At 66.2% G+C, this 113,139-nt stretch carries 105 protein-coding genes, 9 tRNA genes and 1 pseudogene (1 of these 115 cut by a window edge); 71 read left to right on the top strand and 44 right to left on the bottom strand.

Translation table 11 applies throughout. The features are described from left to right. The first annotated feature begins 731 nt into the window (after window positions 1-731). On the top strand, window positions 732-1,715 hold the full coding sequence (locus QFZ41_RS03315; RefSeq protein WP_429197441.1) for an alpha/beta fold hydrolase: 984 nt from the start codon (window positions 732-734) through the stop codon (window positions 1,713-1,715). Here QFZ41_RS03315 and QFZ41_RS03310 read toward each other — a convergent pair. From QFZ41_RS03310 to QFZ41_RS03295, 4 genes are read right to left on the bottom strand one after another with little or no spacing between them, the layout of a single operon-like run. Further along, window positions 1,710-2,546 (bottom strand): DUF4198 domain-containing protein, encoded by an 837-nt coding sequence (locus QFZ41_RS03310; RefSeq protein WP_429197440.1) that lies wholly within the window; start codon window positions 2,544-2,546, stop codon window positions 1,710-1,712. The genes QFZ41_RS03315 and QFZ41_RS03310 overlap by 6 nt on opposite strands. Before the next feature lie 8 nt (window positions 2,547-2,554). Further along, the gene (locus tag QFZ41_RS03305; protein WP_429197439.1) at window positions 2,555-2,776 is read right to left on the bottom strand and encodes a hypothetical protein; all 222 of its coding nucleotides are present in this window, start codon (window positions 2,774-2,776) and stop codon (window positions 2,555-2,557) included. Then, window positions 2,773-3,381, bottom strand: coding sequence for a HupE/UreJ family protein (locus QFZ41_RS03300; RefSeq protein WP_429197438.1), 609 nt, complete (start codon window positions 3,379-3,381; stop codon window positions 2,773-2,775). Before QFZ41_RS03300 ends, QFZ41_RS03305 begins: the two co-directional genes overlap by 4 nt. Continuing rightward, window positions 3,374-4,633, bottom strand: a complete 1,260-nt coding sequence (locus QFZ41_RS03295; RefSeq protein ID WP_429197437.1) for a hypothetical protein — start codon at window positions 4,631-4,633, stop codon at window positions 3,374-3,376. Before QFZ41_RS03295 ends, QFZ41_RS03300 begins: the two co-directional genes overlap by 8 nt. Window positions 4,634-5,148: 515 nt before the next feature. Between QFZ41_RS03295 and miaA the strand changes: the two genes are divergently transcribed. The 6 genes from miaA to QFZ41_RS03265 all read left to right on the top strand — a co-directional run bounded on the left by miaA (window position 5,149) and on the right by QFZ41_RS03265 (window position 11,407). After that, a complete protein-coding gene (miaA, locus tag QFZ41_RS03290) occupies window positions 5,149-6,111 on the top strand; it encodes a tRNA (adenosine(37)-N6)-dimethylallyltransferase MiaA (RefSeq protein ID WP_429197436.1) in 963 nt (320 codons plus the stop codon). 107 nt (window positions 6,112-6,218) lie between these two features. Further along, window positions 6,219-6,479, top strand: a complete 261-nt coding sequence (gene hfq, locus QFZ41_RS03285; RefSeq protein WP_331544439.1) for an RNA chaperone Hfq — start codon at window positions 6,219-6,221, stop codon at window positions 6,477-6,479. Window positions 6,480-6,573: 94 nt separating this feature from the next. Then, entirely contained in the window at window positions 6,574-7,881 is a 1,308-nt protein-coding gene (gene hflX, locus QFZ41_RS03280) for a ribosome rescue GTPase HflX (RefSeq protein WP_429197435.1), read from the top strand. 164 nt (window positions 7,882-8,045) lie between these two features. Beyond that, the gene (gene hflK, locus QFZ41_RS03275) at window positions 8,046-9,182 is read left to right on the top strand and encodes an FtsH protease activity modulator HflK (protein WP_429197434.1); all 1,137 of its coding nucleotides are present in this window, start codon (window positions 8,046-8,048) and stop codon (window positions 9,180-9,182) included. Then, the gene (gene hflC, locus QFZ41_RS03270; RefSeq protein ID WP_306847828.1) at window positions 9,179-10,048 is read left to right on the top strand and encodes a protease modulator HflC; all 870 of its coding nucleotides are present in this window, start codon (window positions 9,179-9,181) and stop codon (window positions 10,046-10,048) included. Before hflK ends, hflC begins: the two co-directional genes overlap by 4 nt. 51 nt (window positions 10,049-10,099) lie before the next feature. Continuing rightward, window positions 10,100-11,407, top strand: coding sequence for an adenylosuccinate synthase (locus QFZ41_RS03265; RefSeq protein WP_429197433.1), 1,308 nt, complete (start codon window positions 10,100-10,102; stop codon window positions 11,405-11,407). A 712-nt stretch (window positions 11,408-12,119) separates the two neighbouring features. On the opposite strand, the gene QFZ41_RS03260 is transcribed toward QFZ41_RS03265, so the two are convergent. Next, complete coding sequence (locus QFZ41_RS03260; RefSeq protein ID WP_429200173.1) at window positions 12,120-13,193, bottom strand: sterol desaturase family protein; 1,074 nt, start codon at window positions 13,191-13,193, stop codon at window positions 12,120-12,122. An 84-nt stretch (window positions 13,194-13,277) separates the two neighbouring features. Here QFZ41_RS03260 and QFZ41_RS03255 point away from each other — a divergent pair, with 84 nt between their 5' ends. The 6 genes from QFZ41_RS03255 (at window position 13,278) to QFZ41_RS03230 (ending at window position 19,362) form a co-directional block, all read left to right on the top strand. Then, a complete protein-coding gene (locus QFZ41_RS03255) occupies window positions 13,278-13,898 on the top strand; it encodes a GNAT family N-acetyltransferase (RefSeq protein ID WP_429197432.1) in 621 nt (206 codons plus the stop codon). Further along, complete coding sequence (gene folC / locus QFZ41_RS03250; protein ID WP_429197431.1) at window positions 13,895-15,202, top strand: bifunctional tetrahydrofolate synthase/dihydrofolate synthase; 1,308 nt, start codon at window positions 13,895-13,897, stop codon at window positions 15,200-15,202. The genes QFZ41_RS03255 and folC overlap by 4 nt, the downstream gene beginning before the upstream one ends. Before the next feature lie 87 nt (window positions 15,203-15,289). After that, entirely contained in the window at window positions 15,290-16,351 is a 1,062-nt protein-coding gene (locus QFZ41_RS03245) for an SPOR domain-containing protein (RefSeq protein ID WP_429197430.1), read from the top strand. A 41-nt stretch (window positions 16,352-16,392) separates the two neighbouring features. Beyond that, the gene (locus tag QFZ41_RS03240) at window positions 16,393-17,028 is read left to right on the top strand and encodes a CvpA family protein (protein WP_429197429.1); all 636 of its coding nucleotides are present in this window, start codon (window positions 16,393-16,395) and stop codon (window positions 17,026-17,028) included. A 12-nt stretch (window positions 17,029-17,040) separates the two neighbouring features. Further along, on the top strand, window positions 17,041-18,519 hold the full coding sequence (gene purF / locus QFZ41_RS03235; protein WP_429197428.1) for an amidophosphoribosyltransferase: 1,479 nt from the start codon (window positions 17,041-17,043) through the stop codon (window positions 18,517-18,519). A 42-nt stretch (window positions 18,520-18,561) separates the two neighbouring features. After that, window positions 18,562-19,362, top strand: coding sequence for a ferritin-like domain-containing protein (locus tag QFZ41_RS03230; protein ID WP_429197427.1), 801 nt, complete (start codon window positions 18,562-18,564; stop codon window positions 19,360-19,362). Window positions 19,363-19,457: 95 nt separating this feature from the next. On the opposite strand, the gene QFZ41_RS03225 is transcribed toward QFZ41_RS03230, so the two are convergent. The 9 genes from QFZ41_RS03225 to QFZ41_RS03185 form a co-directional block, all read right to left on the bottom strand. After that, window positions 19,458-20,189 (bottom strand): UDP-2,3-diacylglucosamine diphosphatase, encoded by a 732-nt coding sequence (locus QFZ41_RS03225; protein ID WP_429197426.1) that lies wholly within the window; start codon window positions 20,187-20,189, stop codon window positions 19,458-19,460. After that, on the bottom strand, window positions 20,186-20,929 hold the full coding sequence (locus QFZ41_RS03220; protein ID WP_429197425.1) for a peptidylprolyl isomerase: 744 nt from the start codon (window positions 20,927-20,929) through the stop codon (window positions 20,186-20,188). The genes QFZ41_RS03225 and QFZ41_RS03220 overlap by 4 nt, the downstream gene beginning before the upstream one ends. A gap of 65 nt (window positions 20,930-20,994) precedes the next feature. Further along, on the bottom strand, window positions 20,995-22,512 hold the full coding sequence (locus QFZ41_RS03215) for an exopolyphosphatase (protein WP_429197424.1): 1,518 nt from the start codon (window positions 22,510-22,512) through the stop codon (window positions 20,995-20,997). A 93-nt stretch (window positions 22,513-22,605) separates the two neighbouring features. Continuing rightward, window positions 22,606-23,106, bottom strand: a complete 501-nt coding sequence (locus QFZ41_RS03210; protein ID WP_429197423.1) for a hypothetical protein — start codon at window positions 23,104-23,106, stop codon at window positions 22,606-22,608. Next, complete coding sequence (locus QFZ41_RS03205) at window positions 23,103-24,248, bottom strand: MGDG synthase family glycosyltransferase (RefSeq protein WP_429197422.1); 1,146 nt, start codon at window positions 24,246-24,248, stop codon at window positions 23,103-23,105. Before QFZ41_RS03205 ends, QFZ41_RS03210 begins: the two co-directional genes overlap by 4 nt. Further along, window positions 24,245-26,323, bottom strand: coding sequence for a polyphosphate kinase 1 (gene ppk1, locus QFZ41_RS03200; protein WP_429197421.1), 2,079 nt, complete (start codon window positions 26,321-26,323; stop codon window positions 24,245-24,247). Before ppk1 ends, QFZ41_RS03205 begins: the two co-directional genes overlap by 4 nt. 100 nt (window positions 26,324-26,423) lie before the next feature. Beyond that, a complete protein-coding gene (phoR, locus tag QFZ41_RS03195) occupies window positions 26,424-27,701 on the bottom strand; it encodes a phosphate regulon sensor histidine kinase PhoR (protein WP_429197420.1) in 1,278 nt (425 codons plus the stop codon). A gap of 58 nt (window positions 27,702-27,759) precedes the next feature. Then, window positions 27,760-28,449: a phosphate regulon transcriptional regulator PhoB gene (phoB, locus tag QFZ41_RS03190; RefSeq protein ID WP_166698972.1), complete on the bottom strand. Its 690-nt coding sequence runs from the start codon at window positions 28,447-28,449 to the stop codon at window positions 27,760-27,762. 79 nt (window positions 28,450-28,528) lie between these two features. After that, the gene (locus QFZ41_RS03185) at window positions 28,529-30,145 is read right to left on the bottom strand and encodes a M48 family metalloprotease (RefSeq protein ID WP_429197419.1); all 1,617 of its coding nucleotides are present in this window, start codon (window positions 30,143-30,145) and stop codon (window positions 28,529-28,531) included. A gap of 160 nt (window positions 30,146-30,305) precedes the next feature. On the opposite strand from QFZ41_RS03185, the gene grxC reads away from it, so the two are divergent. From grxC to QFZ41_RS03170, 3 genes are all read left to right on the top strand, one after another. Further along, window positions 30,306-30,575 carry a glutaredoxin 3 gene (grxC, locus tag QFZ41_RS03180; RefSeq protein WP_429197418.1) on the top strand — a complete coding sequence of 90 codons (270 nt, stop codon included), beginning with the start codon at window positions 30,306-30,308 and terminating at the stop codon, window positions 30,573-30,575. Further along, window positions 30,575-30,964, top strand: a complete 390-nt coding sequence (locus tag QFZ41_RS03175; RefSeq protein ID WP_371024778.1) for a carboxymuconolactone decarboxylase family protein — start codon at window positions 30,575-30,577, stop codon at window positions 30,962-30,964. The genes grxC and QFZ41_RS03175 overlap by 1 nt, the downstream gene beginning before the upstream one ends. A 135-nt stretch (window positions 30,965-31,099) precedes the next feature. After that, a complete protein-coding gene (locus tag QFZ41_RS03170) occupies window positions 31,100-32,122 on the top strand; it encodes an isocitrate dehydrogenase (protein ID WP_429197417.1) in 1,023 nt (340 codons plus the stop codon). Window positions 32,123-32,872: 750 nt separating this feature from the next. On the opposite strand, the gene QFZ41_RS03165 is transcribed toward QFZ41_RS03170, so the two are convergent. The 6 genes from QFZ41_RS03165 to QFZ41_RS03140 form a co-directional block, all read right to left on the bottom strand. Further along, on the bottom strand, window positions 32,873-33,337 hold the full coding sequence (locus tag QFZ41_RS03165; protein WP_429197416.1) for a hypothetical protein: 465 nt from the start codon (window positions 33,335-33,337) through the stop codon (window positions 32,873-32,875). Window positions 33,338-33,341: 4 nt separating this feature from the next. Further along, window positions 33,342-34,298 (bottom strand): aspartyl/asparaginyl beta-hydroxylase domain-containing protein, encoded by a 957-nt coding sequence (locus QFZ41_RS03160; protein ID WP_429197415.1) that lies wholly within the window; start codon window positions 34,296-34,298, stop codon window positions 33,342-33,344. 76 nt (window positions 34,299-34,374) lie between these two features. Continuing rightward, a complete protein-coding gene (gene thiD / locus QFZ41_RS03155) occupies window positions 34,375-35,151 on the bottom strand; it encodes a bifunctional hydroxymethylpyrimidine kinase/phosphomethylpyrimidine kinase (RefSeq protein ID WP_429197414.1) in 777 nt (258 codons plus the stop codon). 49 nt (window positions 35,152-35,200) lie between these two features. Continuing rightward, a complete protein-coding gene (locus QFZ41_RS03150; protein ID WP_429197413.1) occupies window positions 35,201-36,592 on the bottom strand; it encodes a PhoH family protein in 1,392 nt (463 codons plus the stop codon). Window positions 36,593-36,674: 82 nt separating this feature from the next. Beyond that, window positions 36,675-37,136 (bottom strand): peroxiredoxin, encoded by a 462-nt coding sequence (locus QFZ41_RS03145; protein WP_429197412.1) that lies wholly within the window; start codon window positions 37,134-37,136, stop codon window positions 36,675-36,677. Between the two features lie 25 nt (window positions 37,137-37,161). Further along, entirely contained in the window at window positions 37,162-37,722 is a 561-nt protein-coding gene (locus tag QFZ41_RS03140; RefSeq protein WP_306847788.1) for a glycine cleavage system protein R, read from the bottom strand. 180 nt (window positions 37,723-37,902) lie between these two features. Here QFZ41_RS03140 and dapA point away from each other — a divergent pair, with 180 nt between their 5' ends. The 5 genes from dapA (at window position 37,903) to QFZ41_RS03115 (ending at window position 42,287) form a co-directional block, all read left to right on the top strand. Beyond that, window positions 37,903-38,796 (top strand): 4-hydroxy-tetrahydrodipicolinate synthase, encoded by an 894-nt coding sequence (dapA, locus tag QFZ41_RS03135; RefSeq protein WP_429197411.1) that lies wholly within the window; start codon window positions 37,903-37,905, stop codon window positions 38,794-38,796. A gap of 29 nt (window positions 38,797-38,825) precedes the next feature. Next, window positions 38,826-39,413: a hypothetical protein gene (locus tag QFZ41_RS03130; RefSeq protein ID WP_429197410.1), complete on the top strand. Its 588-nt coding sequence runs from the start codon at window positions 38,826-38,828 to the stop codon at window positions 39,411-39,413. A gap of 429 nt (window positions 39,414-39,842) precedes the next feature. Beyond that, on the top strand, window positions 39,843-40,235 hold the full coding sequence (locus tag QFZ41_RS03125; protein WP_429197409.1) for a zinc-ribbon domain-containing protein: 393 nt from the start codon (window positions 39,843-39,845) through the stop codon (window positions 40,233-40,235). Window positions 40,236-40,292: 57 nt separating this feature from the next. Next, the gene (locus QFZ41_RS03120; RefSeq protein WP_429197408.1) at window positions 40,293-41,255 is read left to right on the top strand and encodes a hypothetical protein; all 963 of its coding nucleotides are present in this window, start codon (window positions 40,293-40,295) and stop codon (window positions 41,253-41,255) included. Between the two features lie 87 nt (window positions 41,256-41,342). Next, complete coding sequence (locus QFZ41_RS03115; RefSeq protein WP_429197407.1) at window positions 41,343-42,287, top strand: hypothetical protein; 945 nt, start codon at window positions 41,343-41,345, stop codon at window positions 42,285-42,287. A 44-nt stretch (window positions 42,288-42,331) separates the two neighbouring features. On the opposite strand, the gene fdxA is transcribed toward QFZ41_RS03115, so the two are convergent. Together fdxA and QFZ41_RS03105 are read right to left on the bottom strand one after the other, a co-directional pair. Continuing rightward, on the bottom strand, window positions 42,332-42,655 hold the full coding sequence (fdxA, locus tag QFZ41_RS03110; protein ID WP_429197406.1) for a ferredoxin FdxA: 324 nt from the start codon (window positions 42,653-42,655) through the stop codon (window positions 42,332-42,334). A 27-nt stretch (window positions 42,656-42,682) separates the two neighbouring features. Then, a tRNA-Glu gene (locus QFZ41_RS03105) sits at window positions 42,683-42,758 on the bottom strand. A gap of 182 nt (window positions 42,759-42,940) precedes the next feature. Between QFZ41_RS03105 and pcnB the strand changes: the two genes are divergently transcribed. From pcnB to pgi, 7 genes are all read left to right on the top strand, one after another. Then, the gene (pcnB, locus tag QFZ41_RS03100; protein ID WP_429197405.1) at window positions 42,941-44,302 is read left to right on the top strand and encodes a polynucleotide adenylyltransferase PcnB; all 1,362 of its coding nucleotides are present in this window, start codon (window positions 42,941-42,943) and stop codon (window positions 44,300-44,302) included. Continuing rightward, window positions 44,299-44,784, top strand: a complete 486-nt coding sequence (gene folK / locus QFZ41_RS03095; RefSeq protein ID WP_429197404.1) for a 2-amino-4-hydroxy-6-hydroxymethyldihydropteridine diphosphokinase — start codon at window positions 44,299-44,301, stop codon at window positions 44,782-44,784. The genes pcnB and folK overlap by 4 nt, the downstream gene beginning before the upstream one ends. A 57-nt stretch (window positions 44,785-44,841) precedes the next feature. Then, entirely contained in the window at window positions 44,842-45,936 is a 1,095-nt protein-coding gene (locus QFZ41_RS03090; RefSeq protein WP_429197403.1) for a GlcNAc-transferase family protein, read from the top strand. A gap of 95 nt (window positions 45,937-46,031) precedes the next feature. Then, window positions 46,032-46,820 carry a 3-methyl-2-oxobutanoate hydroxymethyltransferase gene (gene panB, locus QFZ41_RS03085; protein WP_429197402.1) on the top strand — a complete coding sequence of 263 codons (789 nt, stop codon included), beginning with the start codon at window positions 46,032-46,034 and terminating at the stop codon, window positions 46,818-46,820. Window positions 46,821-46,830: 10 nt separating this feature from the next. Next, window positions 46,831-47,676: a pantoate--beta-alanine ligase gene (panC, locus tag QFZ41_RS03080; protein ID WP_429197401.1), complete on the top strand. Its 846-nt coding sequence runs from the start codon at window positions 46,831-46,833 to the stop codon at window positions 47,674-47,676. Window positions 47,677-47,813: 137 nt separating this feature from the next. Then, a complete protein-coding gene (panD, locus tag QFZ41_RS03075; protein ID WP_426287366.1) occupies window positions 47,814-48,194 on the top strand; it encodes an aspartate 1-decarboxylase in 381 nt (126 codons plus the stop codon). Window positions 48,195-48,460: 266 nt separating this feature from the next. Beyond that, on the top strand, window positions 48,461-50,095 hold the full coding sequence (gene pgi, locus QFZ41_RS03070) for a glucose-6-phosphate isomerase (RefSeq protein WP_429197400.1): 1,635 nt from the start codon (window positions 48,461-48,463) through the stop codon (window positions 50,093-50,095). A gap of 191 nt (window positions 50,096-50,286) precedes the next feature. On the opposite strand, the gene parE is transcribed toward pgi, so the two are convergent. The 3 genes and pseudogenes from parE to QFZ41_RS03055 all read right to left on the bottom strand — a co-directional run. Then, window positions 50,287-52,176: a DNA topoisomerase IV subunit B gene (gene parE, locus QFZ41_RS03065; RefSeq protein WP_429197399.1), complete on the bottom strand. Its 1,890-nt coding sequence runs from the start codon at window positions 52,174-52,176 to the stop codon at window positions 50,287-50,289. 258 nt (window positions 52,177-52,434) lie between these two features. Next, window positions 52,435-53,421, bottom strand: coding sequence for a M24B family metallopeptidase (locus QFZ41_RS03060; protein WP_429197398.1), 987 nt, complete (start codon window positions 53,419-53,421; stop codon window positions 52,435-52,437). Window positions 53,422-53,566: 145 nt separating this feature from the next. Next, a pseudogene (locus QFZ41_RS03055) lies at window positions 53,567-54,187 on the bottom strand (aminopeptidase P family N-terminal domain-containing protein); the annotation flags it as partial. A 337-nt stretch (window positions 54,188-54,524) separates the two neighbouring features. Between QFZ41_RS03055 and QFZ41_RS03050 the strand changes: the two are divergent. From QFZ41_RS03050 to truD, 8 genes are read left to right on the top strand one after another with little or no spacing between them, the layout of a single operon-like run. Beyond that, window positions 54,525-56,204, top strand: a complete 1,680-nt coding sequence (locus QFZ41_RS03050) for a CTP synthase (protein ID WP_429197397.1) — start codon at window positions 54,525-54,527, stop codon at window positions 56,202-56,204. Continuing rightward, window positions 56,201-57,031: a 3-deoxy-8-phosphooctulonate synthase gene (gene kdsA / locus QFZ41_RS03045; RefSeq protein WP_429197396.1), complete on the top strand. Its 831-nt coding sequence runs from the start codon at window positions 56,201-56,203 to the stop codon at window positions 57,029-57,031. Before QFZ41_RS03050 ends, kdsA begins: the two co-directional genes overlap by 4 nt. Window positions 57,032-57,064: 33 nt before the next feature. Then, window positions 57,065-58,363, top strand: coding sequence for a phosphopyruvate hydratase (eno, locus tag QFZ41_RS03040; protein WP_429197395.1), 1,299 nt, complete (start codon window positions 57,065-57,067; stop codon window positions 58,361-58,363). A gap of 23 nt (window positions 58,364-58,386) precedes the next feature. Further along, complete coding sequence (gene ftsB, locus QFZ41_RS03035) at window positions 58,387-58,716, top strand: cell division protein FtsB (RefSeq protein ID WP_429200172.1); 330 nt, start codon at window positions 58,387-58,389, stop codon at window positions 58,714-58,716. Further along, window positions 58,716-59,405, top strand: a complete 690-nt coding sequence (gene ispD, locus QFZ41_RS03030) for a 2-C-methyl-D-erythritol 4-phosphate cytidylyltransferase (RefSeq protein ID WP_429197394.1) — start codon at window positions 58,716-58,718, stop codon at window positions 59,403-59,405. The genes ftsB and ispD overlap by 1 nt, the downstream gene beginning before the upstream one ends. Then, window positions 59,405-59,878 carry a 2-C-methyl-D-erythritol 2,4-cyclodiphosphate synthase gene (ispF, locus tag QFZ41_RS03025; RefSeq protein ID WP_429197393.1) on the top strand — a complete coding sequence of 158 codons (474 nt, stop codon included), beginning with the start codon at window positions 59,405-59,407 and terminating at the stop codon, window positions 59,876-59,878. Before ispD ends, ispF begins: the two co-directional genes overlap by 1 nt. Then, window positions 59,875-61,302: a magnesium transporter gene (gene mgtE, locus QFZ41_RS03020; protein ID WP_429197392.1), complete on the top strand. Its 1,428-nt coding sequence runs from the start codon at window positions 59,875-59,877 to the stop codon at window positions 61,300-61,302. The genes ispF and mgtE overlap by 4 nt, the downstream gene beginning before the upstream one ends. 9 nt (window positions 61,303-61,311) lie before the next feature. Next, the gene (gene truD / locus QFZ41_RS03015; protein WP_429197391.1) at window positions 61,312-62,328 is read left to right on the top strand and encodes a tRNA pseudouridine(13) synthase TruD; all 1,017 of its coding nucleotides are present in this window, start codon (window positions 61,312-61,314) and stop codon (window positions 62,326-62,328) included. A gap of 104 nt (window positions 62,329-62,432) precedes the next feature. Here the strand turns inward: truD and QFZ41_RS03010 are convergent, their stop codons facing one another. Further along, window positions 62,433-62,975: a Smr/MutS family protein gene (locus QFZ41_RS03010; protein ID WP_429197390.1), complete on the bottom strand. Its 543-nt coding sequence runs from the start codon at window positions 62,973-62,975 to the stop codon at window positions 62,433-62,435. Between the two features lie 115 nt (window positions 62,976-63,090). Between QFZ41_RS03010 and surE the strand changes: the two genes are divergently transcribed. The 4 genes from surE to QFZ41_RS02990 are packed head-to-tail and all read left to right on the top strand — an operon-like array spanning window position 63,091 to window position 66,230. Beyond that, window positions 63,091-63,873, top strand: a complete 783-nt coding sequence (gene surE, locus QFZ41_RS03005; protein ID WP_429197389.1) for a 5'/3'-nucleotidase SurE — start codon at window positions 63,091-63,093, stop codon at window positions 63,871-63,873. Between the two features lie 49 nt (window positions 63,874-63,922). Further along, complete coding sequence (locus tag QFZ41_RS03000) at window positions 63,923-64,558, top strand: protein-L-isoaspartate(D-aspartate) O-methyltransferase (RefSeq protein WP_429197388.1); 636 nt, start codon at window positions 63,923-63,925, stop codon at window positions 64,556-64,558. Window positions 64,559-64,587: 29 nt separating this feature from the next. After that, complete coding sequence (locus QFZ41_RS02995) at window positions 64,588-65,196, top strand: YqaA family protein (protein WP_429197387.1); 609 nt, start codon at window positions 64,588-64,590, stop codon at window positions 65,194-65,196. Between the two features lie 29 nt (window positions 65,197-65,225). After that, window positions 65,226-66,230, top strand: coding sequence for a peptidoglycan DD-metalloendopeptidase family protein (locus QFZ41_RS02990; protein ID WP_429197386.1), 1,005 nt, complete (start codon window positions 65,226-65,228; stop codon window positions 66,228-66,230). A 137-nt stretch (window positions 66,231-66,367) separates the two neighbouring features. On the opposite strand, the gene panE is transcribed toward QFZ41_RS02990, so the two are convergent. Genes panE through QFZ41_RS02975 form a run of 3 tightly spaced genes read right to left on the bottom strand, consistent with a single transcriptional unit; the run spans window position 66,368 to window position 67,986 of the window. Then, a complete protein-coding gene (gene panE, locus QFZ41_RS02985; protein WP_429200171.1) occupies window positions 66,368-67,309 on the bottom strand; it encodes a 2-dehydropantoate 2-reductase in 942 nt (313 codons plus the stop codon). A 4-nt stretch (window positions 67,310-67,313) separates the two neighbouring features. Beyond that, window positions 67,314-67,685, bottom strand: a complete 372-nt coding sequence (locus QFZ41_RS02980; RefSeq protein ID WP_429197385.1) for an Mth938-like domain-containing protein — start codon at window positions 67,683-67,685, stop codon at window positions 67,314-67,316. A 4-nt stretch (window positions 67,686-67,689) separates the two neighbouring features. Then, window positions 67,690-67,986, bottom strand: a complete 297-nt coding sequence (locus tag QFZ41_RS02975) for a YhbY family RNA-binding protein (RefSeq protein ID WP_429197384.1) — start codon at window positions 67,984-67,986, stop codon at window positions 67,690-67,692. Window positions 67,987-68,070: 84 nt separating this feature from the next. On the opposite strand from QFZ41_RS02975, the gene rlmE reads away from it, so the two are divergent. From rlmE to QFZ41_RS02935, 8 genes are all read left to right on the top strand, one after another. Continuing rightward, window positions 68,071-68,721 (top strand): 23S rRNA (uridine(2552)-2'-O)-methyltransferase RlmE, encoded by a 651-nt coding sequence (rlmE, locus tag QFZ41_RS02970; protein ID WP_429197383.1) that lies wholly within the window; start codon window positions 68,071-68,073, stop codon window positions 68,719-68,721. Then, a complete protein-coding gene (gene ftsH / locus QFZ41_RS02965; protein ID WP_429197382.1) occupies window positions 68,718-70,652 on the top strand; it encodes an ATP-dependent zinc metalloprotease FtsH in 1,935 nt (644 codons plus the stop codon). Before rlmE ends, ftsH begins: the two co-directional genes overlap by 4 nt. Before the next feature lie 184 nt (window positions 70,653-70,836). Then, window positions 70,837-70,913: transfer RNA gene (locus QFZ41_RS02960), tRNA-Arg, on the top strand. Window positions 70,914-71,059: 146 nt separating this feature from the next. Beyond that, window positions 71,060-71,136 (top strand) — tRNA-Pro (locus tag QFZ41_RS02955). Window positions 71,137-71,160: 24 nt separating this feature from the next. Beyond that, window positions 71,161-71,237, top strand: a tRNA-Arg gene (locus QFZ41_RS02950). A gap of 14 nt (window positions 71,238-71,251) precedes the next feature. Beyond that, window positions 71,252-71,328, top strand: a tRNA-His gene (locus tag QFZ41_RS02945). A 26-nt stretch (window positions 71,329-71,354) separates the two neighbouring features. Next, window positions 71,355-71,430 (top strand) — tRNA-Lys (locus QFZ41_RS02940). A 56-nt stretch (window positions 71,431-71,486) separates the two neighbouring features. After that, a tRNA-Leu gene (locus QFZ41_RS02935) sits at window positions 71,487-71,571 on the top strand. Window positions 71,572-71,650: 79 nt separating this feature from the next. Here QFZ41_RS02935 and QFZ41_RS02930 read toward each other — a convergent pair. Together QFZ41_RS02930 and QFZ41_RS02925 are read right to left on the bottom strand one after the other, a co-directional pair. Then, entirely contained in the window at window positions 71,651-71,854 is a 204-nt protein-coding gene (locus QFZ41_RS02930) for a hypothetical protein (RefSeq protein WP_429197381.1), read from the bottom strand. A 220-nt stretch (window positions 71,855-72,074) separates the two neighbouring features. Then, window positions 72,075-72,683: a LysE family translocator gene (locus QFZ41_RS02925; RefSeq protein WP_429197380.1), complete on the bottom strand. Its 609-nt coding sequence runs from the start codon at window positions 72,681-72,683 to the stop codon at window positions 72,075-72,077. 60 nt (window positions 72,684-72,743) lie between these two features. On the opposite strand from QFZ41_RS02925, the gene QFZ41_RS02920 reads away from it, so the two are divergent. Further along, complete coding sequence (locus QFZ41_RS02920) at window positions 72,744-73,346, top strand: helix-turn-helix domain-containing protein (RefSeq protein WP_429197379.1); 603 nt, start codon at window positions 72,744-72,746, stop codon at window positions 73,344-73,346. Between the two features lie 26 nt (window positions 73,347-73,372). Here the strand turns inward: QFZ41_RS02920 and QFZ41_RS02915 are convergent, their stop codons facing one another. Beyond that, window positions 73,373-73,591 carry a hypothetical protein gene (locus QFZ41_RS02915; RefSeq protein ID WP_429197378.1) on the bottom strand — a complete coding sequence of 73 codons (219 nt, stop codon included), beginning with the start codon at window positions 73,589-73,591 and terminating at the stop codon, window positions 73,373-73,375. 183 nt (window positions 73,592-73,774) lie between these two features. Beyond that, entirely contained in the window at window positions 73,775-75,154 is a 1,380-nt protein-coding gene (locus tag QFZ41_RS02910) for an MFS transporter (protein ID WP_429197377.1), read from the bottom strand. A gap of 91 nt (window positions 75,155-75,245) precedes the next feature. Between QFZ41_RS02910 and soxR the strand changes: the two genes are divergently transcribed. The 10 genes from soxR to fabV all read left to right on the top strand — a co-directional run bounded on the left by soxR (window position 75,246) and on the right by fabV (window position 86,777). Next, window positions 75,246-75,680, top strand: coding sequence for a redox-sensitive transcriptional activator SoxR (gene soxR / locus QFZ41_RS02905; protein ID WP_429197376.1), 435 nt, complete (start codon window positions 75,246-75,248; stop codon window positions 75,678-75,680). Between the two features lie 177 nt (window positions 75,681-75,857). Next, the gene (gene tig / locus QFZ41_RS02900) at window positions 75,858-77,150 is read left to right on the top strand and encodes a trigger factor (RefSeq protein WP_429197375.1); all 1,293 of its coding nucleotides are present in this window, start codon (window positions 75,858-75,860) and stop codon (window positions 77,148-77,150) included. Window positions 77,151-77,204: 54 nt separating this feature from the next. After that, window positions 77,205-77,831 carry an ATP-dependent Clp endopeptidase proteolytic subunit ClpP gene (gene clpP, locus QFZ41_RS02895; protein WP_429200170.1) on the top strand — a complete coding sequence of 209 codons (627 nt, stop codon included), beginning with the start codon at window positions 77,205-77,207 and terminating at the stop codon, window positions 77,829-77,831. Window positions 77,832-77,935: 104 nt separating this feature from the next. Beyond that, window positions 77,936-79,231: an ATP-dependent Clp protease ATP-binding subunit ClpX gene (clpX, locus tag QFZ41_RS02890; RefSeq protein ID WP_371024660.1), complete on the top strand. Its 1,296-nt coding sequence runs from the start codon at window positions 77,936-77,938 to the stop codon at window positions 79,229-79,231. A 172-nt stretch (window positions 79,232-79,403) separates the two neighbouring features. Further along, on the top strand, window positions 79,404-81,914 hold the full coding sequence (gene lon, locus QFZ41_RS02885; protein ID WP_429197374.1) for an endopeptidase La: 2,511 nt from the start codon (window positions 79,404-79,406) through the stop codon (window positions 81,912-81,914). A 336-nt stretch (window positions 81,915-82,250) separates the two neighbouring features. Beyond that, a complete protein-coding gene (locus QFZ41_RS02880) occupies window positions 82,251-82,523 on the top strand; it encodes an HU family DNA-binding protein (protein WP_429200169.1) in 273 nt (90 codons plus the stop codon). A 17-nt stretch (window positions 82,524-82,540) separates the two neighbouring features. Then, window positions 82,541-82,615 (top strand) — tRNA-Val (locus tag QFZ41_RS02875). Between the two features lie 9 nt (window positions 82,616-82,624). Further along, window positions 82,625-82,701 (top strand) — tRNA-Asp (locus QFZ41_RS02870). An 84-nt stretch (window positions 82,702-82,785) separates the two neighbouring features. Then, the gene (locus tag QFZ41_RS02865) at window positions 82,786-84,696 is read left to right on the top strand and encodes a SurA N-terminal domain-containing protein (RefSeq protein ID WP_429197373.1); all 1,911 of its coding nucleotides are present in this window, start codon (window positions 82,786-82,788) and stop codon (window positions 84,694-84,696) included. A gap of 875 nt (window positions 84,697-85,571) precedes the next feature. Further along, window positions 85,572-86,777 carry an enoyl-ACP reductase FabV gene (fabV, locus tag QFZ41_RS02860; protein ID WP_429197372.1) on the top strand — a complete coding sequence of 402 codons (1,206 nt, stop codon included), beginning with the start codon at window positions 85,572-85,574 and terminating at the stop codon, window positions 86,775-86,777. A gap of 27 nt (window positions 86,778-86,804) precedes the next feature. On the opposite strand, the gene QFZ41_RS02855 is transcribed toward fabV, so the two are convergent. Both QFZ41_RS02855 and gloB read right to left on the bottom strand, forming a co-directional pair. After that, window positions 86,805-88,082, bottom strand: coding sequence for a transglycosylase SLT domain-containing protein (locus QFZ41_RS02855; RefSeq protein WP_429197371.1), 1,278 nt, complete (start codon window positions 88,080-88,082; stop codon window positions 86,805-86,807). Continuing rightward, the gene (gloB, locus tag QFZ41_RS02850; protein WP_429197370.1) at window positions 88,079-88,846 is read right to left on the bottom strand and encodes a hydroxyacylglutathione hydrolase; all 768 of its coding nucleotides are present in this window, start codon (window positions 88,844-88,846) and stop codon (window positions 88,079-88,081) included. The genes QFZ41_RS02855 and gloB overlap by 4 nt, the downstream gene beginning before the upstream one ends. Before the next feature lie 168 nt (window positions 88,847-89,014). Between gloB and QFZ41_RS02845 the strand changes: the two genes are divergently transcribed. From QFZ41_RS02845 to dnaQ, 3 genes are read left to right on the top strand one after another with little or no spacing between them, the layout of a single operon-like run. Then, a complete protein-coding gene (locus tag QFZ41_RS02845; protein WP_429197369.1) occupies window positions 89,015-89,707 on the top strand; it encodes a methyltransferase domain-containing protein in 693 nt (230 codons plus the stop codon). 8 nt (window positions 89,708-89,715) lie between these two features. Further along, window positions 89,716-90,177: a ribonuclease HI gene (gene rnhA / locus QFZ41_RS02840; protein ID WP_371025114.1), complete on the top strand. Its 462-nt coding sequence runs from the start codon at window positions 89,716-89,718 to the stop codon at window positions 90,175-90,177. Next, the gene (gene dnaQ, locus QFZ41_RS02835) at window positions 90,174-90,896 is read left to right on the top strand and encodes a DNA polymerase III subunit epsilon (RefSeq protein WP_429197368.1); all 723 of its coding nucleotides are present in this window, start codon (window positions 90,174-90,176) and stop codon (window positions 90,894-90,896) included. Before rnhA ends, dnaQ begins: the two co-directional genes overlap by 4 nt. Before the next feature lie 255 nt (window positions 90,897-91,151). On the opposite strand, the gene QFZ41_RS02830 is transcribed toward dnaQ, so the two are convergent. After that, window positions 91,152-92,330, bottom strand: coding sequence for an IS30 family transposase (locus QFZ41_RS02830; protein ID WP_429197367.1), 1,179 nt, complete (start codon window positions 92,328-92,330; stop codon window positions 91,152-91,154). Window positions 92,331-92,962: 632 nt separating this feature from the next. Here QFZ41_RS02830 and QFZ41_RS02825 point away from each other — a divergent pair. Next, window positions 92,963-94,141, top strand: coding sequence for an IS30 family transposase (locus QFZ41_RS02825; RefSeq protein ID WP_429197367.1), 1,179 nt, complete (start codon window positions 92,963-92,965; stop codon window positions 94,139-94,141). A 357-nt stretch (window positions 94,142-94,498) separates the two neighbouring features. Here QFZ41_RS02825 and QFZ41_RS02820 read toward each other — a convergent pair whose 3' ends face one another. Beyond that, entirely contained in the window at window positions 94,499-96,523 is a 2,025-nt protein-coding gene (locus QFZ41_RS02820; protein WP_429197366.1) for a TonB-dependent receptor domain-containing protein, read from the bottom strand. Window positions 96,524-96,609: 86 nt separating this feature from the next. Between QFZ41_RS02820 and QFZ41_RS02815 the strand changes: the two genes are divergently transcribed. The 3 genes from QFZ41_RS02815 to QFZ41_RS02805 all read left to right on the top strand — a co-directional run bounded on the left by QFZ41_RS02815 (window position 96,610) and on the right by QFZ41_RS02805 (window position 98,295). Continuing rightward, a complete protein-coding gene (locus QFZ41_RS02815; RefSeq protein ID WP_429197365.1) occupies window positions 96,610-97,056 on the top strand; it encodes a MerC domain-containing protein in 447 nt (148 codons plus the stop codon). A 36-nt stretch (window positions 97,057-97,092) separates the two neighbouring features. Continuing rightward, a complete protein-coding gene (locus QFZ41_RS02810; RefSeq protein WP_429197364.1) occupies window positions 97,093-98,052 on the top strand; it encodes a cation diffusion facilitator family transporter in 960 nt (319 codons plus the stop codon). A gap of 81 nt (window positions 98,053-98,133) precedes the next feature. Continuing rightward, window positions 98,134-98,295, top strand: a complete 162-nt coding sequence (locus QFZ41_RS02805) for a 30S ribosomal protein THX (protein ID WP_306847696.1) — start codon at window positions 98,134-98,136, stop codon at window positions 98,293-98,295. Window positions 98,296-98,347: 52 nt separating this feature from the next. Here QFZ41_RS02805 and QFZ41_RS02800 read toward each other — a convergent pair whose 3' ends face one another. Continuing rightward, window positions 98,348-98,767, bottom strand: a complete 420-nt coding sequence (locus tag QFZ41_RS02800) for an ester cyclase (protein WP_429197363.1) — start codon at window positions 98,765-98,767, stop codon at window positions 98,348-98,350. Between the two features lie 91 nt (window positions 98,768-98,858). Between QFZ41_RS02800 and QFZ41_RS02795 the strand changes: the two genes are divergently transcribed. Continuing rightward, window positions 98,859-99,746 carry a LysR substrate-binding domain-containing protein gene (locus QFZ41_RS02795; RefSeq protein ID WP_429197362.1) on the top strand — a complete coding sequence of 296 codons (888 nt, stop codon included), beginning with the start codon at window positions 98,859-98,861 and terminating at the stop codon, window positions 99,744-99,746. On the opposite strand, the gene QFZ41_RS02790 is transcribed toward QFZ41_RS02795, so the two are convergent. The 5 genes from QFZ41_RS02790 to QFZ41_RS02770 form a co-directional block, all read right to left on the bottom strand. After that, entirely contained in the window at window positions 99,747-100,502 is a 756-nt protein-coding gene (locus QFZ41_RS02790) for a hypothetical protein (protein ID WP_429197361.1), read from the bottom strand. Between the two features lie 16 nt (window positions 100,503-100,518). Then, on the bottom strand, window positions 100,519-102,309 hold the full coding sequence (locus QFZ41_RS02785) for a hypothetical protein (protein ID WP_429197360.1): 1,791 nt from the start codon (window positions 102,307-102,309) through the stop codon (window positions 100,519-100,521). 122 nt (window positions 102,310-102,431) lie between these two features. Continuing rightward, on the bottom strand, window positions 102,432-103,667 hold the full coding sequence (gene hutI / locus QFZ41_RS02780; protein WP_429197359.1) for an imidazolonepropionase: 1,236 nt from the start codon (window positions 103,665-103,667) through the stop codon (window positions 102,432-102,434). Continuing rightward, window positions 103,664-105,097 carry a chloride channel protein gene (locus QFZ41_RS02775; protein WP_429197358.1) on the bottom strand — a complete coding sequence of 478 codons (1,434 nt, stop codon included), beginning with the start codon at window positions 105,095-105,097 and terminating at the stop codon, window positions 103,664-103,666. The genes hutI and QFZ41_RS02775 overlap by 4 nt, the downstream gene beginning before the upstream one ends. Beyond that, window positions 105,094-106,665, bottom strand: a complete 1,572-nt coding sequence (locus QFZ41_RS02770) for a GNAT family N-acetyltransferase (RefSeq protein WP_429197357.1) — start codon at window positions 106,663-106,665, stop codon at window positions 105,094-105,096. The genes QFZ41_RS02775 and QFZ41_RS02770 overlap by 4 nt, the downstream gene beginning before the upstream one ends. A gap of 88 nt (window positions 106,666-106,753) precedes the next feature. On the opposite strand from QFZ41_RS02770, the gene QFZ41_RS02765 reads away from it, so the two are divergent. Next, window positions 106,754-108,109 carry a formimidoylglutamate deiminase gene (locus QFZ41_RS02765; protein WP_429197356.1) on the top strand — a complete coding sequence of 452 codons (1,356 nt, stop codon included), beginning with the start codon at window positions 106,754-106,756 and terminating at the stop codon, window positions 108,107-108,109. Here the strand turns inward: QFZ41_RS02765 and QFZ41_RS02760 are convergent. After that, complete coding sequence (locus QFZ41_RS02760; protein ID WP_429197355.1) at window positions 108,073-108,504, bottom strand: hypothetical protein; 432 nt, start codon at window positions 108,502-108,504, stop codon at window positions 108,073-108,075. The two genes, QFZ41_RS02765 and QFZ41_RS02760, sit on opposite strands and share 37 nt — an antisense overlap. A 342-nt stretch (window positions 108,505-108,846) precedes the next feature. Between QFZ41_RS02760 and asnB the strand changes: the two genes are divergently transcribed. From asnB to lysS, 3 genes are all read left to right on the top strand, one after another. Further along, on the top strand, window positions 108,847-110,517 hold the full coding sequence (gene asnB / locus QFZ41_RS02755) for an asparagine synthase B (protein ID WP_429197354.1): 1,671 nt from the start codon (window positions 108,847-108,849) through the stop codon (window positions 110,515-110,517). A 205-nt stretch (window positions 110,518-110,722) separates the two neighbouring features. After that, a protein-coding gene (gene prfB, locus QFZ41_RS02750) for a peptide chain release factor 2 (RefSeq protein WP_429197353.1) occupies window positions 110,723-111,848 on the top strand; the annotation gives its coding sequence in 2 pieces (ribosomal slippage) (window positions 110,723-110,797 and window positions 110,799-111,848; 1,125 coding nt in all). Between the two features lie 59 nt (window positions 111,849-111,907). Then, window positions 111,908-113,139 carry the 5' portion of a lysine--tRNA ligase gene (lysS, locus tag QFZ41_RS02745; RefSeq protein WP_429197352.1) on the top strand. The gene runs 301 nt beyond the window's last position, so the window shows 1,232 of its 1,533 coding nt (coding positions 1-1,232); its start codon is at window positions 111,908-111,910; its stop codon lies beyond the right edge, outside the window.

The raw sequence follows: 113,139 nt of genomic DNA, 5'->3' as shown, positions 1-113,139 counted from the left end.
CCGGGCACGGAGGTGTCGTGCGGCCCAAGCAACACCCGCGATCTGGGGACAAGCCGCTCCGTGGAAATTCCCTCATGCGGGTGGGAAGCGGGCTGGCCCGCGATTCGCCACCCTATGTCGAGCGAATGAGGCTGTGCACTGCCACCGAGCGAGCGGTGACAAGCCTCGCCCGATCACCGCAAGGCTTCCTTCGCAAGCGGAGAGATTGAGGACTCGCGGGCCAGCCCGCTTCCCACCCGGGTGTGGCCACCAGCAATCGGCAAATGGCTGGTGACTAGCTGCACGTGGCGCGGCGAGCGTTGCTCTTCCCACCAACCCACCGCAGTGTGGAGTGAGCTGCCGGGCGCCACCCTCGGCGCGACATGAGGAGCCGAGGACGGACGGGCGGACAAGGCCCGAAGGGGATCGGCCTGGACGGCCGATCGTTTTCGCTGAGGCAGGAGCCGAATCGAAAACCCCCGCCCGACCGTCCGAGCCCGAAGGGGCGCCAGCCATAGAACACGGCCGCGCAGCGGCTTTCCTTTCCCAAGGGACGGCGCCGCCTGTCGCGCCGAGGGTGGCGCCCGGCAGCTCCCCGCCACGCCGCACACAACGAACGCGAGGGCGAAGCCGAGCCAGACACATGGCGAACCCAAGAATGCGCAAGAGCCTAAATTTTCCGACAGCCGTAGAGCCAGCGGCATGGTCTGCTTCACGGGCCCCGTTGGGTGGGCGGCAAAGGAGACATCGTCGTGGGCAATGGGCAACTCGGCATCGATCGCCGTTCTTTCATGAAGCTCGCCGCAGGCACGCTGGCGGCCGGCATGGTGGCGGCGTGCGCACCCGGCATGGGCCGGATGGCCGTTAATGAGGACATGGATGCGCGGCGGTTCAACGTGGCGAGGAGATTCACCCGTACATCATTCGGCAACATCGCCTACGTCGAACAAGGCAGCGGTGACGCCGCGCTCTTCCTGCACGGCTTTCCGCTCAACGGGTTCCAGTGGCGCGGCGTGCTGCCACGGCTGGCGGGTGCTCGTCGTTGCATCGCACCCGACTTCCTCGGCCTCGGATACACCGAGGTGGCCCCGGGTCAAAGCGTGGCGCCCGTGGCACAGGCGGACATGCTGGTGGCCTTCATGGATGGCCTCGGTATCTCCCGCGCCGACGTCGTGGCCAACGACAGCGGCGGCGCGGTCGCCCAGCTGTTGGCGACACGCTATCCGCAACGCGTGCGCAGCCTGTTGCTGACCAACTGCGATACCGAACACGAATGCCCACCCGCGGCGATGGCGCCGGTGATCGCCATGTCGCACGAGGGCACGTATGTCGATCGCTGGCTGCGGCCATGGCTGGCGGACAAGACGCTGGCGCGCTCGCCCGAAGGCCTGGGTGGCATGACCTTCACGTATCCCGGTCATCCCACCGACGAAGCCATCGACATGTACCTGGGACCCCTGGTGGCGCATCCCGGGCGCACGCACGCTTATGCGCTGGCGCTGGAGGAAAATTCGCTGGCGGGGATCGGTCCGAAACTCGCCCGGAGTCCCATACCGATGCGCGTCGTGTGGGGCATGGCCGATCCCATCTTCTCGCCCGCGGGCGCGGAGTATCTCGACCACGCCTTCAAGCACTCGCACGGCGTGCACCGCATTTCGAACGCGAAACTCTTCTTCCCCGAAGAATTTCCCGATGTCATCGCCGCCGAGGCCCGGCGACTCTGGGCGACGTCATAGAAACCCGAAACTGAGACTGGAGAAGTCCGTTTCGTAGTCGGCCTCGGCATCCGCCGGCAGGGCGCGTATCCAGATCGTGTTGAGCAGCCAGCGTCCCGAGGTGGGCATGGTGAAGGATGCGCGACCTGCCGCGTCGGTGACGTGGACCTCGATGGGTGCGTCGTCGTGATCGAGGTCCGTGAACTTCACCGTGGCGCCTGCAAGGGCATGCCCCCGATAGAGCACGCGAACAGGCAGCGTGCGAGAGCGGGGCAGGGCGTACGGATTGACCCCGGGAACGATCTCGAGCGCAAGGCCGATGGGTGCCGTCACGGATGCCTGCGCCGCGGCATCGAACGGCCCGGCTTGCATGATCGCCTTCGCATGCCGGCTGTAGATCTCCGTCTCGTCCACATCCATGCGATCATCCCGCCGGCGCCGTTCCAGCGCCGGTGTCAGGCCTTCCACCGTCAGGTAATCGTTGAAGCGCAACGAGGGAAGATGGCTCTGCGCGCGGTTGTCGGTTTCCAGGGCAATCAGATAGGTGCCGGCACGTGGCAGCGCTACCTCACCATCGCCGGCCACCTCTCCGGGGTGTAGCACGGCGCGAAGGTCCACCCCCTGGTCCGACGGCCCGAAGGCCTGAAATCGCACGATGCGTTGCAGCGCGATGGGCGAACGCTGGCGGTAAGGTCCGTGGCCGACCTGCAACATGAGCGGCGTCGCTTGCACGGGCTGTACCTGGAACGCTTGCGGCTGTACCCAGAAATCGTGGGCATGCACCGTACCTGTGGCGGCTATCAGCATCGACACGCAGAAGCGGCCCACCGGCCGTGGACGATGACGAGACATGGCTGAGCCTATTCAAGGTGATCGGGCTCGTAGCCCGGGGTGACGGGTAGGAACGAGAGCGTCGCGACGAGCAGGGCGATCGCGAGGAACCAACTCGCCACCACGTGCAATGCCATGCGCATGCCGCGGTACTTCGAGGGACGGTGACGCGCGACGATCACACTGGTCAGCGCCACCACGGCGCCCACGGCGAGCGAAAGCACCGCCAGCGATACGTGCATCCCGTTCATGCCTTGACGGCCTGCACGATGAAATGACCACCCGTCACGGCGATGCCGATGCCGATGGCGCGCAATGCCAGCATGCCGCGCGGCCATCGTGCAGCCATACCGAGCCCGATGCCAAGGACGTGCAGCGAGCCGGTCGCCAGTACGAACCCCGCGCTGTAGCCGATCGGGTCCGCCGCAGAAGGCAATTCCTTGCCATGCGCGTAACCATGGAAGAGGCCGAACACAGCGACGACGGTCATCGCCATGGCCACGCCGGGCCGGAATGCGCAGGCGACACAAAGACCGAGCGTGCACACCGAAAGCGCGATGCCCCATTCCACCGGTGGCAATGGCACACCGGCCATGCCGAGCACGGCGCCCAGCACCATCACGCCGGGAAAGACCATCGGCAAGAGATACACCAGGGGCTCGCCGAGCACGGCGCCCCACAATCCCACCGATACCATGGCGAGCAGATGATCCATTCCGCCGAAAGGATGCGCGAAACCGGCGCCGAAGCCGCCTGCCAAGCCGGTGCCGGCATGCGCCATGGCGGGATTGGCGTACGACAACGTCACCGCCGCGACGAAGGCGAGAACGACGAACGATGCCCGCGGATCATTCATGGTAGCCGGCCGCGGCGCTGGATGCCGCGGCCGGTGCGGTGTATGCGGGGCTTATGTTGGCTGCTGCAGCGAGGAACGGGAATCGCGTCGTGGAATGGGTGCGATCGTCGTGATGCACGCCGTCATCGATGCTGTCGAGGTCGCCAGCCGCGAGCAGCGAACGGTAGATGTTCGATGCATCGTAGTTCGGCGTACGGCCGCCGCAGTCGGTGGCGAGATCGCCACGACCGGAAAGCTGGGCCAGCTCCACGGCGAAGAGTTGCGTGCACTTCGCCGACGCGCTGTTCACCCATAGCCGGTCGTCGGCCAGCAACGTCGCCAGCCGGTGATAGCGCATTCCCGGTACCGCGTGCGTGTCGGCAAGCCACTGGTTGCCGCGCACGCCATCGTAGCCATCGTAGAGGCCGAGCGTCCGCTGGATGTCGCCGATGAACTGCGCCGCCCTTGCTGGCTCGGCACGGTTGTAGCGTTCCTTGAGGCGGTCGCCCTTGGTTTCGTCGAGCGGAGAGAGCAAGGCGTTGCCGGTCAGCGGACGCCCCGCGCGGTCGATTCGGCCATGCGGCGATGCGGTCTCTCCCCACACGGCGAGCAGTGGGCCACCGCCATTCACCAGTCCGAGATCCACCGTCACGACGATGCATGCCGGCGTCCATCCCGCGAGGAAATTCCGACCTGGGTCACCGTCGGTCTGGCGCCACTCCTTGCGGATCGAAGCCACCGTGGCGGCATCGAACCGCGGAAATCCGTCGGCGTCGACGGGTGTACCGCGTTCGAGCGCATGCGCCGCCACGTCGAACGCGCTCCGGGAGCCCTTCACGTTATTGAAGAAGGGATCGTCACGGCGGCCTGCGGATACCCTCAGGCGCCCACCGGGCGAGGCGAAGCCATCCGCCGCGTCGACCATGCCAGTGGCATGCTCATCGGCGACGGTGCAATCGGCTGTATACGAGGCACTGAAACGACAGGTCACGTCGGTGGTCCTGCTCGTGGTGCCGAAGACCTTGCCGCTGTCGACGTGGAAGGTATAGCCGATGGCGTCGGAGAAACTATGGCCGACGATGGTCATCACCAGGTTCAGGTGGTGGCCGTCCACGGAGGTCCAGGCATAGATGTCGCCGATGTCCGCACGCGGATCGGCGGCGACCGTGGGCGTATCGAGGTGGTCCGAGGCGTAGGCGCTGGAGGCCGGAAGGACAGGGATCGTCGCGACGAAAAGCGACGCGATGGCGAGCGGGAGGCGCAGGTTTCGCATGGGAGCCGTACCAGAATGGACTGGTGGCAGTACACCCGAACCCGTTATCGGCGACTGTCGGAATCTTTAGCGATTCGCACGGGGCGCGGCACGAGATATCCACATGTGATGTGGATACTCGCTGCATAACCGTGTGGACAAGTCCGATTCGCCCATGCGTGGCGACCACTTGCGTTGTCCTGGTCAGTTCGTGACCACGCACGCCGGAAGCGCATCGCGATATCCACAGCGTGTGTGGATACTCACTGCATAAGCATGTGGACAACTCCATTCCGCCCTTTGGCAGCATGGACTTGCGTTGCGCTGCTCAACAACTGACCAGGGCGATGCTCGCTCGCGGCTGCGGAGGATATCCACAGCCGGTGTGGGTAATCGATGCATAACCGTGTGGATAACTGCGCTTGCGCCTTATGCAGCGGCTACTTGCGTTGTACTGGTCATGACGTGAGCTCCGTCGTCACCGCACATCACCCGGGTGCGCTAACCTTGCGATCGTTCGACCGATCACCGCGTGCATGACCCTCGACAACCGCCCCCTCGCCATCTTCCTGATGGGCCCGACCGCATCGGGCAAGACGGCACTCGCCTGCGCGCTGGCGGACCGTTTTCCCGTGGCCCTGGTCAGCGTCGATTCGGCGCTGGTCTATCGCGGCCTGGATATCGGTTCGGCGAAACCCGACGCCGCCACGCTCGCGCGTTACCCGCACGCCCTGGTCGACATCCGCGATCCGGCGTTGCCGTATTCGGCGGCGGACTTTCGTGAGGATGCGGTGGCGGCGATGGAACGCATCACCGGTGAGGGGAAGGTGCCTCTTCTTGTTGGAGGAACCGGACTGTACTTCCGGGCCCTCCAGCGTGGCTTGTCCGACCTGCCCGAGGCCGATCCGGCGTTGCGTGAACGGCTGGGAGCCGAGGCGGCGGCTATCGGTTGGGCAGCGATGCACGCCCGCATGGCGGCGCTCGACCCCGTGGCCGGTGCGCGGATTCGGCCAGGCGATGCGCAACGGATCCAGCGCGCGCTGGAGGTCATGGAACTCAGCGGGCGCCCGCTGAGCGAGTTGCAACAGGGTGGCACGACGGTTCGTTTTCCCTGGAGGGTCCTGAAACTCGCGCTGCTGCCGGTGGATCGGAAACGCTTGCACGAGCGCATCGCGCTCCGCTTCGATGCCATGCTGGCCGACGGTTTCCTCGACGAGGTCCGCCGCCTGCGAGCCCGTGGCGACCTCCATCCGGACCTGCCGGCGATCCGCGCGGTGGGCTACCGGCAGGCCTGGGAGTACCTGGACGGACAGGGGGATGCCACGGACTTCCGCAACCGTGGTATCTATGCCACTCGTCAACTCGCCAAACGCCAGATCACCTGGCTGCGCGGCGAGTTCGACGCGCGCACGTTCGACCCGGACCGGGGGGATCCGTTGCCCGAGGCCGCGCGTGCGGTGGAAGAGTTCGCCGGAATGCCGAGATCGTCACGATCTTAAGCTACCAGCGGGCGTTTAAAAGCAGTTAAGATTCAAGACACTTGGGCTGGGGCGTCGTAAGGCGTTTTTTACCCGGACCCGTACGAGAGGCGTAGGGGAGAAGAAGAATGTCCAAAGGGCAATCGTTGCAGGATCCGTTTCTGAATGCGCTGCGGCGCGAGCGTGTGCCGGTCGCCATCTACCTGGTGAACGGCATCAAGCTGCAAGGCACGATCGAGTCGTTCGACCAGTTCGTGGTGCTCCTGCGCAACCAGGTGAGCCAGATGGTGTACAAGCACGCCATTTCCACGGTGGTGCCGAGCCGGAATGTCCGGGTCGGCGGGCACGAGAACCATGGCGATGCGGCACCCGGTGACGGCGAGGGTTGAGGGGCCCTGGCTTCGTCCCATATAGGAACGAGTGGGTGCGCGTATGCTTCCGGCTGCGCGTGCCCCTTCTTTTCCCATGAGGTCATTCCCCTAAGTGTTCGATAGACAAAAGAAAGGCGATCGGGCCATCCTGGTGCTGCCGCATTCGCGGGGCGAAGGCGATGCGATCCGTCGTGGCGAGGAATTCGCCGAACTGGTCGCTTCGGCCGGTGCGGAGATCCTCACCAGCATCCCGGCCCGCGTCGACGTGCCGAATCCCCGTTTCTACATCGGCAGCGGCAAGGCGGAAGAAGTCGCCGAGGCCGTCCGCGCGTTGGAGGCCGACCTCGTGCTGGTCGACCATGTGCTCAGCCCGGTGCAGGAGCGCAACCTCGAGAAGCACCTCAAGGCCCGGGTGGTGGACCGTGCCGGCCTCATCCTCGACATCTTCGCCCAGCGGGCGCGCTCGCACGAAGGCAAGCTCGAGGTCGAACTGGCCCAGCTCAAGCACCTGGCCACGCGCCTGGTTCGCGGCTGGACCCACCTGGACGCCCAGCGCGGCGGTGCCATCGGCAACCGCGGCCCGGGCGAAACCCAGCTGGAAACCGACCGCCGGCTGCTCGCCGAGCGCGTGAAGATGCTGACCAAGCGGCTCGAGAAGGTGCAGGTCCAGCGCGACCAGCAGCGCCGCGCCCGCTTGCGCAACACGGTGCCGCGTGTCGCCCTGGTCGGCTACACCAACGCGGGCAAGAGCACCCTGTTCAATGCCCTGACCACGGGCGGCGTCTACGCGGCCGACCAGTTGTTCGCCACCCTGGACCCCACGGTCCGCAAGGTCGACGGCCTCTCCTGTGGCCCGGCGGTGATCGCCGACACGGTCGGCTTCATCCGTGAGCTACCCCACGACCTCGTCGCCGCCTTCCGCGCGACCCTGGCCGAGGCGCGCGACGCCGATCTCCTGATCCACGTCAGCGACGCGGCGGACGAAGAACGCGAACTGCTGGCCCGGGTGGTGAACGAGGTGCTGGAGGAAATCGGTGCCGGCGACGTGCCCCAGCTATCGGTCATGAACAAGGTCGATCTCGTCGATACGGCTCCGCGGATCGATCGTGGCGATGACGGCAAGCCGCGGCAGGTCTGGCTTTCGGCCGCCACGGGCGCTGGCGTGGACGGTCTTCGCGAGGCGTTGGGCGAACTGCTCGGTGGCGACCGCATCCGTGCGGGGCTTGAGCTTCCTCTCAGTGCGGGACGTCTGCACGCGCGCCTCAAGGCAGCGGGCGCGATCGCGGGAGAAGCCGTGGACGAGCACGGCTGGCACCTCGATATCGACGCGCCTCGCTCCGTACTGGCGCCTCTCTTGGGCGACGACGTACACGCGGGTTCCTTGCGCGACCTGATCGATCCACCCCACGCCGGTCACTGATCGAGCACTCATCGATACCCATCTGATAGAATTCACAGCGTTTGCGTGCCCTATCGGCGCGGCGGCGGGTGCTCGCGCGCCCGGCGTCCATCTCCCGCCGCGGCGGGTCTACCTCAAGGCTTGCCAGCCGCCCACCCTCCGGTCCCCGAAGGAGACTGTCGCCCATGGCTTGGAACGAACCCGGTAACGGCCAGAAGGACCCCTGGAACCGCAACCGATCGAGCGGGCGCAAGCCCGACATCGACGCGGCGATCAAGAGCCTCAGGGCCCGGTTCGGCAAGTTCGGCGCGGGTAGCGGCGGTGTCTTCGCCATCGTGCTGGTCTTCATCGCGGCCTGGCTGCTGGTCTCCAGCTACACGGTCATCGACGCCCGCCAGGTGGGCGTGGTGCTGCGCTTCGGCCAGTTCTCGCGCATCCTGCCGCCGGGCTTCCACCTCAAGGCGCCCAGCCCGGTGGAGACCGTGACCAAGGTCGAGACGACCCAGGTGCGCTCGGTGTCCGACAACGTATCGATGCTCACCCGCGACGAGAACATCATCGCGATCGACTTCAACGTGCAGTACCAGGTGTCCGACGCCCGGAAGTTCCTGTACTCGAACGCCGACCGCGAGGAAAACACCATCCACAACGCAGCCGAGGCCGCGGTGCGCTCGGTGGTCGGCGCGAACATCATGGACAACATCCTCACCACGCCGGGCGTCGACACGCCGGCGCCGGACCAGGCGCCCGTCACCGGCGTCGCGCCCGCGGCGAAGGAAACCCTGCAGCAGCAGACGCGCGACATCCTCCAGGCCACGCTCGACAAATACGACGCCGGCATCCTCGTCACCGGCGTCAGCTTCCAGAACGTGTCGCCGCCGAAGGAAGTGAAGGATGCCTTCGACGACGTCAACGCCGCCCGCGAAGACAAGCAGAGCGAAGAGAACAAGGCCCGCGCCTACGAAAGCCAGGTGGTGCCCGTCGCGCGTGGCGAGGCCGCACGCATCGCGGCCGAGGCCGAGGCCGATCGTGTCGAGCGCATCGCACGTGCCAACGGCGACGTGGAACGCTTCAACCTGCTGCTCAAGCAATACCGCGCGGCACCGGACGTCACCCGCCGGCGCCTGTGGCTGGAAACCGTCGAGGAAGTGATGGCCGGCAATCCGAAAGTCATCGATGACAGCAACGGCAAGAACATCATCCAGTTGCCGGTCGAGACGAACAACGGCGCGGTACGCAACGTTCCTGGCGTGGGCACCGTGATCCAGTCCGCGACGACCGACGCCACTCCGAATCCGCCGCAGCAGGGGAGCGCCCAGTGAAGATCGTTTCCGGCCTCATCGTCGTCGCCCTCGTCCTCCTGGGCTTCAACAGCGCCTTCGTGGTGAAGGAAGGCGAGAACGCGCTGCTGTTGCAGTTCGGCCGCATCGTGCGCGCCGATTACCAGCCCGGCCTGCATTTCAAGATTCCGGTCGTGCAGCAAGTGATGCGCTTCGATAACCGCATCCTCGGACTGGATGCCCAGCCCGAACGTTACTTCACGCTCGAGAAGAAGAGCGTCAACGTCGACTTCTATGTGAAGTGGCGGATCGCCGACAACGCGTCTTACTACCGTGCGACCTCGGGTGAACAGGTACAGGCGATCCAGCGCCTTACGCCGATCGTGAAGGATGCGCTGCGTTACGAGTTCAACGCGCGCCCGCTCGAAGATCTCATCGCCGGCGGCCGCAAGGACATCACCGAGCGCGTGCGCCAGCAGACCGACGCCGTCGCCCGCAAGAACCTCGGCATCGCCATCGTCGACGTACGCATCAAGCGCATCGACCTGCCTGACGAAGTGAGCGGTTCTGTCTACAAGCGCATGCGCGCGGAGCGCCTGCAGCTCGCCAACGAACTGCGTTACACGGGGCAGGAGAGTGCCGAGACGATTCGTGCCGATGCCGATCGCCAGAAGCTGGTATTGCTCGCCGACGCCAATCGCGAAGCGACCAAGGTGAAGGGCGATGGCGACGCGCAGGCCGCGGCCATCTATGCGCAGGCATACAGCCAGGATCCCGAATTCTTCGCCTTCTACCGCAGCCTCGCGGCTTACCGAAAAGCCTTTGCCGACGGCAAGGGCACTTTCGTGCTGAAGCCGGATTCCGAATTCCTGCGCTATCTCAACGACGGCCCTGGCCGTCCGCGCTGATCCCGATCCACATCGCCCGGCAGGGCAACGCAACTAAAGAGAAGCATGAACATGGGTAAGTCAGTCGTCATTCTCGGCGCGCAATGGGGCGACGAGGGCAAGGGCAAGATAGTCGATCTCCTCACCGAACGTGTCGGCGCCGTCGCGCGTTTCCAGGGTGGCCACAACGCTGGCCATACGCTGGTGATCAAGGGCAAGAAGACGGTCCTGCACCTCATTCCGTCGGGCATCCTGCGCGACGACGCGCTCTGTCTGATCGGCAACGGCGTGGTGCTCTCGCCGGCCGCCTTGATGAGCGAGATCGCCGAGCTGGAAGAGCAGGGCGTCGACGTGCGTCCGCGCCTGAAGATCTCGCCGGCCACGCCGCTGATCATGCCGTACCACATCGCCGTCGATAAGGCGCGCGAAGTGGCTTCCGGCGCCAAGGCCATCGGCACCACCGGTCGAGGCATCGGTCCGGCGTACGAGGACAAGGTCGCCCGCCGCTCCATTCGCGTGGCCGACCTCATGTACCCGCACGAGCTGCCGGAGAAGGTCCAGGCTGCCGTGGAATACCACAACTTCGTGCTCACCCAGTGGCTGAAGGCCGAGCCTGTCGACTACCAGACCGTGCTCGACGAGGCGCTCACCTGGGGCGAATACCTGCGTCCGATGGTCGATGACGTCGCGACGATCCTGCACGACGTCCGGCGCGAGGGTGGCAACATCCTCTATGAAGGCGCGCAGGGCGCATTGCTCGACATCGACCACGGTACCTATCCCTATGTCACCTCGTCGAACACCACGGTCGGCGGCGCGCTGGCCGGTACCGGCGTCGGTGCGCGTGATATCGACTACGTACTGGGCATCTGCAAGGCCTACGCCACGCGCGTCGGTGGCGGTCCGTTCCCGACCGAGCTCAACGACGAGATGGGCGAACTGCTGCGCAAGAAGGGCAATGAGTTCGGCGCCAGCACGGGCCGTCCGCGCCGCTGCGGCTGGATCGACCTGGTGGCGCTGAAGCGCGCGGTGCAGATCAACGGCATCGACGGCCTCGCCATCACGAAGCTCGACGTCCTCGACGGGCTGGAAAGCATCAAGGTCTGCATCGCGTACGAATACCGTGGCAAGCGTCGTGAGTTGGCGCCGCTGGACGCCGATGGCTGGGCCGAGTGCAAGCCCGTCTACCTCGAATTCCCGGGTTGGGAAGAATCGACCGCGGGTATCCGCGACTGGAACAAGCTGCCGCCGGCCGCCCGCGCCTACCTGCGCGCGGTGGAAGAGCTTTCGGGCTGCAAGCTGGCTCTGGTCGCCACGGGCGCCGATCGTGACGACACGATCGTCCTGGACGACCCGTTCGGCGGCACCGACAACTGCTGATCCCCGGCAGCCCCTCGGGCATACCCCGGTGGGAACCGACCTGGTGGGAGCCGACCCTGGTGGGAGCCGACCCTGTCGGCGATCCCGCGGCAGCGGGCCAGTTTGATGCACGGCTCGGCTTCGCCCTCGCATTCGCTGTGTGCGTCGCGGGGGAGCTGCCGGGCGCCACCCTCGGCGCGACAGGCGGTGCCGTCCCTTGGGAAGGGAAGCCGCTGCGCGGCCGTGTCTGATGGCTGGCGCCCCTTCGGGCTCGGACGGTCGGGCGGGGGTTTTCGATTCGCCCTCCGTGGCTCAGCGAAAACGATCGGCCGTCCAGGCCGATCCCCTTCGGGCCTTGTCCGCCCGCCCGCCCTCGGCTCCTCATGTCGCGCCGAGGGTGGCGCCCGGCAGCTCACTCGACACTGGGGTGATTGGTGGGAAGAGCAAAGCCCGCCGCGCCACGTGCAGCTAGTCACCAGCCATTTGCCGGTTGCCGCACCCGGGTGGGAAGCGGGCTGGCCCGCGATTCGCCACCCAGATGTCGAACGAATGAGGCTGTGCATCGCAACCGAGCGAGTGAGCGGTGACAAGCTTCGCTCGATCATCGCAAGGCCGCCTTCGTCACCGGAGAGATTGAGGAATCGCGGGCCAGCCCGCTTCCCACCCGGGTGCGGGGGGGCTGATACGGAACGGCTTGCCCCGAGGTCCAAAAACAGCAGCCCCGCGCTGTTTTTTATGCGCCGCTTCCGTTCGGCGATGGATGCTCGCCAAGTCTTCCACCCTCCAACGCATGAAGGTCGATCTCCTTCACCGACACCGGCCGGTAATCCGCGCCGAAGGCGACCTCGCCCAACCGCCAGCCCGCCTTGCAGGTGACCGCGCCCCAGAAGCGGCGGAACGCCGCCCAATGCAGGCCCGTCAGCCCTTTCTCGTTGTCCGCGTCCACCATCGGATCGCCCACGCCCGTGGGCCGGATCGGCTCGCCATGCAGCGCGGTGCCGAACAGGGAATCCCAGATCGAGAACACCTGCCCGAAATTGCAGTTGTGCAGGGTGGGGCGGTCCGGGTCCATCAGCATGTGGTGAAGACGGTGGAACACGGGCGAAACGAACAGGCGATCGAGCACGGGCCCGAAGCGCACGCGCACGTTCGCGTGCGAGAAGTTCTGCACTAGTTCGCCCAGCAGCATCAACCACGCGAACTCCGTGGGCGCGACGCCGATCAGCAAGCCCACGCCTGCCAGCACCATCGATTGGAGGAAGCCGTCGACCAGGCTGCCACGGTCGTTGGTCCAGCAACTCATCTGCCGCGTGCTGTGATGCATGCTGTGCAGCGCCCACCACCACGGCAGCGCGTGTTGCAGGCGGTGCATCCAGTAATAGACCAGGTCGTAGATGACGTAGTAGACCAGGAACAACGCCAGCGGATGGCTGTTCAACGCAGGCACCCAGTGCACGATGCCTGATGGTGAATCGTCGTTGCCTGCCGCGCCGGTCCCACCGAAGGCGTTGCCGATCGGCGTCAGGACGAGGTAGCTGAACATCGGGAAGATCCCGAGCAGCATCATCAGCGTGTATTGCCAGTCCACGCGCGTGAGTTCGCGGTCCGGCCACGTCTCGGCGGGGATCACCGATTCGAGCGGGCGGAACACCAAGGCGATGATCGCCACCTGGAGGATCGAGATGAGGATCGCCCCCGCGATTTCGCGCGGATCGCCGGCCAGGCCGGACAGGTGGAGCAGGGCGAGGAACGGGACGATGGCATGGGCACTCGTCCAGTCGACAAGATGGGACCATCCCGCGAACATGCTGGCTACCTTCGCAAGACCGTGCAGGTGCGCGCGGTCGACACTGCGATTAAGCTGCACGCCTCTTTCGTTGGGCTTTCCGCCATGCGCCACATTCCAGGGATCGACGTACGCACTTACGTGGGCAAGGAGATCCTGCCCGTGGCCGAGGAATTGTCCGGATTGCGCCAGGCGGTGTTTCGCGACTGGCCTTACCTCTACGAGGGCGACCGCTCCTATGAGCGGGACTACCTGGCCGCGTATGCCGCCTCGCCGCGCAGCGTGTGTGTCGTCGCGCGCGACGATTCGGGGCGCGCGGTGGGTGCCTCCACCGGCATGCCCCTCGCCGACGAAGGCGAGGTCTTCCGCAGGCCCTTCGAAGAACACGGGGTCGCGCCGGACGACGTGTTCTATTTCGGCGAGTCGGTATTGCTCGCGCCGTGGCGTGGACGCGGCATCGGGCATGTCTTCTTCGATGCACGCGAAGCGCATGCGCGCGATGCCGGGGCCTTCCGCTGGACGGCCTTCTGCTCGGTGCGGCGGGAGCCCGGGGATCCACGCAAGCCGGCGAACCATCATCGGAACGACGCGTTCTGGCTCGGGCGGGGCTACAAGCCGGTCATCGACCTGAGCTGCACGCTGTCGTGGAAGGAAATCGGCGCCGACGCGGCGACGCCGCACACGCTCGATTTCTGGATGCGTGAACTTGACCGGGAATCCGCATGACACGCACGTTGGCGGAGTGGCTCGCTTACCAGGAGCGCACGCATCCGCGCGATATCGCGCTGGGCCTGGAACGTGTGCGCGCGGTCTGGGAAGTGATGGGCGCACCACATCCGGCGCCCATCGTGATCACCGTCGGCGGTACCAACGGCAAGGGGTCCACGGTGGCCTTGCTCGAGGGCATGCTGCGCGCTGCGGGTTACCGCACGGGGTGTTACACCTCGCCGCACCTCCTTCGATACAACGAGCGAATCAGGATCGAGGGCGAGGACGCGTCTGACGAAACACTGGTCGCATCGTTCGAGCGGATCGAGGCGGCGCGCGGTGACATCCCGCAGACTTACTTCGAATTCGGCACGCTGGCCGCGATCGACCTGATGGCGCGCGCGTCGCTCGACGTCGCGGTGCTGGAGGTCGGCCTGGGTGGCCGGCTCGACGCCGTGAACATCATCGACCCCGACGTCGCCGTCGTCACCACGGTGGATCTGGACCACCAGGACTGGCTCGGCGGCGATCGCGACAGCATCGGCCGCGAGAAAGCGGGCATCGCACGCGCGGGCCGCCCCGCCATCGTCGGCGAACCGGCGCCCCCGGCCGGCCTGCTGCAAGCCCTGCGCGACATCGGCGCCGACATCGTCCGCGCCGGCGAGGCTTTCACCGTCACCACGGCACCTTCGGCCCTCGCCGCTGAGGCGGCTCCCACAAGGGCGGCTCCCACGGATTGGCGCTGGACCCATCGGGACGGCACGGTGCTCGACCTGCCCTGGCCGGCCCTCGACGCACCGGTACAGATCACCAACGCGGCGACGGCCATCGCCGCCATCCATGCCTTGGGTTCCCGTGTGGACGTATCGCCGGAAGCCATCCGGCGCGCCCTCGAACAGGTGCGCGTGGCCGGCCGTCTCCAGCGCATCGCCGAACGTCCGCGCACCCTCGTCGACGTGGGCCATAACCCCCAGGCCGCGCGAGCGCTGGCGGCATGGCTGGACGCCGAGCCCTCGGCTGGCCGAGTCTTCGCCGTATACGGCGCCCTCGCGGACAAGGACGTGGCCGGTGTCGTCGCCGCCTTGGGGCGACGGATCGATGGCTGGTTCCTGGCCGGCCTGGAGCGCGATACCCCGCGTGGCCTGCCTGCAGACGCGATCGCGGCCACGCTCGCCGCCGTGCTTCCGGATGCCGCCGCGCAGGCGTTTCCTGACGTCGCCCGGGCCTGGGCGGCCGCACGCGCCGCCGCGGGCGACGAGGACACCGTGCTGCTTTTCGGCTCGTTCTTCGTCGCGGGCGCCGCCTTGTCCAAGGCCACGTGAACGCGGGCACCGGCGAGACGCCGGGGCAGGTCCATTGCCGGTTATAATCGCCGCGATCCGCTTTGCACCGGTCGTATGGAGCCTTCCTTGAAAACACGCATGCTGGGTGCCGCCGTCCTGATCGCCCTGGCGGTCCTGTTCTTGCCGATGTTGTTCTCAAGCACGCCGCCCAAGTCCGACGCCGACCAGACCGTCAGCCTGGCGATTCCGCCGGCACCGGACCGCGAACTGCAGACGCGCACGCTCGACGTGGCCCCGACCGGCTCCCCGGCGACGGTGAATGGCCCGCAGACGGCGGGCGTGCCGGCCGGTGCGGCACCACAGCAGCCCGCGCCCGCCGTTTCGGCGCCTGCCGCCAGCGTCACGCCGGGCAGTGGCGGCCGTCTGGCCTCGGTGGACATCGCCTCGCGCAAGCCGGCCGACGCCCTGCCGGAAGATTTCGCCAACGCGCCTGCGGCCAGCAAGCCGGCGGCGGCCCCGGTCAAACCGGCAGCCAAGCCCGCCACGACGCCGGTTGCCTCGGCACCGCCGTCCACCCCCGCCGCGGCACCGGCGTTGCCGCCGGGTACCGCCGCACGGGGCAGCTACAGCATCAACCTCAGCGCCTATGCGGACCGCTCGAAGGCCGATACCCTCGTGCAGAAGGTGAAGGCGCTGGGCTATCCCGTGAGCACGGCCTCGACCACGCAGGCCGGCAAATCGCTTACCCGGGTCTCCGCCGGGCCGTTCGAATCGCGTGCCGCCGCCGAGACCGCCCGGCTGAAGATCGTCGCCGCGGTCCCGGGTGCGCCCGCCAGCCTGTCGACCCGGGCCGAGACGCAGGCCGCCGACGTACCGGCGCCGCCACGCGCCGCCGCCGCGCCGGCGCCCGCCGCGGCTACGCCCAGCGTGCCCTCGGCCGCGCCGCGCGCGGGGGGCTTCGCCGTCCAGGTCGCCGCCGTCAGCAGCGAGACCGAAGCCACGCGCCTGCGCGACAAGCTGCGCGGCGCCGGCATTCCGGGTTATGTGGACAGCATCGCCTCCAGCAGCGGCGCCAAGTTGTGGCGCGTCCGTGCGGGTCCCCAGACGCAGCGTGACGACGCGGTGCGCCTGAAGGACCAGATCAAGGCCAAGGTGGGCCTCGATGGGGTGGTCGTCCCGGCGCCCTGACGGGCCGGACCGACTCCCATCGTGAATTCGAGGAGCGTCACGTGAACTGGGCCGACTACGTCATCCTTGCCGTGCTGTTCATTTCGGTCTTGATCGGCCTCGCGCGCGGCCTCATCTCCGAAGTGCTTTCGCTGGTGATCTGGGTGGCCGCGTTCTGGATCGCGTGGCTGTTCGGACCGACGGTCGCGCGTTACTTCGAAAGCAGCGTATCGCTGCCGACGGCGCGGATCGCCATCGGATACGGCTTGTGCTTCATCACGGTACTGCTGGTCGGCGCCGTGTTCCGGTTCCTGATTTCGCGCCTGGTCTCGGGAACGGGGCTGGGTGGCATGGACCGCCTGCTCGGGATGATCTTCGGTCTCGCGCGCGGCGTGCTCATCGTGAGCGGCGTGGTGTTCCTGCTGGGCTTCACGCCGCTGCCGAACGAGCCGATGTGGCGCGAATCGGCGATGCTGCCGCAGTTCGCCGCGCCGGCCGCATGGCTGGGCCAGCAGGTGCCGCCGGGCGTTCGCGAATACATGCACCCGCCGGCGGCGCTGCAGAACATGAAGATGCCGGACGTGAAACTGCCCAGCCGGGAAGAACTGATGAAACTGCGCGACCTGACGATCCCCGCGCAACCCTCGAAAGATTCGAATGCTCACCCTGCCGCCGCGACCACGGCGGCCTCTTCGTAGAAGGCAAGACCCATGTGCGGAATCATCGGCATCGTCGGTACCACGGAAGTGGCATCGGCCCTGTATGACGGCCTGACCGTCCTGCAACACCGCGGGCAGGATGCCGCCGGCATCGCCACGGTGGATGGCGCGCGCCTTCGCCTGCACAAGGGCAACGGGCTGGTTCGCGACGTCTTCAATTCCGCCGGCGTCAGCAAGCTGCGCGGACGCATCGGCATCGGCCATTGCCGTTACCCCACGGCAGGGTCCGAGGGTACCGAGGAGGCGCAGCCGTTCTACGTCAACTCGCCGTACGGCATCGCCTTCGCGCACAACGGCAACCTCGTGAACACCGAGACCCTGCGCAAGGAGATGTTCGAGGACGACCGCCGGCACATCGACACCGATTCCGATTCCGAAGTGCTGCTGAACGTGCTCGCGCACGAACTGCAGGTGGACGATCGCGGCGACCTCACGCCGGAGCATGTCTTCAAGGCGATTTCTCGCGTGCATGCGCGCGCGCGGGGCGGCTATGCCTGTATCGCCCTGGTGCTCGGATACGGCCTGATCGCCTTCCGCGATCCCAACGGCATCCGCCCGCTGGTGCTCGGCGAGCGCGTCACCCCGGAAGGCCGCGAATATGCGATCGCGTCCGAGTCGGTGGCACTCGACGTGCTCGGCTTCAAGCGCGTGCGCGACATCGCGCCGGGTGAAGCGGTGATCGTCACCGATGGTGGCGAGTTGCACGCGCAGCGTTGCGCCGAAGGCGCCGTCCATGCGCCATGCATCTTCGAATACGTCTACCTGGCGCGTCCCGATTCGATGATCGAAGACGTCTCGGTGTACAAGGCCCGCCTGCGCATGGGCGAGAAGCTGGCCGAGAAGATTCTCCGCGAACGTGGTCCCGACCACGGCATCGACGCGGTCATACCCATTCCCGACACATCGCGCACGGCCGCGAGCTCGCTGGCGCAGGCGCTGGGCGTGCCCATGCGCGAGGGCCTGGTGAAAAACCGCTATATCGGTCGCACCTTCATCATGCCGGGGCAGGGCGAACGCGTGAAATCGGTGCGTCGCAAGCTCAACGCGATCGACCTCGAGTTCCGGAAGAAGAACGTCCTGCTGGTCGACGACTCGATCGTCCGTGGCACCACGTCGCGCCAGATCATCCAGATGGCCCGGGACGCCGGTGCGAAGAACGTGTACTTCGCCTCGGCCGCGCCACCGGTGCGTTATCCGAACATCTACGGCATCGACATGCCCGCGGCTTCCGAACTGGTCGCGGCAGGCCGCACGGTGGAAGAAGTGGAGAAGGCGTTGGGCGCGGACTGGTTGATCTACCAGGATCTGGAAGACCTCATCTGGGCCGTCGCGGATGGCAACGAGGAACTGACGCGCTTCGATACGTCCTGCTTCTCCGGAGAGTACGTCACGGGGGTCGAGGCGGGTTTCCTCGAACAGCAGGAAGCACTGCGTTCCGATGCGGCCAAGAACGAGCGCCGCAGCGCCTGAGCATGGGGCGGCACGGATGACGACGGGCGCCGCCAGTTGCCTATGAACGACCTGCACGCCGCCGCCCGCCGTTGCCTCGACGCGACCGATCCGGCCGAGAAGGTCCGGCTCAGTTTCGAGACCTGGGCAGCGTTGCAAGCGGGCGACCTGGTGCCGGATTCCTCATCTCCCCCGGCACGTCCGATCGGACTTCCGGGCCGCCCTGAACGTCCTCGCCTGGTTCCTTCCCGCGACGTGGCACAGCGCGGCCTTGGCACGGCGGAAGGCCGCGCCGCGCTCGTGCACGCCATCGCGCATATCGAATTCAACGCGATCGATCTCGCGTGGGACGCGGTGTACCGCTTCCGCGGAAAGCCATCGGCATATTACCGCGACTGGGCATCCTGCGCCAACGACGAGGCGCGTCACTTCACGATGCTGTCCAGCCGCCTCTCCGAACTCGGCCACGTCTACGGTGATTTCGACGCGCACAACGGCTTGTGGGAAATGGCGGAGAAGACCGCGCACAGCGATACGGCTCGCATGGCCCTGGTGCCGCGTGTCCTGGAAGCGCGTGGTCTCGATGTCACTCCCGGCATGATGGAGCGGCTACGCCGCCAGGGTGACGAACGTACCGTCGCCATCCTGGAGGTGATCCTGCGCGAAGAAGTGGCCCATGTGGCGGCGGGAACGCGTTGGTTCCATTGGTGCTGCGAGCGTGACGGGATCGAGCCCGAGGCCACGTTCGCGCAGCTGCTCGCCGATTACATGAATGGGTCGCTGCGGGGTCCGTTCAATCTCGATGCCCGCCGCGCGGCGGGGTTCTCGGAGACCGAGTTGGTTTGGCTGGGTACCCTGGGCTGAGCCTGGGCCAGGTTACGGCAAGCACCCATCGCCGACAGGGTTGGCTCCCACCAGGCTGCATCCACCAAGCAGCGGCAGCGGCCTTTGGCCCGGTATCAGGTGAGCAGCGACAGGCCGCGGAGGTCGACGGACTTACCGTCGATCGACAAGACCGAGCCGTGGTCGTACCAGTCGCCCAACACGATCCGTTGCGCGAGCGCGCCATCGAGTTCGAAGTCGTGAATGGCGGGCCGGTGAGTATGCCCGTGCACGAGGCGGCGGACTCCGGCGCGGCGCATGGCGTCTTCGACCGCGTCCTGGTTCACGTCCATGATCGTCTCGTCGATGCGCCCGGTACGTGACTTGCTGTCGCTGCGTGCTTGCGCGGCGAAGGCGCGGCGTGCCTCCAGCGGCATCGAGAGGACCTGGGTCTTCCATGCCTCCGTTCTTACCTGGGCGCGAACGGCCTGGTATTCGACATCGTCGGTGCAGAGTACGTCGCCGTGCATCAGCAGGGTGGGCACGCCTTCGATATCGTGCACGGTGCCGTCGTCGAGCAGGGTCATGCCCGCGCGCTCGGCGAAGGCGGGTCCGAGCAGGAAGTCGCGATTGCCGACCATGAAGTAGACGGGAACACCGGCATCGCTCAAGCCGCGCGTGGCTTGGGCGATCCGTGCCGGCAGTTGTGCGTCGTCGTCGTCGCCGATCCACGCTTCGACAAGGTCGCCGAGAATGTAGAAGGCGTTTGCCGAGCGTGCTTCGTCCGAAGCGAGGAAGTGTTCGAACAACAGCGTGATATCGGGCCGCGCCTCGTCGAGGTGCAGGTCGGCGATGAATAGCGTGCTCATGCGGCCTTCGGTGGCGTCGGGGTTTTCTTCTCACCCTTCTTGGGCGTGGCCTGTTTGACCGGCGCGGTCGCGGGCTTCGCCGGTGCGCTGGCGGGGGCCGCGGCGGAGGAAGAGCGGGCAGGTGCCGCTTTCTCTTCGCCGACCACGCTGGCCGATTCGATGACGACCAGCGGATTCGGCACGTCGCCGACGAACGGGCCCTGCGCGCGCGTGGGCAGGGCGGCGATCTTGTCGATCGTGTCCATGCCGGTGACGACCTTGCCGAACACGGCGAAGCCCCAGGTGAGGCCACTCTGGTTGCTCACGTAGTCGAGCCGACGATTGTCGACGAGGTTGACGAAAAACTGTGCCGTACCCGAGTTCGGGTCGGTTCCGCGTGCCACCGCGACGGTGCCGCGCAGGTTGGAGAGTCCGTTGTCCGCCTCGCTGGGGATCGCCGCGCGGGTGCGCCGCTGTGTCAGGTCGCGGCTGTAGAGGCCGCCCTGGACCATGTAGCCGTCGACCACGCGATGAAACACCGTGCCGTCGTAGAAGCCGTCTCGCACGTACTGAAGGAAGTTGGCGACGCTCTTGGGCGCCTTCTCCGGGAACAGTTCCAGGGTGAAATCGCCCTGGGTGGTATGCATCGTCACACGGGGGTGCTCGATGGCGCCAGGCGCTGGTGCCGCCGGCTTGGCCGCCTGCGCGAGCGCAAGGGCGGGCAGGGCGAAGAGGACGCTGGCGAAGACGGCTTTGAGCATGGGTGACCGGTCGTGACGGTGAAACATTCCCGGCATGATACCCCCCTTTGCAGGGCGTATCGCGGTCATTCGGTCACGATCTCCAGTTCCAGGCCCAGCTCCGCGAGAGGTTCGCGCTCCTGTTCCAGGTCGGCCTCGGTCAGCGGATGCTGGTCGAGCCAGTCGGCGGGAAGCGACAGGCGCAGCCGCTGCCGCGTGGCCACGGCACGGATGCGCGGCAACGCCTCGGCCCGCCGCGCCCGGCGGAAAAGCACCCCCAGGCGCAGGATCGCCGTGATATGGCGGGCCAGCATGCGATAACGCACGGGCAGCGCGGAGATGACCGACTTCTCCGGCTTGCGCCGGTGGCATTCGACGATCGCCGCAAGTAATTGCTGCTCCTGTCGCGAAAAGCCCGCCATGTCGGCGTGGCGCAGGATATACGCGCCATGTCGCTGGTGCTGGCTGTGGGCGATGGCGAGGCCGAGTTCGTGCACGCGCGATGCCCACGACAGCCACTCGCGCGCGTCGTCGTCGAGCTTCCAGACCTTGGCCAGCTGGTCGAACAAGGCCAGTGCGGTGGTTTCCACGCGCCGAGCCTGTGCGCGGTCGACGCCGTAACGGCTCGCCAGCGAATCGATGCTGGCCATGCGCGGGTCGGTGCCCGCGGAACGGCCGATCAGGTCCCAGAGCAGGCCCTCGCGCATCGAGCTTTCGGAGACGCGCAGGCGATCGATGCCCAGCGCGTCGAAAGCAGCCTCGAAAATGGCCACGCCGCCCGCGAACACTTCGGCGCGGTCGTCGGCGAGACCCGGTAATTTCAGCGTGTTGGAGGATCCCTGCTCGATCAGCGCTTCGCGGACCGCCGCGAGCGATTCCGGCGTGATCCCGTCGTCGGACAACTTCATTGCCCGGACGACCGAACCGATCGCCTTCGCGGTGCCGGATGAACCGTAGGCGTCGGCCCAGCCGGCCTCGCGGTAGTCCTCGGAAAACTGCTGGAGCAGCACGCCGATCTCGCGGCGCGCCCGCAGCCAGCGCTTGCGGGTGATCTTGCCGCCGGGAAAGAAGCGCAGCGTGGAGGCGATGCAGCCCACCTGCACGCTCTCCGTGAGGATAGGCGAGGTGCCGCGGCCCACGATGAACTCGGTGCTGCCGCCACCGATGTCGATCACCAGGCGGTGATCGCGCGAGGCGGGCAGGTCGTGGGCGGCGCCCAGGAAGATGAGCCGGCCTTCCTCGCGACCGGAGACGATTTCCACCGGGTGGCCCAACGCCGCCTCGGCGGCGGAAAGGAACGCGTGCGGCGAGGCGAGCCTGCGCACGGTGTTGGTCGCCACCGCGCGCACATGCAGCGCCGGGATGCCGGCGATGCGCTGGCCGAAGCGGGCGAGGCTGGCGAGTGCGGCGGCGCGATGGTTGGCATCCAGCGTGCCGTCGGGCCGCAAGCCCACGGCCATGCGCACGGAGTCGCGCAGGCGGTCGATCACGCGGGGCTCGCCGTGCTCGTAGCGCGCGACGACCATGTGGAAGCTGTTCGAGCCGAGGTCGACGGCGGCGAGCAATTCGCCTTCGTTGATCTGCGATTTACCTGTCGATGCCAAGGTGGAATGTCCGCAGCGGCGTATCGGTGAATTCTGGCATGGTGCCGGGGCTTGCGTGCAAGCGCGTGAATCGTGTGTGGACGTCGAGGACGATCACGAACGAGGGGATCCAGGCTTCGGGAGTGCCGACAAGACGAACAGCACGATGCAAAGAAAGCCGAAAACCCAATAGTCGCTGGGCGCGGGTCCCCACCAGTGACGATGCCAGGGCACGTCCACGGGGTTGAAGCGCGCCAGGCCGAACGCGGGGTTCAGCACGAACCACAGGCCGTCCTCCGCGACCCAGAACAGCATCACGCAAGCGATCGCGCGGACCTGCGCCCGCCAGCTCCAGAACCCACGGAACACCATGGGGAAATGGAAAAACAAGGCGATGAACGGGAAGACCCAGGCGTGATAGCCGGTCATCGGCCGTCCGCCCCATAGCAGGTCGAGCAGCCAGTGGTGATCCACGCGCCAGGTGGGCAGGCTCGTGGCCCAGCCGTTCGGGCCTTCGATCTCGATCTCCACATGCGCGAACATGAAGGCCAGCAGCAAGGTGAAAAGGGCGGTCGAAACCACGGCGGTGAGTCGGCGACGCGGTGAATGGCTCATGTACCGTCCAGGTCGGCGAGCACCGTGCCGATCACCTCGCGCGCCGCATGCGGGCGGCCGATCGCGCGTGCGCTGGCGGCCATGGCGGCCAGGCGTTCGGGATGGGTGCGAAGCTCGCCGATGCGCCAGGCCAGGGCCACGGCGTCGATGGCCTTCCATGCCGCTCCCTGTTCCAGCAGGTAGTCCGCATTGCGTTCTTCCTGGCCGGGAATCGGGGCGTTGACGATCATGGGCAGGCCCATCGCCAGGCATTCGGAGGTGGTGAGGCCGCCGGGCTTGGTGATGGCCAGGTCGCAACACGCCATCAGGCGCTCGACGTGGCGGGTGAAGCCATGCGGAAACAGGCGTCCCGCATGACGCGTGGTGGCGAGCGAGCGCAGGCGTTCCAGCATCGCGGCATTACGTCCCGCGAGCACCACCAGCTGGAAGTCCCCGCCGCTGGAAAGCAGCGTGTCGGCCAGTTCGTCCAGCGCGCCGACGCCCGCGCCACCGCCCATCACCAGGTAAGCGGGGCGGTCGGGATCCATGCCGAAGGATACGGCCAGGGCGCGCCGGTCCTGGGGCTCGGCGAACGCCGGCATCACCGGAATGCCCGTGGTGTGCACGCGCGACGTGGGCAGTCCGACCGCGCGCATGCGTTGCGCGATTTCAGGACTCGCGGCGAAATAACCGGTCATCTCCGGGATCACCCACATGCGGTGCAGGTCGAAGTCGGTCACCTGCAGCCACACGGGCACCGTGATGCGCCCCTTGCGTATCTGCCGCATCAACATCTCGGCGGGCAGGAAATGCGTGCAGACGATCGCATCCGGGGCGAACTGCGTGATCGCCGCGCGCAGGCGGCGCGTGTGCAACCGCTCGATCGTGCGGCGCATGCGCTGGGTCACCGCTTCGGGACGCGTGTCGTCGGTGATGCGATAGAGCATGCCCCACAGTTGTGGGTGCCGCGTGATGAGGCGCAGGTAGAAATCCGCATAGATGCGCCGGAAGCTCGACGGCACGTAGTCCATGACGTCGAGGTGTTTCGCTTCGATCTCGCGCCCCTCGGCCGCGAGCGCGGACACGGTCGCCTCGAGCGCTTCCGCGGCGCGCACATGCCCCGCACCCGCGGATACCGACAGGAGCAGGATGCGCCGCTTCACCCGCTATAAGCCGCAAGCAGGGCCTGCTGCGCGCTATACGGCGCCTCGCCCTTCGCCGGATGGCTGCGCGTGTAGCGCCCATCCCTGCCCAGCAGCCACGCCTGGGTGTTGTCGCTCAGGTAGTTGGCCAGTGTCTCGTTGTAGACGCGGCGCGCCAGCGCCGGCTCCAGGATCGGCACGCCGACCTCGATACGGCGCATGAGGTTGCGCTCCATCCAGTCGGCGCTGGCGCAGTACAGTTCCGGCGCACCGTCGTTGCCGAACCAGTACACGCGGCTGTGCTCGAGGAACCGGCCGATGATCGAGCGCACCCGGATGTTTTCCGAGATGCCGGGAATGCCGGGCCGCAGCGTGCATGCGCCGCGGATGATGAGGTCGACCTGCACGCCCGCCATGGAGGCGCGATACAGGGCCTCGACCACGTGCGCTTCGTTCAGCGCGTTGAGCTTGGCCACGATGCGGCCCGGCCGTCCGTTGCGCGCATGCTCGATCTCCCGTTCGATCTTGGCCATCACGCTGCTGTACAACGTGAAGGGCGAATGCAGCAGGCGCTTGAGCTGGATCATCGGGCCAAGGCCCGACAGCTGCTGGAAGACCTTGTGGATGTCCTCGCCGATTTCCGGATCGGCTGTCATGAGGCCGATGTCCGTGTAACCGCGGCTGTTGCCCTGGTGGTAATTCCCGGTGGACAGATGCACGTAGCGGCGCAGCACGCCACCCGCCTCGCGCCGCACGATCAGGAGCATCTTCGCGTGCGTCTTGTAGCCGACCACGCCGTACACCACCTGCACGCCGGCTTCCTGCAAACGGTTGGCCAGGCCGATGTTGGCCTCTTCGTCGAAGCGGGCGCGCAATTCGATCACCACGGTGACGTCCTTGCCGTTGCGCGCGGCCTCCACCAGGAGATCGACCAGGGGCGAATCCTTGCCCGCGCGATAGAGGGTCTGCTTGATCGCCAGCACGCCGGGGTCCTGCGCGGCGCGGCGCAGCAGTTCGACCACCGAGGCGAACGATTCATACGGGTGGTGCAGCAGCACGTCGCGCATGCCGAGCACGTCGAACTCGTTCACGCCTTTCTCGAACGCGGGGGAAAGACGCGGCGTGAACCGGGGGAACTTGAGTTCGGGACGGTCGATCTGGTCATAGATCAGGCCGGCGCGGATGATGTTGACCGGGCCGTCACATCGGTAGACGTCGGCTTCCTCGAGCTGGAAGTTGGCGATCAGCATCTCGGTGATCGCGCGAGGGCAGTCGGCGCCGACTTCGAGGCGCACCGGACGCGCATAGCCACGGCCGGCGAGTTCCTCGCTCAGCGCGCGGGCCAGGTTTTCCACCTCGGCTTCCTCGACCACCAGTTCGCTGTTGCGCGTGACACGGAACTGATACGTGGAGCAGACCTGGAAACCGGGGAAGATCTCGTCGGCGAAGGCTTGCAGCACTTCCGCCAGGAAGACGAAATCGCCGTCGCCGTCCGAGACCGCGGCGGGCAGGTGGATGATCCGGGGCAGCGACCGGGGCGCGCGCACGAGGGCCATGTGCCCCTCGCGGCCGAAAGCATCGCGGCCCTTGAGCACCACGGCGAGGTTGAGTGTCTTGTTGAGGATGCGCGGGAACGGATGCGCGGGATCGAGCCCCAGCGGTGACAGCACCGGCATGATCTCGTTCTGGAAGTAGCCCAGCAGCCAGCGGCGCTGCTTGTCGCTCCAGTCGTCGCGGGTGAGGAAGCGGATGCCTTCGGCGGCCAGTGCCGGCAGCAGTTCGTCGCGCCAGGTGCCGTACAACTCGGTGACCAGTTCCAGCGTGCGCTCGCGGATGCGCGTGAGGATCTCGCTGGACGACAATCCGTCCGCTCCCGGAATGGCCGCGCCGAGCGCGTGCTTGTGCTTGAGCACGGCCACGCGCACCTCGAAGTATTCGTCGAGGTTGTTGCTGACGATGGTCAGGTAACGCAGCCGCTCCAAGGCGGGCACGTCCGGATCGCGGGCCTGGGCGAGCACGCGGAAATTGAATTCCAGTGCCGCCAGTTCGCGGTTGATGTACAGCTCGGGGGCGCCGAGGTCGACAGGCTCGCTCATTCGTTCCGCTGGTCTTTTCACGGCAGCCGATGGTGGCTCATCGACGATCATGCCGGAAAGCGGCAACGCAGCAAGCCCTGGACGCATTCGGGGGCATGGCTCAGGGATGCAGCCCGGCCGCTTCCTGCAGCCGCGCACCGTCGAGGAGGCGGTCGCTGCCGAAAACGCAGGCGAACGTGGAGCCCTTGCCCGGCTCGCTTTCGATCGAGAGGCGAGCCTGGTGCAGGTTCAGCACGTGCTTCACGATCGACAGGCCCAGGCCGGTACCGCCCGAGTCGCGTGAGCGGCTGGACGAGACGCGGTAGAAGCGCTCGGTGAGGCGGGCGATATGGGCGGCGGGAATACCGAACCCCGAGTCCTGTACCGAGAAGCGGGCCCCGCCCTCGGCCTCGGCCCAACGAATGGCGATGCGTCCCCCGGTCGGCGTATAGCGGACGGCGTTGCTCACCAGGTTGGAGAAGGCGCTATGCAGGTCCTTCGGGGAGCCGAGCAGGTCGTACGACGTGGCGATGTCGAGCGAGACCGTGTGCCTGCCCTGGCTGAGCGCCTCGGCCTCCTTGCGCAGACTGGCCAGCAGGGGCGCCATCTGCACGTGCTCGTCCGCCACGTGATCCTGGGTTTCCAGGCGGGAAAGGGTGAGCAGGTCTTCGACGATCTGTCCCATGCGCTTGGACTGCGCGCGCATCTCGTCCAGCACGGGCGCCAGTTCCGGCACGTCCTCGGGATCGAGCAATTCGAGGTAGCCGTGGATCACCGTCAGCGGGGTGCGCAATTCATGGGAGACGTTGGCGACGAAGTCGCGGCGGATCTGTTCCAGCCGCGTGAGGTGGCTGGTGTCGCGTGCCAGGAGCAGTCGCTGGCGGCTGCCGAAAGGCAGCAGCGTGGCGGTCACGTGGCGGTTGGGATGTCCTGGCGAGGTGACGTCGTTCAGCGGTTCCCGCGCGCCGTCGGTGAGCCAGTCCGCCAGTTCACTGTTGCGCAGCAGTTCGGAGATCGGCCGGCCGCGGTCGCGTGGGCGTTTCAGGCCGAGGAGTTCCTCCGCCGCGTGGTTGAACCAGCGCACGTGCAACGAGTGGTCGAGCAGGACCACCGCGTCGGGCAGGGTTCCAGCCGCGCTGCGCAGGTCGCGCAGGCGGGATGCGATACGGCGGGTGCGGGTCATCAGACGGTCATACTCAGGGGGGCGCGTGGCGGGCGATTGCAACATTGGCCCCGGCTTGTGACGGAACAGCGACAGCAATACGACGATTTCCGCCAGCGCGACGACGGTCACGCCGATGAGCGCGGCGCCCGCGAGCACGCCCACGGCGCCGCCCAAGACGAGCAGGGCGGCACACGCGATGGGCAATCGCCAAGGGGAAACGAAACGAACGGGCATGCGTCGAGCCGATGACGGTCTGGTGAAACGCACCATAGCGCGGCTGGCCCGCTAAAACCTAGGTATTGGACGAGAACCGGTAACCCGCGCCGCGAACCGTCTGGACCATGTCGTCCAGCTTCCACGGTTCGAGGGTCTTGCGCAGGCGGCGGATGTGCACGTCGACCGTGCGTTCCTCGACGTAGACGCTGCCACCCCACACGTGGTCCAGCAGCTGCGCGCGGGAGTACACCCGCTCGGGGTGGGTCATGAAGAAGAACAGCAGGCGGTATTCGGTCGGGCCGATCGGCACCGCGTCCTCACCCGCGAACACGCGGTGCGCCGGGCCGTCGATGCGCAGGCCGCCCAGCTCGACCACGCCGGAACCGTCGTCGCCCTGGCTGCGGCGGAGCACCGCCTTGATCCGCGCGATCAGTTCGCGGGTGGAAAAAGGCTTGATGACATAGTCGTCGACACCGGCCTCCAGGCCGTTCACGCGGTCCATTTCCTCGCCGCGGGCGGTGAGCATGATGATGGGGATTTCCCGCGAGAGTTCCTCGCGGCGCAGGCGGCGGGCCAGCTCCAGTCCGCTCGTGCCGGGCAGCATCCAGTCGAGCAGGATGAGGTCCGGAACACGCTCGGAAATGGCCATCTGGGCGGCGCGGGCGTCCGCGGCGTGGGCCGCGTCCATACCCGCCTTGCGAAGCGCGAAAGCGACCATGTCGCGAATCGAAGCCTCGTCTTCCACGATAAGGATGCGTTTATGCACGCTGGGACCGCTCGTTGGCTGTGACGGTCATATTGCAGCCGTGCTGTGTTACACGGCAATGACAATCGTAACAATCGGCCTACTGGCTGCGTCCGTCGGGGTTGTCGTCGGTGGTGATCCGGCGCTTGCGCAGCTCCAGGAGCAGGGGCGTGAGGTCGCTGATCCGGGCCTGGATACGCGACCGCTGGTAATAATCCAGGTCGTCGCGCTTGAGCAGGCGGCGCAGCTGCTCCATGGCGTCGAAGGGGCGCCCGGACAGATAGGCGCTATCGGCATAGGCCTCGGCGGCACGGATCGTGTCGCCCGATCGCTCGCTGGCGCGGGCGAAGGTGCGGAAGATCTCCGGGTCGTCGCTGTCGTCGAGCATCGGCCGCAACATGGCCGTCGCGGCGCGGGCGTCCTCGGCGCGGCCGGTATCGGCCAGGGCCCGGGCATAGCCCAGCGCGACGGCGCGGTTGCGCGGCGAGTTCTCGTGCAAGGCCTTGTAGATCGTCATGGCATCGCCATGGCGCCCGGCGTTTTCATAGGCGTCGGCCATGCCCAGGCGAAGGATCACGTTGCCAGGCTGGCTGGCCAGCAAGGGTTGCAGCTGGTCCACCGCCTGCGCGCCGTGCCCCGTGCGGAGGAGGGCGAGGGCGTATCCGTATCGATTGGCGGCGGTGTCGAAATCCTTCCGCTTCAGGTTGGTCGCGTAATAGGACGTAAGGCGTTGCGCATCGCCCGAGAGCACGCGCACGCGTTCGCGCATCAACGCATAGGTATCGCCGGCGCTTTCGGGTGCGACCTTGCCACCGGCACTCACCAGGGCCGTCGGATCCTTCACGAAGAGCACCGGGGCCGTGCTCTTTTCCCAGGTGGCCTTGTCGAGCGTGGACAATCGCGGTTTGTTCGCTTGTTTCTCCTCGATCACCCGCGCGCGCGCCTTCGCGTCGCTGATGCGGGCCAGCGTCACCGGGTGGGTCTGGAGCAGCGCGGGCAAGGCTTCCTCGCCCTCACCCACCCGCAGGGTGTCCTGCATGCGGCCGAAGAACTCGGCCATCGCGTCGGGGTCGTAACCCGCGTTGGCGAGGGTCTGGATGCCGACGCGGTCCGCCTCGATCTCGTCCTTGCGGGTGAAATTGATCTGCCGTTGCATGAGCAGCCCCTGACCGCCCATCAGCACCGCCGGCGCGGCGTCGCCGGCCCCGCCGCCAGCACCCGCCGCGATGGCGCCCAGCAGCACCAGGGCCATCAGGGGCGCGTTCTTTTTCGAATCCTCGAACGCCCGGTACAGGTGGTTCTGGGTGATATGGCCGATTTCATGGGCGATGACGCCGGCCAGTTCGCTTTCGCTGCTGGTGATGTTGATCAGGCCCGCATTGACGCCGATGTAGCCGCCTGGCGCGGCGAAGGCGTTGATCTGGGTGTCCTTGACGATGAAGAACGAGAAGTGGTCCTTCGGCCGGTCGCTGGAGGCGACCAGACGGTAGCCCAGGTCGTTGATGTACTGGTCGACCAGGGCGTCGTCGACGGTCAGGTCGAGCGCGTGCATCTGGCGCAGCATCATCGCGCCGTATTCGTCGGCTTCGCGGGGGCTGATCAGGGCATTGGCGGAACTGCCCAGGTCGGGCAGGCGGACGTTGTCCTGGGCGCCCGCGGCGAAGGTCGCGAACGCGGCGGCGGCAAGGATGGAGAGGCGGGAAAGGGGCGGGCGCATAGGTCGAACGACGATACCATCACCTAACGATTAGACACCGTCGACGGTCGCGGCGGTGGGATGGCCTTCGACCGCGTCGAGGCGGCGGGGTTCGCCCCGTCCTTGCAAATTCGGCTGCCGGTCGCCATCTTGCGCCCATTCCGGTTCGGAGAATCCCTCCATGTCCAGCCCCGATATCACCATCTATTCCACCGCCGTCTGCCCCTATTGCGTGGCCGCCAAGAACCTGTTGAAAGCCAAGGGTCTTTCCTGGAACGAGGTGCGTATCGACACCGATCCCGCCCAGCGCGACGCGATGCTGGAAAAGAGCGGTGGCCGCCGCACCGTGCCGCAGATCTTCATCAATGGCACCCATGTGGGTGGTTTCGACGATCTCGCCGCCGCGGACCGCAGCGGCCGGCTGGCCCAGATCATCGAGGCGGCGCACTGATGGCCGGCGATCGCGTGGAAGAATTCACCGCGTTCCGCAAGCGGATGAACGAACGCATCCTCTCGGAAGACAACCAGGTGGTGCGCCGGTTCTTCGCCCTGGACACCCAGACGTACCGCGAGGGCGCGCTGGATGTGAAGACCAAGGAAATGCTGGGCCTGGTGGCGTCGATGGTGCTGCGTTGCGACGACTGCATCAGCTACCACGTGGCGCAGTGCAAGGAAGCCGGCGTGAATCGCGACGAGTTCTTCGAGGTGTTCAGCGTGGGTCTGGTCGTTGGCGGTTCCATCGTGATTCCGCACCTGCGCCGCGCGGTCGATTTCCTCGACTCCCTGGAAACCGAGGCGCCGGCGGATGCCGCGGCCTGCGCGGATCATTCCGCCGCCTGAACAGGCGCGACGGGCGCCCCGCGAGGGGCGCGAAACTTGAAGGAAGCAGGCCGGATCGCCGATAATTGGGCGATTTTTCTCCCCGCGCGCGGCAACCGCGCGCCCTGCGTCCGCTTTCCTTCAGGAGTTACCCCCATGAGCAAGACCATTGCCGTGATCCCCGGCGACGGCATCGGCCCCGAGATCATGGACGCGACCATCCGCGTCCTCGACGCCCTGGACTGCGGCCTCGCCTACGATTTCGTGGACGCGGGCGTGGTCGCGCTCGAAAAGCACGGCGACCTGCTGCCGCAGGCCACGCTGGACAAGATCGCCGAGCACAAGGTCGCCCTCAAGGGCCCGCTGACCACGCCGATCGGCGGTGGCTTCACCTCGATCAACGTCACCCTGCGCCGCAAGTTCGATCTCTACGCGAACGTGCGTCCGGCGATCAGCTTCCCGGGCACGAAGGCGCGCTTCGAGAACATCGACATCATCACGGTGCGCGAGAACACCGAGGGCGCCTACCTCGCCGAAGGTCAGACCCAGACCGGCGAAGGTGACAACGAAGTCGCCATCTCGATGATCCGCAACACCCGCCCCGGCATGCAGCGCATCTGCAAGTACGCTTTCGAGATGGCCCGCCAGAAGGGCCGCAAGAAGGTCACGGCGGTGCACAAGGCCAACATCATGAAGACGTCGTCGGGCCTGTTCCTGACGGTGGCACGCGAAGTGGCGAAGGATTACCCGGACATCGAGTTCAACGAGATGATCGTGGATAACGCCTGCATGCAGCTGGTGATGAATCCGTACCAGTTCGACGTGATCGTCACCACGAACCTGTTCGGCGACATCCTTTCCGACCTCTGCGCCGGCCTCGTGGGCGGCCTCGGCCTCGCGCCGGGTGCCAACATCGGCAAGGATGCGGCGATCTTCGAAGCCGTGCACGGTTCGGCGCCGGACATCGCGGGCCAGAAGAAGGCCAACCCTTGCGCGCTGCTGCTCGCGGCGGCCGACATGCTCGACCACCTCGACATGGTCGCCAAGGCCACCCGCCTGCGTAGCGCCATCCGCGACGTGATGGACGCCGGCGACCGCACCACGCCGGACGTCGGCGGCACGGGCACCACGGACACTTTCGGCGACGCCATCGTCGAACGCATCCGCGCCACGGCCTAACTTGTGGGAGCCGACTTCGTCGGCGATCCCGCGGCAGCGGGCCGGTTTCATGCACGGCTCGGCTTCGCCCTCGCATTCGTTATGCGCGTCGCGGGGGAGCTGCCGGGCGCCACCCTCGGCGCGACAGGCGGTGCCGTCCCTTGGGAAGGGATGCCGCTGCGCGGCCATGCCTGATGGCTGGCGCCCCTTCGGGCTCGGACGGGCGGGCGGGGGTTTTCGATTCGCCCTCCGTGGCTCAGCGAAAACGATCGGCCGTCCTGGCCGATCCCCTACCGGGCCTTGTCCGCCCGCCCGTCCTCGGCTCCTCATGTCGCGCCGAGGGTGGCGCCCGGCAGCTCACTCGACACTGGGGTGGGTTGGTGGGGAAGAGCCGTCTGCCCTCGCCGGTTGCCGCACCCGGGTGGGAAGCGGGCTGGCCCGCGATGCCTCACTCTTTCTGTTGGCGAAGGAAGTTTTGCGGTGATCGAGCCAGGCTTTTACCGCTCGTTCGGTTGCAGTGCACAGCTTCGTTCGCTCGACATAGGTGGCGAATCGCGGGCCAGCCCGCTTCCCACCCGGGTGCGGGGATTCACACGGAATGGCTTGCCCCCGGTCGCGGGTGTTGCTCTTGCCACACGACCCCTCAGTGCCCGGAAGAGCCGTTGGCCGCCACCCTCGGCGCGACGAGGGTGGCGGCCGACGGCTCTGCCCCACACTCCAACGCGAGGGCGAAGCCGAGCCCGAGCCCTCCCGAGATGAAGCGGGATGCCGCTACCGCTGCCCCGAGCGGCATACATCCGCCTGGGCCGGATAGCGCTCCACGCACCACGCCACCCACTTGCGCGTGCTTTGCTTGCGCTGGCTGGGAAGCAGGTGGCCGTTCTGGGGGCCCATGGTGAAACCGGTGAGTTCCGTCAGCACGGCTTCGAGGCCGTCGTGTACGTACCAGGGTTTGTACTGGCGTTCCGCACGTCCGCCCGAGCGGTGTATCCAGATCGACTGTTCCGGCAGGCGCCGGCCGTCGCCGAGGTGCGCGATGATGTAGGGCACGCCGGCCCTGCCGAGTCGCAACAACTGGTTGAACGCCCGGTCCTCGCTCGCCGCGTCCTTCGTCGTGTCGTCGACCAAGCGAGCGACACGGGGCGCGAGGTCTTCCATCGGTCCCGGCCCGGCATCTTCCGCCGAGGCGATGGATGCCGCGACGAGAAGAGCGAGGGCGAGGACGGAAGGCTTCATGGCATCAGGCGTTGCCGCGGAAGAAAGGATAGGGAGCGAGGAAGATCAACCAGATCATCAGCACGATGCCGATGTATTTCACGACGCGGAACAGCTTCGGATTCGCCTTCTTGAACTTGCGCGTGCTCTCGCGACCGCGCTTGTTCAGCGCGAACATGCGATTGACGAAGCCCACCTGTTCATCGCCGTCGTCGCTGTTGGGCGAGGCCGTGATCGAACCCATGAAGGCGCCGACGCGTTTGTTGATCGCGGTCATCAGGCCGCTTTTCAGCGGACGCTCCACGTCGGCGAAGAGGATGACGCGGGTCTGGTCGGTGCGGTTCTCCGCCCAGTGCACGTAGGTCTCGTCGAAGACCACGTCCTTGCCATCGCGCCATGCATGCATTTCACCATCGACGAAGATGCGGCACTCGTCCGAATTGGGTGTGATGAGGCCGAGGTGGTAGCGCAGTGAGCCGGCGAAGGGATCGCGGTGCGGATTGAGCTTGCTGCCCGGAGGAAGCAGGGCGAACATCGCCGCCTTCACGCTCGGGATCGAGTTCAGCAGCTTCACGGTTTCCGGACACAGCGCTTCGGCGGAGGCGAGCGGTTCGCCATACCATTTCAGGTAGAAGCGCTTCCAGCCCTGCTTGAAGAAGGAGTTGAAGGAGGCGTCGTTGTGCTTTTCGGCCGAGCGGATGAAGCCCTCGTCGAACAGGTGCATGGCTTCCTGGCGGATCGCCTGCCAGTTGGCCTGCAGCAGGTCGAGCTGCGGGAAGCCGCGGCGATCGAGGATCGGCCGCGCGGGCACGGCGGAGAAGGCGTACATCAACAGGTTGTACGGCGCGAAGATCGCCGAATGGTCCACCAGCTGGCGGTCGAAGCGCAGGCGCGAGCGGCCGCGCAGGTGCACCAGCAGCACGCACAGCGTGAACAGGATCAGCACGTACAGGACGATGAAGCGGGGCCCGAGGAAATTCATGGGTTGGACTCGAGGGGGACGGGCGATACATACGGCCCCGGAAGGCCCGTATCAACGCCGGTAGGATACTCCGGGCTCAGTGCCCGAGCACGTGGGCCGCGCCACCGCCCGGCCGCCAGGCGCGCTGGAAGGCCTTGTCCAGCCAGTTGACGGCGATGCGGACGGCCGCGTGCGGCGATTTGCCCTTGGCCAGCTCGGCGGCCACCGCGGAGGCCAGGGTGCAGCCGCTGCCATGGCCCTCGAAAGGCAGGCGCGGGTGGCGGATCTCGATCACGCCGTCAGCGTCGTAGTAACGATCGACGATCTCGCGCCCCTTGGCGTGGCCGCCCTTGAGCAAGACGCCTTGTGCGCCCAGGGCGAGCAGGTCGGCGCCCGCCGCGTCGATGTCGCGCCCGAGCGGCCGTCCGAGCAGGGCTTCGGCTTCGGGCAGGTTGGGCGTGATTACGTCGGCCAGCGGAATCAGCCCGCCGATCAGCGCGTCGAGCGCATCTTCATCGAGCAGCCGGGCGCCGCTCGTGGCCAGCATGACCGGATCGACGACGAGCCACGCCGGTTTGCGCCGGCGCATTTCCGACGCCACGAGGCGAGTCATCGCGGCGCTGCCGAGCATCCCGGTCTTGACCGCCGCGATGGGGAAGTCGTCGAAGACGGCGTCGAGCTGGCTGCGGACGTGGGCGAGGGGAAGCGTATGGACGGCACTTACCCCGCGCGTGTTCTGCGAAGTGACCGCGGTGATGGCGGTGAGGCCATGGGTGCCGCGTGCATGGAATGTTTTCAGGTCGGCCTGGATGCCGGCACCACCACCGGAATCGGAGCCGGCGATGGTGAGAGTGTTGGGAATAGGCATGCGCATGGGTCGAGGATAAAGGCGCGGTCGGCATGCCCGCGCCTTTGGGAGCAACCTATAACGCTTCGGACGCGAAGTCGGCCAGCCTCGAACGCTCGCCCCGCTTCAACGTGATATGCCCCGAATGGGCCCACATCTTGAAACGGTCCACCGCATAGGTGAGTCCTGACGTGGTTTCGGTGAGGTAGGGTGTGTCGATCTGCTCCACGTTGCCCAGGCACACGATCTTCGTGCCGGGGCCGGCCCGGGTGATAAGGGTCTTCATCTGTTTCGGCGTGAGGTTCTGCGCCTCGTCGATGATGAGGTAACGGCTGAGGAAGGTGCGGCCGCGCATGAAGTTCAAGGAGCGGATCTTCACACGGGACGCCAGCAGGTCGTTGGTGGCCTGCCGGCCCCACGAACCGCCTTCTTCCGGATTGGCGAGCACTTCCAGGTTGTCCGTCAGCGCCCCCATCCACGGCGTCATCTTCTCTTCTTCCGTACCGGGCAGGAAGCCGATGTCCTCGCCGACCGACACCGTGGCGCGCGTCATGATGATCTCGCGGTAGCGCTGCTGGTCCATCACCTGGGCGAGTCCCGCGGCAAGGGCGAGCAGCGTCTTGCCCGTGCCTGCGGTACCGAGCAGGGTGACGAAGTCGACATCCGGGTCCATCAGCAGGTTGAGTGCGAAGTTCTGCTCGCGATTGCGCGCGGCGATCCCCCACACGCCATGCGCTGCGTGGGTATGGTCGTCGAGCAACACGAGCCGGGCCTTGCGCGCATCCTCGTCGCCAAATAGTTCGAGCACGCGCAGCTCGACGTCGTTCTCGCCGGGCATGTACAGGCACTGGTTCGGATACCAGAGCTCGTCGTCGCGGACGCTCACTTCATAGAAGGTGCGGCCGCGCTCGTTCCACGAGCGCAGTTCAGGATGACGGCTCCAGAAATCTTCCGGCAATTCGTCGGAGCCCGTGAAGAGCAGGGCGAAATCGTCGAGTGCGCGATCGTTCTCGTAGTCTTCGGCGGTGATGCCGTAGATCGAGGCCTTTATGCGGAGGTTGATGTCCTTGGTGACAAGGATCACCGGGCGGTCGGGATACTGGTCGCGAAGGTCGACGACCGACGCGAGTATCTGGTTGTCGGCCTTGCCGTTGCCGTGGCTCGCGCGCTGCTGGAAGAACAGCCTTCCCACCGCGCCGCGCTTGAGCTTGATGCCTTGCGGATTGATCAGTTCGAGGCCATCGCGAAGGCCCTGGCCACCTCCGCCGCGCTCGATCAACTCGTTGAGGAAACGGCTTACCTGGCGGCCGTTGCGCGATACTTCCGAGCCGCCTTTCTTCTTGTCGTCCAGTTCCTCCAGCACCGTCATCGGTATGAAGACATCGTGTTCCTCGAAGCGGAACAACGACGTCGGGTCGTGCAGCAGCACGTTGGTGTCGAGGGCGTAGATGCGCTTGCTTCCGGTCATGCGGAAGTGACCTCATGCTGAGGTTGCAAGAACCGGCCGCACGGCGACGGCCGGGGGGAGATGCCGCATGACGCGGTGGGCGTCACGCGGTGGGAACACTCTCGAGCACGGCCTGCGCGTGGCCGGGAACCTTCACCCCGCGCCATTCCGTGTGGATCTTGCCGTCGGGATCGATGAGGAAGGTGCTGCGTACGACACCCATGTGGCGCTTGCCGTAGAGCACTTTCTCGTGGATGACGTCGAAGGCCTGGCACCAGACTTCGTCGGCGTCGGAAACGAGCGGGAAGGGGAGGTCATGCTTGGCGGCGAAGTTCGCGTGCGACCGCACCGAATCGCGGGAGACGCCGATCACTTCGGCATGCCTGGCCCGGAACGGGGCATAGAGGTCGCGGAAATCCTTCGCCTCGTTCGTGCAACCGGGCGTGTTGTCCTTCGGGTAGAAGAACACCACCACCCACTGTCCCTTGAGCGATGAAAGGGACAGGGTCGAACCGTCGCCGAGCGTACCTTCGAGTTTGGGGAGCTTCTTGCCCTTGGAGATCATGCGTACGTCTGCTGCTCCGTTCGGATCAGAATTTCACGGGGTCCATGATGGCGTCGAGGTTGAGGCCATCGCACAGTTCGAGGAAATCGTCGCGCAAGGCGGCGATGTGTGTTTCCGAGGGGATGCCGATGGTGATCTGCGCCTGGAACATCTCGGCGCCGGTCTGCATCGCCTGGTAACGCATGGATGAGAGTTGCTCCACGCTGATGTCGCGCCGCGAAAAGAATTCGATGATCTTCACGAGGATGCCCGGCCGGTCTGCCGCGATCACCTCGACCAGGTAGGGCAGCAGGTGGGCCGTGGGCTCCCGCGGCGTGGTGCGGTAGTGGACGATCGGCAGTTCCTCGTCGCGGGCCAGCTTGCCCAGCGAGGTTTCCAGCTTCGCCACGGCGTCCCAGGCGCCGCTGGCCAGGAGCATCACCGAGGTGTCGTTGCCGATCGTGGAGACGCGGGCATCGGCCAGGTTGCAGCCGGAGTCCGCTATCCGCTTGGCCAGGGCCAGGATCGGCGCGCGATGCGCCGGCGACAGCGTCGAGATGAGGAGCTGGTTGTCCGTGGTGGCGCTGCGTACTGCGGAACGATTCAAGGCGGGAACTACCTATGGCGCGTCCCGCGGGGCGCGGAACCAACGCTTTGGGGCCAGCTTACTTGGCCGTGTCGCACGCTAGCAAGACACGGAGCGCTCACGGGCCGGAAAGGCGTCGAATGGACTCGCCCGAAACGCCCCGGTAACATGCGAACGGTTGATTACACAACGGGTTTCACCTTGGACATCTCCGGAAGCATCACCGCGTTGGCGACGCCCTTCGCCGCGGACGGCTCCCTCGACCTGGACGCGTTCGGCCGGCTGCTCGACCAGCAGCTCGCTGGTGGCACGCAGGCGGTGGTCGTGGCCGGCTCCACGGGCGAATCGCATTTTCTCGAGCACGACGAATACGAGCGCCTGCTCGCGTTCGCGGTGAAGCACGTAGGCAAGCGCGTTCCGGTCATCGCCGGTACCGGCGAAGCGGGCACGGCGAAGACCATCGCCACCACGCGGCGGGCGAAGGCGCTGGGCGCCGATGCGGCCCTGGTGGTGGCACCCTTCTACGTGCGACCCACGCAGGAAGGCCTGCGCCGGCATTTCGTCGCCGTGGCCGACCAGGGTGGCTTGCCCGTCATCCTCTACAACGTGCCTCCGCGCACGGGCTGCGACATCGCTCCGGAGACCGTGGCGGTGCTGCGCGACCATCCCGGGATCATCGGTATCAAGGAGGCGCGCGGCGATGCCGGGCGCATCCAGGCGCTCGCGGAACTTATCCGCGCCGATTTCGTCTACCTCAGCGGCGACGACGGCTCGGCTCACGAGGCCATGCTGGCGGGCGCCGCGGGAACGATCTCCGTCGTGGCCAATCTCGTTCCGGAAGCCTTCCGCGCCCTGTGCGATGCCGCCCGTTCAGGCGATGCCGCCCGGACCGCGAGGGAAACGGCGCGGCTGGCCCCGCTGATCGAGGCCTTGAACTGCGCGCCGAATCCGATTCCGGTGAAGGCCGGCCTGGCGGCCCTGGGGCTCGGTTCAGCCGCCCCGCGGCTGCCGCTGGTCGAACTGGAACCGGGCCCGGCATTGGCGAACCTGCGCGAAACCCTCGCCGCTCTGGCACCATTGGCGTCTGCCGCCTGAAGCAACCTTCTCAACGGAACCCTAAGTTCATGAAGAAAACCTCGTACGCGCTGGTCGTCCCGGCACTGCTCCTGTCCGTCCTGGTCGTCTCCGGTTGCGGCGCGTTCCGCTCCACGAAGGATTGGGAAAGGGCACAGCAGGAAGCCCCGCTGGAAATTCCGCCGGGCCTGGATACGCCGTCCACCAGCGCCGCGCTGGTCATTCCTGACGTCGGCTCGGGCGCCCCCGGTGCCGCGGGCCAGGGTGCCGCACCGGTGTCGGATGGTTTCGTCCTCACGGATGATCCGGATGCCGCCTACCGCCGCATCGGCGAGTTGATCAGTGTCGGCGATCTCGGCACCGTCCTTTCGCACGACGACACGGCACGCTCGTACCAGATCGCCGCGAGCCGCGGCAAGCCGGAGAGCCGCCCGGGCCTGTTCCGGCGCATGTTCGGTGGCGGCAAGAACGCCGACCAGGATGCCAAGGACGCGCCGGCCTCGGCCAAGGGCACCAACCGTACCGTCGTGCTGGCGATCACCCCGAGCGGTACCGGCAGTGAAGTCCGCGCGCAGGGCGACGCCGATGGCGTCCGCCGCGTGATCGATGCGCTGAAGTCCCGGATGGGCAGCAAGTAAGCCTCTAGCCCTCCCCAAAAACGCCGCCTCCGGGCGGCGTTTTTTTTGAAGCAAAACCCCGGTGGCCTGGTGGGAGCCGACCCTGTCGGCGATCCCGCGGCAGCGGGCCAGGTCGAGGCAACATGGTGGGAGCCGACCTTGTCGGCGATCCCGCGGCAGCGGGCCAGGTCGAGGCAACATGGTGGGAGCCGACCTTGTCGGCGATCCCGCGGCAGCGGGCCGGCCAGAGGCAAGCACCCGATCGCCCACAAGGTCCGCCCCCACCAAAGGGCGTCGGTTGCCGGATCGGCGCCTCATGTTCCTACGACCGATGCCATATGGCCCCCGCCGCATATCGGCGACAGACTGCTTTCAACGAAACGGACGTCGTCGGACAGGTGCGGCGTCCGCCGCGATTTGGCATGCCATGCCGAAACCGAGGAGGGAGTCATGGAAGACACGAACGAGCAGCTATCGTCCCGGCTGAGCGAAGTCGAACGGGTGGTGGAACAGTTGGTCGAGCGAACCAATGCGATCACTCCGGCGGAGGTGACGGGTGGGATGGCCGCCCAATCCACGGAATCCATCGGTACGAACTGGATTTCCATCCCATGGATCACGGCGGCGCCACCGCCTCCGCCACCCCCACCCCCGCCGCCACCGCCACCGCCGCCACCGCCGCCGCCGCCGCCCCCGCCGCCGCCGCCTACGTCCGCACCAACGCCGCCTCCAGGACCGTTGCCGACGCCGCGGCCACCTGTGAGTTCGGGCTATTGCACCGCGTGTGGCAACGCGGTGCAGGCAGGATGGGTCTACTGCGGATATTGCGGCACCAAGTTGTAGCAACGGACCGGGTTGGCGCTCCGTACGGGGCGCCTTCCTTCAAGAGGAGTTCGAGACATGGATGTGATGACCGTGCGCGCCTGGCGCGTGCTTTGCTGCTTGTTGCTCGCCGTTCTTACCGCGTGTGCCTCGGCACCGCCACGTCTTCCCTCGCCACTGGCACCACCATCGGCCGCGTCCGTCCTGTCGCGAGGCGCAGTCGCGCCGCAGAACACGAACGACGAGGAGGGACGGAACATGGCCGTGCTGTTCCAGGGCCTCTACGCCCTGACTCCGGCCGATTGCGGTAGCGGCCGTCCCGCATTCCACTGTTCGGGCGTGCTCTTGCGTGGCGGCCAGTACTCCACGGCTTTCGGCGTGTGGAATCCCAACCCGAATAGTCCGAAGGTGGGTGGCGTGTCGTTCTCGTGGCTGCGCCAGGACGCCCGGTTCGGCAAGCTCGCCTATGGCTACGACGCGGGCTTCCTGTTCGCGCCCACGGACTATCAGGGAGCGTTCCCCTATTACCCGATCGACGTGCTTTGCGCTTATCCGATCGACGCGAATTCCGACGCGCGCAGCGCTTTCGGCTGTGGTGCCAATAGCCGCCACCCTGCCACGAGCGGGCCCTGCCAGGCCCAGAACATCACGACCTCATCGGCTTGGCTCAATCACTACCGCCAGGTCACCGACTACCCCAACGCACACCAATGCGGGTTCACGACGAAGGCGGGAACCGCCGACGCCGCCGTGGTATTCGCCTTGTTGCCATCGGCGATGAGCGGCCTGGGTTCGGTCTCGTTCCAGACGCAGAACGAACTGATTGTCGCCGAGTGGCCGCAGAACATCGTCGGAACCATCCCGCTCGCTGCTTTCTTCTACGCCGGCGGCGGCAACGGGCTGCCATCCGCGCAAGGAATGCAACGGGATTTCATCCGTGCCGGCGGCCCCTGGCGGCCCGTCCTGCGCATGACATTGCCAGCCAATGCGAGTGCGCAGGCGTCATTCGATTACCTGCCCGGAGAACAGGCGGTGCCTTGAAACACGGCATTCCCGGGCCTTGCATGAACTCCACCAAGGAAGGAGAGGGACGTGAAACGATACGGAAGTCTGAGCGTGCGAAACGTGTTGCTTGGGCTCGCCCTTGCCATGCTGGCTGGCTGTGCCGGCGTCTCCCCCTCGGGAGATCGAGGTCCGGCGGACATCGGCTTCACGCCCGCATCCCGGGCGGAGGTCCGGGGCGCGCACGATGTCGAGGGTGCGACCGCCGCCGCGCACTTGCAGAATCGTTACGACGATGCCGTGGTGGATTGTCGAAAAAATGCCGACGATCCCAGCCCCTTGCCCGCGGTCCTGTGCTCGGGCGTGCTGTTGCGTGCCACCAAACGCGGCGCGGGGTTCGATATCTGGAACCCCAATCTGACGAACCCGCAACCGAACGGTGTGTCGTTCTCATGGCTGCGGAAGGATCATACGTTCACGAAGTTGGCCTACACCCTTTCCGATGGCTTCATCATCTTGCCGCACTTCTTCGCCGACGATCCGTCCGATGGTTATACGCAATTGAATGTGCTGTGCGCGTTTCCCATGGACGGTGGGACGGACTCCAGGCGATCCGCCGAGAACGACGGCTGCGGCCCCGTCCCCGGCATCGCCAACACGGGCCCTTGCCAGGCACAGGGAATCACCACGAGTTCCCAATGGATGGCTCGGTTCGGCAATGGCACCTTTTACCAGCGCCTGTGCGGCTTCACCATGAAGCGGGGTACCAGCATGGCCTACGCCGTGTTCGCGCAGATGGCGCTCATCCGGACGGCGCTCGGTGCGACGGCCTTACCTATACAGAACGAGATAAAGGTGGGGGCCTGGCCCCAGAACGACAGCCATATCCCTCTGGAAGCCTTCTTCTTCCTTTCCGGAGATGCGGCCGGGTTGAGCGCGGCGAAGCTGAACCAGCAGGATTTTCAGGCTCGCTTCAACCGGTGGGCGCCGGTCGTCCGCTTGACGCTTCCCACGGTGATGCACGGGCCGGCGTCATTCGTGTACGACGTATCGGACCAGGCCATTCCGTGAAGAACCAAAAAAGGCCCCTCGGGGCCTTTTTCACGCCCGGGGTATCAACGCTCGAGCATATCCAGCTTGCCGGGCTTGTTTTCCCAGTCCTTCGCATCGGGAAGGCCTTCCTTGCGCTCGGTGATCACCGGCCATGCCTTCGAGAGGTCGGCATTGAGCGCGACGAAGGCCTCTTGCCCGGCGGGGACGTCGTCCTCGGGGTAGATGGCGTTGATCGGGCATTCCGGCTCACACAGGGTGCAGTCGATGCACTCGTCCGGATTGATCACGAGGAAATTCGGGCCTTCGTGGAAGGCGTCCACGGGACAGACCTCGACGCAGTCCGTGTATTTGCACTTGATGCAGTTGTCGGTGACGACAAAGGTCATGCGAACGGTTCGACGCCGGAAGGAAAGTGGCGCTCCCTACGAGGTTCGAACTCGTGTTCCCGCCTTGAGAGGGCGGTGTCCTGGACCACTAGACGAAGGGAGCGGGTCGTACCGGGGGTACGAAGCGCGCTAGTATATCCAAATTCCGACGTCCGGCAATGACTTTATGGCCGCTCGTCGAACGGGGTCGAATTCGTTACATTGGCCCCATTCATCCCGACACCGCCCGCCGGTGGGGGCAGCTACTTGAACGGGCGCCGGAGCGCTCGCCAGGACCTCGATCGCTTGAATTCTGAAACCAGGAGTGACGTTTCGCCGGTACTGCGCATCATTCCGCGCGACCAGCACTCCATTTCCCGCAAGAACATCAGCAAGGCCGCGCTGCGCGTGCTGTATCGCCTGCACGACGCCGGTTTCGCGGCGTACCTCGTCGGCGGCGCCGTTCGCGACCTCCTGCTCGGCGGGCACCCTAAAGACTTCGACGTCGCCACCAACGCCACGCCGGAAGAGGTGAAGGGGCTGTTCCGCAATTGCCGCCTGATCGGCCGGCGCTTCCGGCTCGCCCACGTGGTGTTCGGGCCCGAGATCATCGAGGTGGCGACCTTCCGCGGCACGGGTGAAGAGGGCGGCGACGGCGACCGCCACATCGTCGACGGGCGGATCGTCCGCGACAATATCTGGGGATCGATCGAGGAAGACGCGGTCCGTCGCGATTTCCGGGTCAATGCCCTTTACTACGACATCGCCGACTTCAGTGTGCGCGACTACGTCGGCGGCATGCGCGACCTCGAAGACCGCTCGATGCGGCTCATCGGCGATCCAGAGCAGCGCTACCGGGAAGACCCGGTGCGCATGCTGCGTGCGGCGCGGCTGGCCGCCAAGCTCGATTTCAACATCGATCCCGCGGCGTTGGCGCCGTTCGCCACCTTGGGCAACCTCTTGGGCGAAGCCGCCCCGGCGCGGCTGTTCGACGAGTCGCTGAAGCTGTTCCTCGCCGGCCACGGCCTGAAGAGTTTCAGGATGCTCGAGGCCTGCGGCTTGTTGAAATTCCTGTTCCCGGCCACCGCGCGGGCCCTGGAACGGGGCGACCACGCACTTCGGGCACTGGTGGAGCAGGGCCTCGCCAACACCGATGCGCGCATCGCCGAGGGGAAGTCGGTCACGCCCGCCTTCCTCTATGCGGTGCTCCTGTGGGGCGAAGTACGCGACCAGGCCCATGGATGGATGGCCCAGGGGTACGACGCCAACGAGGCATGGCAACGCGCCGCCGTGCACGTCGTCGGCGAGCAATGTCAACGCGTGGCGATCCCGCGCCGCTTCACTTTCACGATGGAAGAGATCTGGGCCCTTCAGCCGCGCTTCGAGCAGATCCATCGCAAGCGCGTGTTCCGCCTGATGTCGCATCCGCGGTTCCGCGCCGCTTTCGACTTCCTGCTGCTCCGTGCGCACGAATCGGCCGGCATGCGCGAACTCGGCGAGTGGTGGGCGCACGCCCAGCAGCTGCCGCCGGAAATGCTCGCGGCGGCCCTGGGTGGCGGTGGCGTGCCGGCTCATGAGACGGCCGTGGCGAGTTCCGCGCCCGCCCGCAAGCGTCGCCGCCGGCGCAAGCCCGTGGGGCGCGGTAAAGGCGACCCGGGCGGCGCGTGAGCGTTCGCGCATCGATCGGCCTGGGTGGGAATCTGGGCGATGTCCGGCAGCGGCTCGATGCGGCCATCGGCCACCTGGCCGCGCAGCCCGGCATCGTGCTTGCCGGGAGTTCCCGGTTCTATCGCACGCCTCCATGGGGCCTCGTGGAACAACCCGACTTCGTCAACGCGGCCATCGCGGTGGACACCACGTTGCCGCCGCATGCCTTGCTGGATGTCTTGCTCGAAACCGAACGGGACTTCGGCCGCGTGCGTGACGGCGAGCGTTGGGGGCCGCGCACGCTCGACCTGGACCTGCTCCTCTACGGCGACCTCGTGCTGGACGACGCCCGGCTGAGCCTGCCGCATCCGCGGATGGCCGAACGGGCTTTCGTCCTGTTGCCACTGGCCGATCTCGACCCCGGGCTGCTCGTGCCGGGGCAGGGACGCGTGGGCGACCTGCTGAAGGCGGTGGAAACCGGGGAGTGCGCGGTCCTTCCCTAGGGCCCCGCGCGGAGAGTACGATCCAAGACGCCAGGACAGGCATCCCGTGGAGCGTTTATGGACGAACGTGGCGGCAAGACGATCTTCGTGCAGATCCCCGCGTACAGGGATCCCGAATTGATCCCCACCCTCATCGATATGATCGACCGGGCCCGACATCCCGCCCGTGTGCATGTCACCGTGTGCTGGCAGCACGATGAGAACGAGCGCAGTGAGGTTTTCGCCGCCGCGGGTTTCCGGGTGGAGACCAGCGTCTTCGAAGGCCGCCTGCGGCACCGCCTGCGTCGAGGCGAAACGATCGTCGACGTGCTCGACTACGCGATGCATGAATCGCGCGGTTGCGGCTGGGCGCGCGCGATGGCGCAGCGGGGCTTCAATGGCGAGGACTATACGTTGCAGCTCGATTCCCATCATCGTTTCGCCCGCCACTGGGACAGCGAACTGATCGACATCCTGGAGGGCGTCCGTTCGCCGCGGCGTCCGCATCCCGTGCTGGTGGCCCACCCTCCCGCGTATGTACCAGGCGAACATCACGTGGAGCCCTGCAACGAGGGCTATCAGATCGATTTCGTGGGCTTCGGCGGACTTGGCGTGGTACGCACGACGTCGACCACCATCGATTCTCCCGCGGGAAAAATGGCGCCCATCCCGGCGCGTTTCTTCAGTGGCGGATTCGCCTTCACCGATGGCAGCTTCGTGCGCGATGTGCCCGCGGATCCGGATCATTATTTCAACACCGAAGAGATCACGCTGGCGGTCCGCGCGTATACGCATGGCTATGACCTTTTCCATCCGCACCGGCATGTGGTGTGGCACTACTACGAAAGGGCCGATGCCCCGAAGATCTGGGACGACCAGCGTCTGGCGTTGAAGCGGGGCGAGACCGCGCTGGACGGAGCGGCTCTGGGCAAGCGTTCCATGTGGGCCGCCGAAGCGGCTTTCGGCATGCATGGAATGCCGGCCACGCCACCGCCGAGTTGGCTGGGCGGACGGCGCAGCCTGGCGGACTACGAACGCTACGCCGGTATTTCGTTCGCCCTGGGCCGGGCCACTCCGGAGGCGCTGGGCCGGGTCGAGCCTTCGGAGGCCGACCTGCACCTGGACGAGGCGGCGTGGCGGGCGCGCCTGTGCCCCGTACCCCCGGTTCCTTGAGATACCGCTCACGTAGGCGGACAATTCCGCTTTCACCCAACAAGGCGACAAGAGCGTGTACGTGGAAAAAAACGAGCGCACCGGCACGCAAGCCGGTGACCGTGCCGGGCCTCAAGGCGATGAAAGCCGATGGCCGGAAGATCGTGATGCTCACCGCCTACGACGCGAGTTTCGCCGCGCAACTGGAATCCGCCGGGGTCGACGTGGCCCTGGTCGGCGATTCGCTGGGCATGGTGGTGCAGGGCCGGTCGAGTACCTTGCCCGTCACGGTCGACGAGATGGTCTACCACACCGCGGCGGTCGCACGCGGCCTGTCATCGACCCTGCTGGTCGCCGACCTGCCGTTCATGAGCGACCGTGACCTTCCTTCGGCGATGGAGGCCTCGACCCGGCTCATCGCGCAGGGCGGCGCGGCCATGGTCAAGATCGAGGGCGCGGGACGCATCTGCGAGGTGATCGCCGCGCTGGCCGGGCGTGACATCCCGGTGTGCGCGCACCTTGGCCTCACCCCGCAGTCGGTGAACAAGTTCGGCGGCTACAAGGTCCAGGGCAAGACGCAAGATGCCGCCGACAAGCTGCTGACCGATGCCAGGGCCGTGGAGGCCGCCGGAGCCGACCTGCTCGTGCTCGAATGCGTGCCGGCCGCGCTGGCGGCGCGGATCACCGCTGAGCTTTCGATTCCGACGATCGGGATCGGCGCGGGCGTGGACTGCGACGGCCAGGTGCTGGTGGTGTACGACCTGCTCGGCCTGACTCCGGGCAAACGGCCCCGTTTTTCCAAGGATTTCCTCGCCGGACGCGATTCCATCCAGGGCGCCATCGGCGCCTACGTCGAGGACGTGCGCGAGAAGCGCTTCCCCGCCGTCGAGCACAGCTTCACCTGAGGGCACCACCATGCAGACCGTCACCGATGCGGCGGCTATCCGCGCCGCGATCCGCGGCTGGCGCGCCGCCGGCCAGAACGTCGGCTTTGTGCCAACCATGGGCAACCTGCACGCGGGCCATCATTCGCTGCTGAAGCTCGCCCGCGCGCGCGCCGACCGGGTCGTCGCCAGCGTTTTCGTGAATCCGACCCAGTTCGGTCCCGGAGAGGACTTCGAACGCTACCCGCGCACCCTGGCCCAGGACCAGGCGGGCTTGGCGGAAGCCGGCTGCGACATCCTCTTCGCCCCGGAAGTGGCCACTTTGTATCCCTTTGGTCCCGCGGCGAGCGTCAGCATCCACGTCCCGGTCGTCACCGATACCCTGGAAGGCGCCCATCGTCCGGGCCATTTCGATGGCGTGGCGACCGTGGTCGCCAAGCTGTTCAGCCTGGTCCAGCCTGACATCGCGGTGTTCGGCCAGAAGGATTTCCAGCAGCTGAAAGTCATCGAGCGGATGGTGGCGGACCTCTCGCTCTCGGTGAAGGTGATGTCCGCGCCCACGCTGCGCGACGAGGATGGCCTGGCGCTGAGTTCACGCAACCAGTACCTGTCCGCGCAGGAGCGGGCGCGGGCGCCGCAGGTCTACGCCACGCTCGTGCAGATGCGTGAGCTTTTTCGCCAGGGCCACGCCTGGCAGGCGCTGGAGCAGGCGGCGAAGGCGCGCCTGGAGCGGGCGGGCTTCGTGCCCGACTACGTGGCCATCCGCCGCGCCGAGGACCTGACCGAACCCGGTCCCGCCGAGCGGGAAGGCCTAGTGGCGCTGGTCGCCGCCCGGCTCGGAGCCACCCGCCTGATCGACAACCTGCCTTTCGACTGAATCCTTTCACAAACGGGGACTTGCGTTTCCGAGCGCGGTCCCCCATAAAGCGCACCGACAGAGGAAGCCCTCACGACGGACGGGCGACCCTCCGTTAGAATGGGCGTTTTTGTAATCGACGAACCCCAGAGACCGCCATGCACCTCAACATGCTCAAGTGCAAGATCCACCGGGCCACGGTGACTCACGCCGAGCTGAACTACGAAGGTTCCATCGCCATCGACGGCAACCTGCTCGATGCCGCGGGTATCCGCGAGTACGAGCAGATCCACGCGTGGAACATCAACAACGGTGAGCGCTTCGTCACCTACGCGCTGCGTGCGGAAGAGGGCTCAGGCATCATCTCGGTGAACGGAAGCGCGGCGCGCCGCGTTTCGACGGGCGACCTGGTGATCATCGCCGCCTTCGTCGGACTGTCCGAAGCGGAAATGGCCAAGTACCAGCCGGACCTCGTGTACGTCGATGCGAACAACCGCATCACGCATACGAACCACTCGATTCCGAAGCAGGCCGCCTGAGGCCAGCTTGGCATCGCCGACAGGGTCGGCTCCCACCAGGTCACGACCACCCTGTGCACGACCACCCTGTGCACGAGCACCCTGTGCACGAGCACCCTGTGGGAGCCGGCTACGCCGGCGATGCTCTTTGCCCGTGGTGGGAGCCGACCCTGTCGGCGATGCTCTCCCACCAGTCGCCGCCCCACCACGCAACATCCATACAATCCACTTACGCTGCACTGCGGTAACATCGCCGCTTCCCCCTCCGTTGCAGCCAAGTGGAAGCCATGGAATCAAAGCACGCACCGTTGCCCTCGTTCGAGGAGCACGCCTCCCGCCTCGCCAAGACCACCCTTCGCGATCTCGTCCAGGATGAAGCCCGCGGTGAGCGTCTGCGCCGTCGCATGGGCCCGATCCTCCTCGACGTATCGCGGCAGAAGCTCGACATCGCCGCGCTCGACGCGGTAGGCGAATACATCGAGGGCACCGGCTGGAAGGCCGCCCGCGACGCCATGTTCGCCGGCAAGCACATCAATACCTCCGAAGATCGCGCCGTCCTGCACACCGCCCTGCGTGGTGGTGCGTCGCGCCATCCGGCGGCTCCGGCCGAGGTCCGCAAGGACGTCGCCGACGCACTCGACAAGATGGAACTCCTCGTCAACGCCGTGCACAAGGGCGAAGGCGAATCGGTGGGCCTGATCGGTCGCGTCACCGACGTGGTGAACATCGGCATCGGCGGGTCGGACCTGGGGCCGCGCCTGGCCGTGCATGCGCTGGAGCAGTTCCACGTCAAGGGCATCGCCAGCCACTTCCTCACCAACGTGGACGGCCAGGCCGCCTACGACCTGATGAAGAAGCTCGACCCGGCGCACACGCTGGTGATCCTGGTTTCCAAGAGCTTCAACACGCAGGAAACGCTGCTGAATGGCGGTGTCTTCCGCAACTGGATACTGAAGGCCAACGGCGGTGATGAGGCGAAGACCTCCAAGCATTTCATCGCCGTGAGTTCCAACGACGAAGCCGTGCACAAATGGGGCGCCTCACAGGTGCTGCCCATGTGGGACTACGTCGGAGGACGCTTCTCCTTGTGGTCGGCCGTGGGTGCCTCGATCGCGTTCGCCATCGGCATGAAGGGGTTCCGCGAGTTGCTCGCCGGTGCCGCCGAAGCCGACGACCATTTCCTCACGGCGGAATGGAAGGACAATCTTCCGGTCCTGCTGACCATCGCCGAATTCTGGAACCGTAACATCCTCGGCCGCAGCAGCCGGGCGGTGGTTCCGTACGTCGACTCGCTGGCCGACCTGCCGTCGTACCTGCAGCAGTTGGAGATGGAAAGCCTTGGCAAGCATGTGCATCCGGATGACGGCAGCGAAGTGCGCCAGTCGACCGTGCCGGTGGTCTGGGGCAGCATCGGCACCAATGCGCAGCATGCGTACTTTCAGGCTTTGCACCAGGGCACGGATACGGTGCCGCTGGAGTTCATCGGCCTGGTGAAACCGGCGCATCCGCTGCGCGAGAACCACGACGTGCTGCTGTCGAACCTGCTTGCACAGGCGGCGGCGCTGTCTCTGGGCAAGACGTTCGACGAGGCACTGGCGGAAGCGAAAACCGGAACCGAGGAAGAGCGCCGCGCCCTGGCCGCGCAACGTACGTTCAAGGGTGACCGCCCGAGTACCGTGTTCATGCTCGATTCGCTTACGCCGCACTCGCTGGGCGCCTTGATCGCGCTGTACGAGCACAAGGTGTTCCTGCTGGGCCACCTGTGGGGCATCAACGCGTTCGACCAGTGGGGTGTGGAACTGGGCAAGGTCATCGCCAAGCAGATCTATCCATCGCTGAGCAACGACAAGGACGCTGGCAACCTGGCGCAGTTCGACGGTGCCACGCGTGCGCTGATTTCGGCGATCCGCGACCGGCGGTAAGCGAAGAGCATCGCCGGCAGGGTCGGCTTCGCCCAGAGCACGGCGTGATGTCCGGGGCCTGGTGGGAGCCGACCTTGTCGGCGATGGGTGCTTGCCTCAATCGGGCCCGCTGCCGCGGGATCGCCGACAAGGTCGGCTCCCACCAGGCCCCGAGCCCCGAGGCCCGAGCCTCGGACTTCGGACCTCGGACTTCAGACCTCGAGTGTCGCCAGGTCGCCCTTGTCTTCCAGCCATTGCTTGCGGTCGCCGGCGCGCTTCTTTGCCAGCAGCATGTCCATCAGCTTGTTGGTGCCATCGTCGGCTTCGATGGTGAGCTGAACGAGGCGACGCGTGTCCGGGTGGACGGTGGATTCACGCAGCTGCGCGGGATTCATCTCGCCCAGTCCCTTGAAGCGCGTGACACTGACGGCGCCCTTCATCTTCTCGCGCTCGACCTTTTCCAGCATCAGGCGTTTCTCTTCCTCGTCGAGGCAATAGAACACCTGCTTGCCCACGTCGACGCGGAAGAGCGGCGGCATGGCCACGAACACGTGGCCCTCGCGCACCAGCGAAGGGAAGTGGCGCAGGAACAATGCCGAGAGCAACGTGGCGATGTGCAGGCCGTCGGAGTCGGCATCGGCGAGGATTACCACCTTGCCGTAGCGCAGGCCGGAGAGATCGTCCTTGCCGGGATCGCAACCGATCGCCACGGCGAGGTCGTGCACTTCCTGCGATGCCAGCACCGCGCCTGACTCCACTTCCCAGGTATTGAGGATCTTGCCGCGCAACGGAAGGATCGCCTGGAAGTCCTTGTCGCGGGCCTGCTTGGCCGAGCCGCCCGCCGAATCGCCCTCGACGAGGAAGAGTTCGGTACGGGTGAGGTCGGTCGCCGCGCAGTCGGCGAGCTTGCCGGGCAGGGCGGGACCCTGGGTGATCTTCTTGCGCACCACCTGCTTGGCCGCCTTGAGGCGGGCGCTCGCTCGTTCGATGGCGAGCTGGGCGATCTTCTCGCCCGTGTCCACGTGCTGGTTGAGCCAGAGGCTGAAGGCGTCGTGCACCACGCCCTCCACGATGGCCGCGGCGCTGCGCGAGGAAAGGCGTTCTTTCGTCTGGCCAGCGAACTGCGCTTCCTGCAACTTCACGCTAAGGACGAAGGCCAGCCGTTCCCAGACGTCTTCCGGCGCCAGCTTCACGCCGCGCGGCAGCAGGTTGCGCAGGTCGCAGAACTCACGGATGGCGTTGGTGAGGCCCGAGCGCAGGCCGTTCACGTGCGTGCCGCCCTGCGCGGTGGGGATCAGGTTGACGTAGCTTTCCTGGACCAGTTCGCCTTCCGGCAGCCAGGCGAGGGCGACGTCGAGCGCGTCGGTTTCGCGAGAGAAATGTTTCACGAACAGTTCGGCGGGCAAGGACTCCGCACCCTGCAGTTCACCGCGCAGGTAATCCGGCAGGCCATCCTCGAAGTACCACTCCGTGGTTTCGCCGGAGGCTTCGTCGAGCAGGCGCACGGTGAGCCCGGCGCAAAGCACCGCCTTGGCGCGTAGCAGGTGCTTCAGCTTCGAGACGAGGATGCGCGGTGTATCGAAATACTTCGGGTCGGGCCAGAAGCGCAGCGTGGTGCCGGTCTTCTTCTTCGGGACGCTGCCGATCACCTCGAGATCGCTCGCGCGATCGCCGTTGGCGAAGCTCATCCGGTATTCCTGGGCATCGCGGCGGATGGTGACATCGACGCGCGTGGACAGCGCGTTGACCACCGAGACGCCCACGCCATGCAGGCCGCCGGAGAAGGCGTAGTTCTTGTTGGAGAACTTGCCGCCCGCGTGCAGGCGCGTGAGGATCAGTTCGACACCCGGGACCTTCTCTTCCGGATGGATGTCCACTGGCATGCCGCGGCCATCGTCGGTGACTTCGACCGAGCCATCGTTGAACACCGTGACTTCGATGGTCTTGGCATGTCCCGCGAGCGCCTCGTCGACCGAGTTGTCGATGACTTCCTGAGCGAGGTGGTTCGGTCGCGAGGTGTCCGTGTACATGCCCGGCCGGCGCTTGACGGGGTCAAGGCCGCTGAGGACTTCGATGTCTGAGGCGTTGTAACGAGTATTCATGGTCTTCGCGGGTGTGACGTAGCCGGGCAGGATGGGGTCAGGTCCCCAGGATGGTCAAGCCTGGAAGATGCCTGTGTCATCCCGTGAGATTGGTGATCGGCATGTTCCCGGTACGGCGCATCCGATAGCCAACCCTGGTGGGAGCCGACCCTGTCGGCGATGGGTGCCTGCCTTGACCCGGCCCGCTGCCGCGGGATCGCCGACAGGGTCGGCTCCCACCAGAGAGGAAGGCCGCCCGGGTCGGGCGGGCACCGAGGGTTAGATCGGCGCGCAGTGCCATTCCAGCCATTCGCGGTCGGCACCGTCGAGCAGTGGGGACAATGCCGCGCGGACGGTGGCGTGGTAATCGTCCAGCCACGCGCGTTCCGAAGGCTCCAGGAGGCGGGGCTCCAGGCCTCGGCGGTCGAACGGGCAGAGCGTCAGCGTCTCGAAGGCCAGGAATTCGCCGAACTCGGTCGAGTCGGCCTGGGTCACCACGGCCAGGTTTTCGTGGCGGATGCCGTAACGGCCCGTTTTATAGAGGCCGGGCTCGATCGAAGTGATCATTCCCGTCTCCAGCGGCACCAGCGCGCCCCCCGCCACGGGTGGCCGGATGCCGTGCGGACCCTCATGCACGTTCAGGAAGTAACCCACGCCGTGGCCCGTGCCGTGGCCGAAGTCCATGCCCGCGGCCCAGAGCGGGGCACGGGCGAGGGCGTCGAGCTGTGGGCCGCTGGCGCCCTTGGGAAAGCGGGCGCGCGACAGCGCGATCATGCCTTTCAGGACCAGGGTCGAATCGCGACGTTGTTCATCGGTGACGGGCCCCAGCGCGAGCACTCGCGTGATGTCGGTGGTTCCGCCGAGGTACTGGCCACCGGAGTCGACCAGGAGCAGTCCCTTGGCGGCGAGCGGGCTGAACGAGGCTTCGGTGGCGCGGTAATGCGGCAGGGCACCGTTGGCCTGGTAGCCGGCGATGGTGGAGAAGCTCTCGCCCACGAACCCGGCCTGCGCCTCGCGCGCGGCTCGCACGATCGTGTCGACGTCCAGTTCCGTCAATGCCTGGCCGGCGGCGAGCCCCGCCTCGATGCGCCGGAACGCGCGGGCAAGCGCGGCGCCATCGCGACGCATCACGTCGCGGATGTGGTCCAGTTCCTCCGCGGTCTTGCGCGCCTTCTGCGCGGTCGACGGGTGCGGCGCGCGCACCTGCTTCACGCTGGCGGGCAGCCCTTCCAGCACGGACACGACGACACGGCCGGCGTCGTACATCAGCGCCGCGTCGTCGGGCAGCGCGGCGATCGCCGAGGCGGCCGTGCCGTAATCGGCCAGGGCGATGCCATCGCCGGCCAGGGGCGGCCTTCAGCGCGGAGGGCACCTTGGCGGCGTCGATAAACAGGGTGGCTCGCGTTTCCTCGACCAGGAGGTGGGCCAGGAAGACCGGGTTGTATTCGACATCGGCGCCGCGAAGGTTCATCAACCAGGCGACGTCGTCGAGGCTGGAGAGCAGGTGGTGCGTGGCGCCGGCCCGGCGCATCGCGGTGCGGACGTGGCGCAGTTTGTCGGCGCGCTGGACGGTGGCGAAAGGCGGCTCGTGGGCATAGACCGGCGCTTCCGGCCTTGCGGGACGGTCGCTCCAGATGGCCGCGGGCAGGTCGAGGTCGGTGCGCAGGCGGGCGCCGGCGGTGTCGAGCCGCCGGGAGAGGCTCTCAGCGGCCGCCACGGAAAGGCTGTCCCCCGCCACGACGACAGTGTCGCCGGCACCCACTTGCTCCGCCAGCCAGGCCACGTGTTCCGGTGTGTGCGCCACGTTGAGTTTCATCAGAGGGAGGCCGCTTCCCGTCAGTTCGGCCTCGGCCTGGGCGAAGTAACGGGAATCGGTCCACAGTCCGCCGCCGGTGGCGGTGACCACCAGGGTGCCGGCCGAGCCGGTGAAGCCGGACAGCCACTGGCGCGCCTGCCAGCGTGGCGGCAGGTACTCGGAGAGGTGCGGATCGGCCGTGGGCACGATGACGGCGGCGACGCTTTCGCGGGCCATGGCGGCGCGAAGAGCCTGGAGGCGGGCGGGAATCAGGGAATCATTCATCCCCCCATGGTATCGGGAGAACCGCCGGTGGGAAGCAAGGAGCGGAGGGGGAAGCAAGGGAGTGGGAAGCAAGCGGGTGGGAAGCAAGGAAGGGGGTGGGAAGCGCGCTGGCGCGCGAAAAGGGTTCCTCTAGGCCGATCGCGCGCCAGCGCGCTTCCCACCAGGGGGCACGGTTTCCACGATAGGCGGGCATCGAGCGGGGAGGGGCGCTTCGGCTTTCTATTCAGTTACCACTCGCGAGTGGGGGCCCGCTTAGGTAAAATACAAATTTCCAGCACTGGCTGCTCGCATGACTCCCCTGATTTTCGTCACCGGCGGTGTGGTGTCTTCCCTTGGGAAAGGCATCGCAGCGGCGTCGCTTGCCTCCATCCTCGAGGCCCGCGGTCTTTCCGTGACCATGATGAAGCTCGATCCGTACATCAACGTGGATCCGGGCACCATGAGCCCCTTCCAGCACGGTGAGGTCTACGTCACCGACGATGGCGCGGAAACCGATCTCGATCTCGGCCATTACGAGCGCTTCGTCCGCACCCGGCTGACCGGCAAGAATTCGATCACCGCGGGCAAGATCTACGAATCGGTGATCCGCAAGGAGCGCCGCGGCGACTACCTCGGCGCCACCGTGCAAGTGATCCCGCACATCACCGACGAGATCAAGCACTCCATCCATGAGGCCACGCGTGGTTTCGACGTGGCCCTGGTCGAGATCGGCGGCACGGTCGGCGACATCGAGTCGTTGCCCTTCCTGGAGGCGATCCGCCAGTTGCGCATCGAGCACGGGCCGGAGAAGTGCATGTTCGTGCACCTCACCCTGGTCCCGTATATCAAGGCCGCCGGCGAGATCAAGACCAAGCCGACCCAGCATTCGGTGAAGGAACTCCGCTCGATCGGTATCCAGCCCGACGTGCTGCTGTGCCGTTGCGAGGAACCGCTGCCCGACGGCGAGCGCCACAAGATCGCGCTGTTCACCAACGTGCCGAAGAATGCCGTCATCAGCACGATCGACGTCGACGTCATCTACAAGCTCCCGATGTGGCTGCACGAGCAGGGCCTGGACGAACTCGTCATCAAGCGCCTCGGCCTCGACGCGGGCCCGGCCGACCTCTCCAGCTGGGAGCGCACGGTCGAGGCCGTGGAGCATCCGCGCGACGAAGTCACCGTGGCCATCGTCGGCAAGTACGTCGAACACAAGGATGCCTACAAGTCGCTGGGCGAGGCCTTGCGCCACGGCGGTATCAACCAGGCGACGCGGGTGAACCTGCGCTGGGTGGATTCCGAGGACGTGGAGGCGCGCGGTGCTCGCGCGGTGCTCGGTGACGCCGACGCCATCCTCGTGCCGGGCGGTTTCGGCAAGCGTGGCTTTGAGGGCAAGATCCTCGCCGCCCAGTTCGCACGCGAGACCGGCATCCCGTACTTCGGCATCTGCTACGGCATGCACGCCGCTGTGGTCGAGTTCGCGCGCAACACCGCGGGCCTGACCCATGCCGATTCCAGCGAGAACGACCGCAACACGCCAGATCCGGTCATCGCCCTCATCACCGAGTGGACGACCGCCACCGGTGAAACCGAGCAGCGCAGCGAGCGGTCGGACCTCGGCGGTACCATGCGCCTGGGTGCGCAGGAGTGCCGCCTGAAGGCAGGCACCCTGGCGCGTGAACTGTATGGCGAGGACGTGGTGCGTGAACGCCATCGCCACCGCTACGAGTTCAACAACCGTTACCGCCAGTCGTTCGAGGATCTCGGCCTGGTGATCTCGGGCAAGTCGATGGACGACCTGCTGGTGGAGATCGTCGAGTTGCCGCGTCAGGTCCACCCGTGGTTCCTGGGTTGCCAGGCCCACCCGGAATTCACCTCGACGCCGCGCGAGGGCCACCCGCTGTTCATCGGCTTCGTCCGCGCCGCGCGCGAATACAAGGCCGTCCGCGACGGCGACAAGCTCGCCATCCGTTCCGAGGAGTCCGCCGCATGAAGCTTTGTGGTTTCGAGGCTGGTCTCGACCAGCCGCTGTTCCTGATCGCGGGCCCCTGCGTCATCGAGTCGATGCAACTGCAGCTCGATGTCGCCGGCAAGCTCAAGGAAATCACGGGCCGTCTCGGCATCAACTTCATCTTCAAGTCCAGCTTCGACAAGGCCAACCGCTCGTCGGGCGCGAGCTTCCGCGGTCCGGGGCTCGAAGAAGGCCTGAAGGTGCTCGAAGCGGTGAAGCGGCAGATCGGCGTGCCGGTGATCACCGATGTGCACGAGTACACTCCGATGAACGAGGTCGCCGCCGTCGTCGATGTGCTGCAGACGCCGGCCTTCCTTTGCCGCCAGACCGATTTCATCCAGAACGTGGCCCGCGCCGGCAAGCCGGTGAACATCAAGAAGGGTCAGTTCCTCGCGCCCTGGGACATGAAGAACGTCGTGCAGAAGGCCTTCGACGTTGGCAACAACGACATCCTCGTGTGCGAGCGCGGCGCGAGCTTCGGCTATAACAACCTGGTCTCCGACATGCGCTCGCTCGCGGTGATGCGCGAGACGAACTGCCCGGTGGTCTTCGACGCCACCCATTCGGTGCAGCTGCCGGGTGGCCAGGGCACCAGCTCCGGCGGCCAGCGCGAGTTCGTGCCGGTGCTGGCGCGCGCGGCCGTGGCCGTCGGCGTCGCCGGCCTGTTCGCCGAAACCCATCCGGAGCCGGCCAAGGCACTGAGCGACGGCCCGAACGCCTGGCCGCTCGACCAGATGGAAGAATTGCTCGAGACCCTGATGGAACTCGATGGCGCCGTGAAGCGCCGTGGATTCAAGAACCACGCCTGATTTTCAGTCATTCCAACTCGCAACGGGAAGCGCATGACCACGTCCATTACCAAGATCCACGCTCGCGAAATCCTCGATTCCCGCGGTAACCCGACCCTCGAAGCCGAGGTCACGCTCGCCGACGGTTCCTTCGGCCGCGCGGCCGTTCCCAGCGGTGCGTCCACCGGCACGCGCGAGGCGGTCGAGCTGCGCGACGGCGACAAGGGCCGCTATGGCGGTAAGGGCGTGAAGAACGCCGTGGCCAACGTCAACACCACCATCGCCGGTGCGCTGAAGGGCTACGACGCCGCCGACCAGAAGGGCCTCGATGGCAAGCTCATCGCGCTGGATGGCACCGAAAACAAGGGCAAGCTCGGCGCCAATGCCTTGCTGGGCGTATCGATGGCCGCCGCGCACGCCGTGGCCGCGTCGAAGAAGCAGGCCCTCTGGCAGTACCTGATGGTGGACGGCGGCGGTTCGCTGCCGGTGCCGATGATGAACATCATCAACGGTGGCGCTCATGCCGACAACAACGTCGATGTGCAGGAGTTCATGGTGCTGCCGGTCGGCGCACCGAACTTCGCCGAGGCGCTGCGCTACGGCGCCGAGATATTCCATGCGCTGAAGTCGGTGCTCAAGGGCCGTGGCCTCAACACCTCGGTTGGTGACGAAGGCGGCTTCGCGCCTAACCTCAAGTCCAATGTCGAGGCACTGGATACGATCCTGGAAGCGGTGACCAAGGCCGGCTACAAGGTCGGAAGCGACATCCTGCTGGGCCTCGACGTGGCCAGCTCCGAGTTCTTCAAGGATGGCAAGTACGACCTCGAAGGCGAGGGCAAGGTGTTCACGCCGGAACAATGGGTGGACACGCTGGCGTCGTGGTCGAAGCAGTACCCCATCGTCACCATCGAGGACGGCATGGCCGAAGGCGACTGGACGGGCTGGGCGCATCTCACCAAGGCCATCGGCGAAGGCATCCAGCTGGTCGGCGACGACCTCTTCGTGACCAACCCGAAGATCTTCCAGGAAGGCATCGACAAGAAGATCGCCAACGCCATCCTGATCAAGGTCAACCAGATCGGCACGCTGTCCGAAACGCTCGAAGCCATCGCCATGGCTCATCGCGCGAAATACGCGGCGATCGTTTCGCACCGCTCGGGTGAAACCGAGGACACCACGATCTCCGATATCGCCGTGGCCACCACCGCCACGCAGATCAAGACCGGCTCGCTCTGCCGTACCGACCGCGTGGCCAAGTACAACCAGTTGCTGCGCATCGAGGAAGCGCTCGGTGCCAAGGCGGCGTATGCGGGCCGCAACGCCTTCCCGAGCCTGTCGAAACTGCCCGGCTGAGACTCGCCTTGAGCAACGCGGCAATCCTGCGCTGGGTCGGCCTGATCCTCGTCATCGTCCTCATCGCGCTGCAGCTCAAGCTGTGGGTCGGCGGTGGGGGCATGGCCGAGGTCGATTCGCTGCGTGAAGCGGTCAAGAAACAGACCGAGGAGAACGCCAGCTTGCAGAAGCGCAACCAGGCGCTCGCCGCGGACGTCGAAGACCTGAAACACGGCGAGCAAGCCACCGAGGCACGCGCGCGCCAGGAACTGGGCCTGGTCAAGCCGGGTGAGACGTTCTATCAGGTGGTGGAGCCGGGGGCCGCGACCAGCGCGCCCCCGCCTCCGCCGCCCATCGCCCCCGGCGGCCAGTGATGGATGCCCTCTGGTGCGTGGTTCCGGCCGCCGGCAAGGGTGTCCGGGCTGGCGGCGACCGGCCGAAGCAATACCAGTGGCTGGCCGGCCGGCCGCTCATAGATCACACGCTGGAACGGTTGGCGGCCCACCCACGTATCGCCGGGTTGCTGGTGGCCATCGCGGCTGACGACATGCATTTCGCGGCCACCGATACCATCGGCGGCAAGCCGTTGATCGTCACCATCGGCGGCAGCGAGCGCAGTGCTTCGGTGCTGGCCGGCCTGCATGCGCTGCCGCCCGGCGTGGCGGATGACGAGTTCGTGCTGGTGCACGATGCCGCGCGGCCGTGCGTGCGCGCCGGTGACATCGAACGGCTCGTCGAAATGGCGGGAAAAGGGGAGGGCGGCTTGCTCGGTGCGCCCCTTCGCGACACCCTGAAACGTTCCGACCCAACGTGTCACAGCATCGCCACCGAACCGCGCGATGGCCGCTGGCGTGCCTTCACCCCGCAGATGTTCCGTCGCGGTGCGCTGGCGCATGCACTCCACCTTGCCGCCGAGGCGGGTATCGTGGTGAGCGATGAGGCGATGGCCATGGAGCGGACCGGCGTGTCGCCCCTGCTGGTGGAAGGATCGGAAGACAATATCAAGGTGACGACGCCGGCCGATTTCGCGCTGGCGGAGTTCCTTCTAGGGAGGACACGGTAATGCGCATCGGCCAGGGATTCGACGTCCACGCGTTCGGCGAAGGCGACCACGTGATGCTGGGTGGCGTGCGCGTGCCGCATGGGCAGGGCGTGCTCGCGCATTCCGATGGTGACGTGGTGCTGCATGCCCTTTGCGACGCCTTGCTCGGTGCACTGGCGCTCGGCGATATCGGCAAGCACTTTCCTCCCACGGACGAACGCTGGCGTGATGCCGACAGCCGCAGCTTCGTCCGTGCCGTGGCGGCCATGCTGGCCGAACGTGGCTACGTGCTGGGCAACGCGGACGTGACGGTCGTTTGCGAAGCGCCGAAAGTGGGGCCGCATGCGCAGGCCATGCGCGAGATCATCGCCGCCGACCTCGGCGTCGATATCGACCGGATCAGCATCAAGGCCACCACCACCGAGACGCTCGGCTTCACGGGCCGCCGCGAAGGCATCGCCGCGCTGGCCACGGTGCTGGTGCTGCGCGCATGAGCGAGAACGAGCCCCGCGCCTCCACGCCTCGCCTGCACGACAGGCTGGAGACGATCGTCGACCTGCTGCGTCGCCGCGAGGGCCTGCTCGCCTTTGCCGGCGCCGCACCCGATGGCGACGATGCGGCGCTGGAAGCCGCGGACGCGGAACTCCAGGCGCGACTCGACGAACTGCATCCGGCCGATCTGGCGGACGTGCTGGAATCGCTGCCGCTGGAAGACCGCCTCGCGGTCTGGCAGCGCGTACGTTCCGATCGCGATGGCGACATCCTGCTCGAGGTATCGGATTCGGTTCGCGAATCGCTGATCGCGGACATGGACGACCGCGAGATCCTCGCCGCCGTCGAGCCTCTGGACGCGGACGAACTCGCCGACCTCGTCGATGACCTGCCAACCGAGGTACTGCCCGAACTGATGGCCAGCCTCGACGCGCAGGAGCGCGAGCGCGTGCAGGCGGCCATGTCCTACGAGGACGACCAGGTCGGCGCGCTGATGGATTTCGACATGGTCACCATCCGCGAGGACATCAGCCTCGAAGTGGTGCTGCGTTACCTGCGCCGGTTCGATGAGCTGCCGGCGCAGACCGACAAGCTTTTCGTGGTCAACTCCGACAATGTGCTCACCGGCGTGCTGCCGCTGCACTGGCTGTTGGTGAACTCGCCGGAGAAGATGGTCCGCGAGATCATGGCGCCGGATGTGAACACGTTCCGTCCGGAGGACGATGCCTACGACGTGGCGCAGGCGTTCGAACGTTACGACCTGGTCACCGCGCCCGTCGTCGACGCGCATCAGCGCCTGATCGGCCGTATCGCCGTCGACGCCATGCTCGATTTCATCCGCGAGGAGAGCGAAACCGAAGCACTGTCGCGCGGCGGCCTGCGCGAGGAAGAGGACATCTTCGCCTCGGTGTGGAAGTCCGTGCGCAATCGTTGGGCGTGGCTGGCCATCAACCTGATCACCGCCTTCATAGCCTCGCGCGTCATCGGCTTGTTCGAACACTCGATCGAGAAGCTCGTCGCCCTGGCCGCGTTGATGCCCATCGTCGCCGGCATCGGTGGCAATTCAGGTAACCAGACCATCACGATGATCGTCCGCGCGATGGCGTTGGAACAGATCGGCGTCTCGCAGGCCCGGCGCTTGTGGCGCAAGGAAATGGCGGTTTCGCTGGTCAACGGCATCGTATGGGGCGGCGCGATCGGCATCGTTGCGTGGCTGCTGTACGGCAGCCTCTCGCTCGGCCTGGTGATGATGTCCGCGATGACGCTGAACCTGTTGCTCGCCGCCTTCATGGGCGTGGGCATTCCCATGCTCATGACGAAGCTCGGGCGCGATCCGGCGCTGGGGTCGAGCGTGCTGATCACCGCGATGACCGATAGCGGTGGTTTCTTCATTTTCCTCGGCCTCGCCACGCTGTTCTTGCTGTAAAGGCTTTCCATGAGCGACAACGAACTACCTTTCGCCTTCGGCGCACCGCCGCTGCGCGCCCGTTTGCGCTCGACGCCCGATGATTTCTTCGTCGAGGAAATCCTTGGCTACGAAGCCGATGGCGCAGGCGAACACGCCTTCCTGGTCGTCGAGAAGCGCGGCGCGAACACCGATTGGGTGGCGCGCGAACTGGCGAAATTCGCCGGTACCGCGCCGATGAACGTCGGCTACGCCGGCATGAAGGATCGCCACGCGGTGACCCGGCAGGTGTTCACGGTGCAACTGCCGGGAAAGGCCGATCCGGACTGGTCGGCATTTCCCCATGCCGACGTGACGATCCGGTCGCTCGGCCGGCATTCGCGCAAGATCAAGCGGGGTGCGCTGCGCGGCAATCGCTTCGTCCTGGTGTTGCGCGAGGTCGAGGGCGATCGCGCCGCGGCCGAGGTGCGGCTGGGCGAGATCGCGCGGCGCGGCGTGCCCAACTATTTCGGTGAGCAGCGTTTCGGTCTTGGCGGCAACAACGTCGTCCAGGCGCGCGCCATGTTCGGTGGCCGCCGTGTCGATCGAGACAAGCGGTCGATCCTGCTCTCCGCGGCGCGCTCGCATATCTTCAACGGCGTGCTCGCGGAACGCGTCACCGCCGGTCGATGGGACGCGCCGATGGATGGCGAGATATGGTCGCTTGAAGGGTCACGCTCGTGGTTCGGCCCGGAGCCGTTCGACGCCACGCTGGCGGAACGGCTGGCCCGGTTCGATATTCATCCGTCCGGGCCTTTGTGGGGTCGTGGCGAGACGCCTGCGTCGGAGGCGGCGGGCGAGCTGGAGCGAGCGGTGGCGGCGCGCGACGAGGACCTGGCTAAAGGCCTGGCCGACGCGCGCATGGATCAGGAACGGCGCGCCTTGCGCCTGCAACCGCGCGAGTTCGCGTGGCGCTGGCTCGACGATGGCGCGCTGGAGGTCTCGTTCGAGTTGCCTGCGGGGGCGTATGCCACGACGGTGATCCGCGAGGTCGCGGCTACCCTGTAGCCATCGCCGACAGGGTCGGCTCCCACCCAGGCAGACGGCGAACCTGTGGGAGCCGACCTTGTCGGCGATCCTGCGGCAGCGGGCCTGGATGAGGCGGGCGCCCATCACCCCTTCAACAAGACGACCACCGCCCCCGTGCCACCTTGCATCGGCCGCGCCGAGGCGAACGCCACCACGTCGTCCCGTCGCCGCAGCAAGCGATCGGTGAGCCCTTTCAATACCGGCCCGGCCGCCTTCGAGCGCAATCCCTTGCCGTGGATGATGCGCACGCAACGCACGCCGTCGCGACGGCATTCGGCGAGGAACTCGCCGATCGTCAGCTGCGCCGCCGCCGCGTTCATCTGGTGAAGGTCGACGTCGGCCTGGATGCTGAACTGGCCGCGCTTGAGTTGCTTCAGGAGTTTCGGCGGGTAGCCATCGCGCAAATAAGACAGTTCCTCGCCCACCTCGAGGTCGGCGGGATCGTAGTCGAACAGCAGCGACTCGGCGGGCACGGCCGCTTCGTCGGCGTCGCGCATGTGGGGATGCGGTTCCGGCCGTGGACGGTCGGGCACGGCCTCCACGGGTGTCATGGGGCGAACGTCGCCGATCGCCTCGCGAAACAGGCGGCTATCGTCGTCATGTACCGTCGAAGGGCGTCGCTTCATGGCTCCCATCCTAGCGGGCTTTCGTGAATCCGGCGCCCCGGTCCGGTAGACTTGGACGGTCGGGCGGCCTCCATCGACATGGGGCCGCCGCACCCGTTTTTCGATCTGGATCAGCATGCAAGTTCTGGTTAGCAACGACGACGGCGTGGAGGCCCCTGGCATCCAGGTGCTGGCCGGGCGTCTGGCCGAGTTCGGTACGGTGACGGTGGTCGCGCCGGACCGCGACCGTTCCGGCGCGAGCAATTCGCTCACCCTCGACGCACCCATCCGTGTACAGCGACTGGATGACGGCGCGTACCGCGTCGCCGGTACGCCCACCGATTGCGTCCACCTCGCGCTGTCGGGTCTGCTCGAGCATGAGACGGACATCGTCGTGTCCGGCATCAACAACGTCGCCAACCTCGGCGACGACGTGATCTATTCGGGCACCGTGTCCGCCGCCATGGAAGGCCGTTTCCTGGGGCTTCCCGCCATCGCGGTGTCGCTGGTGACCCGCGAAGGCTCGGGCCGCCATTTCGACGCCGCGGCGAACGCCGTGCTGATGCTGATGCGCCGCCTGATCGTCGACCCGCTGCCGGCCGATACGATCCTCAACGTGAACGTGCCTGACCTGCCGTGGGATCAGGTCCGTGGTTTCGAAGTCACCCGGCTCGGGAAGCGTCACCGTTCGGCGCCGGCGATCCAGACTACCGACCCGCGCGGCCGTGCGATGTGGTGGATCGGTCCGCCGGGCGAGATCGAGGACGACGGCCCCGGCACGGACTTCGACGCCGTGCGCCGCGGTTTCGTTTCCGTTACGCCCATCCATACGGACCTCACGCGGTTCCAGGCGCTGGACAAGGTCAGCAGTTGGGCGCTGTCGCTGTCGTCGGCGATGGACAACGAGGAGGCGGCCTGAGGTGGTGAACCTGCATGCCCTTCCGCCTTCCGCGTTGCGCGGCGAAGGAATGACTTCGCAGCGTGCACGCGACCGCCTCGTGGCGAAGCTCGCCGAGGAGGGCATCCGCGACGAGCGCGTGCTCGAGGTGATCCGCCAGCTGCCTCGTCATCATTTCATCGACCAGGCGTTGCACAGCCGCGCCTATGAAAACACCGCCCTGCCGATCGGCCACGGCCAGACCATTTCGCAACCGTGGATTGTCGCGAGGATGACCGAGGCGTTGATCGAGCACGGCGTACCCGGCCGCGTGCTCGAAATCGGCACGGGATCGGGTTACCAGGCCGCCGTGCTCGCTGGCATCGTGCCCACCGTGTATACGGTGGAGCGCATCGAGGAACTGCTGCGCCAGGCGCGGCGCCGTTTCCGTCAGCTCGGCATCGAGAACCTGCGTTCCCGCCACGACGATGGCAAGCTGGGCTGGGAATCGGAAGCCCCGTTCGAAGGCATCATCCTCACCGCCGCGGGTGACCGCATTCCGGCGAAACTGCTCGACCAGTTGAAACCGGGCGGGGTGCTCGTGGCTCCCGTCGGCAGCCCCAGCCAGCAGGTGCTCGTGCGCTTGCGTAAAGATGAAAAGGGCGATGTGGTCCGCGAGGATCTCGGCGCCGTGAGTTTCGTGCCGCTTCTCGGCGGCATCGGTTGATGCGTTTCCATCACAAGGAAAACCGCTGAATGCGGATGTTCGCTTCGCTTTACGAGCGCGCCATCGTCTGGGCACGCCATCGCCACGCGGTCCGCTATCTCGCCGGGCTTTCCTTCGTCGAAGCCTTCATCTTCCCCGTGATGCCGGAGATCATGCTGGCGCCGATGATGCTGGCCGAGCCACGCAAGGCCTTCCGCTTCGCGAACTGGAGCCTGCTGTTTTCGTTGCTGGGCTCGCTGGTGGGTTACGCCCTCGGCCATTTCGCCTACGAGGCGCTCAAGCCGCTGCTGGAATCGCTTCACTTGCTCGCACCGATCCAGACGGGCGTGGCCAGTTTACAGAAGGACATGCAGGCGCACTCGCTGGGTCTCTACATCGTGCTGGCGATGGCCGCCCTGCAGCCGGTGGTGCCGATGAAGTTCGTCACCTGGGCGTCGGGTATCGTCGGCGTGCCGGTTTTGCCCTTCCTTATTTGCATGATGATCGGCCGTGGCAAGCGCGTCTGGTTGCTGGCCCTGCTGGTCCGCCTGTTCGGTGAACGTGCGGAGCAGATGCTGCGCAAACACATCGAATGGATAGGATGGGCTGTTATCGTAGCGATCGTCCTCCTGGCCGCCTGGTGGTTCCTGCTGAGATGAGTGACCGTGAAAGGAAGTCCGCGATGCTCATGACCCGTCCGCTCGCGTTGGCCGCCATGTTGGCCGCGGGCTTCATGCTTTCCGGATGCGACGTCACCCGCAGCTCGGTCGTCGTCACGCGTAGCCCTGGCAGCACCTATACGCCCGCGCGGGCGGCCACGCCGGCACCTCCGCCCGGCGGCAGCTACCGGGTGTCCAAGGGCGATACCCTTTACAGCATCGCCTTCCGCAACAAGGTGGATTTCCGCGACCTCGCCAGCTGGAACGGCATCGCATCGCCCTACACGATCTGGCCGGGGCAGGACCTGCGTCTTTCCCCACCGGGGCGCGAGGACAAGCCGGCGGTTTCGCACACCGCGCCTGTGGTCGCCGCCGTGCCGCCTCCGGCGGCCGGCCATCCGGCGCCGGCGGCACAACCCGCGCAACCTCCCGTGGCGCCCTCGCCGCCGGCCCATGTGGCCGATGCCGGAGCCAGCTTGCCGCCCACGGCGCCTGCGCCCGCCACCACGACGAACACACCTGTGGTCATCGCCGGCAAGCCCGCCGAATCGCTGGTGCCCACCCCTCCGCCGCCCAGCGCGCCCGTGACACAGCCGCCCGCACCGGTCGAGAACCCGCCCGCGACAACGCCCATCGTCGCCAGCGGGGCCACGCGCAGCGCGGGCGGGATCAACTGGCGCTGGCCGGCCGACGGCGCGTTGTTGAAGAAATTCTCATCGAGCGACGCCATCCCCGGCATCGAGGTGGGTGGCAAGGCGGGAGACCCGGTCCGCGCCGCCGCCGACGGCGTGGTGGTTTACAGCGGCAACGGCCTCGTCGGTTACGGCGAGCTCGTCATCATCAAGCACAGCGACAGCTTCCTCTCCGCCTACGGTCACAACCGTAAGCGCCTGGTGAAGGAAGGCGAGAAGGTGAAAGCGGGGCAGAGCGTGGCGGAGATGGGTTCCACCGGGGCCACTCGCGACGAGCTGCAATTCCAGATACGCCGCGACGGCAATCCGGTCGATCCGCTGCAGTACCTGCCGCCTCGCTAGAGGTGTTGGCCGCGAGCTTTCTCTTGTCTTGAGGTTTCTGTGGGAGCCGCTTCAGCGGCGATGGGTGCTCGACTCGAGTTTGCCCGCTGCCGCGGGATCGCCGCTGAAGCGGCTCCCACAGGGTCAGTCCCACAGGGTCAGTCGGCGCGTTTGCGCCTTGCTTCGAACGCCTGCAGATGCGCGAAGGCCACTTCCAGCATGGGCGCGGGGACACCGGCATCGCGTGCGCGTCGCAGCATGTCGCCGACGATATGGTCGGATTCGATGCGCTGCCCGGATTCCAGGTCGCGCAGCATCGACGCGGTCAGCGGCGAGCCCTCTTGCGTCAAGGTTTTCCAGGCGAACGACCGCGCGTTGTCGGGAACCGGGTGGCCCGATGCGCGGGCGATGGCCAGGCACTCCTCGTACATCCGCTCGGTGAGCTGGCGCCCGTCGTTCGTGCCGACGATATCGCCCACGCTGGCCCGGAACAGGCAGGTGGCGCCCGCGAGCGTGGCGAGGAACGAGAACTTGGCCCAGAGGTCGCGCTGGATGTCGGTCGACAGGGTGTGATCGACATTTGCCGCGGCGAATGCGGAGGCGATGGCGTCACAACGGCCACCGTGTGCCTGGCCGTCGCGTTCGCCGAAAGTCACCGATGCACCGTTGCCGAGGTGGAGGATCTCGCCATCGGGGCCTTTCGCCGCGCTGATGACGCAAAGACCGCCGACCACGGCGTCCGGCCCGAAGCGCTCGTCGAGAACGGGATAGTGGGCCAGGCCATTGAGGATCGGCAGGATCGCGGTCGTCTCGCCCACGGCGGGGTCGATCGCCTCGATGGCCGAATGCAGGTCGTAGGCCTTGCACGACAGCAGGACGAGGTCGAAGCGTCCCGCCGTGGCCACCGTTTCCGCGGTGACGTGATCGACCCGCAACGTGGCGTCTCCGAAGGGGCTGCGAATGACCAGCCCTTTTTCGTCCAGCGCCTTCGCTCTTTCGGGACGGACGAGGAAGGTGACGTCGGTGCCGGCCTGGGCCAGGCGGCCACCGAAGTAACCGCCGGTGCCACCGGCTCCGAGGACGAGGATGCGCATGGGAATTCCCTCAGGGGAGGATGAATGCCGCGACCACGCGGCGGCCTTCGCCCGCCAGGAGGCTGTAGGTGCGTGCCGCCGATCCGTTGGTCATCGCCTCGACGCCGATGCCCCGGCGCAGGAAGCCGGCCATGACCTCGCCGGGCGGAAAGACCTGACGTTCGCCGGTGCCCAGCAAGACCAGTTCCGGTTCCAGGGCCACGATCTTCTCGACGTCCGCGAGCGTGAGCCGGGACGCGTCGGTGGCGGTCCAGTCTTCGATGACCTCTTTCGGGGTCAGCAGGATGCTCTTGTGGAAGTCGCGGTCGACCACCGTGACCGTGTCGGCGCCCACCCGGCGCACGAAGAGGTACTCACCGGGATGCTCGAACGACAGTTCCATGGGCTTACCGGGGCAGGGCGAGCTTCGGGTCCTGCTCGTTCCGCCGGAACAGGACGACGACGTGGCCGATTTCCTGGATCGTCTCCGACCCGGTCTGGCCGGTCAGGAAGGCGATCTGCTCCTGGCGCTCGTCCTTGTCTCCCCCGGAGAGCTTGACCTTGACCAGCTCGTGAATATCCAGGGCCTGGGCCAGTTCCTTGGCGACCGCCTCGGTGGCGCCCTTGTTCCCCAGGAGGATGACGGGGCGGAGATCGTGGGCGAGGCTGCGCAGGTAGCGGCGCTGTGTAGGGGAAAGCGACATTGCGTTCAGGTTCGATGTGCGGCTGACAGGCGTCAAAGGGTATCATGCACGACCTGCACCTTACTTATTGTTGGTCGAAAGCCCATGGCACGCAGCAAGAGCAGTTCCCGTTGGCTGCGGGAGCATTTCGACGATCCCTACGTCAAGAAGGCCCAGGCCGAGGGTCTTCGCTCCCGTGCCGTCTTCAAGCTCGAAGAGCTGATCGACCGCGACCGCCTGCTGAAGCCCGGCATGACCGTCGTCGACCTCGGCGCCGCTCCCGGCGGCTGGTCGCAGCTGGCGCGGCAGCGCATGGGCGACACGGGCACGATCATCGCCCTGGACATCCTGCCCATGGCGGGCCTGGCCGGCGTGGACTTCATGCAGGGCGATTTCCGCGAGGAATCGGTCCTGCGCGAACTCGAAAGCAAGCTGGAAGGCCAGAAGGTCGATCTTGTCCTATCGGACATGGCCCCCAATATGTCCGGTGTGGCACTCGCCGACCAGATCCGCGCCATGGACCTGTGCGACCTCGCCCGGCAGTTCAGTCTCGACTGGCTGAAGCCCGGCGGGTCGTTCCTGGTGAAACTGTTCCAGGGGGCAGGGTTCGACGAGTACCTGAAGAACTTGCGCGCGGACTTCAGTCGCGTGACGATGCGTAAACCGAAGGCCTCCCGCGCACGTTCGCGAGAGGTCTATGCGCTGGCGACCGGCCTCAAGTCCGCGTCCCGGCAACCTGGCGAGAACCGCGCATGAATGAGATGGCAAAAAACCTGTTGCTCTGGCTGATCATCGCGGTGGTCCTGCTGACCGTGTTCCAGACGTTCAACCCGCACGGCGGGTCGTCGCAGGACATGTCGTACACGACATTCGCCCAGCAGATCGACAACGGCAACGTGGCGAGCGGCACGATCACTTCCACCGCTCCCCCGACCATCACCGGCAAGCTCAAGGACGGCGGTTCCTACCGCACGGTGGTGCCGGTCGTCGGCCTGTCCACGAGCGACCTCGTCAAGCAGATGCGCGACAAGGGCGTGGAACTTCGCCAGGAGCCGGCGGACAACGGGTTCTCGCTGCTCGGCCTGCTCTTCAACTGGCTGCCGATCATCATCTTCGTCGCCGTGCTGATCTGGTTCATGCGCCAGATGCAGGCGGGCTCCGGTGGCCGTGGCGCCATGAGCTTCGGCCGCTCGCGCGCCAAGCTGCAGGGCGAAGACCAGGTGAAGGTCAACTTCGGCGATGTCGCCGGCTGCGACGAAGCCAAGGAAGAAGTCGGCGAACTGGTCGAATTCCTGCGCGATCCGGGCAAGTTCCAGAAACTGGGCGGAAAGATCCCGCGTGGCGTGCTGATGGTCGGTCCCCCTGGTACCGGCAAGACGTTGCTCGCCAAGGCGATCGCGGGCGAGGCCAAGGTGCCGTTCTTCTCGATCTCAGGCTCCGACTTCGTCGAAATGTTCGTCGGTGTCGGCGCGAGCCGCGTGCGCGACATGTTCGAGCAGGCGAAGAAGCACGCACCGTGCATCATCTTCATCGACGAAATCGACGCCGTCGGCCGCCATCGCGGCGCCGGCATGGGTGGCGGTCACGACGAGCGCGAGCAGACGCTCAACCAGTTGCTGGTCGAGATGGACGGCTTCGAAGGCACCGAGGGCATCATCGTCATCGCGGCCACCAACCGCCCCGACGTGCTCGATCCCGCGCTGCTGCGTCCCGGCCGTTTCGACCGCCAGGTGGTCGTCGGGTTGCCGGACGTGAAGGGCCGTGAGCAGATCCTCAAGGTGCACATGCGCAAGGTGCCGACCGCGGCCGATGTCGAGCCGATGGTCATCGCGCGCGGTACCCCGGGTTTCTCCGGTGCCGACCTCGCCAATCTCGTGAACGAGGCGGCCTTGTTCGCCGCCCGCGAGAACGCGCGCGAAGTGCGCATGAGTCACCTCGATCGTGCCCGCGACAAGATCCTCATGGGTTCCGAACGCCGTTCGATGGCGATGAACGACGAAGAGAAGCGTCTCACCGCCTATCACGAGGCCGGCCACGCGATCATCGGCCGTCTCGTGCCCGAGCACGATCCGGTCTACAAGGTCACGATCATTCCGCGCGGCCGCGCGCTGGGTGTGACGATGTACCTGCCGGAAGGCGATCGCTACAGCATGAACAAGGTCGCGATCGAATCGCAGCTGTGCTCGCTGTACGGCGGCCGCGTCGCCGAGGAACTCATCTTCGGTCACGACAAGGTCACCACCGGTGCATCCAACGACATCGAACGCGCGACCAAGATGGCGCGCAACATGGCGACGAAGTGGGGCCTGTCCGACGAACTCGGGCCGGTGACTTACGGCGAAGAGGAAGACGAGGTCTTCATCGGCCGCTCCGTCACGCAGCACAAGAGCGTGTCCAACGAGACCGCACGCAAGATCGACGAAGTGGTGCGTACGATCCTCGACCGCGCCTACGCGCGCAGCAAGGAGCTGCTCACCACGAACATCGACAAGCTGCACGTGATGGCCGAGACACTGTTGCTGTACGAGACCATCGACGCGCGCCAGATCGACGACATCATGAACAATCGCGAGCCGGGTCCACCGGCTGACTGGCAGAAGCCGGGCTCGACGCCTCCGCCTCCGCCGCCTCGTGGCGACGCCGGCTCCGCGCCGGACAAGGTCGGCAAGCCCGCGACACAGCTGTGAAGGGAAGGGCGGCGAAGGCCGCCCTTCTTGCATTCGGACGGCCATTTACAGGGACTGTTACGAATCCGAGAAAAAAAGATGCACAAAAGTGTTGACGCGTGCGTCCGATATCTGAATAATTCCGCTTCTCGGCACGGCGCTAACGCTTCACGGCGATAGTCACCGGGTCTAAGGTTTCAAGTGTGCGCCCGTAGCTCAGCTGGATAGAGTACCAGGCTACGAACTTGGTGGTCGGGAGTTCGAATCTCTCCGGGCGCACCATTTTTCTTAAGCAGCAAAGCCGTCGCCCCTGGGCTACGGTCGCGGTAGTTGAAAGTGTGGTGTGTTCATACAGATTGACGGGCTTGAGTTTGACCCGTAACATTTGAAGGCTTCACCCCGGTATATCGGGATAGTGCTTTAAGTTTCGGGGTATAGCTCAGTCTGGTAGAGCGCCAGCTTTGGGAGCTGGATGTCGGGGGTTCGAATCCCTCTGCCCCGACCAGTTGGCGTTCTACGTACAGTGCCTGCGCCTGTAGCTCAATCGGATAGAGCATCGGCCTTCTAAGCCGACGGTTGCAGGTTCGATTCCTGTCGGGCGCGCCAAATGGTGTTTTATGGTGGGCGTAGCTCAGCTGGTTAGAGTACCGGATTGTGATTCCGGATGTCGTGGGTTCGAGTCCCATCGTCCACCCCACTTACAACGTAGCTGCAAGTTTTAACGGGCCGTTAGCTCAGTTGGTAGAGCAGTTGACTCTTAATCAATTGGTCGTAAGTTCGAATCTTACACGGCCCACCAATTCAAGACGCCGGTAGCTCCCGCTACCGGCGTTTTCTTTTAGAATGGCTCGCTGCGCGAGAGTGGCGGAATTGGTAGACGCACCAGATTTAGGTTCTGACGCCGCAAGGCGTGCGGGTTCGAGTCCCGCCTCTCGCACCATTCTGTTTCTCCTTGGCTCAACCAAAAAAAACCGCCGGTCTGGCGGATTCGTCGGGTGACGTGGTGGCTTGCCAGGAGACTATAAGAACTTCGCGACGACCACCGCTCCGGCCCCCAGCGCGCTCACGATGATGGCTCCCAGGGCAACCATGGGGTAATAGCGCTGCTCGGCCTGGATCTTTGCAGTCTCAGCGCCGAGTTTCATGGTTTCGGCCATGGTCTTCGTGATGTTCGCGTGGATCTGTTCGAGTTCTGCGGCTTGCACGGTTTTGGCCTCGGCCATGGAATGCTCCTAGGGTATCAGGACGAGGGGGCGAGTTCGCCCAGCGATGCTCGCTGGGGGCCAGGCCAGATTCCGGCAAAGATTTCAGCCCTCAGGACGAGGAGCAGAATGCACCGAAGGGGTCGAGAACTTCTGTGGGGAAAGGTTCGACTGCGAGTAGGCGATATGCGCCGCTTTCTTATAGCCGTCCAACGGCTGTTTGTCGCCGAGTCGATCGACACTAGCCCCTTGTGGCCACGAACAACCCCAGCCCGATCATGATGACGCCGGAAACCAGAGACAGCAGGCGCTCCCGCCGCGCCTTGGCGTCCGATGCGAGGAAGCGGCTGGCGGCGAACACCGCGACCAGATCGGCGCTGGTGTTGAGCAGAACGCAGATCGAACCCAGCAGGATGAACTGCGGTGCGAAAGCATGTGCCGGCGAGACGAACTGCGGGATGAAAGCGATGAAGAACATGGCGGTCTTCACGTTCAGCGCTTCGACGACGATGCCATCCCTGAAGGCCTTTTTCGCTCCGGCACGCGCTACGCGGGGAACGTCCGTTGCTTCGGGGCGCGCGAGCAGTATCTTCAGGCCGAGGTAAAGCAGGTAGGCCGCGCCCAGGTATTTGATCGCGGAATACAGGACGGGCGATTCCGCTATCAGCAACGACAACCCCAGCGCCGACAGCAGGACATGCGCCATGCCGCCGCCGGCCGTTCCCATCGACGACGCGACGCCCTCCGCGCGGCCACCCGTCACCGTGCGGGCCACCACGTAAGCGATGCCTGGACCGGGCACGATTGCCAGGGCGGTGGCGGCGAGCAGGAACGATAGCGAGGGAAGCATGACGGGCCCGGTGGTGGGTTAATATATTGACCGTGCAGTTCAAGGTAACGACTAGTGACCATGAAAGTCAATATATCGACCAACCCGGATACGAGCCTGGACGGACTGAGCGCCGTGCTATCGACGCGAATGAAGATACTTCGTGCGAACGCGGGGCTGACGCTGGACGGCCTTTCCAAGCGTTCCGGCGTGAGCAAGGGCATGCTGGTGGAGATCGAGAAAGGGACCGCCAACCCGAGCATCGGCACGCTGTGCAAGGTCGCCGCGGCGTTCGGCATGTCGGTTGCCGATATCGTCAGCGTCGCCCCGTCGTCACCCGTCCGCCGCATCCCTGGCGGCGACATTCCCACCCTGTGGACCGGGAGCGAGGGTGGCAGCGCACGGTTGCTTGCCGGTACCTCGGGTCCCGACATGATCGAACTCTGGCGCTGGATCATGCGACCGGGTGAATCCTACGAGTCGCAGGGACACCCCACGGGAACGATGGAGTTGTTCCATGTCGAGAAGGGCGAGCTTCACCTGGTCGTGGGCGGCACGACGCTCGTGCTGCCGAAGGGCGACTCCGCGATCGCCCGCACCGACGTGCCACACCGTTATGCGAATGAAGGAAAGACCGAACTCGTTTTCACGATGGCGGTCGCGGAACTGCATCGACGCGGATAGCTGGCCGCCGACGCGCGCGGCGACGATCAGAACGCCAGTTTGATGAGGCAGGCGATGAGTGCCGTGACGCCGCCAAGGACACCAACCGCGAGGGTCCCCGCGGCGATCATCGGGTAATAACGGCTTTCGGCCTGAATCCTCGCCGTTTCCGCACTGAGCTTGCTCGTCTCCGCGGACAGCTTGCCCGCCTCGTGCACGAGCTTGATCAGGGTCGCGTCGATCAGGCGGTAATCGGTGTCGTTCACGCGTGTCCTTGCCGTGACTGTCCTTGGGAACGGCATTGTACATACGTGATTCGCGATGGCTTTGCTGATGCGGCCTGATCGCGCGCCAGCGCGCTTCCCACCCGACGGGAGGTGGGAACTCGCGTAAGAGCGAAGTCCATTAGGGTGGGAAGCGCGCTCGCGCGCGATCGCTCCGTAGCCCGACTACGCCCGAACGCGGCGCGCCACGATCAGTCCCAAAGCCGCCAGCACCACCGTGATAGCGAAATTGGCGGCGAATGCGGCGGTGTGCGAAACATCGAGCAAGGCGCCGAACAACGAACCGCCGATCGCCAGCGTGGTCGCGACCATCAGCGATTCGCACAACTGCAAGGCGGAACTGTTCGCACCCTGTTCGTGCTCGGCGGACATCGACAAGGCGAGCACGGCGACGGTGCCGTAGAGCATGCCCATGCCGAGGCCGGTAAGCAGCCAACCAGCGACGGAGGCGATAACTGGCATCCAGGCGAAGGTGCTCAGCGACGCCACGAGCACGCCGATCACCATCAGGATGGTGCCGCGATTCAGCAGTGCTTGTCGTGAGATCTTCGCGTAGTGGCCTTGGTACCAAGAGCCGGAGAACCAGCCGATCGCGCCCACGCTGATGGCGATGCCGGCCCACATCGGCGACAGCCCGTGTTCGCTCGAAAAGGCCAGTGGCAGGAAAGCCTCGGTGCCGAAGAAGGCCGACGCGGCGACACCGCGCAGGGCGACCACGGCGGGAAGGCCTCGTGCCCCGCGCAAGGTGCCCGGCGGAAGCAGACGTCGCCCGCAGGCATACAGCAGCACGATGGCCGGTGCGAATAACGCCGCCGCGAACCACCCACGCTCCTGTCCCGCGACGAAAAGCAGGCAGACGCCGAGAGACGCGCCCACGGCGTTCATCATGCGGCCGGGCGCGTCACTGGCGACGCCTGACGGCTTGCCCAGCGAGCGCAGGGCGCCACGCAGTCCCGCGGCGGCCGGAATCGCCAGCAGCGGCACGCCGAGGAAAACCCAGCGCCAGCCGACATGCTCGACGATCGCCCCGCTCACGGCGGGGCCGATCAATGCTGGTACGACCCAGCCCGCCGAGAACGAAGCGAACACCTTCGGTCTCAGCGATTCCGGATACAGGCGTCCCACGATGACGTAAAGGGCGGGCGAAAGGCAGCCTGCGCCCAGCCCCTGGACCAGGCGTCCCACCAGCAGGGTCGGCATGTCGTGCGCGAAACCGGCGATCAGCAGCCCGGCGACGAACCCCGCCAGTCCGGTCCAGAGGGCGGGGCCCGGGCCGCGGCGATCGCTCCAGCGTCCTGACAGGGTCATACCGATGACGCTCGTGGCCAGTACGCCACCGAAGGCCAGGGCGTACGCCTTGAGTCCGTGCAGGTCGCGCGCCACGGTAGGCATGGCCGTGGTGACCGCCAGGGCTTCGAAGGCGATCAGGGAAATGAGGGCGACCATGCCGATGGTGGCCGCCCGGTACGGCGGGGCGAGGATGCCCGCCACGGCGGGCGGTTCGCCGGCACGGAGCAGGCCTTGGTCTGGTGTTCCCACGTTCATTCTGCGTCCTTGGGGAAGGGGAGTCTCGCACGCTTGTGCGCGCGACCGGGATGGCGCAGCATGAGACCTGAACTAATGTTGAGGTCAAGCGATGCGCGAGTTGAGCGTGGGCGAGGCGGCGAAGCGGTCTGGCGTGGCCGTGTCGGCGCTGCATTTTTACGAACGCAAAGGCTTGATCCGCAGCCTGCGGACGGCCGGAAACCAGCGACGTTACGCGGCCGACGTGCTCCGGCGGCTCGCGGTGATCCGCGTGGCCCAACGTGTCGGAGTGCCCCTGGACGCCGTGCGCAGGGCTTTTTCCGGCCTGCCGGACGAGCGGACCCCCACGCGCGAGGAATGGGCCGCGATGTCCGCCTCCTGGCGCCAGGAGCTGGACGAACGGATCGCTCAGCTCGTCAATCTGAGGGATCGCCTGACCGATTGCATCGGCTGTGGCTGCCTGTCCCTGACAGCCTGCACCCTGGCCAATCCGGGCGACGCGCTGGCTGGCGGGGGAGGCGGTCCGAGGCGCTGGGAGCCGGGTTGACGACGGTTGCGGCAGCAGGAGCCCAAAACGTAGAATGGGCAGTCATTTGCGGGGTTTTTCGCCGCCGGGGGGAAGGTCGCGGCGGCCGGCCCCGGATTCGCGGTGAATTCCTTTGTTTCGGTTACGGCGACGGATGTTCGCCATCGCGCCACGTCCGTGGTGGTTTCAGGAGAGGTCATGCAGGTTTCGGTTGAGAATGTCGGCAAGCTCGGGCGCAAGCTCACGGTGAAGTTCCCGGCGGAGCGCCTCGAGTCGCAGGTGAGCGAGCGCATCGCTGAAATGGGCCGCACGGTGCGCCTGAAGGGCTTCCGTCCGGGCAAGGTGCCTGCCAACGTGATCAAGCAGCGCTTCGGTGCGCAGGTCCGTGGCGAAGCCCTGTCCGAACTCATCGGCAGCACGCTCCGCGACGCCGTCACGCAGGAAAAGCTCCAGCCGATCGCCAACCCGTCCGTGGACACCACGGGCAATGCCGAGAACGGCGAGATCGCCTATACGGCCACCTTCGAGGTGATGCCGGAATTCCCGGCGGTCGACGTCTCCGCCCTGGAGATTTCCCGTCCGAAGGCCGAAGTCAAGGATGCCGACATCGACAAGATGATCGAAACCCTGCGCACGCAGCGCCGCAGCTTCGACGAAGTGTCGCGTGCCTCGAAGGAAGGCGACTTCGTGATGTTCGAGTACGCCGCCGAAGCCGGCGATTACCGCTTCCCGGCCGAGGGCCTGGAGCGTGCCGGCAGCGTGCTCGGCTCGGGCACCCTGTTCAAGGCGCTCGATGAGGCCCTGACCGGCCGTAGCGCCGGCGAGGATCTCGTCCAGGACGTCGCCTTCCCGGAAGACTTCCGCAACCCGGACCTGGCTGGCAAGACCGCCAAGGTCAGCTTCAAGATCGTCAAGGTGCAGGAGCCGAACCTGCCGGCCGTGGACGCCGAGTTCGTGAAGATGTTCGGGGTGGCCGATGGCGACATCGAGACCTTCCGCAAGGAAGTCCGGGCCAACCTCGAGCGTGAACTGAAGGCCACGCTCATGGCTCGCCTGAAGTCCGAAGTGGCGGAAAAGCTGGCCAATGCCTATCCGGACCTCGACGTGCCGGAACTCATGGCCAACGCCGAGGCCCGCAGCCTCGCCGCCGGTAACCTCCCGCGCGGCCAGGAGCCGGGCCCGGAGATGATCGCCGAGGCGGCGCCTTTCGCCCGCAAGCGCGTGATCGCCGCTCTCCTGATGGGTGAGATCGCCCGCAAGAACGAGCTCCGCCTCGATCGCAAGCGCATGAGCGAGATGCTCACGGCGATCGCCTCGACCTATGAGGAACCGGAAAAGGTCATTGAACTGTATAACGGTGACCCCCAACTGATGTCGGGACTGCAGAACCGCGTGATGGAAGACCAGGTGGCCGAGTGGGTGGCGGATAATGCCAAGACCACCGACCAGGAACTGAGCTTCGACGAGGTAATGCGACCGATCGGCACCTGAGTGCCGATCCACTGGCAACAACCGGGCCCCACACGAAGGAGAGACCCCATGTCCATGGCTCCGATCCAGAACCTCAACCTGGTGCCCATCGTCGTCGAGCAGACTTCGCGTGGCGAGCGTTCGTACGATATCTACTCGCGCCTCCTCAAGGAGCGCGTGATCTTCGCCGTCGGTCCGGTCGACGATTACATGGCCAATGTGATCGTCGCCCAGCTGCTGTTCCTCGAGTCGGAGAACCCGGACAAGGACATCAGCCTGTACATCAACAGCCCGGGCGGCTCCGTCACCGCGGGCATGGCGATCTACGACACGATGCAGTTCGTCAAGCCGGACGTGAGCACGATGTGCATCGGCCAGGCCGCCTCCATGGGCGCCTTGCTGCTGGCCGCCGGCGCGGCGGGCAAGCGTTACTCGCTGCCGCATTCGCGCATCATGATCCACCAGCCCTGGGCTGGCGGCATCTCCGGCCAGGCCACGGACATCGAGATCCATGCCCGTGAGATCCTGACCATGCGCGAGCGGCTCAACGCGATCCTCGCCAACCACAGTGGCAAGACGGTGGAAGAAATCGCCCGCGACACCGAGCGCGATCGCTTCATGAGCGGGGCGGAAGCCCAGGCTTATGGCCTGATCGACTCGGTCCTGGACAAGCGTACGGTCGAGACCGTCCGTTCAGCTTGATTGAACTTTTTCGCTTGTGAAAACCAGCCCTTCGCCCCTGAGTTCAGGGGCGAAGGGCTGTGCTATTCTCAAAGCGCACCTGGATTCTCAGTAGGGCCCATAGCATGAGCGACGAGCGGCAGAGCCGTTCCAACGACGGCGGCAAGATCCTTTACTGCTCTTTCTGCGGCAAGAGCCAGCATGAAGTGCGCAAGCTGATCGCCGGCCCCAGCGTGTTCATCTGCGACGAATGCGTTGAGCTGTGCAACGACATCATTCGCGAGGAACTGGAAGAGAAAGCGGCCTCCGGTCGCACGCATCTTCCGAAGCCGCGCGAGATCATGGAAGCGCTCGACCAGTACGTGGTAGGGCAGACGCGCGCCAAGAAGGCGCTCTCCGTCGCGGTCTACAACCACTACAAGCGCATGGAATCGCGCCAGAAGAACGACGACATCGAGTTGGGCAAGTCCAACATCCTCCTGATCGGTCCGACCGGTTCGGGCAAGACGCTGCTGGCCGAAACGCTGGCGCGCCTGCTCAACGTGCCGTTCACGATCGCGGACGCGACCACGCTGACCGAAGCCGGCTACGTGGGCGAAGATGTCGAGAACATCATCCAGAAGCTCCTGCAGAAGTGCGACTACGACGTCGAGAAGGCGCAGAGCGGCATCGTCTATATCGATGAGATCGACAAGATTTCGCGCAAGAGCGAAAACCCGTCGATCACCCGCGACGTCTCTGGGGAAGGCGTGCAGCAGGCCCTGCTCAAGCTCATCGAGGGCACGCTCGCCTCGGTGCCGCCGCAGGGTGGCCGCAAGCATCCGCAGCAGGAATTCCTGCAGGTCGACACGCGCAACATCCTCTTCATCTGCGGCGGTGCGTTCGCCGGGCTCGAGAAGGTGATACAGCAGCGTTCCGAGACCACCGGCATCGGTTTCGGCGCCGAGGTGCGTTCCAAGGAGCGTACCGAGAACGTCGGCAAGATGCTGTCGGAAGTCGAGCCGGCGGATCTGGTCCGCTTCGGCCTGATCCCCGAGTTCGTGGGCCGCCTGCCCGTGGTCGCCACGCTCGACGAACTCGACGAGGCGGCCCTGGTGCAGATCCTCACCGAGCCGAAGAACGCGGTCACCAAGCAGTTCCGCAAGTTGTTCGACATGGAAGGCGCCGAGCTGGAGTTCCGCCCGGAAGCCTTGTCCGCCATCGCCCGCCGCGCGCTCAAGCGGAAGACGGGTGCGCGCGGACTGCGAACCATTCTCGAACAGGTGTTGCTCGATACGATGTTCGAACTGCCTTCGCTGGAACACGTCAGCAAGGTCGTGGTCGACGACGCCGTGATCGACGGCCAGGCGGAGCCTTACCTCATCTACCGCGGGAACCTGCAACAGCAGCGTATCGCGGGCGAGGGCGGCGACGCGGCCTGATTCGTCAGGCGGACCAAGCCATGACGGCCCCGGCGTTTCACGACGCCGGGGCCGTTTTTGTTTGCGCGCGCGGCTCTTGATCGGTCCTTCGCGAACCACCACTTGACGTCTATGGCGGCTCCGGCGCAGTGTCGGGGCGAGGCCCAAATCTTCCGAGGGAAACCCCAAGCACATGGCGAAGAATCGCAGCCAAACCACGAGCGGATCCGAGCTGGACCTGTTGCCGGTCCTGCCCCTGCGTGACGTCGTCGTCTACCCGCACATGGTCATCCCGCTCTTCGTCGGGCGCGACAAGTCCATGCGTGCGCTGGAACGGGCGATGGAGGGCGAGCGGCAGATCCTGCTCGTCGCACAGAAGAGCCCGGATATCGACGACCCTTCCATCGGCGACCTGCACCAGGTAGGTACGCTCGCCGGCGTCCTGCAATTGCTGAAGCTGCCCGACGGTACCGTGAAGGTGCTGGTGGAGGGGCAGTCGCGCGTGCAGATCGACGCCTTCGAAGACGAGGCCGGCATGATGAGCGGCCGCGCCCGCGTTATCGAGCCGATCTATACCAGCAACGAGCGAGAGCTCGACGTGGTCTCGCGTTCGCTCGTCTCCCTGTTCGAGCAACTGGTGAAGCAGAGCCGCAAGCTCCCGCCTGAGATTCTCGCCACGCTCTCGGGCATCGACGATCCCTCGCGCCTCGCCGACTCGATCGCCGCGCACCTGTCCGTGCGCATGGGCGACAAGCAGAAAGTGCTCGAGACCGCCGACGTCGGCCAACGCCTGGAGTTGCTCATCGGCCTGGTCGATGGCGAGATGGACCTGCAGCAGGTCGAGAAGCGCATCCGCGGCCGCGTCAAGTCGCAGATGGAGAAGAGCCAGCGCGAGTACTACCTCAACGAGCAGATGAAGGCCATCCAGAAAGAGCTGGGTGACGGTGAGGAAGGCGCGAACGAGATCGAAGAGCTGCAGAAGAAGATCGATGCGGCAGGCATGCCGAAGGCCGTGCTCGCCAAGGCGCGCCAGGAATTCAACAAGCTCAAGCAGATGTCGCCGATGTCGGCCGAGGCCACCGTCGTGCGCAACTACCTCGACTGGGTGGTGGGCGTGCCGTGGAAGAAGCGCAGCAAGGTCCGCAAGGATCTCGCGCTGGCCCAGGAGACCCTCGACGCCGACCACTTCGGCCTCGAGAAGGTGAAGGAGCGCATCCTCGAATACCTCGCTGTCCAGCAGCGGGTGAACACGATGAAGGGCCCGATCCTGTGCCTCGTCGGTCCGCCCGGCGTGGGCAAGACCTCGCTGGGGCAGTCGATCGCCAAGGCGACCAATCGCAAGTTCGTGCGCATGAGTCTAGGTGGCGTGCGCGACGAGGCTGAGATACGTGGACATCGCCGTACCTATATCGGCTCGATGCCTGGCCGGATCGTGCAGAACCTCAACAAGATCGGCACGAAGAATCCGCTGTTCGTCCTCGACGAGATCGACAAGATGTCGATGGACTTCCGCGGCGACCCGTCGTCGGCGTTGCTCGAAGTGCTCGACCCGGAACAGAACAACGCGTTCAACGATCATTACCTGGAAGTCGACCTCGACCTCTCCGAGGTGATGTGGATCGCGACGGCCAACTCGCTGAACATTCCCGGCCCGCTGCTCGACCGCATGGAGGTGATCCGTATCCCGGGTTACACCGAGGACGAGAAGCTCAACATCGCGCAGAAGTACCTGCTGCCGAAGCAGCTCAAGGCCAATGGCCTGCGCGCGGAAGAGTTGGCGATCGGCGAGGATGCCTTGCGGGACATCGTGCGCTATTACACGCGCGAGTCCGGCGTGCGCAACCTCGAACGCGAGATCTCGAAGATCTGCCGCAAGGTGGTCAAGGAAATCGCGCTGGGCACGGTGCCGGCCAAGGCGAAGGCCAAGGTCAAGAAGGCGTCCGCGAAGGCTGCCAAGGGCAAGGCGCTCGCGCCCGCCCAGGTCCGCGTCGACGGCGAGAACCTCGATCACTACCTTGGCGTGCGCCGCTTCGACTTCGGCCGCGCGGAGCAGCAGAACGAGGTGGGCCTGGTCACCGGCCTCGCCTGGACCCAGGTAGGTGGCGACCTGCTCAGCATCGAAGCCTCCGTGGTGCCCGGCAAGGGCAGGCTGGTCCACACCGGGCAGCTCGGCGACGTGATGAAGGAATCGATTCAGGCCGCGCTCAGCGTCGTCCGTGCGCGTGCCGCCGCGCTGGGCATCGAGCCGGACTTCCACGAGAAGCTCGATATCCACATCCACGTGCCCGAAGGCGCCACGCCGAAGGACGGCCCTAGCGCGGGTATCGCCATGTGCACCGCGCTGGTCTCCGCGCTCACCAAGGTGCCTGTCCGCTCCGAAGTGGCCATGACCGGCGAGATCACGCTGCGCGGCCGCGTGCTGCCCATCGGTGGCCTCAAGGAGAAGTTGCTCGCGGCGCACCGCGGTGGCATCACCACGGTGATCATTCCCGAGGAGAACAAGAAAGATCTCGTGGACCTTCCGGAGAACATCACCGGATCGCTCGACATCCATCCGGTCAAGTGGATCGACGAAGTGCTCGACCTCGCCCTGGAGCGTCCCCTGAGCCCGAAGAAGACGGGCGAGGGTGGCGAAGAGGTCGAGGTGCCGCGTCAGCCCGCCAAGCGTGGCAAGGGCAAGGCGTCGCCGTCGCTCACGCACTGAGGCGTTCCATCGTTCCTCCTCACGAACAAGGGCACGCGCAAGTGTGCCCTTTTCGTTTTCGTCGTCCTGTCATGACACCCCCGCGATAATCGTTTTTTCCGCCGCGCGCAAGCCTCCAAAGACCATGCATATGTGCTGAAAGCCTTGGTATTGCTTGTATTGCGTATGGTGGGAGGGCGCTGGTATAAAGGCGACACCGCAATCGCCCGCGCCGCAAGGGCGCCATGGATAGCGGGGTCGGCGAACGTTGCCACTGGCTTCGATTCGACGATCTGCCGTCTTCTCGTACAGGATCGCTGTCCAGCGATTCGAATTACCTTTGAAGGGAGTTACGTAATGAACAAATCCGAACTGATCACCGCCATTGCCGAAAAGAGCGAGCTGTCCAAGGCCGACGCCGGCAAGGCTCTCGAGGCGTTCATCGATGCGGTGAAGGACAGCCTCAAGAAGGGTGACGACGTGGCTCTCATCGGCTTCGGCACCTTCAAGCTGCGCAGCCGCGCCGCCCGCACCGGCCGCAATCCGCGCACCAACGCTGAAATCAAGATCCCGGCGTCGAAGGCCCCGGCTTTCACCGCTGGCAAGGCGCTGAAGGATCACGTAAACTAATCGGTTCTTACCGTAGGGGGTGCTTAGCTCAGCGGTAGAGCGTCGCCTTTACACGGCGCTGGTCGGGGGTTCGATCCCCTCAGCACCCACCAAACGTAAGTGGAGTGGTAGTTCAGTCGGTTAGAATGCTGGCCTGTCACGCCGGAGGTCGCGGGTTCGAGTCCCGTCCACTCCGCCATTGGTCCGCAAAGGCGCCCGCGTGGCGCCTTTGCTTTATCTACCGCCGGTAAGGGTTATCGGCGTCACCTTCGCGAGTCGCATCATGCTGCAAGCCCTGCGTAACAAGATCCATGGCTGGCCCGCCGCCATCGTGCTCGGTGTCTGCGTTTTCGCCGTCGCGTTCTTCGGCATCGAGTCGTACTTCGTGTCGCGCGTCGACACCTACGTCGCGAAGATCGGCGATCACGAGATCTCGCAGCAGGACTGGCAACAGCGGCTCAACGAACTCCGCCAGCAGGCCGCGCAGGATCCGCGCTCGCCATTCACGGCGGCCGATCTCGAGAAGCCCGAGCTGAAGCAGCGCGTGCTCGACGGCATGATCAGTCAGGCGTTGTTGCAGCAGGCCAACACCGACCTCGGCCTCGCGGTGTCCGATGCGAGCGTGCGCTCGGCGATCGGCAGCGATCCCGGCTTCCAGGTCAACGGTCAGTTCAGCCCCGAGGCGTATCGCGCGATCCTCTCGATGCAGGGCATGAGCCCGGGCATGTACGAGGCCAAGGTGCGCGCATCGCTCGCCACGCAGATCATTCCCGAAGCGATCGCGAACACCACGCTCGTCAGCGATGCCGACGTCGACGCGTTCTTCCGCCTGCGCCTGCAGCAGCGTGACCTGCGTTTCGTCGAACTGCCGCGCCCCTCGCTTACTGACGCGACGGTCGCCGATGCCGACATCGACGCGTTCTACAAGTCGCACATCGCCGACTACACCACGCCGGAACAGGTTTCCGTGCAGTACCTCGAAGTGAAGCAGTCCGAACTCAAGGTGGGCGAACCCACCGACGAACAGCTGCACGCGTTCTACGACAAGTTCAAGCAGCGCTACGCGCAGCCGGAGCAACGCGAGGCGTCGCACATCCTGGTCAACGTGCCGAAGAACGCCACGCCGGAGCAGCAGAAGGCGGCGCTCGATAAGGCGAAGAAGATCGCGGCGGAAGCCACGCCCGAGAATTTCGCGAAGCTCGCCGCCGAGAACTCCGACGACCTGGGCTCCAAGCGTAGTGGCGGCGACCTCGGCTGGCTGGAGAAGGGTGTCGCGAACGCCGCGTTCGACACCGCGCTGTTCGGCATGAAGAAGGGCGACATCACGAAGGAACCCGTGCTTTCGCCGGAAGAGGGTTACCACATCATCTGGCTGCGCGATGCCCGTGACGGCGATGCGAAGCCCTTCGCCGAGGTACGCGCGCAATTGGCCGCAGATTGGGCGAAGAGCGAAGGCGAGCGCCTCTACAATGAGCGCGCCGGCCAACTCGCCGATCTCGCCGACCGCAACCCCGGTTCGCTGGAACCGGCCGCCAAGGAACTAGGCCTCGAGATCAAGACCTCGCCGCTGTTCGGTCGCGAGGGCGGTGCCGGCATCCCGCCGGATCCGAAATTCGTCGCCGCGGCGTTCGCCGACGATGTGCTGGCCCAGGGCAACAATTCGTCGCTGGTCCAGGTCGACAAGGGTCATGCGGTGGTGATGCACCTGGCCAAGCACAATTCCGCCGCGCCCAAGCCGCTGGCCGAGGTAGCCGACGCCGTGCGCCAGCGCATCCTTGACGAGCGCGTCGACGCGCTGGCGAAGAAGCAGGCCGACGAACTCGTCGCGCAGCTTTCCAAGGGGGGTGACGTCGCCGCCCTCGTGAAGGCGCCGGTGCGTACGCTTGCGGGCCTGGAACGCAGCAAGCTCGCCAGCATCAACGACGTGCCGCCGGCGATCCTGCAAGGCGCCTTCACTTTGCCGCATCCGCTGAACGGCAAGCCCGCCTGGTCCACCGTGCAGACGGGCAACGGTGCCTATGCGCTGGTGGCGGTCGACAAGGTCACCGATGGCGATCCGTCCAAGGTCGAGAAGGGCCAGCGCGATGCCCTGCGCGGTCAGATGATGGATGCCATGGCCCAGGCTGCCACGCTGGAGTACATCCAGGCGCTGAAGGCCCGCGGCGAGATCAAGATCGCCCAGGACCGCATGTAAGCACGGCGGGTTCCGGCGCTTCGAGAAGCCCCTCTCCGGAGGGGCTTTTTTTTATCCTCCAGGTGCGAGCCGACCCTGGTGGGAGCCGACCCTGTCGGCGATCCCGCGGCAGCGGGCGGCGGTGGGGCAGAGCCGTCGGCCGCCACCCTCGTCGCTCCGAGTTGCACCGTCGCTCGGGAAAGGAGGCCGCTGCGCGGCCATGTCTTATGGCTGGCGCCCCGTCGCGCCCGTCGCGCCGGGCGGGGTTTCCGATTCGGCTCCTGCCTCAGCAGAAACGGCCGGCCGTCAAGGCCGGCCCCCTGCGGGGCCTTTTCGCCCGGCGCTCCTCGGTTCCACACCTCGCGCCGAGGGTGGCGGCCGACGGCTCTTCCGGGCACCGAGGTGTCGTGTGGCAAGAGCAACGCTCGCCACCGGGTTGGACACCGCACACGTAAGCCGCCTCCTGCGAGTCCCCCTCACCCGGGTGGGAAGCGGGCTGGCCCGCGATGCCGCAATCTGCCTCCGCGCGAAGGAGGCTTTGCGGTGATCGTGCGAGGCTTGTCACCGCTCGCTCGGATGCGATGCACCGCCTCGTTCGCTCGACATAGGGTGGCGGATCGCGGGCCAGCCCGCTTCCCACCCGGCTGCGGGGGTTCACACGGAACGGCTTGCCCCCGAGATCGCGGGCATTGCTTGTGTCGCACGACACCTCAGTGCCCCACCAACCTACGCGAGGGCGAAGCCGAGCCGTGCATGAAACCGGCCCGCTGCCGCAGAATCGCCGACAGGGTCGGCTCCCACCAGGGGACTCCCGCTAGCGCTCGTACTCCATTCGTGAGCGCATGGCGGTCGAGCCCGATTACAATGCGCGCCTCACTGCGTCAAAGGGACAATCCGTGATCATCCAGCCCAAGGTCCGTGGCTTCATCTGCACCACCGCTCATCCGGTCGGTTGCGCGAAGAACGTCGAAGAACAGATCGCCATCACCAAGGCCAGCGGCACGTTCGCCGATGGCCCGAAAAGCGTGCTGGTGATCGGCGCGTCCACCGGCTACGGCCTGGCCTCGCGCATCACCGCGGCCTTCGGCCATGGCGCCGCCACACTGGGCGTGTTCTTCGAAAAGCCCTCGAGCGAGACGAAGACGGGCACGGCCGGTTGGTACAACTCCGCCGCGTTCGACAAGCTGGCGCGTGAAGCGGGCTTGTTCAGCCGCTCGATCAATGGCGATGCGTTCGCTGACGAAACGCGCGCCAAGGCCATCGAGATCATCAAGAACGAGATGGGTGGCAAGATCGATCTCGTCGTCTACTCGCTGGCCTCGCCCGTGCGCAAGCTGCCGAAGACGGGCGAAGTGGTGCGTTCGGCACTGAAGACCATCGGCGATACGTTCACCGCGTCGTCCGTGGACACCAACAAGGATGCCGTCATCCAGGCATCGGTGGAGCCGGCGACGGAGCAGGAGATCAAAGACACCGTCACCGTCATGGGTGGCGAAGACTGGGCTCTATGGATGGAGGCGTTGAACGAAGCCGGCGTGCTGGCCGACAACGCCACCACCGTCGCCTATAGCTATGTCGGCACCGAGATCACCTGGCCGATCTACTGGCACGGCACGCTGGGCAGGGCGAAGCAGCATCTCGATCGCACGGCGAAGGAACTGCGCGAGCGTTACGCGGCGAAGGGCCTGCGCGCCTATGTCGGCGTGATGAAGTCGGTGGTGACCCAGGCGAGTTCGGCGATCCCGGTGATTCCGCTATACGTGTCGATGGTCTTCAAGATCATGAAGGCGAAAGGTATCCACGAAGGCACTATCGAGCAGATCAACCGCCTGTTCCACGATCGCCTGTATCGTGCCGACGGGCAGCCTGCCGGGACGGACGCGGAAGGGCGCCTGCGCCTCGACGACTGGGAGCTGCGTGAGGACGTGCAGGGCGAGTGCAAGGCGCTGTGGCCGACGGTGACCACGGAGAACCTGTGGCAGGTGACCGATTACGCCGGCTACAAGCACGACTTCATCAAGTTGTTCGGCTTCGAGACGAAGGGCGTCGACTATGACGCCGACATCAGTCCCGACGTGCAGTGGGACGTCGTGCAGCTTTGACCTGGCAGGAAGCTGGCCGGCGTCGCGTCAGCGCGACGCGGTCAGCTTCAGCACCTGGCCGGGCTTCACGGCCTGGGTCTGCAGGTCGTTCCACTTCATCAACTGCTCGACGCTCACCTGGTGGCGCCGCGCGATCGTCCACAGCGATTCGCCGTTGTTGACCTTGTGGATGACGACCTGTGGCTCGTCCGCCCTGGCCGTCTTCGACTTGCCGGTGCTGGCTATCGCACGTGAGTTCTTCGCGGCCTTGGCGGCCTTCGCCGTCTTGCCCTGTTTCGCGGACTTCACCGGCGCGACGGCGTCCGCATCGTCGGCCACCGGGTCGGCGACATCGGCGACCGGATCGACGGGACCGAGCTTGTACTGGTCGGCGGCCGATTTCGGCAGCAGCAGACTGGAACTGATCGTGCCCTTGCTCGTCCGGTAGGCGGGGTTGAAGTCGCGAAGGTCGTTCATCGACAGACCCGACTGCTTCGCCGCCTGGGCCAGCGACTGCGGGCTCGACACCTGCACCACCTGCAGGGCGTCCTGGCGATCCTGCCGTGGCAGGCTCACATTGAAACGTTCGGGGTCGCGCACGATGCAGGCCATCGCCATGAGCTTCACCAGGTGTTCCCTGGTACCCGCTTTCATCGGTACATCCGGCAGGCCTTCGTCGTCGGACGGGCCGCCATGCTTGTCGAGTGTCTTCTTCAGGCCGAACTCGCCGGCGTTATAGGCGACGTCGACGAGGCGCCAGTCGCCAAGGTCGTCGTAGTAGCGGCGCATCATGTTCATCACGGATTCGGTCGACTTGGTGATGTCCAGCCGTTCGTCGTAATTCTTCTCCACGCGCAGGCCGAGCGTGCGCGCGGTCTGCGGCATGATCTGCCACATGCCGGCGGGGCGGTTCTTCTGCCCCGGCACGTGACGGTACTGGCTCTCCACCCAGGGCAGCAGCGCGAATTCGCCGGCCACGTTGTGTTTCATCGCCGACTTGTGCGCGTAGACGATCAGCGGCAGCACTTCGTTCACCTGCTGCTCGAAGCGATTGGGCTGCTTCGTATAGGTACGCGCCCAGGCCATCACCTGTGGGTCCGCTTCGCAGCCGGGCATGGCGAAACTGTCGCGCATGTCGGACCAGAAATCGGCGGGCGGAGCGGGGCGCAGCAACTTCGGCGCCACGGAGACATCTTCCACGGGGGCAGCCGGAGCGGCCGTGACGGCGGACTGGGACTGCGGCACGGGGCGTGGGATGCCGCCGGCGCAGGCGGTAAGCAAGAACGGGATGAGGGTGGGCAGCAGGCGCCGGGTCAATACGTTCATGCGTTGAAGGTGTCCTTGGCCTGGCGGAGCGCGGCGAAGCGCTCCGTCCGCGTGGCGTGGTCCTGGCCCTGGGCGTGCATCCAGCGGGCAACCGCCTCGCTGTCCACGCGCAGGAACGGATTGGTGGCGTATTCGTCGACAAGGCGGGTCGGCACGCTCGGCCGTTGCTCCTGGCGAAGGCGCGCCACCTCGTCATGACGGCGGCGCAGGGCGTCGTTGTCCGGATCGACGCTGAGCGCGAAGCGGACGTTCGACGCGGTGTACTCGTGTGCGCAGCAGACCAGGGTTTCCGGCGGCAAGTCGGCGAAGCGGTCGAGGGAGGCGAGCATCTGCTCCGGCGTACCTTCGAACAGCCGGCCGCAGCCTACGCTGAACAGGGTGTCGCCGCAGAACAGGAAGCCTTCGCCGTGGTAGGCGATATGCGAGGTGGTGTGTCCGGGAACGGCGATCACCTTGAAGGTGGCCGCGGGCGCATCCAGAGTGAAAGTGTCGCCGTCGCCGACGATCTGGTTCTTCGGCTGGATGCGCGGGTCGTCCGAGGCATATACCTCGACGTCGTGGTTGCGGACCAGCTCCGGGACGCCGCCGATGTGGTCGTTGTGGTGGTGCGTCAGCAGGATGGCGGTCAGCCGCCAGCCTCGCTCGTTCAGCGCTTTTTCGACGGGGGCGGCTTCACCGGGATCCACGACGAAAGCATTGCCTTCGTCGTCGGCGACCAGCCAGATGTAGTTGTCGCTCAAGGCCGCGACGGGGACCCAATGCATCGGGCGAACTCCGCTACGTCGATAGGGCGCGAACACCCAAGGAATGGCCGCCGGGAATACATCCTTACCGGGCGGGGCGGCCGGACTATATCAGCCGGGTATATCCCGCTCGTTAGCAAGTCGTTAATCGATGCGGCACCCGTTCAACCCCACTACACTCGTCCCCGCATGCCTTCATTCGCTTCCGACATCTACGCGACACCCCACATCGGCAAGCTCCTGGCCGACGAGGCGCGTGCCCTCGCTCCCATGTTGGCTCGCTGCACGGGCGACCACGGCCTGCACCTCACCACCTCGGCGCCCGCCGAGCCGCCGGCCATTCCCCTCCTGGGCCATTGGGCGACGGTCCGCGTCGCGGGGGCGGTCCTGGGTGGCGATATCCATGCCAGTGGTCTGGAGGCCCTGCCGTTCGCCGATGAAGCGTTCGGCGTGGTCCTGCTCCGCCACGCCCTCGAGACGACGGCCCGGCAGGACAACCTCCTGGACGAGGCCATCCGCGTACTGGCGCCCGGCGGCATGCTTGCCATCACCGGCATCCATCCTGTCGGTCTCTGGTCGCCCTGGATCGCCCGGCAGAGCCGCGGCGCGCGTCCGCGCCTGACCTGGCCATGGTGGTGGAGCCAGCGTCTGGTGCGCGACGAGTTCGAGCTGTCGATGCCACGCCGCGTCGGCAGCGCGTGGCCGCGTGCGGGCGGCGCGCCCGTCGGCGAGTCCATCGTAGGTGGCGGCTATTTCCTGGTGGCGCGCAAAAAACGTCCGGCGGCGGTACCCTTGCGCCCCCGCGCGGCCGCGGTGCCGGCACCCATGCCTGGCACGCTCGCCTCCGGCGCGCGCCGCAATGCCCGTGAATCGATTACCTGAAGTTCTCCATGACCGATACCGATACTGTTGAAGCCTTTACCGACGGCGCCTGCCTGGGCAACCCCGGCCCTGGCGGATGGGCCGCGCTGCTGCGCGCCAAGGGCGTGGAGAAGATGATTTCCGGCGGCGAAGCCGAGACCACGAACAACCGCATGGAGATGATGGCCGCCATCTCCGCGCTGGAAGCGCTCACGCGTCGCTGCAACGTGCATCTCATGACCGACTCGAAATACGTGATGCAGGGCGTGCAGGAGTGGGTGCCGAAGTGGCGCCGCAACGGCTGGAAAACCGCGGACAAGAAGCCGGTGAAGAACCAGGACCTGTGGATCCGCCTCGACGAAGCCGCCGCCGCGCACACCGTCACCTGGGAATGGGTGAAGGGCCATAACGGCCATGTGGAAAACGAGCGCGTCGACGTCGCCGCGCGCGACCAGGCGATCATCTACAAGGCGAAGGGGAAGGTGGCATGAGGCAGATCGTCCTCGACACGGAAACCACCGGCCTCGAAGCCCACCTTGGCCACCGCCTGATCGAAATCGGTGCGGTGGAACTGATCGGGCGCCGCCCGACCGGCAACCATTTCCACACCTACCTCAATCCCGAGCGTTCGATCGACGCGGAGGCGAGCGCGGTGACGGGCATCAAGGATGAAGACCTCGTCGGCCAGCCCCTGTTCCGCGACAAGGTGGATGAGTTCCTCGCGTTCATCCGTGGTGCCGAGCTGATCATCCACAACGCGGCATTCGACGTGGGCTTCATCAACGCCGAACTGAAGTTGCTGGGCCCGCGGTACGGGCAGGTGACCGATCACGCCACGGTGCTCGACACGCTGGCCATGGCGCGCACGATGTATCCCGGCCAGCGCAACAGCCTGGACGCGCTGTGCAAGCGCCTGGGCGTGGACAACACGCGTCGCGACCTCCACGGCGGCTTGCTCGATGCGCAGTTGCTGGCGGAAGTCTACGTCGCGATGACCTCGGGTCAGGTCGCCCTGGATTTCGCCTTCGATGCCGACAACGACCATCGCGGCAACCATGCGTTGAACGATATCGTCATCACCCGGCGCCCGGTCGTCCTGCGCGCCACGCCGGAAGAGCTGGACCTGCACGCGAAGCGCCTCGACGCCATAGACAAGGCAGCCGGCGGCCAGAGCATCTGGCGCAAGCTCGAATCGGAAACGATTCATTAGAAGGCAGGCAAAGCGGCTTTTGTGGATGAGTGGGAGCCGACCTTGTCGGCGATCCCGCGGCAGCGGGCCCGCTTCATGCACGGCTCGGCTTCGCCCTCGCATTCGTTGGTGGGGCAGAGCCGTCGGCCGCCACCCTCGTCGCTCCGGTTACACCGTCGCTCGGGAAAGGATGCCGCTGCGCGGCCATGTCTTATGGCTGACGCCCCTTCGCGCCCGTCGCGCCGGGCGGGGTTTTCGATTCGCCCTCCGGCGATCTCAACCGGTCGATGCAACGGTTTGATTGAGTACCTCGGCAGGGGTCTGGAAGTCCAGCGTCTGCCGCGGTCGCTGGTTAAGTTCCTTGGCCACGGCGTTGAGCTGGGCCTGGGTGTAATGGCTTAGATCCTGGCCCTTGGGGAAGTACTGGCGAAGCAAGCCGTTGGTGTTTTCGTTGGATCCGCGTTGCCAGGGACTATGCGGGTCGCAGAAATAGATCTGCAGGTCGGTGGCCAGTTTGAAACGCTGGTGCTGGTACATCTCCGGACCGCGATCCCAGGTCAGCGAGCGCTTCAGCTCGGCCGGCAGCCGGCGGATGTGTTTAGCCACGGCATCCACGACGGTCGCACTGTCGCGAGCGGGAATTTTGATCAGCATCACGAAGCGTGATCGCCGCTCCACGAGCGTGACGATATGCGAGTGGATCGTGCCGGCTAGCAGGTCGCCTTCCCAGTGACCGGGTACCGCCCGGTCATTCGCTTCGGCGGGGCGCTGGCTGATCGTCAGGGCCTGGGCAATCAGGTTAGGGCCGCCCTTGCGGCCCTTGCCGTGACGCCCCTGCGCCTGCGGGTAACGGACCGATCGCTGGGTGCGCAGATGCGCCAGGAGCTGCTTTTTAAGCACGCCGCGGGCCTGGATGAACAGGCTTCGATAAATGGTTTCGTGGGACACCCGCATACTGTCGTTGTCTGGATAGCGTCGGGCAAGCCATCCGCTGATCTGCTGGGGTGCCCAGCGATGGGCCAGCTTGTGGGCGACCACGCGACGAAGGGCGCCGTGGCGGGCCAGCAGGCACGCCTTGGGTCGTTTGGCCTGCGCCCAGGCTCGCTGGTCGGCATTCGCCGCGCGATAGGCCTCACGGCCTCCGTTACGTCTCACCTCACGGCTGATGCTGGAGGGGGCTCGCCCCAGGCTCTGGGCGATCCGGCGCAGGGAATGGCCCTGACACAAGCCGCGGGAAATCTCTTCGCGATCCGCCAACTGAAGCGCCTGGGCCGCCCGCTTCCGAGGCGGTGGGGCGAATCCGCCGTGCTTCTTCAACACGTAGTGAATCGTCTCAGGGTGCCGATCCAGCGACCGGCCGATGGCCGCGGGCGACACGCCGGCCCGCCAGTCCGCCCAGATCCGTTCACGGTCCGCCGTCGACAAATGACGCCAAAGCCTGACTGCTCTGCTCATGATGCCCACCTCCGTCTTGATCAGACTACGGTGTTGCATCGATCGGTTGAGATCACCCCGTGGCTCAGCGAAAACGGCCGGCCGTCCAGGCCGGCCCCCTACGGGCCTTTTCGCCCGGCGCTCCTCGGTTCCACAAGTCGCCACGAGGGTGGCGGCCGACGGCTCTTCCGGGCACGGAGGTGTCGTGCGGCACGAGCAACGCCCGCAACCTGGGGCCAGCCGTTCCGTGTGAATCCCCTCACCCGGGTGGGAAGCGGGCTGGCCCGCGATGCCTCAATCTTTCTGCTGGCGAAGGAAGCCTTGCGGTGATAAGGCGGGGCTTGTCACCGCTCGTTCGGTTGCGGTGCATAGCCTCGTTCGCTCGACAGAGGGTGGCGAATCGCGGGCCAGCCCGCTTCCCACCCCGGGTGCGGCAACCGGCAAAGGCAGACGGCTCTTCCCCACCAACCCACCGCAGTGTCGAGAGAGCTGCCGGGCGCCACCCTCGGCGCGACATGAGGAGCCGAGGACGGGCGGGTGGAAAAGGCCCGAAGGGGATCGGCCATGGATGGCCGATCGTTTTCGCTGAGCCACGGGGTGATCTCAACCGATCGATGCAACACCGTAGTCTGATCAAGACGGAGGTGGGCATCATGAGCAGAGCAGTCAGGCTTTGGCGTCATTTGTCGACGGCGGACCGTGAACGGATCTGGGCGGACTGGCGGGCCGGCGTGTCGCCCGCGGCCATCGGCCGGTCGCTGGATCGGCACCCTGAGACGATTCACTACGTGTTGAAGAAGCACGGCGGATTCGCCCCACCGCCTCGGAAGCGGGCGGCCCAGGCGCTTCAGTTGGCGGATCGCGAAGAGATTTCCCGCGGCTTGTGTCAGGGCCATTCCCTGCGCCGGATCGCCCAGAGCCTGGGGCGAGCCCCCTCCAGCATCAGCCGTGAGGTGAGACGTAACGGAGGCCGTGAGGCCTATCGCGCGGCGAATGCCGACCAGCGAGCCTGGGCGCAGGCCAAACGACCCAAGGCGTGCCTGCTGGCCCGCCACGGCGCCCTTCGTCGCGTGGTCGCCCACAAGCTGGCCCATCGCTGGGCACCCCAGCAGATCAGCGGATGGCTTGCCCGACGCTATCCAGACAACGACAGTATGCGGGTGTCCCACGAAACCATTTATCGAAGCCTGTTCATCCAGGCCCGCGGCGTGCTTAAAAAGCAGCTCCTGGCGCATCTGCGCACCCAGCGATCGGTCCGTTACCCGCAGGCGCAGGGGCGTCACGGCAAGGGCCGCAAGGGCGGCCCTAACCTGATTGCCCAGGCCCTGACGATCAGCCAGCGCCCCGCCGAAGCGAATGACCGGGCGGTACCCGGTCACTGGGAAGGCGACCTGCTAGCCGGCACGATCCACTCGCATATCGTCACGCTCGTGGAGCGGCGATCACGCTTCGTGATGCTGATCAAAATTCCCGCTCGCGACAGTGCGACCGTCGTGGATGCCGTGGCTAAACACATCCGCCGGCTGCCGGCCGAGCTGAAGCGCTCGCTGACCTGGGATCGCGGTCCGGAGATGTACCAGCACCAGCGTTTCAAACTGGCCACCGACCTGCAGATCTATTTCTGCGACCCGCATAGTCCCTGGCAACGCGGATCCAACGAAAACACCAACGGCTTGCTTCGCCAGTACTTCCCCAAGGGCCAGGATCTAAGCCATTACACCCAGGCCCAGCTCAACGCCGTGGCCAAGGAACTTAACCAGCGACCGCGGCAGACGCTGGACTTCCAGACCCCTGCCGAGGTACTCAATCAAACCGTTGCATCGACCGGTTGAGATCGCCGGAGGGCGAATCGGAAACCCCCGCCCGACCGTCCGAGCCCGAAGGGGCGCCAGCCATCAGACACGGCCGCGCAGCGGCTTCCCTTCCCAAGGGACGGCACCGCCTGTCGCGCCGAGGGTGGCGCCCGGCAGCTCCCCCGCCACGCCGCACACAGCGAGTGCGAGGGCGAAGCCGAGCCCTCAGAAGCGCGAAGTACTGGCCCGCTGCCGCGGGATCGCCGCTGAAGCGGCTCCCACCAGGGGCGGCTCCCACGGGGGGCCGCCACCCAAAAAACATGGGGCGCCCGGATGGGCGCCCCACTTCGCTACCGGCCGCCCCGGGGAGGGAGGAGGGGCAGGGAGGCCGGGAACTCAGAAGTAGGCGCGGACGCCTACGGAGACGTTGCGGCCCGGTAGCGGCGCGACGTCCTTGAACAACGACGTGGCCGGGCGTGCCGTCTGGTTGGTGAGGTTGTTGCCGTCGACGAAGGCTTCCCACTGGCTGCGGTCGTCATTGACGAAGGTCCAGGCGAAGTGCGCGTTGACCAGCGTGTAGCCTGCCGTATCCGTTTCGAACGCCGCGATCTTGTCCTGCTTCATGTAGCGCACGGCGCCTAGGCTCGCGCGCAGGCTATCGGCGTTCCAGCTCAACGTGGAACCGACGCGCCCTGCGGGAATGCGCGGCACGTTGCCACCGCCGTCGGTGAGCGTCGCGCGCACGGTGTCGCCGAAGACACGCAGGTCCCAGTTGCCCGTCGGACCCTTCGACAGATGGAACGTCGCCTCGGCTTCCGCGCCGCGGAACGTGGCATCGTTCTGCGACCAGATGCGTACGGGAAGATCGTCTTCCACCTCGCCCGTGTCGGCGAGATAGATGAAGTTCTTGTACTTGTTGTAATACACCGCCAGCTTCCCCTCCACGACATCGCCGTGGAAGTGCAGGCCGAGCTCGGCCTGGTTCGACTTTTCCTTTTCCAGGTCGCTGCCGATCTCGAACGTGTTCGATGCCGCGTGCGGACCGTTGGCGAAGAGTTCTTCTTCGGATGGCGCACGCTCGGCGTGGTCGAGGTTCAGCGACAGGTGCCACTGTTCCGCGAATCGCCAGGCGACGCCGGCGGAGAAGCTGTTGGGACTGAAGTCGCGCTTGGCGCCGTTCTCCGGATCGACGCTCTGCTTGTCGTGACGCGCTCCGAGTTCCACCTTCACGGGTCCGAACTCGCGTTGCTCCGTGAGGAAGACGCCGACGCCAGTCGTGACGGTGGGCGGTACGAAGGTTTCCTCACCCACGGCGGAAAATTTCCGGTGCTGGGTCTGCACGCCGAACGCGCCTTCCCATCCGGCGAGGGGATCGTGCGTGACGACGAGGCGGCCCTGGTTGCTGTCGGTCGAGAAGGTGGTGCCCGGCACGTCGCCCTCGAACTCCACGTGCTGGTAGGCGCCGTGGCCGAGGCTGAATTCGACCTTGCTGATGCCGTCGAGGGGCTGCACGAGCCCGCCCTTCAACGTGTAGTTGGTCTGCGCCATCTTGATGTGGACCGCGTCTTCGCCTTCGGCCGGATCGCCGGGTTCCGCCGGGCTGCCGTAGAGGTCCATGAAGCGGGAGACGGAAAGTCCGAGATAACCCCACGAGCCGAGCACCGACGCGCCCACCGAGCCCGCGGTGGTCTTGACGGCGCTGTTGGCGAGCGTGCCGCCGGGGATGTCGTAGTCCTCGTTGTCGCGGCGCATGCCGTCGACGTGGATCGCGAACGTGTCGTTACCGGCGTCGAGGCGAAGAAGGCCGGTATGGCCGTCGGACACGGAGTCGTGACGGACCTCGGCGCGGCCCGCGAACCCATTGTCCGGCGCTTTCTCGGGAATGCGTCCATCGACCACGTTCACGACACCGCCGATCGCGCCCGAGCCGTACAGCAGGGTGGCGGGGCCTTTCAGCACTTCGATCTGGTCGGCGAGGAAGGGCTCGAGCGTGACCGCGTGGTCCTGGCTGACGTTGGAGACATCCTGTGAGGAGAGGCCGTTTTCCAGCACCGCCACACGCGGACCGTCCAGGCCGCGGATCACGGGCCGGCCGACGGCGGTGCCCAGGGCGGAACTCTGCACGCCGGGGATGGAGGACACCGTTTCACCGAGCGATACGCCCTTGGCATCGTCCAGCGCGGAGCCCGCCAGCACGGCGACGGGCGCGACGATCTGGTCGGCGTTCTGTCCCAGCGGCACCGCGTTGACCACGATGCCATCGAGTTTCTCGGCATTCCTGCGGCTCTTGCCCGGGGCCTCCTTGGCGTCCTGGGCATCCGCGGCGGGCGGCGTGCCGTCCTGGGTCGTGTCGTCGGCCATGGCTGGCAATGCCGTGCCGCAGGTGGCGGCGATGGTCAGGGCGAGGAAGGTTCGGCGCATCGGGTGGAACTCCGGGTTGGGTTTCGCAATGTTATAAAGTATCATCGCTTGCCTCGACCCGTGCAACTAGTCACGCTATGTCCTCCATGACCGATCCTTCCGTCGAACCCGAAGTCCCCCGCCGCTGGTGGCACGCCGCCGATCGCCTCGGTGCGACAGCCTCGTTCCTGTGCGCGATCCATTGCGCGGCACTGCCGTTCGTCATCGCGTTGCTGCCCGTAATGGGGCTGTCGTTCCTGGCCGACCATCGCTTCGAAGCGGGCTTCGTCATCTTCGCCTGCATGCTGGCGAGCGTCGCGCTGGTGTCCGGTTTTCGGCGCCACCGCCGCCGCCTTCCGCTAGCCCTGGCCATACCGGGCCTGATGCTCCTGTTGCTCGGCGTCACCTTCCTGCACGGCAATTCGTTGTTGGTGCACAGCGTGCTGGTGACCTGTGGCGGCTTCCTCGTCGCCGCCGCGCACTTCGTGAACCTGAAGGTCGATCGCAGCGGGCATGCGGGCCACATCCATGGGCCCTCCTGCGCGCACCCGTGATTGTGTAACCGCCGCCGGATTACCTAGCCTTCTCTCATGGCACACGACCACGCCCATCCGCACGTCCATGATCATGGACACGTGCACGATCACGCCGAGCACGGCAACGAGCGCAAGCTGCTGTTCGCCTTCGTGCTGACCACCCTGATGCTGATCGCCGAGGCGGTCGGCGGCCTGTGGTCGGGATCGCTCGCCCTGTTGGCGGATTCCGGACACATGCTGGTCGACGCGCTGGCGCTGTTGCTGGCGTTCCTCGGCGCGCGCTTCGCCGCCCGCCCCGCGGATTCACGCCGCACCTACGGGTACGGGCGCATCGAAGTGCTGGCCGGCTTCGTCAACGCGCTCACCCAGTTCGCCCTGGTCGCCTTCATCGTCTTCGAGGCGGTGCAGCGCCTGTTTTCACCGCAGCCGATCTTGTCCGGCGTGATGCTGGTGGTGGCCGTGCTCGGACTCGTCGCCAACGTGGTGGTGCTGCGCACCTTGCATGGCCACGACCCCGACGACGTGAACATCGCCGGTGCCAGCCTGCATGTCCTGGGCGACCTGCTGGGCTCGGTGGCGGCCGTGCTGGCCGCGCTGGCGGTGCGCTGGCTCGGCTGGAACTGGGCGGACCCGGTGCTTTCGGTTCTGGTGTCGCTGTTGATCCTGCGCAGCGCCTGGTCACTGGTGCGCCGGTCGGGCCATATCCTCCTGGAGGGCACGCCCGAAGGCGTCGATCTCGCCCATGTGCAACGCGAATTGCATTCGGTCGACCCGGGCATCGTCAGCATCCATCACGTGCACGTATGGCAGGTGACCGCCGGCTCCCGCATGGCCACGCTGCATGCCGAGATGGCGCCGGGTACGGGCCAGGCCGACCAGGCCCGCGTGCTCCGCGCGATCAAGGCGATGCTCAACGAACGGTGGCGCGTGGAACATGCCACGGTCCAGTTCGATCCGGGTCCGTGCCCGGACGAGCGGGAAGGCTGCGGCAAGGGCGGCCGGCGGGTTCCCTGAACGGGCACCCTTGCGCTTTACGCGGCCGCTGCTACGATGATCGGCCGTTTCTCTCCCTCATTACGAATCAAGGAGTTTCCCATGGGCAAGGGCGACCGCCGCACCCGTCGCGGCAAGATCTACCGTTCCAGCTATGGCAATGCCCGTCCGCACATCGACGTCGTGACCGGCGCCGCCGTGGCCAAGCCGGCCGCTGCCAAGCCCGCCGCCGCCAAGAAGGCCGCGCCGCGCAAGAAGGCCTGAGCCTTCGGTAGCGTGAGACGAAAAGCCCCGCGATGCGGGGCTTTTTCGTTTTTCATCCAGCGCGGCTCGCAATGACCGCGCGGTGTACTTCGAGCGCGCTGCGCTCGACCCAGTTGTGTTGCAGCAAGCCATCTTCGCGCACATGCCAGATGGCGGTGCCCGTCATGTCGAAAGGCGTGCCACAGGGTTCCAGGCCCATGAAACCGTTGTTTCGCCCGCTGATCTTCCAGCGCGAGGCGACTCTGTCGCCGGTCGCATTCTGGAACGTTTCAACCGACTCGAAGTGGAAGTCGGCGATGCTGGCGAGGAAGCCGGCGATCCATGACTTGAACGCCTCCCGTCCATGGATGTCGATGCCGCCCGAGGTGATGGTGAAGTCCTCGGCGACGAGACGGTCCACGGCGGCGGGGTCGCGTGCAACCCAGACGGCACGCCAGAAGCGTTCGACGATATCGACGGACCGGTTGTTCATGAGCGGCTCCAGACGGGGGAATGTCCTATTGGACGGCACTGGCTAATCATTAGGCAAGCGAATAGCATAGGTGAAGACATTAGAGAAATTAATGAACGATCGGCCAGACATCGAGATCGACCTGCTTCGCGCCCTAGTGGCGGTGGTGGAGGCAGGTGGATTCACCCCCGCGGCGGAGCGTCTCAACCGGACTCAGTCGGCCGTGAGCCAGAAGATCGCCCGGCTGGAGCGCCTGCTGGGTTGGAAGGTGTTCGGGCGGAACAGCCGCGGGCTTCGGTTGACGGCGCGCGGCGAAAGCCTGCTCGACGATGCGCGCCGGCTGCTCGTGCGATACGAGCATTTCCTCGGGAGCGTGCACGCGGCGAGCACGTCGACCATTTTGCGCCTTGGCGTTTCCGAGAACCTCACGCTGTCACGCTTGCCGGCGCTGCTCACACGCGTCAGGACGAGTTATCCCGGTTTGCATATCGAACTGAGCACCGGCACCAGTGCCACCTTGCTGGCCGACCTGGAGCACGGGCGCCTCGACATCGTCGTGGCCAAGCAAGGCGGTGCGCGAACGTCGGCGCACGGTCGCGTCGCATGGCGCGAGCCGATGACATGGTTCGCTGCCTCGTCGTTTCGCGATGAGGTTGGCAAGGCCGCCCCCCTGGTCCTGATGCGTGAGCCATGTGCTTACCGGGAAGCGGCAATCGCGGCGCTCGATGCGGTGTCACGCCTGTGGACAATCGCATGCACCGTCGACAACGTTCCCGGCGCCGAGGCCGCGGTGCTCGCCGGGCTGGGAGTGACCGCGCAGGCGCGCTCGTTCGCGCGCCCGGGGATGAAGATCTTGCATCCATCGCGCCGTTGGCCGCCTTTACCGGGAACCGAGGTCGCGGTGTATGGGCGGGATCCGGAATGGGCGCCGATGGTGGAGGCCCTGGTCGGCATGTTGGCGGTGCCTGAAGACGCCGTGCGGGTAAGCCGGACCGAATGACTACAGCTCCAGTCGTTCGGCGAATTCGAAGCGGCTGTCGGCCGGCGCGGCGATGACGTTCTGCTGGACCAGGCCCGGGAAGATGTTCGCATCGTTACCAGCATGGTTATCGGCGTTGAACAGGTAGGGCACGTGTGACCACGCCCGGTAGCCGAGTGCCTTGATCGCCGCTACCTCGGCTTCGGCCGTGTCCATGCCGGAGAGACGCGCGTAAATCAGCGGGCGATGCGTGCGTAGCGTCTCGGTGGCGCCTGCGAGGACATCGGCCAGCGCGTTCGCCTGATTCACCTTGAGCAGGTGCAGGGCGTCGAGGCGCAGGCTGTCGATCGTCGCCATGCGGATTTTCTCGTGCGCGTCCTTGCACGCGCCGGGCAGCAGGCTCCTCAGCGAGGACGATCCCTTTCCGCGGCCCAGCCACACCGCGTGGGTAAAGACGTTGTCGAGTCCGTTGATCGCCACGTTGGCGCATACCTGCTGGAAAGGGATGCGGCGTGGTTCCGCGACGTGCACCTGGCCGAGCGGACCGACGGCTTGCGCCATCCATAACGCGTGCGCGGCGAAGTCGCCGCCGAACTCCAGGACCGTCTGGCCTTCCTCGATCAGTCCGCTGAGCAGGATGGCTTCGTGTTCCGCCCACTCGCCGTACAACTGCAGCGAGCGCGCCACCGCGTTGTCCACCGTGACCGCGGTGGCGAGGCCGTAGCGGGTCTGCCAGAAAGGCAGGATCGGGTCATTCGTTGCGTGCTTCATGCTCATGGGGACTCGTGTGGACTCAGAGGGTGGAACGGGCGATGGCCAGGTGGCGAAGCGAGCGCGCGAGCGCGGTGGTGTCATGGCCGCGATCGCCGGCCCAGCGGTGGCAGGCGTCGCGCCAGAGCCCGACGACGCGTTCGTCGGTGGCATCCGTGCGGCAGATGGATTCGCACCATGAGGCGGCACCGGCGTTGTCGCCATCGCGCAGCCGTGCTTCGGCGACGGCGATGCGTGCGGAAGCGGGCAAGGGTCCGGCAGCTTCGAGGCTGCGCCCGATCGCGGCGGTGATACTCGTTTGCGCGGCATGCTCGGGAAGCGACTCGTAGGTCAACTGGATGTCCAGGCGGCAGGCGAGCGCATCGACGCGCCATGCGGGGTGCTGTTCCGCGAGGAAGGCGTGGAGGAGGGCATGCGAGCAGGCCGCGGCCGCCTCCTCCGGTGCAAGCAGGTGTGCCCGTTGCTGAGCCGTGCGTGCGACGAGCAAGGCGGTTTCCGCTTCGGCATGTCGTACATGGGCGTCATCGAGCAACGACTGCGCCCGTTCGAGCTCGGGAAGGCGTTCCGCCGGTCTGCGGGTGCGCGCGCGATGCAGCCAGGTTTCACCCCGCCTGCGCAACGCGCGCGTCGCCGCATCCGGACCGGCGGCGGCAAGGCGGTCGCAATAGTGCTCCGCCTCGTCGAGGCGCGTCATGGCAGCCGCGCCGAGTAGCCAGGACGCCCAGGCGAGTTGAGCGTCGATGCACGCATCGAGTGCCAGCGGATGCTCGCAGCGAGGATCGTGTGCGAGACCGGCGAACAGGTCTCGCAAGGCGAACAGGCGATGGGCACCGGAAAGCCGCTCGATGCATACCAGCCGGCATCGGATCCAGCGTGCGAAGCCATGGCGTTGTTCTTCGCCATGCGTACGGTCGAGGACCGCGGCCATCTCCTTTTCGATGACGGTGAGCAGGCGCTCCGCGTCGCGTCGCGGCAGGTCGCGTGCGCGTTGCATGCGCAGGGTGGGCAGCAGCCAGCGCGCGAGCCGCCCGTCGTCATCGTCATGGCCTGCGTGGGCGAGGAGAAGGTCTTCCCAGGCTTGCCCTGCGCCGCTCGAATCGCCGCTGCGGCGGATGTCGGGAAAGCGTTCGTCGCCGATGAGGTGCAACGTGCCGAGCGCATCCGCCTCGGCGAGCCGGCGCCACAAGCCGCTTGCCGGGACAGCGGGGGCCAGCACGACCGTGGGGGCTGGAGCTTTCTCCAGGGGAAGCGGAACGAGCAGGTCCACGGGTTGCCCGGTCATGTGCAGGTCCGGCGTTTCGTAGGCGGATCGCCGATAGACCCAGTCCGGTGACGCGGGCAACGTGCGCGCGGGAGGTGGATCGAGGGGCCCGTCGACGAAATGGCTGGCCATGGAAGGGGCGTCCACGATGACGCGCCGCCTCGCGCGCCGTCGCGACATCGCAAGCAACACCATGGCGAGCGTGCCGGTGCCGGCCCCGCCGATGGCGAGGAACGGCCAGCCGGCGATGGCCCAGGAACCGGGCGCGTGCGGGGTGGGCGGCGTGTACGACGCCGCCACGCGGCGGGTGGTTTTCGGGAGGTCCGGAAGCGGTGCTGCCATGATCGTCGCCAGATCGACCGGCTCGGATGCTTCCATGGCGTCGAGCATGCGCGCGACATCGCGCATTTGCCGCGCATGGCGGGCACGTTGCTCTTCCTCTTCCCGCGTGTTGCCGCATGCGCCGGTCATGCATGCCAGGAATACGAGGCATGCGATGCGCGCGACGACGACGAGGCGATCCCGCAAGCGGGACGACGATGAACCCTTCAACGATGTTCCTGACGACCTCTGGATGCCGGCGCCGCTAGCGCCAAGGCAACATCGATGATAGGTGCGACTTGGCCAGGGATCGATGGAAGTTTTCGGAAACTTGCGACGAATGTGTGCCGGTGTCAGCGCGAGACGCGCTCGCCTCCGATCCAGGTTTCCCGCAGGAGGCCGCCGCCGATCCAGTAACACAATTCGGCAAGGTGGCTGATGTTCCAGATCGCCAGGTCCGCTCGCTGTCCCACCAGTAAACGGCCCCGGTCGTCGAGGCCAAGGGCGCGCGCGGCGTTGACGGTCGCGCCGCGCAGGGCCTCCTCGGGCGTGAGGCGGAAGAGGGTGCAGGCCATTCCCATCGCCATGCGCAGCGATAGAAGCGGCGATGTCCCGGGATTGAGGTCGGTGGCGACGGCCATGGGCACGCCATGGCGGCGGAAGGCATCGACCGGCGGCGGGCGCGTGTCGCGCAAGGCGTAGTACGCGCCGGGCAACAGCACGGCCACGGTGCCGGCATCGGCCATGGCGCGGACGCCGTCGTCACCGGTCCATTCGAGGTGGTCGGCGGAGAGACCCCCGTAGCGGGCCACCAGTGCCGCGCCGCCCAGGTCGGACAGTTGCTCGGCATGCAGCTTCACCGGCAGGCCGAGGGCCGTGGCCTTGTCGAACAGCCGCCGGGTTTCCGCAGGGGTGAAGCCGATGCCCTCGCAGAAAGCATCCACCGCGTCGACCAGCGCCTCCTCGGCGAGCGAAGGCAGCATGATGTCGCACACCAGCGCGACGTAATCGTCGCGGCGGCCGGCATATTCCGGAGGCAAGGCGTGCAGGCCCAGGAAGCTCGTGCGTACGTCCATGCCGAGTGCTTCGCCGATGCGCCGGGCCACGCGCAGCATGCGCCGCTCCGCCTCGGGCTCCAGCCCATAACCCGATTTGATCTCCAGCGTGGTGACGCCATCGGCCAGCAATGCACGTGCCCTTGGCAACGATTGGCGCAGCAAGTCGTCCTCGCTGGCGGCGCGCGTGGCGCGCACGCTGGAAACGATGCCGCCGCCCGCGCGCGCGATCTCTTCGTAGGTGGCGCCCTCCAGCCTTTGTTCGAATTCCTGGGCGCGATCGCCGCCGAACACGAGGTGCGTGTGGCAATCGATGAGCCCGGGAGTCACCCAGCACCCGGGCAGCGACTCCACGCGATGCGCGAGGGCATGCGGTTCGCCCGGCAGGTCGTGGCGTGTCCCGGCGAAGACGATGCGGCCGTCGCGCCAGGCGATGGCGCCGTGCTCGATGGCGCCATACGCCAAGCCGTTATCGGCAAGCGTGGCGAGGCCGACGTCAAGCAGGAGATGGTCCCAGCGAGGATCCGGTGTCATGGCGTGTGCGGCTCCACGGGAAGGGCTTCGATGTCACCGGTCGTCTTGCTCGCGGGCGGCGCGCCCCTTCGGGCACGCTCTTCCTCGTATTGCGCGACGAGGTTCTCGGCGAGAGCCTTGTACACCGGCGTCCTGCACACCAGGCTCGACATGGCGCGGGCGAGCAGGCATGCGGCCATGATCGGCAGAGCCATCTGCCGGTTCGCCGTCAGTTCCAGCGAGATGACCGCCGCGGTGAGTGGCGCCTGGGTCACGCCCGCCAGGTAGGCGGCCATGCCGAGCAAGACCACCGAGGAGACGTCCGAGCCGGGCAGTAGATGGGCGATGTTGCTGCCGAGTCCCGCGCCGACAGCGAGGGCCGGCGAGAAGATGCCGCCCGGAATGCCGGCCCATGACGAGGCGATGTTGCCGAGGAATTTCAGCGCGCCGAAGAACGGCCCGGTGTCGCCGTGCCCTTGCAGGATGTCGCGCGCCTGCGCGTAACCGGTTCCGTAGAGCCCATTGGCGCTGAGCAGGCTGAGCAGCACCAGCGCGAGGCCGCAGGCGGCGGCGAAGACCACCGGCTGACGCGCCCGCACACGGCCCATCAGCCCACGGAACCCGCCGGTCGCGGGCACGATCAGGCGCGCGAACAGGCCGCCCGCCAGGCCGCCGACGACGCCGGTCAGCAGCACCGCGATCCACGCGCGGCCGAGGGGGAGCGTCGCGGTGACGTCGCCGAAATACGCGTAGTTGCCGACGATGCCGAGCGACACGACACCGGCCACGATCACCGCCGTCAGCAACGTGCCGCTCATGCGATGTTCGAACGTCCCGGACATTTCCTCGATGGCGAACACCACGCCCGCCAGCGGCGTGTTGAAAGCGGCGGCGAGACCCGCGGCCGATCCGGCCAGGATGAAGCGTCCCGCGGCAGTGGGATCGGCGAAGCCGAAGCGCCGCCCCATCGAATACAGCAAGCCCGCGCCGACGTGGACGGTGGGGCCTTCGCGGCCGACGGAGGCGCCACCGAGCAGGGCCGCCAGCGTGAGGGCCATCTTGCCCAGCGCGACCTTCAACGAAAGGATGCGCGAGCGGAACGCCTCGTCTTCCACCTTCAGGGCCGCTATCGCCTGGGGAATGCCGGAGCCGCGCGTGGCCTTGAGCGCGCCCTGGGTCAGCCAGCAGAGCAACGCGAACATCGCCGGCGTCACCAGCAGCGGTACCCACCATCCATGCGACGCCACGCGACGGAACACTTCGAAAGCGTAGTCGGCCGCCTTGGCGAAGAGCACGGCGGACAGGCCCACGACGATGGCGCCGACCCAGAACAGGATGCGCCGGCGCCATTGCCGTGGCGACAGCCACTCGTGGCGTGCCAGTTCGCGCAGCCTGTCCAGCGAAGCGTTCGCGCCACGCGGTGAAGGTGCATCCGGTGGTGGCGTGCTCATCGGACGTCCGTCGAGCGCGTCCAGCGCACCTGGTAAAGGTCGTAGCGGCGATCTTTCAGGTTCTGCACAGCTCCGGAGTTTCGCGCGCGCGCGAGGTTTTCCAGGCGCAGGTCGGCGAACAGCACGGTCTCGATGTTCGGCGTGGAGTCGGCGGCGATGCCGTCGCGCGCGAACGGGAAGTCGCTCGGCGTGAGGATGCAGCTCTGCCCGTACTGGATGTCGAAGTTGTTCACGCCGGGCAGGTTGCCGACATTGCCGGAGAGAACCACGTAGCACTGGTTCTCGATGGCGCGCGCCTGCGAGCAGTAGCGCACGCGCAGGTAACCTTCACGCACGTCCGTGCAGAACGGCACGAACAGGATCAGCGCGCCCTGGTCGGTGAGGTGGCGCGCCACCTCCGGGAACTCCGAGTCGTAGCAGATCATCACGCCGATGGGGCCGCAATCGGTCTGGATGGTGGCCGCCGAATCGCCACCCGTGATGTTCCAGACGTTGCGTTCACTGGGCGTGGGGTGCAGCTTTTCACGCTCGTGGATCGAACCGTCGCGCAGGCACACGTAGCAGACGTTGTGGATATCGCCATTGGGTTGGCGCGTGGGATGCGACCCGCCGACGATGTTGATGTTGTAGTGGACGGCGAGGCGGTGGAACAGCGCCTTGACCTCGTCCGTGTATTCGGAGAGGCGGCGGATCGAATCCACCGGAGACAGCTCCGCGTTCTCGATCGAAAGCAGCTGCAGCGTGATCAGTTCCGGGAAGGCGACGAAATCGGCGTCGTAATCCGCAGCGATGTCGACGAAATACTCGACCTGGGTCGCGAATTCCTCGAACGAGCGGATCCGCCGCTGCTGGTATTGCACCGATGCCACGCGTACCGAATCCGGCAGGCGATGGCTCTGCGACACGCGCGGCATGTCCGGCTGGTCGAGCAGGTGCGGATTGCGCCAGACCAGATGCGCGGCGTAGCCCAGCGATTCATGGTCGGAGGGTACGTACTCGCGAAGCAGGCCGATGACTTCGAAGCCGTTGCGTAACTGAAAGCTCAGCGTCGGGTCGCGCCGGCTGCCGTCGACCACCGCTTGCACATAGGCCTCGGCACTGCCGTAGCGGCCGATTGCGCGGGCCAGGCCCGGCATGCGTCCGCCGAAGACGATGCCACGCAGCTTCAGGTCGGTGCACAGGCGCTTGCGCGCGAGGTACAGCCGCTGGCCGATGCGCATGCCCCGGTAATCGGGATGGACCACCACTTCCATGCCGTAGAGCCAGTCGCCCTTCGGATCGTGCCGTGAAGCGAAGCCACCGCCGGTGATCTGCATCCAGGTGTGCGGCGCGAGCGCCAGCGCCTCGTTGATGCGGAACGTGGCGCAGAAACCTACGAGCTTGCCCTCGTACTCGACCACGAACTGCCCTTCGGGGAAGTGGGTCTGCTGGCCTTGCAACATTTCCGCGGAGTGACCCCATTCGGCCGTATACACGCGGGCGGTCAGGGCGACCAGTTCGGGCACGTCGCTGGGGCGCGCCAGGCGAAGCAGCAGCTTCGGGGGATGTGCGGCGTTCGTCTCGTTCATTGGCCCATTATGCCCCGCCATGCACAGGTGGGAGCCGGCCCTGCCGGCGATTGGTACCATGCAGGCATCCCACCCCCAAGGACACGCCATGTCGACCACCGCGTTCAGCGCCGACTTCTTCTGGCAGGAAGGCGCGTGGCGCACCGGGGATGCCCCGCTCGCCGTGGCCGGCCGGCGCTTCGCCGTGGCCACCGGCGCCGCCGAGCGCGCCGGCCGCTTCGTGCTCCCTGGCATGCCTAACCTCCACTCACATGCCTTCCAGCGCGCCATGGCGGGGCTGGCCGAGCGCAGGGGCCCCGGCGAGGACAGCTTCTGGACGTGGCGCGAAACGATGTACGCGTTCGCCGAAGCGATCGATCCCGACGACCTCAAGGCGATCGCGACACAGCTTTACGTGGAGATGGTGAAGGCCGGTTACACGCAGGTCTGCGAGTTCCACTATCTGCACCACGGGCCGCGTGGCGTGCCCTACGCCGATCCCGCGGCGATGTCGCTGGCGCTCATGGAAGCGGCGAAGGAAGCGGGCATCGGCCTCACGCTGCTGCCGGTGCTTTACATGTCCGGCGGCTTCGACGGCCGCCCGTTGAACGAGCGGCAGCAGCGCTTTCGACACGACGTGGGCGGATTCGTCAGTCTGCTGGAGCGGCTGGCGCCGATGCAGGACGATATGTTTTCCCTCGGCATCGCGTTGCATTCGTTACGTGCCGTGCCTGAGGAAGCCATGCGCGCGCTCCTCGCGACGGGCATCGCGCGGGGCCTCCCCGTGCACATCCATATCGCCGAGCAGATCGGCGAAGTGCAGGATTGCCTCGCCGTGCGAGGTGCCCGCCCCGTCGAATGGCTGCTCGACCACGCCGACGTCGGTCCGCAGTGGACCCTTGTGCACGCGACCCACCTCACCGGGCATGAAACCGATCGCCTCGCCCGGAGTGGCGCGGTCGCGGGACTGTGTCCGACCACCGAGGCCAACCTGGGCGACGGACTGTTCCCGCTGGCCGCCTTCATCGATGCCGGCGGCACCTTCGGCATCGGCTCGGACTCGCACATCTCGGTCTCGCCGGTGGAGGAACTTCGCTGGCTCGAATACGGGCAGCGCCTGCTCACGCGGCATCGCAACGTCGCGGCCCGGCGCCCCGAGGAAAGCGTGGGCACGGCGCTCTGGCAACGTGCATTGCATGGCGGAGCGCGCGCCGGGGGCATCGACGTGGGCCGTCTGTCTCCCGGCGCACGCGCCGACCTGCTCGTTCTCGATGACCGTTCGCCCTTGCTTGCGGCGCGCGAGGAGGCGGACGTCGTGGATAGCTTCCTGTTCGCGGGTAACACGCCGCTGGTGCGCGATGTCATGGTGGGCGGGCAGTGGCGCGTACGCGACTTCGTGCATACGGCGGAGACGTCCGCCGCGCAGGCTTACCGGGTGGTGGTCGAGAGGTTGGCGGCGGCCTGACCCACGGGGCCGGAGGGGCATTTTGGCTTGCCGTAGAGGCCTTCCGCCGCGGGCTCATTCTTCTTCGCGGCTTCGGACGAGGCGTAGATCGTCACGCCCAGGTCGCAATGATTTTCGCGCAGGGTAAAGCGCAGGGTGTCCATGCGTGTCGGCGGTTCGTCGTCGAGCGAACACGTGCTGCCGGAAGCCAGGCGCACCGTCACGCTATCACCTTCGGATGCCAGCACGTCGAAGTGGACGTTCTTGCAGCCTTTCCAGCTCAAGGTGTCCTTGCCGATGCTGAGCATGCGCAGGCCGGCGAAGGCGTTGCTGTAGGGTTCCCAATCGCCGGCGAGCCAGGTGGGCGCGGGCTGGGTGGTGGCGGACATGAGGGCCAGGGCTAGCAGGGTGTTCATATGGAAACCTGTGTCTGTCGCTTCGTTGGTATCGCCGACAGGGTCGGCTCCCACCAGGCATCGCATTCTGCAAGGGTGGGTGGGGCCCATCAAGCATCGCATTCTCCGAAGCCTGGTGGGAGCCGACCCTGTCGGCGATGGGTGCTTGCATCGAACTCCGGATCATGCTCTATTCGACCCATGATTCGCCTCACCGCCAATAACGCCAATACCAATAATGCCCGGAACCTCGGGAGGGTCGGCGTGTAGGCGGTTGCAAGTGAAACCACCGGTACACCAAAGGCCCGCCCTCACCAGGCGGGCCTTTTTCTTTGCGCGTTTTCCTCATCGGGAGAGTGGTCCATGTGTTCGATCTTCGGGATGTTCGGTCTCGCCGCTGGCGACGACCTTGTCGCCTTGCGTACGCGGGCGATGGAGCTTTCGCAACGACAGCGCCATCGTGGGCCGGACTGGAGCGGTGTGTATGTCGATGACGGCGCGATCCTCGTTCACGAGCGCCTCGCCATCGTCGATCCCGCCAGCGGCGCGCAACCGTTGCGCTCGCCCGAAGGCGATCTCGCGCTGGCCGTGAACGGAGAGATCTACAACCACCGCGAACTCCGTGCGGCCAGCGATTACGCCTTCACCACCGGCTCGGATTGCGAAGTGATCAATGCGCTCTACCGCGAGCACGGTGCCGGTTTCCTCGACAAGCTCAACGGTATCTTCGCCTTCGCACTGTGGGACGCCGGCAAGCGCCGCTTCCTCATCGCCCGCGATCCGCTCGGCGTTTGCCCGTTGTACTGGGGGCATGACAGGGAAGGGCGCCTGTGCGTCGCCTCCGAGATGAAATCGCTGGTCGGCGTGTGCGCGGATGTAGCGTCGTTCCCGCCGGGGCACGTGTACGACAGCGAGCGCGGCGAGGCGGTGGCGTACTGGACACCCCACTGGCGTGATTACGACGCGACCCGAGGCAAGTCGATCGAGCCCGCCGCCCTGCGCGCCGCATTCGAGGCGGCCGTGCATCGGCAGATGATGACCGACGTGCCTTATGGCGTGCTGCTTTCAGGTGGCCTGGATTCCTCGCTGGTCGCCGCGGTGGCCGCGGGATTCGCGCGCCGCCGCATCGAGGAGGACGACCGTGGCGAGGCGTGGTGGCCACGCCTGCATTCCTTCGCGATCGGACTGGAAGGCTCGCCCGACCTGAAAGCCGCCGAGATCGCCGCCGAAGCCCTCGGCACCGTGCACCACGGGTTCCGCTATACCTTCGAGGAAGGTCTCGACGCGCTACCGGAAGTGATCCGCCACATCGAGACCTACGATGTCACCACGATCCGCGCTTCCACGCCCATGTTCCTGCTCGCGCGGCGGATCAAGGCGATGGGGGTGAAGATGGTGCTCTCCGGAGAAGGTTCGGACGAGGTGTTCGGCGGTTATCTCTATTTCCACAAGGCGCCCTCGGCGCGTGCGTTCCACGAGGAAACGATCCGCAAGCTCGACGCGCTGCACTATTACGATTGCCTGCGTGCGAACAAATCGATGTCGGCATGGGGTGTCGAGGCACGCGTGCCTTTCCTCGACACCGAATTCCTGGAGACCGCCATGTCGTTCGATGCGGAAGCGAAGATGGTGGCGCGCAAGGGCATCGAGAAGGGCATCCTGCGCGAGGCCTTCCAGGGCGCGCTCCCGGAATCGATCCTCTGGCGGCAGAAGGAGCAATTCAGCGACGGCGTGGGTTATGGCTGGATCGACGGCTTGAAGGCGCATGCGGAAACGATGGTCACCGATCGCGAATTCGCCGCGGCCGCCGCCCGTTTCCCGCTGAACCCGCCGGCCACCAAGGAAGCCTTCTTCTACCGCACGCTGTTCGAGAAGCACTTCCCCGGCGAGGCCTGCGCGGCCACGGTACCCGGCGGCAAGTCGATCGCGTGCTCGTCACCGGCGGCGCTGGCCTGGGACCCCGCCTTCGCCGCCGCGGCCGATCCCTCCGGCCGCGCCGTCCGCGGCGTACACCAGGAGGCCCTCCCAGCCTGATCCAGGCCGATGGCAGCCTGCCCCAATGTCGGTGGCAGGCTGGCCAACGCTCGGTGGCAGGCTGGCCAATGCCTGGTGGGAGCCGACCCTGTCGGCGATGGGTGCTCGCCGAAGCCCCACCAGCCATGCGGTGAACGCCCCGATTTGTTAGAATTCACCGCTTTAGCCGGCGCGTCCCGCGCCCGCACCACCAGGCATGCCAACCATGATCGAGACCAATCCGATCCTCGCGCAGATCGCGGACCTCAGGGGCCGTGTCGAGTCGCTTAGGGGGTACCTTTGACTACCCTGTCAAGAAAGAACGCCTAGAAGAAGTCAATCGCGAACTGGAAAGCCCCACCGTCTGGGACGACCCCAAACGCGCGCAGGAACTGGGTCGCGAGCGCGCCCAGCTCGATGGCATCGTCACCGGCATCGACGAGATGACCGGCACCCTCGACGATTCGAAGGAACTGCTCGAGATGGCCGCCGCCGATGGCGACGAGGCCACCGTGCAGTCGATCGTCGCCGACCTGAACAAGGTCGAAGCCCGCGTGGGCAAGCTCGAATTCCAGCGCATGTTCTCCGGCGAGCTCGACTCGGCGGCCGCCTTCGTCGACGTGCAGGCCGGTGCCGGCGGCACGGAAGCGCAGGACTGGGCCGAAATGCTGCTGCGCATGTACCTGCGCTGGGCCGAGTCGCGCGGCTGGAAAACCGAATTGATGGAAGTCAGCGCGGGTGAAGTCGCGGGCATCAAGTCCGCCACCTTCCGCGTGGAGGGCGATTACGCCTACGGCTGGCTCAAGACCGAGATCGGCGTGCACCGCCTGGTCCGCAAGAGCCCGTTCGACTCCGACAATCGCCGGCACACCAGCTTCACCTCGGTGTTCGTCTCCCCGGAAGTGGACGACGACATCGAGATCGACATCAATCCGGCCGACCTCAGGACCGACGTCTACCGCTCGTCCGGCGCCGGTGGCCAGCACGTGAACAAGACCGAATCGGCGGTGCGCATCACGCACGTGCCAACCAACACGGTCGTGGCCTGCCAGACCGAACGCAGCCAGCATGCCAACCGCGACCGCGCGATGAAGATGCTCAAGGCCAAGCTGTACGAGCTTGAAGTGCAGAAGCGCAATGCCGAGAAGGACGCGCTGGAAGCGACCAAGTCCGACATCGGCTGGGGCAGCCAGATCCGCAACTACGTGCTCGACCAGTCCCGCATCAAGGACCTGCGCACGGGCATCGAACGCTCGGATACGCAGAAGGTGCTCGACGGCGACCTCGACGAATTCGTCGAAGCGAGCCTCAAGGCCGGCCTCGAAGCCGGTTCGAAACGCCTCGACGCCTGATCCACGCCGGGGCGCGACAGCGCCCCCGTTTCCTACCCAAGAAGCCGCCAATCCACGCCATGACCGAAAACGCCAACGCAGAAGCCTCCGCCATCGCCGCCGACGAGAACCGCCTCATCGCCGAGCGACGCGAGAAACTGAAAGCGCTGCGCGCGCAGGGCATCGCCTATCCGAACGACTTCAAGGTCGACAGCTTCGCGGGTGACCTTCAGGCCGAATTCGCCGACAAGGACGCCTGGACCGCGGAGGCCATCGAGGCCGCTCCGCGCCGCGTCGCCGTCGCCGGCCGCATCATTCTCATGCGCGGGCAGGGCAAGGTCAGCTTCGTGCAGATGCAGGACGGCACGGGCCGCGTCCAGTTGTTCGTCCATCAGGGCACGCTGGGCGAGGAAGCCTATGAGACCTTCAAGCGCTGGGATCTCGGTGACATCGTCGGCGCCACGGGCGTGCTCATGCGCACCAAGACCGGCGAACTTTCGGTCAAGGTCGATACCATCCGCCTGCTGACGAAGTCGTTGCGCGGCCTGCCCGACAAGCACCACGGCCTGGCCGACGTGGAGCAGCGCTATCGCCAGCGCTATGTCGACCTCATCGTCACCGAGGAGTCGCGCCGCACGTTCGCGCTGCGCTCGAAGATCATCAGCCACGTGCGCCGCTGGCTCGAGGCCGAGCCGCGCCGCTTCATGGAAGTGGAAACGCCGATGATGCACGTCATCCCCGGCGGCGCTACGGCGCGTCCGTTCACCACCCACCACAATGCGCTGGACATCCCCTTGTTCCTACGCGTGGCGCCAGAGCTGTACCTCAAGCGCCTCGTCGTCGGCGGCTTCGACCGCGTCTACGAGATCAATCGCAACTTCCGCAACGAGGGCGTGTCCACGCGGCACAACCCCGAGTTCACGATGCTCGAGCTGTACCAGGCCTACGCCACGTACCACGAGATCATGGACATCACCGAGGGCATGATCCGTTCCGCGGCCACCGACGTGGTCGGCGACACGGTCATCGAATGGGACGGCGCCATGGTCGATCTCGGCCCGGCGTTCCGCCGCTGGCGCATGGAAGATGCCGTCCTCGAACTCAATCCCGAGATCAAGCCAGGCGAACTGCGCGATCGGGAGGCCATGGCCGCTCACGCGAAGCGCCTGGGCATCCACGTGAAGCCCTCTTACGGTTGGGGCAAGTTGCTGCTGGAGGTCTTCGAGGCCACCGTCGAGCACACCCTGATCCAGCCCACCTTCATCACCGACCATCCGGTCGAGGTCTCGCCGCTGGCGCGCGAGAGCGATAC

This window comes from Luteibacter sp. W1I16, from assembly GCF_050434905.1.
Lineage (GTDB): Bacteria > Pseudomonadota > Gammaproteobacteria > Xanthomonadales > Rhodanobacteraceae > Luteibacter.
This window is presented reverse-complemented; position numbering and strand designations above follow the sequence as displayed.

Coding starts and splice junctions, on each gene's coding strand:
- QFZ41_RS03295 (WP_429197437.1), bottom strand. CDS start 4,633: ATGCGAAACCTGCGCCTCCCGCTCGCCATCGCGTCGCTTTTCGTCGCG.
- QFZ41_RS03060 (WP_429197398.1), bottom strand. CDS start 53,421: ATGTACGACGCCGGCCGTGTCGTCGTGTCCGTGCTGGAAGGGCTGCCC.
- QFZ41_RS03145 (WP_429197412.1), bottom strand. CDS start 37,136: ATGATCTCCAAGGGCAAGAAGCTCCCCAAACTCGAAGGTACGCTCGGC.
- surE (WP_429197389.1), top strand. CDS start 63,091: ATGCAAGTTCTGGTTAGCAACGACGACGGCGTGGAGGCCCCTGGCATC.
- fdxA (WP_429197406.1), bottom strand. CDS start 42,655: ATGACCTTTGTCGTCACCGACAACTGCATCAAGTGCAAATACACGGAC.
- QFZ41_RS02920 (WP_429197379.1), top strand. CDS start 72,744: ATGAAAGTCAATATATCGACCAACCCGGATACGAGCCTGGACGGACTG.
- folC (WP_429197431.1), top strand. CDS start 13,895: ATGACACGCACGTTGGCGGAGTGGCTCGCTTACCAGGAGCGCACGCAT.
- QFZ41_RS02855 (WP_429197371.1), bottom strand. CDS start 88,082: ATGAACGTATTGACCCGGCGCCTGCTGCCCACCCTCATCCCGTTCTTG.
- truD (WP_429197391.1), top strand. CDS start 61,312: ATGAGCGACAACGAACTACCTTTCGCCTTCGGCGCACCGCCGCTGCGC.
- QFZ41_RS02800 (WP_429197363.1), bottom strand. CDS start 98,767: ATGAACAACCGGTCCGTCGATATCGTCGAACGCTTCTGGCGTGCCGTC.
- QFZ41_RS03310 (WP_429197440.1), bottom strand. CDS start 2,546: ATGTCTCGTCATCGTCCACGGCCGGTGGGCCGCTTCTGCGTGTCGATG.
- QFZ41_RS03120 (WP_429197408.1), top strand. CDS start 40,293: ATGGATGTGATGACCGTGCGCGCCTGGCGCGTGCTTTGCTGCTTGTTG.
- QFZ41_RS03125 (WP_429197409.1), top strand. CDS start 39,843: ATGGAAGACACGAACGAGCAGCTATCGTCCCGGCTGAGCGAAGTCGAA.
- QFZ41_RS02975 (WP_429197384.1), bottom strand. CDS start 67,986: ATGTCGCTTTCCCCTACACAGCGCCGCTACCTGCGCAGCCTCGCCCAC.
- rlmE (WP_429197383.1), top strand. CDS start 68,071: ATGGCACGCAGCAAGAGCAGTTCCCGTTGGCTGCGGGAGCATTTCGAC.
- panC (WP_429197401.1), top strand. CDS start 46,831: ATGCAGACCGTCACCGATGCGGCGGCTATCCGCGCCGCGATCCGCGGC.
- QFZ41_RS03255 (WP_429197432.1), top strand. CDS start 13,278: ATGCGCCACATTCCAGGGATCGACGTACGCACTTACGTGGGCAAGGAG.
- QFZ41_RS02830 (WP_429197367.1), bottom strand. CDS start 92,330: ATGAGCAGAGCAGTCAGGCTTTGGCGTCATTTGTCGACGGCGGACCGT.
- ftsH (WP_429197382.1), top strand. CDS start 68,718: ATGAATGAGATGGCAAAAAACCTGTTGCTCTGGCTGATCATCGCGGTG.
- rnhA (WP_371025114.1), top strand. CDS start 89,716: ATGACCGATACCGATACTGTTGAAGCCTTTACCGACGGCGCCTGCCTG.
- QFZ41_RS03130 (WP_429197410.1), top strand. CDS start 38,826: ATGAAGAAAACCTCGTACGCGCTGGTCGTCCCGGCACTGCTCCTGTCC.
- parE (WP_429197399.1), bottom strand. CDS start 52,176: ATGAATACTCGTTACAACGCCTCAGACATCGAAGTCCTCAGCGGCCTT.
- QFZ41_RS03260 (WP_429200173.1), bottom strand. CDS start 13,193: ATGTTCGCGGGATGGTCCCATCTTGTCGACTGGACGAGTGCCCATGCC.
- QFZ41_RS03230 (WP_429197427.1), top strand. CDS start 18,562: ATGAACGACCTGCACGCCGCCGCCCGCCGTTGCCTCGACGCGACCGAT.
- QFZ41_RS02990 (WP_429197386.1), top strand. CDS start 65,226: ATGACCCGTCCGCTCGCGTTGGCCGCCATGTTGGCCGCGGGCTTCATG.
- QFZ41_RS02825 (WP_429197367.1), top strand. CDS start 92,963: ATGAGCAGAGCAGTCAGGCTTTGGCGTCATTTGTCGACGGCGGACCGT.
- QFZ41_RS02810 (WP_429197364.1), top strand. CDS start 97,093: ATGGCACACGACCACGCCCATCCGCACGTCCATGATCATGGACACGTG.
- QFZ41_RS03305 (WP_429197439.1), bottom strand. CDS start 2,776: ATGAACGGGATGCACGTATCGCTGGCGGTGCTTTCGCTCGCCGTGGGC.
- QFZ41_RS03160 (WP_429197415.1), bottom strand. CDS start 34,298: ATGAATTTCCTCGGGCCCCGCTTCATCGTCCTGTACGTGCTGATCCTG.
- QFZ41_RS02790 (WP_429197361.1), bottom strand. CDS start 100,502: ATGAGCATGAAGCACGCAACGAATGACCCGATCCTGCCTTTCTGGCAG.
- QFZ41_RS03010 (WP_429197390.1), bottom strand. CDS start 62,975: ATGAAGCGACGCCCTTCGACGGTACATGACGACGATAGCCGCCTGTTT.
- QFZ41_RS03150 (WP_429197413.1), bottom strand. CDS start 36,592: ATGACCGGAAGCAAGCGCATCTACGCCCTCGACACCAACGTGCTGCTG.
- ppk1 (WP_429197421.1), bottom strand. CDS start 26,323: ATGAGCGAGCCTGTCGACCTCGGCGCCCCCGAGCTGTACATCAACCGC.
- QFZ41_RS03165 (WP_429197416.1), bottom strand. CDS start 33,337: ATGAAGCCTTCCGTCCTCGCCCTCGCTCTTCTCGTCGCGGCATCCATC.
- ispF (WP_429197393.1), top strand. CDS start 59,405: ATGCGCATCGGCCAGGGATTCGACGTCCACGCGTTCGGCGAAGGCGAC.
- QFZ41_RS02980 (WP_429197385.1), bottom strand. CDS start 67,685: ATGGAACTGTCGTTCGAGCATCCCGGTGAGTACCTCTTCGTGCGCCGG.
- purF (WP_429197428.1), top strand. CDS start 17,041: ATGTGCGGAATCATCGGCATCGTCGGTACCACGGAAGTGGCATCGGCC.
- QFZ41_RS02775 (WP_429197358.1), bottom strand. CDS start 105,097: ATGAGCACGCCACCACCGGATGCACCTTCACCGCGTGGCGCGAACGCT.
- grxC (WP_429197418.1), top strand. CDS start 30,306: ATGTCCAGCCCCGATATCACCATCTATTCCACCGCCGTCTGCCCCTAT.
- QFZ41_RS03185 (WP_429197419.1), bottom strand. CDS start 30,145: ATGCGCCCGCCCCTTTCCCGCCTCTCCATCCTTGCCGCCGCCGCGTTC.
- QFZ41_RS02910 (WP_429197377.1), bottom strand. CDS start 75,154: ATGAACGTGGGAACACCAGACCAAGGCCTGCTCCGTGCCGGCGAACCG.
- QFZ41_RS03220 (WP_429197425.1), bottom strand. CDS start 20,929: ATGCTCAAAGCCGTCTTCGCCAGCGTCCTCTTCGCCCTGCCCGCCCTT.
- QFZ41_RS03175 (WP_371024778.1), top strand. CDS start 30,575: ATGGCCGGCGATCGCGTGGAAGAATTCACCGCGTTCCGCAAGCGGATG.
- QFZ41_RS02795 (WP_429197362.1), top strand. CDS start 98,859: ATGAACGATCGGCCAGACATCGAGATCGACCTGCTTCGCGCCCTAGTG.
- eno (WP_429197395.1), top strand. CDS start 57,065: ATGACCACGTCCATTACCAAGATCCACGCTCGCGAAATCCTCGATTCC.
- QFZ41_RS02815 (WP_429197365.1), top strand. CDS start 96,610: ATGACCGATCCTTCCGTCGAACCCGAAGTCCCCCGCCGCTGGTGGCAC.
- QFZ41_RS03225 (WP_429197426.1), bottom strand. CDS start 20,189: ATGAGCACGCTATTCATCGCCGACCTGCACCTCGACGAGGCGCGGCCC.
- QFZ41_RS02805 (WP_306847696.1), top strand. CDS start 98,134: ATGGGCAAGGGCGACCGCCGCACCCGTCGCGGCAAGATCTACCGTTCC.
- QFZ41_RS02925 (WP_429197380.1), bottom strand. CDS start 72,683: ATGCTTCCCTCGCTATCGTTCCTGCTCGCCGCCACCGCCCTGGCAATC.
- QFZ41_RS02880 (WP_429200169.1), top strand. CDS start 82,251: ATGAACAAATCCGAACTGATCACCGCCATTGCCGAAAAGAGCGAGCTG.
- miaA (WP_429197436.1), top strand. CDS start 5,149: ATGACCCTCGACAACCGCCCCCTCGCCATCTTCCTGATGGGCCCGACC.
- ispD (WP_429197394.1), top strand. CDS start 58,716: ATGGATGCCCTCTGGTGCGTGGTTCCGGCCGCCGGCAAGGGTGTCCGG.
- mgtE (WP_429197392.1), top strand. CDS start 59,875: ATGAGCGAGAACGAGCCCCGCGCCTCCACGCCTCGCCTGCACGACAGG.
- QFZ41_RS03170 (WP_429197417.1), top strand. CDS start 31,100: ATGAGCAAGACCATTGCCGTGATCCCCGGCGACGGCATCGGCCCCGAG.
- asnB (WP_429197354.1), top strand. CDS start 108,847: ATGTGTTCGATCTTCGGGATGTTCGGTCTCGCCGCTGGCGACGACCTT.
- soxR (WP_429197376.1), top strand. CDS start 75,246: ATGCGCGAGTTGAGCGTGGGCGAGGCGGCGAAGCGGTCTGGCGTGGCC.
- hutI (WP_429197359.1), bottom strand. CDS start 103,667: ATGACACCGGATCCTCGCTGGGACCATCTCCTGCTTGACGTCGGCCTC.
- QFZ41_RS03300 (WP_429197438.1), bottom strand. CDS start 3,381: ATGAATGATCCGCGGGCATCGTTCGTCGTTCTCGCCTTCGTCGCGGCG.
- QFZ41_RS02770 (WP_429197357.1), bottom strand. CDS start 106,665: ATGAACGAGACGAACGCCGCACATCCCCCGAAGCTGCTGCTTCGCCTG.
- kdsA (WP_429197396.1), top strand. CDS start 56,201: ATGAAGCTTTGTGGTTTCGAGGCTGGTCTCGACCAGCCGCTGTTCCTG.
- QFZ41_RS02820 (WP_429197366.1), bottom strand. CDS start 96,523: ATGCGCCGAACCTTCCTCGCCCTGACCATCGCCGCCACCTGCGGCACG.
- lon (WP_429197374.1), top strand. CDS start 79,404: ATGGCGAAGAATCGCAGCCAAACCACGAGCGGATCCGAGCTGGACCTG.
- clpP (WP_429200170.1), top strand. CDS start 77,205: ATGGCTCCGATCCAGAACCTCAACCTGGTGCCCATCGTCGTCGAGCAG.
- QFZ41_RS03090 (WP_429197403.1), top strand. CDS start 44,842: ATGGACGAACGTGGCGGCAAGACGATCTTCGTGCAGATCCCCGCGTAC.
- gloB (WP_429197370.1), bottom strand. CDS start 88,846: ATGCATTGGGTCCCCGTCGCGGCCTTGAGCGACAACTACATCTGGCTG.
- phoR (WP_429197420.1), bottom strand. CDS start 27,701: ATGCCCGTTCGTTTCGTTTCCCCTTGGCGATTGCCCATCGCGTGTGCC.
- pgi (WP_429197400.1), top strand. CDS start 48,461: ATGGAATCAAAGCACGCACCGTTGCCCTCGTTCGAGGAGCACGCCTCC.
- QFZ41_RS02845 (WP_429197369.1), top strand. CDS start 89,015: ATGCCTTCATTCGCTTCCGACATCTACGCGACACCCCACATCGGCAAG.
- QFZ41_RS02765 (WP_429197356.1), top strand. CDS start 106,754: ATGTCGACCACCGCGTTCAGCGCCGACTTCTTCTGGCAGGAAGGCGCG.
- hflK (WP_429197434.1), top strand. CDS start 8,046: ATGGCTTGGAACGAACCCGGTAACGGCCAGAAGGACCCCTGGAACCGC.
- QFZ41_RS03050 (WP_429197397.1), top strand. CDS start 54,525: ATGACTCCCCTGATTTTCGTCACCGGCGGTGTGGTGTCTTCCCTTGGG.
- QFZ41_RS02995 (WP_429197387.1), top strand. CDS start 64,588: ATGCGGATGTTCGCTTCGCTTTACGAGCGCGCCATCGTCTGGGCACGC.
- hfq (WP_331544439.1), top strand. CDS start 6,219: ATGTCCAAAGGGCAATCGTTGCAGGATCCGTTTCTGAATGCGCTGCGG.
- QFZ41_RS02760 (WP_429197355.1), bottom strand. CDS start 108,504: ATGAACACCCTGCTAGCCCTGGCCCTCATGTCCGCCACCACCCAGCCC.
- QFZ41_RS02865 (WP_429197373.1), top strand. CDS start 82,786: ATGCTGCAAGCCCTGCGTAACAAGATCCATGGCTGGCCCGCCGCCATC.
- dnaQ (WP_429197368.1), top strand. CDS start 90,174: ATGAGGCAGATCGTCCTCGACACGGAAACCACCGGCCTCGAAGCCCAC.
- QFZ41_RS02930 (WP_429197381.1), bottom strand. CDS start 71,854: ATGGCCGAGGCCAAAACCGTGCAAGCCGCAGAACTCGAACAGATCCAC.
- thiD (WP_429197414.1), bottom strand. CDS start 35,151: ATGCGCATGCCTATTCCCAACACTCTCACCATCGCCGGCTCCGATTCC.
- tig (WP_429197375.1), top strand. CDS start 75,858: ATGCAGGTTTCGGTTGAGAATGTCGGCAAGCTCGGGCGCAAGCTCACG.
- panD (WP_426287366.1), top strand. CDS start 47,814: ATGCACCTCAACATGCTCAAGTGCAAGATCCACCGGGCCACGGTGACT.
- QFZ41_RS03210 (WP_429197423.1), bottom strand. CDS start 23,106: ATGAGCCATTCACCGCGTCGCCGACTCACCGCCGTGGTTTCGACCGCC.
- clpX (WP_371024660.1), top strand. CDS start 77,936: ATGAGCGACGAGCGGCAGAGCCGTTCCAACGACGGCGGCAAGATCCTT.
- QFZ41_RS03000 (WP_429197388.1), top strand. CDS start 63,923: ATGACTTCGCAGCGTGCACGCGACCGCCTCGTGGCGAAGCTCGCCGAG.
- QFZ41_RS03265 (WP_429197433.1), top strand. CDS start 10,100: ATGGGTAAGTCAGTCGTCATTCTCGGCGCGCAATGGGGCGACGAGGGC.